The organism is Mesorhizobium sp. LNHC229A00 (genome assembly GCF_000502415.1).
GTDB lineage: Bacteria > Pseudomonadota > Alphaproteobacteria > Rhizobiales > Rhizobiaceae > Mesorhizobium.
In genome coordinates this window covers 112,818-225,694 of record NZ_AYWQ01000005.1, presented here as the reverse complement: position 1 = coordinate 225,694, position 112,877 = coordinate 112,818, and the positions used below count along the sequence as shown (strand labels likewise).

General features: G+C 63.9%; 103 protein-coding genes, 1 tRNA gene and 9 pseudogenes (2 of these 113 cut by a window edge). 61 read left to right on the top strand and 52 right to left on the bottom strand.

The features are described 5' to 3' along the window. Window positions 1-455: the 5' portion of a cyclic nucleotide-binding domain-containing protein gene (locus tag X742_RS157450; RefSeq protein WP_023771875.1), read on the bottom strand. The gene continues 1 nt to the left of window position 1, outside the view; the window shows 455 of its 456 coding nt (coding positions 1-455); the start codon lies at window positions 453-455; its stop codon straddles the left edge of the window (only 2 of its three bases are visible, at window positions 1-2). A gap of 123 nt (window positions 456-578) precedes the next feature. Continuing rightward, window positions 579-1,262: a response regulator transcription factor gene (locus tag X742_RS157455; RefSeq protein WP_015315056.1), complete on the bottom strand. Its 684-nt coding sequence runs from the start codon at window positions 1,260-1,262 to the stop codon at window positions 579-581. A 144-nt stretch (window positions 1,263-1,406) separates the two neighbouring features. Here X742_RS157455 and X742_RS157460 point away from each other — a divergent pair, with 144 nt between their 5' ends. Next, entirely contained in the window at window positions 1,407-1,943 is a 537-nt protein-coding gene (locus tag X742_RS157460; RefSeq protein ID WP_198019203.1) for a L,D-transpeptidase, read from the top strand. 66 nt (window positions 1,944-2,009) lie between these two features. Here X742_RS157460 and X742_RS157465 read toward each other — a convergent pair whose 3' ends face one another. Continuing rightward, window positions 2,010-2,270 (bottom strand): hypothetical protein, encoded by a 261-nt coding sequence (locus tag X742_RS157465; protein WP_023771873.1) that lies wholly within the window; start codon window positions 2,268-2,270, stop codon window positions 2,010-2,012. 166 nt (window positions 2,271-2,436) lie between these two features. Here X742_RS157465 and gcvA point away from each other — a divergent pair, with 166 nt between their 5' ends. After that, entirely contained in the window at window positions 2,437-3,369 is a 933-nt protein-coding gene (gene gcvA, locus X742_RS157470) for a transcriptional regulator GcvA (protein WP_023771872.1), read from the top strand. A 4-nt stretch (window positions 3,370-3,373) separates the two neighbouring features. On the opposite strand, the gene X742_RS157475 is transcribed toward gcvA, so the two are convergent. From X742_RS157475 to tsaD, 7 genes are read right to left on the bottom strand one after another with little or no spacing between them, the layout of a single operon-like run. Then, window positions 3,374-4,117, bottom strand: coding sequence for a glycosyltransferase family 25 protein (locus X742_RS157475; protein WP_023771871.1), 744 nt, complete (start codon window positions 4,115-4,117; stop codon window positions 3,374-3,376). Window positions 4,118-4,130: 13 nt separating this feature from the next. Further along, window positions 4,131-4,547: a DUF1761 domain-containing protein gene (locus X742_RS157480; protein ID WP_023771870.1), complete on the bottom strand. Its 417-nt coding sequence runs from the start codon at window positions 4,545-4,547 to the stop codon at window positions 4,131-4,133. Window positions 4,548-4,570: 23 nt separating this feature from the next. Then, a complete protein-coding gene (locus tag X742_RS157485; protein WP_023771869.1) occupies window positions 4,571-5,254 on the bottom strand; it encodes a methyltransferase in 684 nt (227 codons plus the stop codon). Continuing rightward, window positions 5,251-5,676, bottom strand: coding sequence for an EVE domain-containing protein (locus X742_RS157490; protein WP_023771868.1), 426 nt, complete (start codon window positions 5,674-5,676; stop codon window positions 5,251-5,253). The genes X742_RS157485 and X742_RS157490 overlap by 4 nt, the downstream gene beginning before the upstream one ends. A gap of 39 nt (window positions 5,677-5,715) precedes the next feature. Next, window positions 5,716-6,012, bottom strand: a complete 297-nt coding sequence (locus X742_RS157495; RefSeq protein ID WP_023771867.1) for a YciI-like protein — start codon at window positions 6,010-6,012, stop codon at window positions 5,716-5,718. A 37-nt stretch (window positions 6,013-6,049) separates the two neighbouring features. After that, complete coding sequence (locus tag X742_RS157500) at window positions 6,050-7,072, bottom strand: NAD(P)H-dependent glycerol-3-phosphate dehydrogenase (protein WP_023771866.1); 1,023 nt, start codon at window positions 7,070-7,072, stop codon at window positions 6,050-6,052. Beyond that, entirely contained in the window at window positions 7,069-8,154 is a 1,086-nt protein-coding gene (gene tsaD, locus X742_RS157505) for a tRNA (adenosine(37)-N6)-threonylcarbamoyltransferase complex transferase subunit TsaD (protein ID WP_198019202.1), read from the bottom strand. The genes X742_RS157500 and tsaD overlap by 4 nt, the downstream gene beginning before the upstream one ends. Before the next feature lie 101 nt (window positions 8,155-8,255). On the opposite strand from tsaD, the gene hemC reads away from it, so the two are divergent. From hemC to X742_RS157535, 6 genes are all read left to right on the top strand, one after another. Then, window positions 8,256-9,182 (top strand): hydroxymethylbilane synthase, encoded by a 927-nt coding sequence (hemC, locus tag X742_RS157510; RefSeq protein WP_023771864.1) that lies wholly within the window; start codon window positions 8,256-8,258, stop codon window positions 9,180-9,182. 2 nt (window positions 9,183-9,184) lie between these two features. Then, window positions 9,185-9,901 (top strand): uroporphyrinogen-III synthase, encoded by a 717-nt coding sequence (locus X742_RS157515; protein ID WP_023771863.1) that lies wholly within the window; start codon window positions 9,185-9,187, stop codon window positions 9,899-9,901. Between the two features lie 109 nt (window positions 9,902-10,010). After that, complete coding sequence (locus X742_RS157520) at window positions 10,011-11,489, top strand: mitofilin family membrane protein (RefSeq protein ID WP_023771862.1); 1,479 nt, start codon at window positions 10,011-10,013, stop codon at window positions 11,487-11,489. A gap of 10 nt (window positions 11,490-11,499) precedes the next feature. Next, window positions 11,500-13,092: a heme biosynthesis protein HemY gene (locus tag X742_RS157525; RefSeq protein ID WP_023771861.1), complete on the top strand. Its 1,593-nt coding sequence runs from the start codon at window positions 11,500-11,502 to the stop codon at window positions 13,090-13,092. Window positions 13,093-13,129: 37 nt separating this feature from the next. Continuing rightward, window positions 13,130-13,609: a TerB family tellurite resistance protein gene (locus X742_RS157530; RefSeq protein WP_015315071.1), complete on the top strand. Its 480-nt coding sequence runs from the start codon at window positions 13,130-13,132 to the stop codon at window positions 13,607-13,609. Window positions 13,610-13,624: 15 nt separating this feature from the next. Then, window positions 13,625-14,341 (top strand): glutamine amidotransferase, encoded by a 717-nt coding sequence (locus X742_RS157535; protein ID WP_023771860.1) that lies wholly within the window; start codon window positions 13,625-13,627, stop codon window positions 14,339-14,341. 57 nt (window positions 14,342-14,398) lie between these two features. On the opposite strand, the gene X742_RS157540 is transcribed toward X742_RS157535, so the two are convergent. The 8 genes and pseudogenes from X742_RS157540 to X742_RS0136700 form a co-directional block, all read right to left on the bottom strand. Continuing rightward, entirely contained in the window at window positions 14,399-14,668 is a 270-nt protein-coding gene (locus X742_RS157540; RefSeq protein ID WP_051407630.1) for a hypothetical protein, read from the bottom strand. A 15-nt stretch (window positions 14,669-14,683) separates the two neighbouring features. Then, window positions 14,684-15,871, bottom strand: a complete 1,188-nt coding sequence (locus tag X742_RS157545; RefSeq protein ID WP_023771858.1) for an MFS transporter — start codon at window positions 15,869-15,871, stop codon at window positions 14,684-14,686. Window positions 15,872-16,029: 158 nt separating this feature from the next. Then, window positions 16,030-17,130, bottom strand: a complete 1,101-nt coding sequence (locus tag X742_RS157550; RefSeq protein WP_023771857.1) for an aminotransferase class I/II-fold pyridoxal phosphate-dependent enzyme — start codon at window positions 17,128-17,130, stop codon at window positions 16,030-16,032. Window positions 17,131-17,253: 123 nt separating this feature from the next. Next, complete coding sequence (locus X742_RS157555) at window positions 17,254-17,718, bottom strand: MucR family transcriptional regulator (protein WP_023771856.1); 465 nt, start codon at window positions 17,716-17,718, stop codon at window positions 17,254-17,256. Between the two features lie 207 nt (window positions 17,719-17,925). After that, window positions 17,926-18,630, bottom strand: coding sequence for an ROK family protein (locus X742_RS157560; protein ID WP_023771855.1), 705 nt, complete (start codon window positions 18,628-18,630; stop codon window positions 17,926-17,928). Window positions 18,631-18,644: 14 nt separating this feature from the next. Next, window positions 18,645-20,021 (bottom strand): glucose-6-phosphate dehydrogenase, encoded by a 1,377-nt coding sequence (zwf, locus tag X742_RS157565; protein WP_015315078.1) that lies wholly within the window; start codon window positions 20,019-20,021, stop codon window positions 18,645-18,647. Window positions 20,022-20,043: 22 nt separating this feature from the next. Further along, complete coding sequence (gene gnd / locus X742_RS157570; RefSeq protein WP_023771854.1) at window positions 20,044-21,060, bottom strand: phosphogluconate dehydrogenase (NAD(+)-dependent, decarboxylating); 1,017 nt, start codon at window positions 21,058-21,060, stop codon at window positions 20,044-20,046. A 49-nt stretch (window positions 21,061-21,109) separates the two neighbouring features. Beyond that, window positions 21,110-23,601 (bottom strand): annotated as a pseudogene (locus X742_RS0136700) (glucan 1,4-alpha-glucosidase). Between the two features lie 210 nt (window positions 23,602-23,811). On the opposite strand from X742_RS0136700, the gene X742_RS157575 reads away from it, so the two are divergent. From X742_RS157575 to X742_RS157595, 5 genes are all read left to right on the top strand, one after another. Beyond that, window positions 23,812-24,825, top strand: a complete 1,014-nt coding sequence (locus X742_RS157575) for an ABC transporter substrate-binding protein (RefSeq protein WP_023771853.1) — start codon at window positions 23,812-23,814, stop codon at window positions 24,823-24,825. Window positions 24,826-24,874: 49 nt separating this feature from the next. After that, on the top strand, window positions 24,875-26,395 hold the full coding sequence (locus X742_RS157580) for a sugar ABC transporter ATP-binding protein (protein ID WP_023771852.1): 1,521 nt from the start codon (window positions 24,875-24,877) through the stop codon (window positions 26,393-26,395). A gap of 1 nt (window position 26,396) precedes the next feature. After that, on the top strand, window positions 26,397-27,377 hold the full coding sequence (locus X742_RS157585; RefSeq protein ID WP_023771851.1) for an ABC transporter permease: 981 nt from the start codon (window positions 26,397-26,399) through the stop codon (window positions 27,375-27,377). Window positions 27,378-27,380: 3 nt separating this feature from the next. Then, the gene (locus X742_RS157590; protein ID WP_023771850.1) at window positions 27,381-28,328 is read left to right on the top strand and encodes an ABC transporter permease; all 948 of its coding nucleotides are present in this window, start codon (window positions 27,381-27,383) and stop codon (window positions 28,326-28,328) included. 120 nt (window positions 28,329-28,448) lie between these two features. Then, the gene (locus X742_RS157595) at window positions 28,449-30,509 is read left to right on the top strand and encodes a 3-hydroxyacyl-CoA dehydrogenase NAD-binding domain-containing protein (protein WP_023771849.1); all 2,061 of its coding nucleotides are present in this window, start codon (window positions 28,449-28,451) and stop codon (window positions 30,507-30,509) included. Window positions 30,510-30,536: 27 nt separating this feature from the next. Here the strand turns inward: X742_RS157595 and X742_RS157600 are convergent, their stop codons facing one another. Continuing rightward, window positions 30,537-31,349, bottom strand: coding sequence for a LuxR C-terminal-related transcriptional regulator (locus X742_RS157600; RefSeq protein ID WP_023771848.1), 813 nt, complete (start codon window positions 31,347-31,349; stop codon window positions 30,537-30,539). Between the two features lie 114 nt (window positions 31,350-31,463). On the opposite strand from X742_RS157600, the gene X742_RS157605 reads away from it, so the two are divergent. The 6 genes from X742_RS157605 to X742_RS157630 all read left to right on the top strand — a co-directional run bounded on the left by X742_RS157605 (window position 31,464) and on the right by X742_RS157630 (window position 37,352). Then, a complete protein-coding gene (locus X742_RS157605; RefSeq protein ID WP_023771847.1) occupies window positions 31,464-32,600 on the top strand; it encodes an ABC transporter ATP-binding protein in 1,137 nt (378 codons plus the stop codon). Beyond that, a complete protein-coding gene (locus X742_RS157610; RefSeq protein WP_023771846.1) occupies window positions 32,581-33,744 on the top strand; it encodes a spermidine/putrescine ABC transporter substrate-binding protein in 1,164 nt (387 codons plus the stop codon). Before X742_RS157605 ends, X742_RS157610 begins: the two co-directional genes overlap by 20 nt. A gap of 36 nt (window positions 33,745-33,780) precedes the next feature. After that, entirely contained in the window at window positions 33,781-34,671 is an 891-nt protein-coding gene (locus tag X742_RS157615; RefSeq protein WP_198019198.1) for an ABC transporter permease, read from the top strand. Further along, window positions 34,671-35,483 (top strand): ABC transporter permease, encoded by an 813-nt coding sequence (locus X742_RS157620; protein WP_023771844.1) that lies wholly within the window; start codon window positions 34,671-34,673, stop codon window positions 35,481-35,483. Before X742_RS157615 ends, X742_RS157620 begins: the two co-directional genes overlap by 1 nt. A gap of 10 nt (window positions 35,484-35,493) precedes the next feature. Next, window positions 35,494-36,255: a glucose 1-dehydrogenase gene (locus X742_RS157625; protein ID WP_023771843.1), complete on the top strand. Its 762-nt coding sequence runs from the start codon at window positions 35,494-35,496 to the stop codon at window positions 36,253-36,255. A 281-nt stretch (window positions 36,256-36,536) separates the two neighbouring features. Continuing rightward, window positions 36,537-37,352, top strand: a complete 816-nt coding sequence (locus X742_RS157630) for a hypothetical protein (protein ID WP_023771842.1) — start codon at window positions 36,537-36,539, stop codon at window positions 37,350-37,352. Between the two features lie 337 nt (window positions 37,353-37,689). On the opposite strand, the gene X742_RS1000000173930 is transcribed toward X742_RS157630, so the two are convergent. Continuing rightward, window positions 37,690-38,013, bottom strand: coding sequence for a hypothetical protein (locus tag X742_RS1000000173930; protein WP_023771841.1), 324 nt, complete (start codon window positions 38,011-38,013; stop codon window positions 37,690-37,692). A 51-nt stretch (window positions 38,014-38,064) separates the two neighbouring features. On the opposite strand from X742_RS1000000173930, the gene X742_RS157640 reads away from it, so the two are divergent. The 10 genes from X742_RS157640 to X742_RS157685 all read left to right on the top strand — a co-directional run bounded on the left by X742_RS157640 (window position 38,065) and on the right by X742_RS157685 (window position 48,913). Continuing rightward, window positions 38,065-38,370 (top strand): nucleotide disphospho-sugar-binding domain-containing protein, encoded by a 306-nt coding sequence (locus X742_RS157640; protein WP_031247853.1) that lies wholly within the window; start codon window positions 38,065-38,067, stop codon window positions 38,368-38,370. Window positions 38,371-38,386: 16 nt separating this feature from the next. Beyond that, window positions 38,387-39,757, top strand: coding sequence for a glutamine synthetase family protein (locus X742_RS157645; protein WP_023771839.1), 1,371 nt, complete (start codon window positions 38,387-38,389; stop codon window positions 39,755-39,757). A 2-nt stretch (window positions 39,758-39,759) separates the two neighbouring features. Next, window positions 39,760-41,058, top strand: a complete 1,299-nt coding sequence (locus X742_RS157650) for an FAD-binding oxidoreductase (protein ID WP_031247852.1) — start codon at window positions 39,760-39,762, stop codon at window positions 41,056-41,058. Between the two features lie 65 nt (window positions 41,059-41,123). After that, the gene (locus X742_RS157655) at window positions 41,124-41,981 is read left to right on the top strand and encodes a CoA transferase subunit A (RefSeq protein ID WP_023771837.1); all 858 of its coding nucleotides are present in this window, start codon (window positions 41,124-41,126) and stop codon (window positions 41,979-41,981) included. Next, window positions 41,978-42,778, top strand: a complete 801-nt coding sequence (locus X742_RS157660; RefSeq protein WP_023771836.1) for a CoA-transferase subunit beta — start codon at window positions 41,978-41,980, stop codon at window positions 42,776-42,778. The genes X742_RS157655 and X742_RS157660 overlap by 4 nt, the downstream gene beginning before the upstream one ends. 1 nt (window position 42,779) lies before the next feature. Further along, window positions 42,780-43,985, top strand: coding sequence for a 3-oxoadipyl-CoA thiolase (gene pcaF, locus X742_RS157665; RefSeq protein WP_023771835.1), 1,206 nt, complete (start codon window positions 42,780-42,782; stop codon window positions 43,983-43,985). A 153-nt stretch (window positions 43,986-44,138) separates the two neighbouring features. Continuing rightward, window positions 44,139-45,170 carry a BMP family protein gene (locus tag X742_RS157670; RefSeq protein WP_023771834.1) on the top strand — a complete coding sequence of 344 codons (1,032 nt, stop codon included), beginning with the start codon at window positions 44,139-44,141 and terminating at the stop codon, window positions 45,168-45,170. A gap of 259 nt (window positions 45,171-45,429) precedes the next feature. Beyond that, a complete protein-coding gene (locus tag X742_RS157675; protein ID WP_031247851.1) occupies window positions 45,430-46,917 on the top strand; it encodes an ABC transporter ATP-binding protein in 1,488 nt (495 codons plus the stop codon). Beyond that, window positions 46,917-47,972, top strand: coding sequence for an ABC transporter permease (locus tag X742_RS157680; protein WP_023771832.1), 1,056 nt, complete (start codon window positions 46,917-46,919; stop codon window positions 47,970-47,972). Before X742_RS157675 ends, X742_RS157680 begins: the two co-directional genes overlap by 1 nt. Next, window positions 47,969-48,913: an ABC transporter permease gene (locus X742_RS157685; RefSeq protein WP_023771831.1), complete on the top strand. Its 945-nt coding sequence runs from the start codon at window positions 47,969-47,971 to the stop codon at window positions 48,911-48,913. The genes X742_RS157680 and X742_RS157685 overlap by 4 nt, the downstream gene beginning before the upstream one ends. A 90-nt stretch (window positions 48,914-49,003) precedes the next feature. Here X742_RS157685 and X742_RS157690 read toward each other — a convergent pair whose 3' ends face one another. Further along, window positions 49,004-49,771 (bottom strand): SDR family oxidoreductase, encoded by a 768-nt coding sequence (locus tag X742_RS157690; protein ID WP_023771830.1) that lies wholly within the window; start codon window positions 49,769-49,771, stop codon window positions 49,004-49,006. 289 nt (window positions 49,772-50,060) lie between these two features. Here X742_RS157690 and X742_RS1000000172295 point away from each other — a divergent pair, with 289 nt between their 5' ends. Together X742_RS1000000172295 and X742_RS157695 are read left to right on the top strand one after the other, a co-directional pair. Beyond that, entirely contained in the window at window positions 50,061-50,216 is a 156-nt protein-coding gene (locus tag X742_RS1000000172295; protein ID WP_023771829.1) for a hypothetical protein, read from the top strand. 154 nt (window positions 50,217-50,370) lie between these two features. After that, window positions 50,371-51,312: an LLM class flavin-dependent oxidoreductase gene (locus tag X742_RS157695; protein WP_023771828.1), complete on the top strand. Its 942-nt coding sequence runs from the start codon at window positions 50,371-50,373 to the stop codon at window positions 51,310-51,312. Window positions 51,313-51,318: 6 nt separating this feature from the next. Here the strand turns inward: X742_RS157695 and X742_RS157700 are convergent, their stop codons facing one another. Beyond that, window positions 51,319-52,005, bottom strand: a complete 687-nt coding sequence (locus X742_RS157700; protein WP_023771827.1) for an isochorismatase family cysteine hydrolase — start codon at window positions 52,003-52,005, stop codon at window positions 51,319-51,321. A gap of 305 nt (window positions 52,006-52,310) precedes the next feature. On the opposite strand from X742_RS157700, the pseudogene X742_RS01000000170010 reads away from it, so the two are divergent. From X742_RS01000000170010 to X742_RS157715, 4 genes and pseudogenes are all read left to right on the top strand, one after another. Further along, window positions 52,311-52,963, top strand: a pseudogene (locus X742_RS01000000170010) (ATP-binding cassette domain-containing protein). A gap of 66 nt (window positions 52,964-53,029) precedes the next feature. After that, window positions 53,030-53,956 carry a tonB-system energizer ExbB gene (exbB, locus tag X742_RS157705; RefSeq protein WP_023771826.1) on the top strand — a complete coding sequence of 309 codons (927 nt, stop codon included), beginning with the start codon at window positions 53,030-53,032 and terminating at the stop codon, window positions 53,954-53,956. Window positions 53,957-53,969: 13 nt separating this feature from the next. After that, window positions 53,970-54,437: a TonB system transport protein ExbD gene (gene exbD, locus X742_RS157710; protein ID WP_023771825.1), complete on the top strand. Its 468-nt coding sequence runs from the start codon at window positions 53,970-53,972 to the stop codon at window positions 54,435-54,437. Then, entirely contained in the window at window positions 54,434-55,378 is a 945-nt protein-coding gene (locus tag X742_RS157715) for an energy transducer TonB (RefSeq protein WP_023771824.1), read from the top strand. The genes exbD and X742_RS157715 overlap by 4 nt, the downstream gene beginning before the upstream one ends. A 119-nt stretch (window positions 55,379-55,497) precedes the next feature. Here X742_RS157715 and X742_RS157720 read toward each other — a convergent pair whose 3' ends face one another. The 3 genes and pseudogenes from X742_RS157720 to X742_RS01000000170005 all read right to left on the bottom strand — a co-directional run bounded on the left by X742_RS157720 (window position 55,498) and on the right by X742_RS01000000170005 (window position 57,012). After that, window positions 55,498-55,749 (bottom strand): hypothetical protein, encoded by a 252-nt coding sequence (locus X742_RS157720; RefSeq protein WP_023771823.1) that lies wholly within the window; start codon window positions 55,747-55,749, stop codon window positions 55,498-55,500. Between the two features lie 27 nt (window positions 55,750-55,776). Next, window positions 55,777-56,109, bottom strand: coding sequence for a nitroreductase family protein (locus X742_RS157725; protein WP_031247850.1), 333 nt, complete (start codon window positions 56,107-56,109; stop codon window positions 55,777-55,779). Between the two features lie 251 nt (window positions 56,110-56,360). Then, a pseudogene (locus X742_RS01000000170005) lies at window positions 56,361-57,012 on the bottom strand (XRE family transcriptional regulator). Between the two features lie 166 nt (window positions 57,013-57,178). Between X742_RS01000000170005 and X742_RS157730 the strand changes: the two are divergent. Then, on the top strand, window positions 57,179-57,685 hold the full coding sequence (locus tag X742_RS157730; protein ID WP_084569518.1) for a hypothetical protein: 507 nt from the start codon (window positions 57,179-57,181) through the stop codon (window positions 57,683-57,685). 41 nt (window positions 57,686-57,726) lie between these two features. Then, the gene (locus X742_RS157735) at window positions 57,727-58,146 is read left to right on the top strand and encodes a hypothetical protein (protein ID WP_023771819.1); all 420 of its coding nucleotides are present in this window, start codon (window positions 57,727-57,729) and stop codon (window positions 58,144-58,146) included. Between the two features lie 555 nt (window positions 58,147-58,701). Here the strand turns inward: X742_RS157735 and X742_RS157745 are convergent. Both X742_RS157745 and X742_RS157750 read right to left on the bottom strand, forming a co-directional pair. Next, window positions 58,702-59,001 (bottom strand): hypothetical protein, encoded by a 300-nt coding sequence (locus X742_RS157745; protein WP_156939373.1) that lies wholly within the window; start codon window positions 58,999-59,001, stop codon window positions 58,702-58,704. A 220-nt stretch (window positions 59,002-59,221) separates the two neighbouring features. Continuing rightward, window positions 59,222-59,297: transfer RNA gene (locus tag X742_RS157750), tRNA-Ala, on the bottom strand. A 148-nt stretch (window positions 59,298-59,445) separates the two neighbouring features. Between X742_RS157750 and X742_RS157755 the strand changes: the two genes are divergently transcribed. Together X742_RS157755 and X742_RS157760 are read left to right on the top strand one after the other, a co-directional pair. Further along, window positions 59,446-59,739, top strand: a complete 294-nt coding sequence (locus X742_RS157755; protein ID WP_023771816.1) for a YggT family protein — start codon at window positions 59,446-59,448, stop codon at window positions 59,737-59,739. Between the two features lie 7 nt (window positions 59,740-59,746). Continuing rightward, complete coding sequence (locus X742_RS157760) at window positions 59,747-60,061, top strand: DUF167 family protein (protein WP_023771815.1); 315 nt, start codon at window positions 59,747-59,749, stop codon at window positions 60,059-60,061. Window positions 60,062-60,225: 164 nt separating this feature from the next. Here X742_RS157760 and X742_RS157765 read toward each other — a convergent pair whose 3' ends face one another. The 3 genes from X742_RS157765 to X742_RS157775 are packed head-to-tail and all read right to left on the bottom strand — an operon-like array spanning window position 60,226 to window position 62,967. Then, window positions 60,226-61,107, bottom strand: coding sequence for a MurR/RpiR family transcriptional regulator (locus X742_RS157765; protein WP_023771814.1), 882 nt, complete (start codon window positions 61,105-61,107; stop codon window positions 60,226-60,228). Window positions 61,108-61,123: 16 nt separating this feature from the next. Continuing rightward, window positions 61,124-62,194, bottom strand: coding sequence for an ABC transporter ATP-binding protein (locus X742_RS157770; protein WP_023771813.1), 1,071 nt, complete (start codon window positions 62,192-62,194; stop codon window positions 61,124-61,126). A 2-nt stretch (window positions 62,195-62,196) separates the two neighbouring features. Continuing rightward, window positions 62,197-62,967: an SDR family oxidoreductase gene (locus X742_RS157775; RefSeq protein ID WP_023771812.1), complete on the bottom strand. Its 771-nt coding sequence runs from the start codon at window positions 62,965-62,967 to the stop codon at window positions 62,197-62,199. 178 nt (window positions 62,968-63,145) lie between these two features. Between X742_RS157775 and X742_RS157780 the strand changes: the two genes are divergently transcribed. The 4 genes from X742_RS157780 to X742_RS157795 all read left to right on the top strand — a co-directional run bounded on the left by X742_RS157780 (window position 63,146) and on the right by X742_RS157795 (window position 68,075). Further along, window positions 63,146-64,372 (top strand): sugar ABC transporter substrate-binding protein, encoded by a 1,227-nt coding sequence (locus X742_RS157780; RefSeq protein ID WP_023771811.1) that lies wholly within the window; start codon window positions 63,146-63,148, stop codon window positions 64,370-64,372. A 411-nt stretch (window positions 64,373-64,783) separates the two neighbouring features. Beyond that, window positions 64,784-65,653 (top strand): sugar ABC transporter permease, encoded by an 870-nt coding sequence (locus tag X742_RS157785; RefSeq protein ID WP_023771810.1) that lies wholly within the window; start codon window positions 64,784-64,786, stop codon window positions 65,651-65,653. Further along, window positions 65,650-66,474: a carbohydrate ABC transporter permease gene (locus X742_RS157790; protein WP_023771809.1), complete on the top strand. Its 825-nt coding sequence runs from the start codon at window positions 65,650-65,652 to the stop codon at window positions 66,472-66,474. The genes X742_RS157785 and X742_RS157790 overlap by 4 nt, the downstream gene beginning before the upstream one ends. An 80-nt stretch (window positions 66,475-66,554) precedes the next feature. Beyond that, window positions 66,555-68,075, top strand: a complete 1,521-nt coding sequence (locus X742_RS157795; RefSeq protein ID WP_023771808.1) for a M81 family metallopeptidase — start codon at window positions 66,555-66,557, stop codon at window positions 68,073-68,075. Here the strand turns inward: X742_RS157795 and X742_RS157800 are convergent, their stop codons facing one another. The 6 genes from X742_RS157800 to X742_RS157825 all read right to left on the bottom strand — a co-directional run bounded on the left by X742_RS157800 (window position 68,076) and on the right by X742_RS157825 (window position 73,380). Next, on the bottom strand, window positions 68,076-70,130 hold the full coding sequence (locus X742_RS157800) for a M3 family metallopeptidase (RefSeq protein WP_023771807.1): 2,055 nt from the start codon (window positions 70,128-70,130) through the stop codon (window positions 68,076-68,078). It lies immediately after the preceding gene. A gap of 89 nt (window positions 70,131-70,219) precedes the next feature. Continuing rightward, entirely contained in the window at window positions 70,220-70,654 is a 435-nt protein-coding gene (locus X742_RS157805) for a hypothetical protein (RefSeq protein ID WP_023771806.1), read from the bottom strand. Continuing rightward, on the bottom strand, window positions 70,651-71,295 hold the full coding sequence (locus X742_RS157810; RefSeq protein WP_023771805.1) for a carbonic anhydrase: 645 nt from the start codon (window positions 71,293-71,295) through the stop codon (window positions 70,651-70,653). Before X742_RS157810 ends, X742_RS157805 begins: the two co-directional genes overlap by 4 nt. A gap of 147 nt (window positions 71,296-71,442) precedes the next feature. Continuing rightward, complete coding sequence (locus tag X742_RS157815; protein WP_023771804.1) at window positions 71,443-72,234, bottom strand: DUF429 domain-containing protein; 792 nt, start codon at window positions 72,232-72,234, stop codon at window positions 71,443-71,445. Next, window positions 72,231-73,115, bottom strand: a complete 885-nt coding sequence (gene pdxY, locus X742_RS157820; protein WP_023771803.1) for a pyridoxal kinase PdxY — start codon at window positions 73,113-73,115, stop codon at window positions 72,231-72,233. The genes X742_RS157815 and pdxY overlap by 4 nt, the downstream gene beginning before the upstream one ends. A 13-nt stretch (window positions 73,116-73,128) precedes the next feature. Continuing rightward, window positions 73,129-73,380, bottom strand: a complete 252-nt coding sequence (locus X742_RS157825; RefSeq protein ID WP_023771802.1) for a hypothetical protein — start codon at window positions 73,378-73,380, stop codon at window positions 73,129-73,131. Window positions 73,381-73,544: 164 nt separating this feature from the next. Between X742_RS157825 and X742_RS157830 the strand changes: the two genes are divergently transcribed. From X742_RS157830 to ppa, 6 genes and pseudogenes are all read left to right on the top strand, one after another. Next, complete coding sequence (locus X742_RS157830) at window positions 73,545-74,183, top strand: LemA family protein (RefSeq protein ID WP_023771801.1); 639 nt, start codon at window positions 73,545-73,547, stop codon at window positions 74,181-74,183. Between the two features lie 72 nt (window positions 74,184-74,255). Next, the gene (locus tag X742_RS0136685) at window positions 74,256-75,239 is read left to right on the top strand and encodes a YgcG family protein (protein WP_245275532.1); all 984 of its coding nucleotides are present in this window, start codon (window positions 74,256-74,258) and stop codon (window positions 75,237-75,239) included. 4 nt (window positions 75,240-75,243) lie between these two features. Continuing rightward, window positions 75,244-76,007, top strand: a pseudogene (locus X742_RS01000000170000) (TPM domain-containing protein). A gap of 9 nt (window positions 76,008-76,016) precedes the next feature. After that, window positions 76,017-76,655 (top strand): TPM domain-containing protein, encoded by a 639-nt coding sequence (locus X742_RS157835; RefSeq protein WP_023771799.1) that lies wholly within the window; start codon window positions 76,017-76,019, stop codon window positions 76,653-76,655. 244 nt (window positions 76,656-76,899) lie between these two features. Further along, window positions 76,900-77,406, top strand: coding sequence for a GNAT family N-acetyltransferase (locus X742_RS157840; RefSeq protein ID WP_023771798.1), 507 nt, complete (start codon window positions 76,900-76,902; stop codon window positions 77,404-77,406). A gap of 191 nt (window positions 77,407-77,597) precedes the next feature. After that, window positions 77,598-78,131: an inorganic diphosphatase gene (ppa, locus tag X742_RS157845; protein ID WP_023771797.1), complete on the top strand. Its 534-nt coding sequence runs from the start codon at window positions 77,598-77,600 to the stop codon at window positions 78,129-78,131. Window positions 78,132-78,140: 9 nt separating this feature from the next. Here the strand turns inward: ppa and X742_RS157850 are convergent, their stop codons facing one another. Beyond that, window positions 78,141-78,734, bottom strand: a complete 594-nt coding sequence (locus X742_RS157850) for a hypothetical protein (protein WP_023771796.1) — start codon at window positions 78,732-78,734, stop codon at window positions 78,141-78,143. A 44-nt stretch (window positions 78,735-78,778) separates the two neighbouring features. Further along, the gene (locus tag X742_RS157855) at window positions 78,779-79,396 is read right to left on the bottom strand and encodes a TetR/AcrR family transcriptional regulator (RefSeq protein ID WP_023771795.1); all 618 of its coding nucleotides are present in this window, start codon (window positions 79,394-79,396) and stop codon (window positions 78,779-78,781) included. 74 nt (window positions 79,397-79,470) lie between these two features. Here X742_RS157855 and X742_RS157860 point away from each other — a divergent pair, with 74 nt between their 5' ends. Further along, window positions 79,471-80,754, top strand: coding sequence for an MFS transporter (locus X742_RS157860; protein ID WP_031247847.1), 1,284 nt, complete (start codon window positions 79,471-79,473; stop codon window positions 80,752-80,754). Window positions 80,755-80,944: 190 nt separating this feature from the next. Here the strand turns inward: X742_RS157860 and X742_RS0136675 are convergent, their stop codons facing one another. Continuing rightward, window positions 80,945-81,226: a hypothetical protein gene (locus tag X742_RS0136675; protein WP_031247846.1), complete on the bottom strand. Its 282-nt coding sequence runs from the start codon at window positions 81,224-81,226 to the stop codon at window positions 80,945-80,947. A gap of 197 nt (window positions 81,227-81,423) precedes the next feature. On the opposite strand from X742_RS0136675, the gene typA reads away from it, so the two are divergent. Then, a complete protein-coding gene (gene typA, locus X742_RS157865) occupies window positions 81,424-83,253 on the top strand; it encodes a translational GTPase TypA (protein WP_023771793.1) in 1,830 nt (609 codons plus the stop codon). A gap of 55 nt (window positions 83,254-83,308) precedes the next feature. Here typA and X742_RS01000000169995 read toward each other — a convergent pair. After that, window positions 83,309-83,934 (bottom strand): annotated as a pseudogene (locus X742_RS01000000169995) (DUF1062 domain-containing protein). A gap of 438 nt (window positions 83,935-84,372) precedes the next feature. Between X742_RS01000000169995 and X742_RS157870 the strand changes: the two are divergent. Next, the gene (locus X742_RS157870; protein WP_023771792.1) at window positions 84,373-84,984 is read left to right on the top strand and encodes a LysE family translocator; all 612 of its coding nucleotides are present in this window, start codon (window positions 84,373-84,375) and stop codon (window positions 84,982-84,984) included. A 2-nt stretch (window positions 84,985-84,986) separates the two neighbouring features. Here X742_RS157870 and X742_RS157875 read toward each other — a convergent pair whose 3' ends face one another. Both X742_RS157875 and X742_RS01000000169990 read right to left on the bottom strand, forming a co-directional pair. After that, window positions 84,987-86,807, bottom strand: coding sequence for an aromatic amino acid ammonia-lyase (locus X742_RS157875; RefSeq protein ID WP_023771791.1), 1,821 nt, complete (start codon window positions 86,805-86,807; stop codon window positions 84,987-84,989). 139 nt (window positions 86,808-86,946) lie between these two features. Then, a pseudogene (locus X742_RS01000000169990) lies at window positions 86,947-87,509 on the bottom strand (peroxidase-related enzyme). A gap of 138 nt (window positions 87,510-87,647) precedes the next feature. On the opposite strand from X742_RS01000000169990, the gene X742_RS157880 reads away from it, so the two are divergent. Next, window positions 87,648-92,435 (top strand): NAD-glutamate dehydrogenase, encoded by a 4,788-nt coding sequence (locus tag X742_RS157880; RefSeq protein ID WP_023771790.1) that lies wholly within the window; start codon window positions 87,648-87,650, stop codon window positions 92,433-92,435. Between the two features lie 85 nt (window positions 92,436-92,520). Then, window positions 92,521-94,071 (top strand): MFS transporter, encoded by a 1,551-nt coding sequence (locus X742_RS157885; RefSeq protein WP_023771789.1) that lies wholly within the window; start codon window positions 92,521-92,523, stop codon window positions 94,069-94,071. A gap of 146 nt (window positions 94,072-94,217) precedes the next feature. On the opposite strand, the gene purH is transcribed toward X742_RS157885, so the two are convergent. Both purH and X742_RS157895 read right to left on the bottom strand, forming a co-directional pair. Next, window positions 94,218-95,834 (bottom strand): bifunctional phosphoribosylaminoimidazolecarboxamide formyltransferase/IMP cyclohydrolase, encoded by a 1,617-nt coding sequence (purH, locus tag X742_RS157890; RefSeq protein WP_023771788.1) that lies wholly within the window; start codon window positions 95,832-95,834, stop codon window positions 94,218-94,220. A gap of 105 nt (window positions 95,835-95,939) precedes the next feature. After that, window positions 95,940-97,664, bottom strand: a complete 1,725-nt coding sequence (locus X742_RS157895) for a heparinase II/III family protein (protein ID WP_023771787.1) — start codon at window positions 97,662-97,664, stop codon at window positions 95,940-95,942. A gap of 423 nt (window positions 97,665-98,087) precedes the next feature. On the opposite strand from X742_RS157895, the gene X742_RS157905 reads away from it, so the two are divergent. Continuing rightward, window positions 98,088-99,020, top strand: coding sequence for a phytanoyl-CoA dioxygenase family protein (locus tag X742_RS157905; RefSeq protein ID WP_023771785.1), 933 nt, complete (start codon window positions 98,088-98,090; stop codon window positions 99,018-99,020). 101 nt (window positions 99,021-99,121) lie between these two features. Here X742_RS157905 and X742_RS157910 read toward each other — a convergent pair whose 3' ends face one another. Beyond that, the gene (locus X742_RS157910) at window positions 99,122-100,513 is read right to left on the bottom strand and encodes an RsmB/NOP family class I SAM-dependent RNA methyltransferase (RefSeq protein WP_023771784.1); all 1,392 of its coding nucleotides are present in this window, start codon (window positions 100,511-100,513) and stop codon (window positions 99,122-99,124) included. Next, window positions 100,510-101,532 (bottom strand): zinc metalloprotease HtpX, encoded by a 1,023-nt coding sequence (gene htpX, locus X742_RS157915; protein WP_023771783.1) that lies wholly within the window; start codon window positions 101,530-101,532, stop codon window positions 100,510-100,512. Before htpX ends, X742_RS157910 begins: the two co-directional genes overlap by 4 nt. Before the next feature lie 105 nt (window positions 101,533-101,637). On the opposite strand from htpX, the gene X742_RS157920 reads away from it, so the two are divergent. After that, the gene (locus tag X742_RS157920) at window positions 101,638-101,859 is read left to right on the top strand and encodes a DUF1674 domain-containing protein (protein WP_023771782.1); all 222 of its coding nucleotides are present in this window, start codon (window positions 101,638-101,640) and stop codon (window positions 101,857-101,859) included. 9 nt (window positions 101,860-101,868) lie between these two features. Here the strand turns inward: X742_RS157920 and X742_RS157925 are convergent, their stop codons facing one another. Beyond that, entirely contained in the window at window positions 101,869-102,534 is a 666-nt protein-coding gene (locus X742_RS157925) for an HAD-IA family hydrolase (protein ID WP_023771781.1), read from the bottom strand. A gap of 170 nt (window positions 102,535-102,704) precedes the next feature. Between X742_RS157925 and X742_RS157930 the strand changes: the two genes are divergently transcribed. The 3 genes and pseudogenes from X742_RS157930 (at window position 102,705) to X742_RS01000000169985 (ending at window position 107,113) form a co-directional block, all read left to right on the top strand. Continuing rightward, complete coding sequence (locus tag X742_RS157930) at window positions 102,705-103,574, top strand: transglutaminase family protein (RefSeq protein ID WP_023771780.1); 870 nt, start codon at window positions 102,705-102,707, stop codon at window positions 103,572-103,574. A gap of 383 nt (window positions 103,575-103,957) precedes the next feature. After that, the gene (locus X742_RS157935; protein ID WP_023771779.1) at window positions 103,958-105,436 is read left to right on the top strand and encodes a pilus assembly protein; all 1,479 of its coding nucleotides are present in this window, start codon (window positions 103,958-103,960) and stop codon (window positions 105,434-105,436) included. Between the two features lie 334 nt (window positions 105,437-105,770). Beyond that, window positions 105,771-107,113 (top strand): annotated as a pseudogene (locus X742_RS01000000169985) (cyclopropane-fatty-acyl-phospholipid synthase family protein). 15 nt (window positions 107,114-107,128) lie between these two features. Here the strand turns inward: X742_RS01000000169985 and X742_RS157940 are convergent. From X742_RS157940 to X742_RS1000000172285, 3 genes and pseudogenes are all read right to left on the bottom strand, one after another. Further along, window positions 107,129-107,875: an MOSC domain-containing protein gene (locus X742_RS157940; RefSeq protein ID WP_023771778.1), complete on the bottom strand. Its 747-nt coding sequence runs from the start codon at window positions 107,873-107,875 to the stop codon at window positions 107,129-107,131. Next, window positions 107,875-109,485: pseudogene (gene acs / locus X742_RS0136655) on the bottom strand (acetate--CoA ligase); the annotation flags it as partial. The pseudogene acs and the gene X742_RS157940, both read right to left, overlap by 1 nt. 4 nt (window positions 109,486-109,489) lie before the next feature. Further along, window positions 109,490-109,966: pseudogene (locus X742_RS1000000172285) on the bottom strand (acetyl-coenzyme A synthetase N-terminal domain-containing protein); the annotation flags it as partial. A 317-nt stretch (window positions 109,967-110,283) separates the two neighbouring features. Here X742_RS1000000172285 and X742_RS157945 point away from each other — a divergent pair. Beyond that, entirely contained in the window at window positions 110,284-110,556 is a 273-nt protein-coding gene (locus X742_RS157945; RefSeq protein ID WP_023771777.1) for an usg protein, read from the top strand. A 69-nt stretch (window positions 110,557-110,625) separates the two neighbouring features. Here X742_RS157945 and X742_RS157950 read toward each other — a convergent pair whose 3' ends face one another. After that, window positions 110,626-111,507 (bottom strand): aldo/keto reductase, encoded by an 882-nt coding sequence (locus X742_RS157950; RefSeq protein WP_023771776.1) that lies wholly within the window; start codon window positions 111,505-111,507, stop codon window positions 110,626-110,628. A gap of 55 nt (window positions 111,508-111,562) precedes the next feature. After that, the gene (locus tag X742_RS157955; protein ID WP_023771775.1) at window positions 111,563-112,744 is read right to left on the bottom strand and encodes an MFS transporter; all 1,182 of its coding nucleotides are present in this window, start codon (window positions 112,742-112,744) and stop codon (window positions 111,563-111,565) included. Between the two features lie 122 nt (window positions 112,745-112,866). Between X742_RS157955 and X742_RS157960 the strand changes: the two genes are divergently transcribed. Continuing rightward, window positions 112,867-112,877: the start of a LysR family transcriptional regulator gene (locus X742_RS157960; protein WP_023771774.1), read on the top strand. Its footprint extends 895 nt past the window's final position; only the first 11 of its 906 coding nucleotides appear in the window; it begins with the start codon at window positions 112,867-112,869; its stop codon lies off the right edge, out of view.

Genomic DNA, 112,877 nt, shown 5'->3' with positions numbered 1-112,877 from the left:
CAACCCGAAAAGCGTGGGGCCAATTCCTCGATGCGTCGGATCATGTCGTGAAATTCCTCGGAGATGCGCTGATGCAGTTTCACCGCTAATTCCGGATACTCCTCCAGGATGCGCCGGAACATCTTGCGGCTCAGCCTTATTACTTCCGAGTCGATTTCGGCCGAGGCGCTGGTCAGCCGGTTGGTATCGGCGATCAGCGCCAGCTCGCTGAGCATCGTGCCGGGGCCGACCTTGCCGATCGGGATGCGCTCGCCATCCTGCTCGCGATAGAGCACGATACGCCCGCTGACCACCACATAGGCCGAGTCGGCCACATCGTCCTCGCGATAAAGCTTGTGGCCGGCCTGCACCAAAGTGGCCTCGGCACCGAAGGCGAGCAGGCGCAACTGTTCCTGCGTGAAGCCCTCGAAAAGCCTCACGGCGGACAGGATGCGGATGTCGTCATCCAGCGCCATCTAGCTGTGTCCCCGAACGGTCAGTCCAATCCCTCCTCTGCGGTACGGTCCCAGAATCCCCCTTCGACAGGATCGTACCCGAAAGCGGCCCCGCCCGAACCGCTCATTTGAATGGTGAAATGTTTAAGGAACCAGCTTGTAGCCGCCGCTTTCTGTCACAAGAATTTCAGCATTGGAAGGATCGCGCTCGATCTTCTGGCGCAGACGGTAGACATGGGTTTCCAGCGTGTGCGTGGTGACGCCGGAATTGTATCCCCACACTTCCTCCAGCAGCACGTCGCGCGTCACCACCTTCTGGTCGGCGCGATAGAGATACTTGATGATCGAGGCCTCCTTTTCCGTCAGCCGCACCTTGCCGCCGCGCTGATCGATGAGCAGTTTCTGGCTGGGCTTGAAGGTGTAGGGGCCGACCGAGAAGGTCGCGTCCTCGCTCTGCTCATGCTGGCGCAGCTGTGCCCGGATGCGGGCAAGCAGCACCGCGAACCGGAACGGCTTGGTCACATAGTCGTTGGCGCCGGCCTCGAGACCCAAAATCGTGTCCGAATCGGTGTCGTGGCCGGTCAGCATGATAATGGGGGCCTTGTAGCCGCCCTTGCGCAGGATTTTCACCGCTTCTCTGCCGTCCATGTCGGGCAGGCCCACATCCATGATGAGCAGGTCGATGAGCCCGCCGCGCGCAGCGGTGACGCCTTTTGCCGCAGTCGCTTCCTGCAGCACATCGAATTCCTCGTAGAGGGACAGTTGCTCGACCAGCGTGCCGCGCAGGTCGTCATCGTCATCGACGATCAGGATGGTACGTGAGGTCATGGATCAATCCGTTGTTTTGAAAAGTGAATTCAGTTGACCGCTGCGTATTTATGCGGAAGCTGGCCGGCACAATAGCCGATCACAGTGATTTGTTCCGTGGCACGATCATACAAGAAAAAACGCGATCGCAATGCAGCCGGCGCAATTTTGGCAAAACGGCTGCGCGTGCTGACCGTGCGGGCTAGGCCCGGCCATCCAAGCCAAGGGCTGCTGCAGGCCGGCAAAACGGTGTTTGCGTGCGCGCTGGGGCGCGGCGGCATCTCGGCCGGCAAGCGCGAAGGCGACGGCGCCACGCCGCTCGCCTCGATGCGCATCCTAGCGGGCTATTTCCGGGAGGATCAGTTTGCCGCCGGCCGCAGAACGCGCCTGGCGATGGCGCCGATCGGGCCGCACCTCGGCTGGTGCGAAGTGCCGGACGACCGCAACTATAACAGGCCGGTCAAGATTCCCTACGGCGCCAGCCACGAACGCATGCGGCGCGACGACCGGCTCTATGACGCCTGCCTGGTGCTCGACTGGAACATCGCGCCGCGCCGGCGCGGGCGCGGCAGCGCCATCTTCTTCCACCTGGCGCGTCCCGGCTTCACGCCGACGGAAGGCTGCGTGGCGGTAACCGCGCGCACGATGGCGCGGCTCTTGCCGCTCCTGTCGGACCGGACAGTGGTAAGGGTGGTGAGATAGGGGGAATAGGGAAGTCTTGGCGGCAGCAGACACGCTAAAGTCGCATCATCCTACTCCCATGCTCGCTTATCCCTTCCTATTCCGCTGCCAGCCGATGTCGAGAAGGCCCAACCGGCCTGTCTCGCGGTCCATGGCCCGGGCGATGTCCCTGCGGGCGGCCCCGACATCGCGCAACTGGCGATCGGAGAGGTCCTCGACGTTCTGGTGGGGAAGGTTGATCTCGTAGGGAAGGTTGATCGCGACCCTGGCCTGCCGCAGCCAGGTACGGGCAGCCGACATCCAGTCTGGCCGGGCGATGTATGCAGGGCGAAGAGCGATGTGAGACATGAGGTGATCCGTATTCTCCGGACATCAAATCCGGTTTGATGGTGTCTTTGATGCCGCAATCATGCCGTATTGAAAAACAAACGGGAAACGAGTAGTTCTTTTCTCATCGTCAAGTTTTATTTGAGGATTGAGGCTCCATGAGCCGCTTCGATCAGGTCGCACGCTGATGGCAGCGCTCTTGCCGGGAACGCGGGCGCTCAGGACGCTGGAGGCGGCGGCCCGGCACCTCAACTTCACCCGTGCCGCCGACGAGCTCGGCCTGACGCCCGCCGCGGTCAGCCACCAGATCAAGGAAATCGAGGATCAGCTCGGCATCGTGCTGTTCACCCGCACCAGCCGCACCATCCGGCTGACGGAGGCGGGCACGGTGCTTTACGAGGCGGCGACCGACACGCTCGACCTGCTTGGCCGTGCCGTGATGCGGGCGCGCAAGATGGCGCGCGGCACCGAATTTCTGAAGGTGACGCTGGACGCGCAGTTCGCCGCGAAATGGCTGATGCGGCGCGTCGAGAATTTCCGCCAGCAGCGGCCGGGCATCGAACTCAGGTTCGACATCGCCTATGGCCTGCGCGATTTCGATCTCGACGACGTCGATGTCGGCATCCGCTTCGGCGCCGGCAAATATCCGGGGCTCAGCGCGCACCGCCTGTTCGACAACATCATTATTCCGGTGTGCAGTCCGGGCCTGCTGACGTCCGGGCCGCCCCTGCGCGAGCCGCGCGACCTGTTCAACCACACGCTTGCTCATATCGAATGGGCCCGCCAGGGCGTGACATGGCCGAACTGGCGCATGTGGATGGCGGCGGCCGGCATCAACGATTTCGACGACAGCCGCACAGTCGTTTTCGGCACATCGACGGATGCGGTCCAGGCAGCGCTCGACGGCAATGCCGTCGCGCTCGCCGATTTCGCCATGGTGGCCAACGACCTGTCCGAGGGCCGGCTGGTGCGGCCCTTCGAACTCAGCATCAGGGTTGCGCCGGAATACGCCTATTTCCTAGTTTATCCCCAAGCCATGGCCGACGATCCCCGCATTGTCGCCTTCCGCGAATGGATCCTAGAGGAAGTTTCCAGGACGCGAACGGCGGACAAACTTTAGATCGTCAGGACCGGGCGTTGTGGCCGAAGATCATGCGTCGGTACTTCTTCACGTTCCATTTCAGCTTCTTGTAGAGCAGCGGCTGCATCTTGCCGGCGACGGAAGTCTGGAAAGCGCCGTTTTCGCTGCCTTGCTCGACGATTGGCCGCTCGAACCACAGCATCTCCACCCCCAGTTTCTCGTCCATCTGCTCGATCTGGTGGTCGATCACGGTGTAGATCTTGTGTTGATCGATCCAGGCACAGCGGGCTTCGGCGACCGGACGGGTGATGAGATAGGAATCCGCGCACCTGGCATGCAGCGCCGGGTAGAGCCTCTGGCCCCTGCGCAATTTCCAACTCGGCGTGTAGTAGTTGCTGCCGTTGCCGAGATAGATGACGGCCTTGCGCATCGGGCTGCCGAGTTCGGCCAGCCCTTGCCGGAATTTGGCGACGAAGTCGCGCGCGAGGAAGACGTCATCCTCGAAGACCAGGCAATAGGGCAGGTCGGTTTCGAGGAAGTCGCGCCAGATGCCGACATGCTTCAGCGCCAGCGAGACCTGCGCCGGGTGGACAAAATCGGGAGCGACCAAGTCAGCACGAATCTCCGGGGTGATTTCCGCCCTGTCCCAGTCGGTGTAGAAGGTGACCGGCACGCCGCGCCGGTCGAACTCGCGCACGATGTGCCGGCGCCGGTCGTCGTAGCCCTGCTTGACGTGGCAGATCCTGGTGAACACCAGGTCGCGGGGAAATCCGGACTCGTCCGCCATCGTCAACGCACCGTCAGCTTGCTGCGGCGCCAAACCAGCCGATCACCGCGCCGATGATCAACAGCACGCCAAGCCAGTGACCGCCATCGATGAGGGTCAGGTCCCAGCCGAAATTCTCGTAGCGATGGTTGACCGACAGCGTCGTGGCGACGAAACCCAGCCAAAGCACGAAGCCGAAGATCAGCCCGGCCAGCCAGGTCGGCTCACCACCCGTCATCGCGCCGACGACCAGGGCCATGATGTAGGCCATCAGCAGTTCGGCGATGAAGGAGATGACGAAGGGCAGCGGCGATTTCTTCATCGTCGCCGGATCGAGCTTGGCGGCCTTCAGCCAGGGCTTGCTCAACGCCATGTACCAGGCGGCACCGAACAGCCAGGCCACGACGGCGGCGGCGATCACCGCCAGCCAATTCACTGCTGAAAAATCCATGAGTTCCCCCTCCTGTTTGGTTTTTATGGAAACGCCTGTTCGGCGATAGCGTCAAGCAGTCGCCATACCGTGGTGCGTTTGGCTTCGGCATCCTCGAGCGCCCTTGTCACCGGCACCTGATAGACGCCAAGCGGCTCCAGCCCCGATCGCGGCAGATAGGACCGGCCGGGATCGCCGACCAGAATGTCGGCGCCACGCCGTTTGAGCGTCGAAAACCACGGCATCAGCCGGTCGGCAAAGGGTTTGTCATAGAAGACGTCGCCTGCCAGGACCACGTCCCAGCCCGCGTCCGTGCCCACACAGTCCGTGCCGAGGAACCCGACGCCGACGCCGTTGGCCTCGCTGTTGAGGCGGATCGCGGTGGCGCAGAACGGGTCGATGTCGGCGGCGGTTACCTCGGCAGCGCCCGCCTTGGCGGCGGCGATGGCGACGAGGCCGGAGCCCGAAGCGAAGTCGAGCACGCGCTTGCCTCGCACCAAATCGGGATTGTCGAGGACATAGCGGGCGAGGCCCTGGCCGCCCGCCCAGGCAAACGCCCAGAAGGGCGGCGGCAGGCCGATCTCGACCAGTTCATCCTCTGTCCGCTGCCAGAGATCATGCGCTTCGTCGGCGAGGTGGAGACGAATCTCAGGCACATGCGGCGGCGCCATCAGCGCCGTGTTGTCGAGAACGAATTGCTTGGCGCTATCGGGTGAAAGTGCCGTCACGGCGCAGGCGTCAGGCCGCCCATACGGCAGACTTCCTTCCATTCGGCCGGGGTCACCGGCTGCACGGAAAGCCGTCCGAGCCGTACCAGCGCCATCTCGGCCAGTTTTGGATTGGCTTTGACTTCTTCCAGCGTCGGCGGGTTCGGCATGTCACTGACGGCGCGGATGTCGACACATTCCCAGCGCGGATCATCCGACGTGGTGTCGGGATGGGCCAGCGCGCAGACCTCGGCGATGCCGACCACGTTCAGCCCCTCGTTGGAATGGTAGAAGAAGCCGAGATCGCCGACCTGCATGGCCTTCATGTTGTTGCGGGCGGCGTAGTTGCGTACGCCGTCCCATTGCGTGCCGGCCTTGCCCTTGGCCTTCAACGCCTCGAAGGAGAAAACCGAGGGTTCGGATTTGAACAGCCAGTAGTTCATTTTCTCTCCTCCTTGCGGCTCGGTCGCGGGCGCCGCGAATTAACTAGCCGCCGGCTTGTTGAACGTCCAGTTCCACTGGCGGATTTCGATGCTTTCGAACAAGCCGGCCTTTGCGTAGGGGTCGGCGGCCGACAGAGCCCGCGCGCTGGCCAGATCGGGCGTCTCGACCACCACGAGGCTGCCATTGGGCTTGCCGTCGGCGTCGAGGAACGGACCGGCAAAGGCCAATTTCTTGTCGCCGTTCAGCCCTTCGAGAAAGGCGACATGCTCGGGCCGCGTGTCGAGGCGCACGTGCAGGCTTCCTGGCTTGTCCTTGCAAATCAGAGCAAACAGCATGGTCTTTCTCCTGGGTGATTGGATCAGAGTGTGGGCATCAATCGTTGGTTTCGGTCTTCAGCGGCCGGGTCATCAGCGCCGTCACGGCCTGCCCGATGGTGATGGTGCCGTCCAGTATGGCAGCGACCGCGGCTATGATCGGCGCATCGATTTCGCGCTCGGTGGCGATGCGGGCGGCGATCGCCGCGGTCGGCACCCCCTCGGCCAGCGGCAATCCGGAAAGAGCCTTGCCCTGTCCGAGCGCCAGCCCATAGGCGAAATTGCGCGACTGCGCCGACGAGCAGGTAAGCAGCAGGTCGCCAAGGCCGGAAAGCCCCATCAGGGTCTCGGGCCTGGCGCCGAAGGCGGCACCGATGCGGCGCAGTTCGACGAAGCCGCGCGTCACCATGGCCGCCTGTGCGCTGGCCCCGAGTCCGGCCCCGGTGACAGCGCCGGCGGCGATGGCGAAGACGTTCTTCAAAGCGCCGCCGATCTCGACGCCGATCAAGTCGTCGCTCGAATAGCAGCGCAGGTTTTCAGCCGAAAAACGGGCGGCAAGGTTTGCGGCAAGCGCCTCGTCGCCAGCGGCCACCACCACGGCCGTCGGCAGGCCGCGGGCGACATCGCTGGCAAAGCTCGGCCCCGACAGGGCGGCAACCGGGTTTGGCGGCACGATTTCCGCAGCGATTGCCGACAGCAAGGCGCCGGTGTCGCGCTCGATGCCCTTGGCGCAGAGCACGAGCGGAATGCCGGCCGGCATATGATCCCTCGCGGCGGCCAGCGTGGCCCGCAACGCCTGAGCCGGCGTCACCGTCAGCACGCAATCGGCCCCAGTGAGGGCTGCCTCCATGTCGCTCGTCGCCTCGATGCCGGGCGCGATGGCGATGCCCGGGAGATAGCGTGGGTTCTCGCCCCGCCCGATCGCGGCGACGGTTTCAGGATCACGCGCGAACAACCGCACCGTATGGCCGGCGCGCAGCATGGCCAGCGCCAGCGCCGTGCCCCAGGCGCCGCCGCCGAGCACGGCGACGTGCCAATCGCTTTTGCCCAGACCCCCGCTCTTCATGGCTCGATCGGTCATGCCTTGGCTCCGCGACGGCCGGAGCCGACCATTGGCGCCGAGACGGTGTCCAGGGGCCAGCGCGAGCGCGGCACGAAATCGAAGTCGTTCTCCTGCGCCACGCCTTCTCGCAGACGTTCGATACCGGCCCAGGCGATCATCGCCGCGTTGTCGGTGCAAAGCTTCAGTGGTGGCGCGACGAAGCTGAAACCGGCGTCAGTGCAAAGCCGCTCCAGCGTTGCCTTGACCGTGCGGTTGGCGGCGACGCCGCCGGCGACGACCAGCGCCGGATTTCCCCTGCCAGGGAATGTTTCGCGAAAGCGTTCCAGCGCGCGAGAAATACGGTCGGCGAGCGCATCGGCGACGGCCGCCTGGAACGAGGCGCAGATGTCGGCGACATCCTGGTCGCTCAAGGGCTCGATCGCTGTCGCCGCCTGGCGTACCGCCGTCTTCAGGCCGGAGAAGGAGAAATCGGGCTGTGCGGAGCCTTTCATCGGCCGTGGGAAGGCAAAGCGCGAGGCATTGCCCGACAGCGCTGCCTTCTCGACATTGGGACCGCCGGGATAGGGCAGGCCGAGCATCTTGGCGGTCTTATCGAAGGCTTCTCCGAGCGCGTCATCGATGGTGGTGGCCCAGCGCTGGTAGTCGCCAACGCCGCGCACGGCCAGAATCTGCGTATGGCCGCCGGAGACCAGCAGCAATAGATAGGGGAATTCGAGCCCGTCGGTCAGCCGCGCGGTCAAGGCGTGGCCTTCGAGGTGATTGACGGCGATGAGCGGCTTGCCGGCCGCCGCGGCGATCGCCTTGGCCGTCATCAGGCCGACGATCAGCCCGCCGACGAGGCCTGGCCCGGCGGTGGCGGCGATCGCATCGAGATCGGCCAGCGCCACGCCCGCATCGGCGAGTGCGGCCTCGACAATGCCGTCCAGCGCCTCGACGTGGGCGCGCGCGGCGATCTCCGGCACGACGCCGCCGAAGGCGGCATGTTCCTCGATCTGGGAGAGCACGATGTTGGACAGGATTTTCGGCGCGGCATCGCCCTCCAGCGCCACGACGCTGGCGGCGGTCTCATCGCAACTCGTCTCAATGCCTAGAACGCGGATCAATTCGTCGCTGTCTCCAGAGATTGTATGTCAGGGCGTTCCTCGTTAGGAGAGTGCCCGGAAACGCAAAGCCAGCCGGGGGTTATCACGGACCGCGCGCCATGCAAACAATCTTGAAAATCGGAACACGCGGCAGCCCGCTGGCATTGGCGCAGGCGCATGAAACACAGGCGCGTCTGATGGCCGCGCACGGCATGCCGGCGGAGGCGTTCGAGGTCGTCGTCATCTCGACCAGCGGCGACCGCATCCAGGATCGGCCGCTGTCGGAGGCTGGCGGCAAAGGCCTATTCACCAAGGAAATCGAGGAAGCCCTGCTCGCCGGTGCGATCGACATCGCCGTGCATTCGTCGAAGGATATGCCGACGCAATTGCCGCCCGGCCTGGAACTCTCCGCCTTCCTGCCGCGCGAGGATGCGCGCGATGCCTTTGTCGGCAAGGCGGCGAAGACGATCGCCGAACTGCCGCAAGGGGCGAAAGTCGGCTCCTCGTCGCTGCGGCGGCAGGCGTTGATCCGCCGCATGCGGCCGGATCTCGAGGTGGTGATGTTCCGCGGCAATGTGCAGACGCGGTTGCGCAAGCTGGACGAAGGGGTCGCGAGCGGCACCATCCTTGCCTATGCCGGCCTGAAGCGGCTGGGCCTGGAAGATGTTGCCACCGACTTGATGCCGCTAGACAGCTTCCCGCCGGCGCCAGGCCAGGGTGCGATCGGCATCGAGACCCGTATCGGCGACCGCGAGGTCGAGAAGATGCTGGTGGCGATCCACGATGTGGCGACCGGGCAGGCACTCGCCTGCGAGCGCGCCTTCCTGGCGGCGCTCGATGGCTCCTGCCGCACGCCTATCGCCGGCTACGCCGCGATCGAGGCCGGAAAGCTCTCTTTCGCCGGGCTGATCATATCGCCCGACGGTACGCAGTCGCACACGGTCGAGCTACAAGGGCCGGCACAGGACGCCGCCCGCATCGGTGATGAGGCGGCGCGGTCGGTGCGTGCCGGGGCCGGCGAAAAGTTTTTCGACGGCTGGCTCTGAAGATGCTCCGCGTCCTGGTCACCAGACCGGAGCCGGGTGCGTCTCGCACCGCGCGAAAGCTGGAGGAGACGGGTTTTGAACCTCTTCTCCTGCCCTTGACGGAGACGCGGGCGTTGCCGGTCGATGCCAAGGGGGTTCCGGACGACGTGGCCGCCGTCGCCATCACCAGCGCTAATGCGGTGCGCCATGCCCCCAGGGATATCATTGCGGTCCTGTCCAACCTGCCCTGTTATGCGGTCGGCAGGAGGAGCGCGGAGGCCGCGCGCAAAGCCGGCTTTCTCTCGGTCAATGAGGGGCCCGGCGATGCCGAGGCGCTGGCCGACGGCATGGCAATCGCGTTTTCCGGCAAAACGATCGTCTATCTCTGCGGGCGTGTGCGCTTTCATGCCTTCGAGCAGAGACTGAAAGCTGCTCATGTCCAGGTCCATGCCGTCGAGACTTATGGCACGCTTGCGGTAACCCATTCGGAGGAAGCGGTCCTTCAGCTGATATCCGGCCAATCCGTGGATGCGGTGCTTCTATATTCGGCCAAGGCGGCTGCCGAAATGCAGATCCTGGCCAGGCGACCGGCCCTGCATCAGACCTTTGAAAAGACGCACTTTTTCGCGCTTTCCGCGCGGATTGCCGTCGCTTTCGGCGACAGCACCGGCAAAGCAATGCACGTTGCCGCGCGGCCCGACGAGGAGGCGCTGCTGGCACTTTTGCGGGCACGGCCCTGACCCGCGTCATCACACCGCCCCTTTTCACCGCTTGGTGATGTGCTAGACCCTTTCTGAACCATCACGCGCCGCCAGGCGTTGAGACGAAGCGAATTTGCGGAGCCCCTGCATGGTCAAGACGCCGAAGATGCGACACTCGAAAGGCCGCCGCGAGCCGGTGACCATCGATCTCGATCCGGGCGCCGTCTCACGCATCGTCGACGAGGATGCCGCCAAGAATACCGCTCAGACCGACGAGGCGAAGGCCGAGGAGGCGGCGAACGCCTCGCGGCCAGAGCCCCCGGAAGAGCCGGTACATGACGACCAGACGGATCTCGAACCTTGGGAGCATGGCGATGCCGCCGCCGGGCAGCCTGGCACCGAAGTGCCACCGCAAGCCGAGGCCAAAGCCACTGAGCCGGAAATGCCTTATCCCGGTACGGATACATCCCCCAACCGCGCCAAGGCTTTCGACTACAATTTCGAGGATGCAAACGCCAAAACCGCAGAGACCAAGGCGGCTTTCGGTAAAACCGATTCAAGGAGCGAACCGATGGCCACGCAGCCGAAGCGGGGCGGCCTCAACGGCATCGCCGCCGGCATCATCGGTGGTGTCATCGCCCTGGTCGGGGCCGGTGGCCTGCAATTTGCCGGCGTGCTCGGTGCGCCGCGTGCCGCTCCCGGTGCCTCGCTAGACGGCGTCAATGGCGAGATCGCCTCGTTGAAGAGCGAAATCGCGGACATGAGGGAAGCCGGCGGCAGCGGCGGTGCATCGGCCAAGGTCGACGGCCTGTCGTCGGCGCTGGATCAGGTCAAGAGCGATGTCGCGGCGCTGAAATCAGCGGTCGAACAGGGTGGTGCGGGCGACAATGCCGGGCTTGCCGCGCTGGGCGACAAAGTCAAGCAGATCGAAACCACGGTGGCAGCCCTCGGCAAGGCCGGCAGCGCGGCGCCTGTCGATCTCGGCCCGCTCAACGAAAAGCTGGCGGGTCTCGATGCGCTGGTGAAGTCGACGGGCGAGTCGGCGAAGGCACAGGAAGGCCGTCTCTCCGCGCTGGAGCAGTCGGTGTCGCAGCTTTCCGGCAAGGTCGATGCGCAAGCGTCGCAGCCAAAGATCGCACTCGCCATCGCGGCCTCGGCGCTGAAGGCGGCGCTCGACCGCGGCGCGCCGTTTTCGGCCGAACTCGATACGCTGGCCGCGATTTCGCCTGATGCGCCCGAACTCGCGACCTTGCGGCCCTATGCCGAAAAGGGCGTGCCGACCCGTACCGAGATCGCCTCGAAGATGGATGCCGCCGCCAATGCCATGGTCGCCGCCGCCACGCCGGTCGATCAGAATGCCGGCGTCCTTCAGAACCTGATGTCGAGCGCTGAATCGCTGGTCAAGGTCCGGCCGATCGGTGCCGTCGAAGGCGCCGGCGCACCGGAAATCGTGGCGCGCATGGAGGTTGCGGTCACCCAGGGCGACTATGCCAAGGCACTCAGCGAATATGACACGCTGCCTGCAGCCGCGAAGGCCGCAGGCGCCGACTTTGCCGGCAAACTGAAGGCGCGCATCGAGGTCGAAACCCAGGTCGACGCGCTGATCTCCGGCGCGATGAAGGCATGAGGGCAACACGATGATCCGCCTGCTCGCCTTCCTCATCGTCGTCTTCGCGCTCGGGCTGGGCTTTGCCTGGCTGGCCGATCGGCCGGGCGACATGGTCGTCACCTTCAACGGCTATCAGTACCAGGTGAGCCTCATGGTGGCGGCGGTTGCCGTCGTCGCTGTCGTCGCCGCGGTGATGATTGTCTGGTGGCTCATCAAGTCGCTGTGGAACAGCCCCTACACCATCTCGCGTTATTTTCGCGTGCGCCGCCGCGACCGTGGCTATCAGGCGCTGTCGACCGGCATGATCGCCGCCGGCGCCGGCGACGGGGCGCTTGCCCGCAAGAAGACCAAGGAAGCAGCCAAGCTGATCCGCTCCGACCAGGAGCCGCTGATCCATCTGCTCGAAGCACAGGCATCGCTGCTCGAAGGCGACCATGAAGGCGCGCGCCAAAAATTCGAGAGCATGCTCGACGATCCCGAAATGCGGCTGCTCGGCCTGCGTGGGCTTTACCTGGAAGCCGAACGCCTGGGCGACCGCAACGCCGCCCGGCACTACGCCGGCCGTGCCGCCGCAGTGGCGCCGCAACTGGCCTGGGCGGCCGAATCGACGCTGGAGGAACTGACCGCGCGCGGCGACTGGGATGGTGCACTGAAACTGGTCGACGCGCAGAAGTCGACGCGGCAGATCGAGCGTGACGCCGCCAACCGCCGCCGCGCCGTGCTGTTGACCGCCAAGGCGCAGTCGCTCGCCGACAGCGATCCCGCGGCTGCCAGGACAGCGGCGATCGAAGCCAACAGATTGCAACCGGATTTCGCCCCCGCCGCCGTTGCCGCCGCCGCGGCGCTGTTCAAACAGAATGACGTGCGCAAGGGCTCGAAGATCCTCGAAGCGGCGTGGAAGGCCGACCCGCATCCCGAAATTGCCGAGCTCTACACCCATGCGAGGCCGGGTGACGCCGTGCTCGATCGGCTGAACCGGGCAAAGAAGCTGCAGGAAATGAAGAAGAACCACGCCGAATCGTCGATGACGGTGGCGCGTGCCGCGCTCGACGCGCAGGATTTTTCAACCGCCCGCCGTGAGGCAGAGGCCGCGATCCGGATGGACCGACGCGAGGGCGCCTATCTGCTGCTCGCCGACATCGAGGAGGCCGAGACCGGCGATCAGGGCAAGGTGCGGCAGCTGCTGTCCAAGGCGGTGCGAGCCCCGCGCGATCCCGCCTGGGTCGCCGACGGCGTTATCTCCGAGCGCTGGGCGCCGGTCTCGCCGGTCACCGGCCGGCTTGACGCGTTCGAATGGCGCGCGCCGATGGAGCGGCTTGGCCAGCTGATCGACAGCCGCGATGAGCCGGACGCCCCGGCAGTGGCCATCGAGGCGCCGGGCAGGCCGGAAAGGCCGGTCGAGGTGATCGATCACGCCGCACCGGGCGACGAGGCGACGGGCAAGGACGCCGAAAGCCGCGAGGATCATGTCACACCGGTCACGGCCGCCGCCTTTGCCGCGGTGCCCGCCGACGCCGAGGCCGTCGAGCCGGCGGAAGAACTGGCGCGGCTGCCGGACGATCCAGGCGTCGATCCGGACGACGAGGCGGAAAAGTCGCCCCGCCGGTTCCGGCTGTTTTGATTTTGGGCAGGCCGTTGGGCCGTTTGGGAATGAATTGATGTTCGAGCGCGTTCTGTCGTTTCTCAGGGATTTGCCGGCCGGCTCCGGCAGCCATGCCAGCACGGACGATCCGCGCGTCGCGGCCTCGGCGCTGCTCTACCATGTGATGAATGCCGACGGCGTGCGCCAGGATGTCGAATGGGAGCGGTTCAAGGCGGTGCTGGCGCAAAGCTATTCGATCAGCGGCGCCGAACTCGAAGCACTCGCCGCCGCCGGCGAGCGGGCTGACAACGAGGCGATCGACCTCTACGCCTTTACCAGCGTGCTCAAGCGCCACCTTGACGCGGAGGGGCGCAAGGCGTTCATCGGCCTGATGTGGGAGATCGTTTATGCCGATGGCGAACTGCATGAGCTGGAGGACAACACGGTGTGGCGTGTCGCCGAGTTGATCGGTGTCGAACGCCACGACCGCGTCGAGGCGCGGCGCAAGGCGGCGGCGCACGCGCCGGGCGCCACCGGAACATCCTCGGACGAATAGGATTTTCGCCGTCCCATGCCGCGCCAGACGAGGTCGAAACCAAAAATCCTGATCGTGCTGCATCAGGAGAATTCGAGCCCCGGACGCGTCGGCCACATGCTGCTCGAAGAGGGCTTCGATCTCGACATCCGCCGCCCGCCGCTCGGCGACGCCTTGCCGGGGACACTGGATGGCCACGCCGGCACGGTCGTCTTCGGCGGTCCGATGAGCGCCAATGACGAGGACGAGTTCGTCCGTCGCGAGACCAACTGGCTGCAGATTCCACTCAGGGAGAACCGGCCACTGCTCGGCATCTGTCTTGGGGCGCAGATGCTGGCCAATCATCTCGGCGGCAAGGTCGAGGGCCATGGCGAAGGGCTGGTCGAGATCGGCTGGTATCCGCTGAAAGCGACCGAGGCTGGCAAGAAACTGATGCACTGGCCGGAGATGGTCTACCAGTTCCATCGCGAAGGCTTTTCGCTGCCGTGCGACGCGACGCTGCTGGCCACGAACGAGACCTATCCCAATCAGGCCTTCCGCTATGGCGATAATGCCTGGGGCATCCAGTTCCACGGCGAACTGACCCGAGTGATGATGCAGCGCTGGGTAGTGCGCGGCGCCCATCGTTTCGAACTGCCGGGCGCTCAGCCCGGCCGCGACCACCTCGGCGGCCGGCTGATATGGGACATGCATTTGAAGCGCTGGCTCGACGAGTTTTTGCGCACGATTTTTGGCGAACCTGTGGCGCGGTAGTGCCTGGGCCGGCGCTTTGACCGCCGACTTATGACAGCGGGCCTTCGAGCCTAAAAACTAGTCCGAAAACGTTACGCTCACGCCGCGCTGCCGAAAATAAGCCTGCATCAACTTGCGGCCCGAGCGGTTGCTCTGCGCCAATTTGGCAGGATCGAACACCGCCTGTTTTATCCCTTCTCGCCCCAGCGCTGCCTTGAGCGTCGCGATATGGACATCGATGTCGGCATTGTCCGCCCGGAGCGACGCGTAGATATTTTCGGTCGCTTCGGCCACGGTCGGTTCGCTCACTTGTGTCGTCCTTTGGTTGGTTCGGCGGGGGCTTAGCATAGATTCGCTGCCCCGTCAGTTTCGTCCTTTGAGGTGCCTCACCTTGCGCAGCGCCGGGAACAGATAGGCCCACAGGCCGGCAACCGCGACGGCGCCGACGCCGCCGATCACAACCGCCGGAACCGTGCCGATCAGCGCCGCCATGGTGCCGGCGCGAAATTCGCCGACCTCGTTGGAGGCGCCGACGAAGACTTGGTTGACGGCGTTGACGCGGCCGCGCACCTCGTCGGGCGTCCACAGCTGGATCAGCGTTTCCCTGATATAGACGCTGAACATGTCGGTGGCGCCGAGCAGGGCAAGTGCCACAATCGAGAGCCAAGTGAGGGTCGACAGGCCGAACAGCACGGTGCAGGCGCCGAACGCCGCCACGAAGCTCAGCATGATCTTGCCGGCGCGGTCGCGGATAGGATGGCCCGCAAGCCAGACGGCGACGCAGATCGCGCCGATCCCCGGTGCCGAGCGCAGCAGGCCGAGGCCCCAGGGGCCAAGCTGCAGAANGAAGAGGTCGAGCGAGATGGCGCCGAGCACGATCTTCTCGCTCCAAATGTAGCGGAATCCGGCAAACAGCGTCTCCATTGTCGGCTTGTCGGTGGCGGTCTGTTGCGCGGGCTTGGGGATGGTGAAGATCAGCAACGCGGCGGCGAGCATCAGGACCGCGGCGGTCGCATAGGCCATTTCCGCCGACACGCCATAGAGCAAGCCGCCGGCGACCGGGCCGACAATCGTCGCGGTCTGCCAGGCGGAGGAGTTCCAGGCGATGGCATTGGCGAAATCGCGCTGCGGCACGAGATTGGCGAACAGGGAGGACGAAGCCGGCCCGTAGAAGGCGCGGGCAATGCCGAACATGACCAGCACGGCGAAGATCGGCAGCGGGGTCGTAAGGCCGCGCAGGGTCAGAAACAGCAGAGCCAGCGCGCAGGCGCCTTCGACCAAGGTCGCCAGCGTCATGATCAGCCGGCGGCCGAAACGGTCGGCGACGACACCTGTAACCAGCACCAGAAGCAGAGACGGCAGGAACTGGACGATGCCGACAATGCCGAGATCGAACGGGTCGCGCGTCAGATCATAGACCTGCCAGCCTACGGCCACTGAAACGATCATGGTCGCGAAAGTGGTGAGAAAGCGCGCCGTCCAGTAGCTGAGGAAGGCTCTGTGCCGGAAAGCCGCGTAACGCTGCTCGGGCAAGGTTTGTTCTGGTATCATGCAGTGAGGCCCCGTTGCTGTGGGCATCGGCGCGCGGGGCACTTCCCGAATGGGCGCTGTTCGACCAATGGAACTTGGTAAAGTTCGGGGCGGATATGCTTTAAAATCAAACCCGGATCAAGCGACTTTCGATCCGCACCACCGATAGCACGCGGAAGTTACTGCCGCAGCGCAGCTGAAATCGCTTCCAGCCCGCCTTTCAAGTCGGCCTCCGTCGGCCAGCCGAAGCCGACGCGGAAAAAGCGCTTTTCCATTTCGAACCAGTGGCCGGGCCCGACATAGGTGCGGTGATCTTCCAGCAGCCTGACATAGAAGCCGTCGAAGTCGAAGCCGGGTTCGACATTGAGGCGCGGGAAGCCGACGACACCGCCGTCGGGCCGCACCCAGTCGACCAGCGGCTCGCGGTCGATCCAGGCCTGGACGATGTCCCGGCGGCTGGCCATTTCGGGCAGCAGCTTCGCCAGGAAAGCGTCGCGGCCCTCCAGCACGCCGCGCGCGATGCCTTCGTCGACGACGCTGCCGCAGATGCCGATCTGCTCCTTGGCGGCCAGAAATGTCTCCTGAAGGGCCGCATCCCTTGTGATCAGCCAGCCGATGCGGATGCCGGGAATGCCGAAGGCTTTCGACAGCGACGAGACGCTGATGGCCTTTTTGCTCAGCGAGGCCGCCGAAGGCAGCCGCCTGCCATAGGAGAGATCGCGATAGGTTTCGTCGACCAGCAGATGGCAGCCGCTGGCCTCGGCGAGCGCGACCAGCGCGTCCAATTCGGTACGGCTCATCATGGTGCCGGTCGGATTGTGCGGGCAAGTAACGCTGATCAGCTTCGTGTTCGGCCGCATCGCGGCCTTGACGCGCTCGACGTCGATGGCGAAGCTTTCGTCGAAGGCGAGGTCGACAAAGCTGATGGCGCAGCCGATCGCCCGCGGCGTTTCGATGTTGGTGGCGTAGTTGGGCCGGATGACGACAAGGTGATCGCTGGCCGAGAGCAGCGAGGTGGCGATGATGAACAACGCGCCGGCCGCACCCGCCGTGACCAGCACATCGTCGGGCGCGATGCCAGCATCCTGCGCGGCGATCAGCGCGCGCAATTCCCTGTCGCCGCGATGCTCGCCATAGAAAAGGGTCAGATCAGGCAGCGAGAGGCCGATGTCGGAAAGTTTCTGATCGGCGATCGAACTTTCGGAGAGGTTGTAACGGATACGGTCGTAACCGTACTCCTCCGGCGCTTCTTTCTCGATCACCATTCTGGTGTAGTTCATGGCTCCCCCAGATCGTCTTGTCTCGGGTTATCCAAGCCACAAAAGCACGAAGCCTGCCAAGGCGAATTCGCCGGCAGGCTTCTGTTCCAGTCGTTCTAACGATTGGCTCAGCGTCAAATCGCCTCAGGCCAGGACTTTGGCCTTCCGGCCTTTGCCTTTGACGGGGGCGACCACGGCGGCCTTGCGGCCGAGGCCGATCGACTTCGCCAGTTCGGAGCGCGAAGCCGCGTAGTTGGGGGCAACCATCGGATAGTCCGAAGGCAGGCCCCATTTGGCGCGATAGGCGTCCGGCGTCAGGCCGAAATGCACACCGAGATGACGCTTCAGCGATTTGAATTTCTTGCCGTCCTCGAGGCAGATGATGAAATCCGGCGTCACCGACTTCTTCGGGTTGACGGCCGGGACCAGCGGTGCCGCCACGGGGGCGACCGGCTGGCCGAGCCCGCTGATCGAGGCGCTAACGCTGGCGATCAGCTCGGGAAGGCCGGACGCGGGCAGGCGATTCTTCTCTACATACGCGGATACGATATGGGCCGTCAGTTCGAGAAGGTCGAGGGTCTTGCTGGCGTGGCTGTTTTCGTCGGTCAATCTATTTCCTCCATCCATGGCGCATAACCTCGAAAATGGGGCCGTTTTCAAAAAGGATGATGCGCAAAATTAAAGTGAGTCGTCTTCGAGCGTCGCGCGCGACGCGATGTAGTCGGGCTGACTTCCTAGTCGGCAAATCTGCACAATGCAATCTATCGGCGCGACATCACACGGCATTTTGAACAACTATACTAAACTGTAATAATATCAGACGATCAGCGCCTTGTCGCGCCACAGACGAAATCCGCCTTCAAAGGCGCGTGTGTTGTCACCGCGCCTGGAGTCAGGGGGCAATTCGTCGAGCTTGTCGACATTGCCGCCGCCGATGACGACATAGTCTGGCTGCAGGGCGGCGCGTAGCCGGTTGACGACGTCGAAGACATGACCGCGCCACTTCTTCTTGCCGCGCTTTATGAGGCCGCGTTCACCGACATAGTCCTCGAAACTCTGGCCTTTTCTGTAGGGAAGGTGGGCGAGTTCCATCGGCTGGCCGACATTGTCGAGGACCATCGCCGCACCGAGGCCGGTTCCGAGGCCGAGGAACAGCATGCGCCCGCCCTCATAGCTGCCGAGGGCCTGCATCAGCGCGTCGTTGACCACCTTGACCGGCTTGCCGAACTCAGCGGTGAAATCGAAGCCAGCCCAGTCCTTGCCGAGATTCATGGGATCGAGCACCGGCTTGTTTTGACGCACGGGGCCCGGATAGCCCATCGAGATAACGTCGTAGGTCAGGCCGTCGGCGAGCTTCTTCACCTTGTCGATCATCTGCCTTGGCGTCAGGTCAGGCCCGGAATCCGTCCGGCGCTCGGTGCCACCGTCGCTGGTCAGGATCTTGACGTGCGACCCGCCAATGTCGATCGCCAGCACGACCTGCCCGGTGTCCGACGCAGCCTTCTTAACCACCTTGGCCATCTCGTCCCCTCCACTCATGCGACCGGGTCGATCCAGCCATTGGGCGGCCCGAAGCCGGCCATGGCGTCCGCTGGCCCCCACGTCCTCGGCTCGTAAAGATGCGGCGGCGTGGTGTCGCCGAGCACCGGACCGACGATGCGCCAGGCGAGTTCGGCGGCGTCCTGGCGGGTGAAGAGCTGGCCGTTGCCGTTCATGGCGTCGCCGATCAGCCGTTCATAAGGCGGCATGTCCCCCTTCGAATCGTCGAGCGCGGTGAGTTCCACCTGCTCGCCGATCATGTCGTCGCCGGGCGCCTTGCGCTGGGCGCCGATGGCGATCATCACCTGCGGGTCGATGCGGAAGCGGACGTAATTCTGGTCGGCGGGTTTGATCGGGTCGAAGACATCGAGCGGCGGCCGTTTCAGCCGCACCACCACCTCGGTGACATGCACCGGCATGTTCTTGCCGGCGCGGATGAAGAACGGCACGTCCTGCCAGCGCCAGGTGTCGACGAAAAAGCGTACCGCCGCGAAGGTCTCGACCGGCGAGTTCGGCGCCACGCCGGGCTCGGCGAGATAGCCGGTGAACTGGCCGCGCACGACATCGTCTTTCGTCAATGTCCGGATGGCGCGCAACACCTGCACCTTCTCGTCGATCAGGTCGTCGGCGGAGCGGCCGACCGGCGGCTCCATGGCCAGGAGCAGGAGGATGTTGAGCAGATGGTTCTCGATGACGTCGCGGATGGCGCCGACATCGTCATAGAACCGCCCGCGCCCCTCGACGCCGAAATCCTCTGCCATCGTGATCTGCACGCTCTCGACGTAATTGCGGTTCCAGATCGGCTCCAGCAGGGAGTTGGCGAAGCGGAAATAGAGCAGGTTCTGGATCGCCTCCTTGCCGAGATAGTGGTCGATGCGGAAGATCGACTGTTCGTCGAACACCAGGTGCAGCACCCGGTTCAGCCAGCGCGCCGACTGCAGATCGTGACCGAACGGCTTTTCGACCATCAGCCGCGCGCCATGCGCGGTGCCGGATTGCTCCAGCCCTTGCACGACGGTCTCGAACATGGACGGCGGCACCGCCATGTAATGCAGCGGCCGCTGGGCGCTGCCGAGTGCCGTCTTCAGCTTCTCGAAGGTTGTGGGATCGCGATAGTCGCCGCTGACATAGCGCAGCAGCGACGCGAACTTGGCGAAGACCGTCTCGTCGACGGCGCCGAGGGCATGGACGATGCCGTCGCGGGCGCGGTCCTGCAACTGCTTCAAGTCCCATGCATCGAAGGCGACGCCGATCACCGGTTCGGTGAGCGTGCCCTTGGCGACCATCTGGTAAAGCGCTGGAAATATCTTCTTGTGGGCGAGGTCGCCGGTCGCTCCGAAGAGCACCAGCGTATCGGACCGTTCCTGGCTCATGCGAGCGTCTCCCCTGTCGCCGTCACTTGCCGCCCTTCGGCTTTTCGATGTGCCCGCCAAAGGCATAGCGCATGGCGGACAACAGCTTGTCGGCGAATTCGGATTCGCCTTGCGAGGAGAAGCGGTCGAACAGGGCCGACGACAGCACCGGTGCCGGCACGCCGGTGTCAATCGCCGCCTTCAGCGTCCAGCGGCCCTCGCCGGAATCCGAGACCCGGCCGCCGAATTGCGCCAGACCCGGATCGCTCTTCAGCGCGCCGGCGGTGAGATCGAGCAGCCAGGAGCCGATGACGCTGCCATGCCGCCACACCTCGGCCACCTGCGGAAGGTCGATGTCGAACTGGTAGTATTGCGGGTTTTCCAGCGGGCTTGTCTCGGCGTCGGCCGTCCGCTGCCGTTTGCCGGCATTGGCCGACTTCAGGATGTTCATGCCTTCGGCATAGGCGGCCATGACGCCGTATTCGATGCCGTTGTGCACCATCTTGACGAAATGGCCGGCGCCGCTCGGTCCGCAATGCAGGTAGCCATAGGGCGCGGTGCCGGCGGTCTTGTCCGGGGTGGGCGCGCCGGCATCAGCGCCAGGCGCCAGTGTGGCAAAGACCGAATCGAGGTGCTGCACCGCCACGTCGGGACCGCCGATCATCAGGCAGTAGCCGCGCTCCAGCCCCCAAACACCGCCACTGGTGCCGACATCGACAAGATGCATGCCCTTGGTGGCCAGTTTCGCGGCCTGGTCGACGGCGTCGTGATAGTAGGAATTGCCGCCGTCGATGACGATGTCGCCGGGCTCAATCAGCGCCGCGACCTGATCGATGATCCTGCCGGTGATCGCCGCCGGCAGCATCAGCCAGACACAGCGCGGCTTGGCCAGCTTGCCGACGAATTCTTCCAGGGATGCCGCCCCCAAGGCGCCGTCGCTCACAAGCGCCGCGACGCTGGCCGGGTTGATGTCATAGACGACGCATTCGTGGCCGTCGCGCATCAGCCGCCGCACCATGTTGGCGCCCATCCGGCCCAGTCCCATCATTCCGATCTGCATGGTTTCGTCCCTGTTTCCTAGAGATTTTCTGGGGTTGTCGAGGAAGGATCTAGTGGCTGTCCTGCGCGCCTGACATGACGGAGAAGTCGACATTCTCCCAATCGCCGGTTCCGGGCCAGAAAAAAGTGAAGAGCAGTGTGCTTCCGTTGAGGAGGCTGGCCGTGGGTAGATCGACAAGGTGAAGGCCGAAAGCGTTTTCCGCTGTCCGGCTGTCGTGGGCGGTTGCCCAATTGTCCGTGCTCCAGTGGACGGTGGCCGCCGTCAGCAGCTCGACGCGCAATGTCTTGCCCTCGGGCAGTGCGCGAATCTTGTTGTTGAAGCGCCATGCCCTGAACGAGGATACGGTCTTGTCCTGGATGTAGCGCTTCACGCCTTGCGGCGGCATATCGAAGACGGCGCCATCGCGGAGCGAGCGCAGCAGCTTGATGTGTTCGGAATGCGCCCAGACCAGTGGCATGGCGCTGCCCGATGGCTTGCCATGCAGCAACTCGCGTTCGGGAATATCGGCGCCGTCCCACACCTGTTCGGGCAGCAGGCCGCCAGGCCCGGCCGACCGTTCCAGCGCATCGAGCAAGCTGGCCGCCTTGTCCTTGCTCCCGGCGGCCAGCTCGTAATGCGCCCTTTCGCCGGCCAGCAGGGGCCAGGGCCGGCCCTGGCCGGTGCCGTCGAAGGGCGCGCCATCCTCATGCTCGCCATAGCCGTCGCTGTTATAGCGGTACCAGAGCGGCCCTTGCGGCAGTTCGCAGCGCAGTTGCGCGTCGATGACCTTGACGGTGTCCACGATGCGCGGATCGTCGGCGGCTCTCAGGCCAAAGCGCACCAGCGCCAGCGCATCCGGGCTGACGATTTCCTCGGCCGGTCGGTCCGTTTCGCCGGGTGGGCGGTTCTTGATCGGCACATAGCCGTCCTTCGGCGAGCCGGCGTCGGGGTCGTCTGGCGGCGCAATGCGGACGTAATAGCCGCCGACGCCGACGGTCTTGCAGATGGCGGTGCCGCTGACATAAGTCCAGCGCTCGACCTGATCGTTCCAGCAGTCGGCGGTTTCGCGCAGGTAGGCCGCCTCCGCCGCTTTGCCGCAGCCGTCGAGCAGGTCGGCGCCGGCAAGCAGTGCCGCGATCTCGACGGCCAGCGTGAACGGGCTATAGCCGGCGTCTTCTTCCCAGCGGTCCTCGCCGGTGACCGGACCATTGCGCACGACATAGGAGGCGGCGCGCTCGATCATCGGCAGGAAGGCCTTCAGCCTGGCACGCGGCAAGTGGCCAGCGCGATGCAGGGCATCCGCCAGCAGCAAGGGAAAGGCGCATTCGTCCATCTGGATGCCAGGCCAATAAGCGGAGCCATCGAGCCAGGCGTTCTGCGGCCAATGGCCGTCCGGCTGCTGGATGAAGCGGAGATATTCCAGGATCCGCAGCGCCGAAGCGGCATCGCCGGCGGCGAGAAAGCCGCCCGCCGTTTCGACCAGGTCGCGTGGCCAGACAAGATGGTAGCCGCCGAGATCATCGTCGCCTTTGTTGAATCCCCATGGGATCGACAGGCTGGCCACCGCCGCCCCGGGCATTGCCGACGACCGGTGGGTTGCCAGCACCGCGGTGGAGACGCGGTAGCTGTTCACTCCGGGGACCGCGTGGCGGTCCAGTGGCAGCAGCCCCGCCTGCCATTTGCGCCATTGTTCGACGTACAATTTCGCCGCCGGTTCAAAACCCTGCTTCAGGCTGGCGAAGGCGTTTTCGGCGGCTTCGTCCGGTGTCGTCCCGAAACCCAGCGCCAGCACGGTTTTTGTGTTGGCGGCGGTGAAGCCGATCTCGCCGGTCAGCGCGACATTGCCGTCCTCGGCACGCCGGCAAGCCGTGTCGAGCTTGCCGGTATTGTTGAGTTGCTGCCAGCCGTCGGAGAAGCCGACATAGCCGGCCGAGCAATCCCGCCAAGGCAGGGACGAGACCAGCGCCAGGCAGGTGCCGCGCCCCGAGGCAAACAGGACAGGCTTTCCCTGGTACTCGCCGACCCAGGCGGTGTTGCCCATGCCGGCATTGACCAGATGCGGCGCCAGAAGCGCGTAGACGCGGTAGTCGGCCGCGGAGCCCTTGATCGGGCTGAAGGTGATTTCCTGCACCAAGGTCGGACGCGCCGGATCGGCCAGAATACGCTTCTCGATCCGGTAGGCGCCGTCATCGGCTGTATTGGCCAGCCTGTAGGCGGGCACGCCGTCCTCGAACGGCCCGATGCCGTGCGAGGCATCGCGCTTCTCCTCGGAGAAATAGCCATCCCTGCCGGTGACGATGAGGCCGAGGTCGCGCGTGCAGGCGCTGTCGACGCGCGGGTAATACACCTCGTTCAGGATCCCGTGGCTGATGGTGAACCAGACGCGGCTGGACGGCGAAAGCGCCGAGCCGACTCCGCTCTTGGCGCTTGAGGNCCGTGGCTGATGGTGAACCAGACGCGGCTGGACGGCGAAAGCGCCGAGCCGACTCCGCTCTTGGCGCTTGAGGTCCAGCGCGCGGGAATTCCCGGTGCGCCCGGCGGCACAGTCGGCGTCACTGCCATGCTTGTTCGCTCTCCTGGCCCGCATGCCTAGCCATCAAACGACGCCATTTCAATCAGCGCACCGCAAGTTGATCGCCGGCGCACATCGGATTGCAGTTGACAGCCCGCCGGCCTTCTGCACTTTTGTCTGACAATAGATAAAAAACAGGATCGCAATCGCGAAATTCGTCGACAATCAAACTGATCAGCAACTCTCGGGAGGAGTATCACATGAAGAAACTATTGGTTCTCAGCACGCTTGCAGCGGTGCTCGCGGCCGGTACGGCTTTTGCGGACACCAGCGGCAAGAAGATCGCGTTCTCCAACAATTATGCCGGCAATTCGTGGCGGCAGGCGATGCTCGACAGCTATGGCATCGTCACCAAGAAGGCCGTCGACGACAAGGTCGTCGGGGCGGCCGATGTCTTCACCACCGCCGACAAGGAAGTGCCGACCCAGGCCGCCCAGGTGCAGAACCTGATCCTGCAGGGCTATGACGCCATCGTCATCAACGCCGCCTCGCCGGATGCGCTCAACGGCGCCATCAAGCAGGCCTGCGATGCCGGCATCACCGTCGTCTCCTTCGACGGCACCGTCACCGAGCCTTGCGCCTATCGCGTCGTCGTCGACTTCAAGGACATGGGCAAGCAGGAAGTCGAGCACATGGCCAAGTTCCAGCCCAAGGGCGGCAATCTGCTTGAAATCCGGGGGCTTGCCGGCACCTCGATCGACGATGCCATCCATGCAGGCATCCTCGAAGGCGTGGCCGCGCATCCCGAATTCAAGATCGTCGGTTCTGTCACCGGCGACTGGGACCAGACCACGGCTCAGAAGGCGGTGGCGACCATCCTGCCGTCGCTGCCCGACGTCGTCGGCATCGTCGACCAGGGCGGTGACGGCTATGGCGCCGCGCAAGCCTTCGCCGCCGCCGGCAAGCCGCGCCCGACCATCATCATGGGCAACCGGCAGGACGAATTGAAGTGGTGGAAGGAGCAGAAGGACAAGGACGGCTATCAGACCTGGTCGGCTTCGATCGCGCCGGGCGTATCGACGCTCGCCTTCTGGGTGGCGCAGCAGGTGCTCGATGGCCGCAAGGACATTCCGCACGATCTGCTGGTGCCGTATCTGGCCTTCACCCAGGACGATTTCGAGGCGGCCTTGCCCAAGATCAAGGAGGGCGGTGTCGCCACCCACGAATACACGCAGGAAGATGCCATCGCGGCGATCAAAGCCAATATCAAGTGAAAGTCGCAGACGCGTTGCCGCGGGCATCATCGAGCGGATATCGTTGAGCATGGCTGCAGGCGACACGGACATCGTCAGACAGGGCGGCGCCGAAAACCAATTCGGCGCCGTCAGCGTTGACATCGTAAGACTTGACGGTGCCGAAAAGCATTTCGGCGCCGTCAGGGCGCTAGGCGGGGTGGATTTCCATGTCGGGCCCGGCGAGTGCGTCGGCCTCGTCGGCCATAATGGCGCCGGCAAGTCGACGCTGATGCACATGGTGGCCGGGACCTCGACGCCCGACGGCGGCACGATCACCGTGCATGGCGGCATCGAGGACAACTACTTGGTGTCGCGGGCGCAGCAGCTTGGCATACGCTGCGTGTTCCAGGAACTGTCGCTGTGCCCCAATCTCAGCGTCGCCGAAAACACGCGCATCAATCATGCTTCGCTCACCGGCTTCGGCTGGCGGCGCAAGGCGGCGGAGCTGATCGCCGCCAAGCTGGACGAAATCTTTCCGGACCATGGCATCTCGGCCTGGGACATTGTCAGCGATCTGTCGATCGGCCGGCGCCAGATGGTCGAGGTGGCGCGTGCCTTCACCGTGACTCAGGACCGGCTCGACCTGGTCATCCTCGACGAACCGACCTCGTCGCTCGACGCGCACACATCGGGCCAGTTGCTGGCCTTCGTGCGCCGCTTCGTCGCCGGCGGCAAAAGCTGCATCCTGATCTCGCACGTGCTGGGCGAGGTGCTGCGGAACGCCGACCGGATCGTGGTGATGCGTGACGGCAAGGTGGTGGCGTCGGACGCGGCTGGCGCCTTCGATCGCGACCGGCTGGTGACCGTGATGGGCGGAGCCGAGGCGCGCGCGAAGACCGCCGCGCAGGCCGCTGCCGCCAAGACAGGCGCCAATCCGCTTCGCGTCCGGGCGCGGCCCGCCGGACAGGCGGATGGCAAGGATCTCGTCGCGCGCGCGGGCGAGATCATCGGCCTTGCCGGGCTGGCCGGTCACGGACAGACCGACTTGCTGCTGCGTATCTTCGACGCCGCCGCACGCGCCAAGCCCGGCATCGAGGTGACGGCGCCGGTCGCGCTGGTGGCGGGCGACCGCCAGTCCGATGGCATTTTCCCGCAATGGTCGGTTGCCGAAAACATCGGCATCCGCTCGCTGGCGCGCTTGCGCAACGGGCTGTTGATTTCACCCCAGCGTGAGGCCGAATTGGCCGCGTTCTGGCAGAAGAAGATCGGCATCCGCACGCCTGACATGAACAACAACATCTTCTCGCTCTCGGGCGGCAACCAGCAGAAAGCGCTGTTCGCCAGGGCGCTCGGCTCCGATGCCCAGATCGTGCTGATGGACGACCCGATGCGCGGCGTCGACATCGGTACCAAGCTGGAGGTCTACGATCTCGTGCGCGAGGAGGCGGGCCGCGGACGCTCCTTCCTCTGGTACACGACCGAAACCGAAGAGCTCGACAATTGCGACCACATCTATGTCTTCAAGAACGGCCGCATCGTGGCCAATCTGACGCGCGACGAGCTGACCGAAGAGAAGATCATCCAGTCCTCCTTCGGCGATGCGGCCTGAGATGACGGCGACGCCAATCGACAATGGCTTCAAGGGATCGGCGGCACGCAATGCGGCGGCGCGGGCGCGGCTGTTGCGCGGCCTGCTGCCCGCGCTATCCCTAGCGCTGGTGTTGCTCGCGATCGCCTGGCTCAATCCGCGCGCCATCAGCTATTTCGGCTTCAGCCTGATGTTGAACCTGGCGATTCCGATCGCGCTGGCGACGATCGCGCAGATGTTCGTCATCGCCGGCAACGAGCTTGATCTCTCGATCGGCACCTTTGTCGGTTTTGTCGGTTGCGTCACCGCGACCTGGCTGAAGGATGCGCCACTCATTGGAGTCCTTATTCTCGCCGGATCGATCGGCATCTATGCGCTGCTCGGCGCGCTGATCCATCTGCGCAACCTGCCCTCCATCGTGGTGACGCTCGGCATGAGCTTCGTCTGGCAGGGCCTCGCCATTCTCGTCCTGCCAAAACCGGGCGGCAAGGCGCCGGACTGGCTTTTGGCGATCATGTCGTTCAAACCGCCTTTCATTCCGTTTCCGATCATCGCCGCGCTGCTGATCGCGGCCGTCGTGCATTTCGGCCTGATGCGTACCTCCTATGGGGTGATCCTGCGCGGCTCGGGCGGCAATCCGGCGGCGCTCAAGCGCGCCGGCTGGTCGCTGCTCAGGACCAAGATCGTGCTGTTTGCGCTGGCCGGCCTGTTCGGCGTTCTGTCGGGCATGGCGCTGATCGGCATCACCACCTCCGCCGATGCCAATATCGGCAATGGTTACACGCTGCTGGCCATCGCCGGGGTCATCCTCGGCGGCGGCGAGTTCGTCGGCGGCAGGGTCTCGCCAACCGGCGCCGTCATCGGCGCGCTGACGCTGGCGCTGGCCGCCTCGCCGCTGCTCACCTTCATGCACATTCCGCCCGACTGGCAGGTGGCCGCCAACGGCGCCATCCTGATCATCGTGCTTGCGGCGCGGGTGCTGATCAGCCGCAGGGAACGGTGAGCGATGGCTTCGCTGAAGACCCTGCTCACAAAACCCTGGATATGGTCGTTTGTCGGTGCGCTGCTGGTGTGGCTGGCGACGATCGCCTTCACAGGGGGCTATGGCGGCGGAGGCATGGTCACGGCGGCATTGTCGCTTGCCGTGTTCACCGTCATCGTCGGTGTCGGCCAGATGTTCGTCATCACGCTTGGACCCGGCAATGTCGACCTGTCGCTGCCGGCCAATATCGGCCTCGCCAGCGCGGTCGCCATGAAGGTGATGGGCGGCAGCGATGCCATGATCCTGGTCGGATTGCTGGCGGCGCTCGCCTGTGGCGCCGCGATCGGGGCCATCAACTATCTACTGATCTGGGCGCTGCGCATCCCGCCGATCATCGCCACGCTGTCGGCGAGCTTCATCATCCAGTCGGTCGACATCAGCTATGGGCGCGGACTGCAGATCAAGCCGCCGCCTGGCTTCGCCGATTTCACCAACTGGCAGGTGCTGGGCGTACCCGTGCTGGCGATCCTCACCGTGCTGTTCACCATCGCAGCGGCCATCGCCTTGCAGCGCATGATCTATGGCCGCTCGGTGCTGGCGATCGGCCAGAATATCCGCGCCGCCTGGCTCGCCGGTGTCAATGTCGGGCGCATCCGCTTCCTCACCTATACGCTGTCGGGCGCGCTCGGCGGCATCGACGGCGCGCTGCTCGCCGGTTATTTCCGCGGCGCCAACGTCGACATCGGCAACGAATACCTGCTCGCTTCGATCGCCGTGGTCGTCATCGGCGGCACGTCGGTGGCGGGCGGCAAGGCCAATGTGCCCGGCGTCTGGGGGGCGGCGCTGTTCCTGGTGCTGCTGCTCACCATGCTCAACACATTCGGCGTCAGCGCCGGGGTGCGGCTCTTGCTGACCGGGCTTATCATCGTAGGGGTGATCACGGCTGCGGGCGGCGAGAAGGCGGTGCGCTGACCGCAACGTCTCCGGCGCGACCGCAGCCTGTCTTGCCAACGATTGGACCAGCCGGTTCCCATTCGCGGCGTGGCCTTGTAAACCGGTCCCCGATCTCAGTCGGTCTTGGGAGGCCCCCACTTGTCCAGTTCTGTCAGCGTCGCGAACGAGGGTGGCGTCGCCATCGTCACCATCGACAATCCGCCGGTAAACGCGCTGAGTTTCCACGTCCGCGAACCGCTGATGCAGGCTCTGGCCGCTTTGCGCGATGACGCATCGGTCGCGGCAATCGTCATTGCTTGCGCCGGCCGGACCTTCGTTGCCGGTGCCGACATCACCGAATTCGGCAAGCCGATGCAGCACCCGGAATTGCGCGCCATCGTGGCGGTGCTGGAAGCCATTGCCAAGCCGACCGTCGCCGCCATCCAGGGTACCGCGCTCGGCGGCGGGCTGGAATTGGCGCTCGGCTGCCATTTCCGCGTTGCCGATCAAGGCGCAAGGCTCGGCCTGCCCGAGGTGAAGCTCGGCATCCTGCCCGGTGGCGGCGGCACGGTGCGGCTGCCGCGCCTGGTTGGCGCCGCCAAGGCATTGAAGATGATCGTTTCCGGTACACCGATCGGTGCCGATGAGGCATACGGCGCCGGCCTGCTGGATGCCGTTTTCGAAGGCGATCTGACCACCCACGTCGTCAATTTCGTCCGCGAGATGGCCCGCAAGGGTGGTCCGTTCACGCCGGTACGCGACCGCGACGACGTCCTCAAGGAAACCGACCTTGCCGCCTTCGATGCCGAGGTCGCGGATCTTGCCCGCAAAGCGCGTGGCCTCGAAGCGCCTGTTGCCTGTGCGCAGGCGGTGCGCAATGCCGTCACGCTGCCCTTCGACGAGGCGCTGGCGGAGGAGCGGGCGCTGTTCGTCAAGCTCGTCGCCAGCGACCAGTCGCGCGCCCAGCGGCATCTGTTTTTCGCCGAACGCGAGGCGGCCAAGCTTCCCGGCAAGGATGTCGTCAAGCGCAGGATCGCCCGCGTCGGTGTCATCGGCGCCGGCACAATGGGCGGCGGCATTGCCATGGCATTCGCCAATGGCGGCTTTCCCGTCACCTTGCTGGAAACCAGCCAGGAGGCGCTGCGGCGCGGGCTGGCGACGATCGAGAAGAATTACACCGTCTCGGTTGCACGCGGCTCCTTGAGCGAGGATGCCAAGCGGCAGCGGCTCGCCCAGTTCAAAGGCACGGTCGACCATGCCGATCTCGCCGATTGCGACCTGATCGTCGAGGCAGCGTTCGAGGACATGGCGGTCAAGAAAGAAATCTTCGGGAAGCTTGACGCGGTGGCGAGGCCGGGCGCCATCCTCGCCACCAACACCTCTTATCTCGACATCGACGAAATCGCCGCCTCGACCTCGCGGCCGCAGGATGTCCTCGGCCTGCATTTCTTCTCGCCGGCCAACGTCATGAAACTGCTGGAGATCGTACGCGCCGAAAAAACGGCACCCGATGCGCTGGCGACCGTGGTCGACCTTGCACGCCGGATCGGCAAGGTGGCTGTCGTCGTCGGCGTCTGCCACGGCTTCGTCGGCAACCGCATGCTGGCCGCGCGCGGCTCGGAACCCGAGGCGCTGCTGCTCGAAGGCGCTACCCCCAGCCAGATCGATAAGGCGTTCACCGATTTCGGCTGGCCAATGGGTCCGTTCCAGATGGGCGACCTTGCCGGTCTCGACATCGGCTGGCGCAACCGCAAGGCGCGGGGCCTGACGGCCGTCATCGCCGACACACTGTGCGAACAGGGGCGTTTCGGCCAGAAAACCGGCCGTGGCTTCTATCTCTACGAGAACGGTTCGCGAATGCCGGTGCCCGATCCCGAGGTCGAGGCGCTAATTCGCGGCAAGGCGGCGGAAAAGGGCATCGTGCCGCGCACGATAGGCGCCGACGAAATCATCGAGCGCACACTCTATCCCCTGATCAACGAGGGGGCGAAGATTCTGGAGGAGGGAATCGCTGCCCGTGCGTCCGACATCGATGTCGTCTGGGTCAATGGCTATGGCTTTCCCGTCGGCAAGGGCGGCCCGATGTTCTGGGCCGGCCTCGAAGGCGCGGACAGGATCGTCGGGCGACTCAGGTATTGGCATGAGCGGACAGGCAAGGATGTTTTCAAACCGGCTCCTTTGCTCGAGCGGATGGCCGAAACCGGCTCATGGCAAGTCTGATCCGAGGTAGTCAGCGGCCTGCGGGAATCACCGTATCCGCGCATCGATGATCTCGACAAAGCGGGCGAAAAGGCCGGCCTGCGACTTGATCTTGAGCTTGCGGTAGATGTTGCGGCGATGGACCTTCACGGTTCCCGGCACGATGCGCATGGCCCTGGCGATCGATTCTGTCGAATGGCCCTGCAGCACTAGGTCGACGACGTGTTTTTCGCGTGGCGTCAGCGACAGGCTTTTCCAGATATGGGCGCGGTCGAACTCGTTGACCTCGGTGATTTCCTGGTCCTGCTTCGTCTCGGCCGGTTCCTCGGTGGGAAGGGTTGGCCAGCGCAGCCTGGTGAAGCTGATCACCGCCGGCGCCATGTCGCGCAGCAGCCTGGCATCGGCGGTGCCGAACGGACCGGAAGCGCTTAGCCGCATCAGCGACAGCACCAGCGCGTCCTTGCCCGGCAGCGGCACGAAGAAGCCGACTTCCTCTGCCAGCCTGGTCTGGCTGTAATAGGAGCGAAAATATTCGCTGGCGTAGAAGCGGTCAGGAGCCAGTTCGCGCATGCGCCAGAAGCCTTCCTTGCGCTCGACCGCCGCGTGATGGAAGGGGTCGAGCAGGTAGGGGCCTTCCTGGTAGAGCGCGACGAAGACGTGGCTTTCGGTCGGCGTGAAGGTCTCGAACAGCAGTGGCGGGCGCGCCGCACCCCGATAGCCGAAGACCACGCAATGGTCGAAGCCGACATGCTGCCGCAGCCAATCGACCATCGCTTGACCGAAGAGATCCCCGCTCGTCTCCCGCGTCGCCGCGACAAGGGTGGCGAGCCGGCTGTATTCGTCGCTGCGGGAAACGCTCAATCCAATACCACCTTAAACGGGAAAATAGATCAGATATACCACCTACGAGGTATATACTAGATGCCATTGGCTCTGGTAGCGTCTTGAAATCGCATCGTCCTGGAGCCCGCAGCCTTGACCGCAGTGCCCGACATCGAATTTCGCGGCGTCGCCAAGCGCTATGGCGCGGTGACCGCGGTCAGCGGCATCGACCTTGCCGTGCCGCCCTCCGCCTTCGTTGCGCTGCTTGGACCGTCCGGCTGCGGCAAGACCACCTGCCTGCGCATGATCGGCGGGTTCGAACAGCCGAGCGAAGGCCAGGTGTTCATCCGTGGCCAGGACATGGCCGGCACGCCGCCCTACCGACGGCCGGTCAACATGGTGTTCCAGCAATACGCGCTGTTTCCGCATCTCGATGTCGAAGCCAACGTTTCCTATGGGCTGCGCCAGGCAAGGCCACGGCTGTCGTCGCGCGATATCGGCCGGCGGGCCGGCGAAGCGCTCGAAATGGTGCGGCTCGCCGGCTATGGCGGCCGCAAGATCCACGAACTGTCCGGCGGCCAGCAGCAGCGTGTCGCGCTGGCGCGCGCGCTGGTCAACAAGCCGGCGGTGCTGCTGCTCGACGAGCCGCTTGCGGCGCTCGACAAGAAGCTGCGCACCGACATGCAGATCGAGCTGCAGAACCTGCAGCGCGAGATCGGCATCACCTTCGTGCTGGTGACCCACGACCAGGAGGAAGCGCTGTCGATGAGCGATTTCGTCTGCGTCATGAATGGCGGGCGCATCGTCCAGCTCGGCCAGCCGAGCGAGATCTATGATGAGCCGGCCGACCTGTTCGTCGCCGATTTCGTCGGCAAGACCAATCTGTTGAGCGGCACCGTCGCCGGGCACACGGGCGACCTGGTGGACGTGGCGCTGGCGGACGGCACTGTGGTCGCGGCGCGCAAGCGAACCGCGCTTCTACAAGGCGAGACCGTCTCGGTCAGTCTGCGCCCTGAATCGCTCAGCCTTGGCGCTCCCGAAAGCGGTCCGCTCAAGGGCATCGTCCGCAACCGGATATTCCTCGGCTCGACCGCGGAATACGCGATCGAAGTGCAGGGCATCGGCACTTTGCTCGCCAAGGCTGATCACCTGATCGGCCAAGGCAATCTCTTCAAGCCGGGTGAACCCGTCGCCATCGGCTATGCCACGGGAACGCCGCTGGCGTTTCCGGAAACCAAGAACAACGGGACCAACCAGAGGGTAAACAAACATGTCGAAATCATATCGTGACGGACTGCCGATAAGCCCGGAGAATTTCGTCGACCAGCTGATGCGCCTGAAGCGCGGCTCGATCGGCCGCCGCGACTTCCTTGGCCTCACCGGCCTTGGCATCGCAACGGCGGTGATGGCGCGCGAGATCGGCATCATGCCGACGCCTGCCTTCGCCGCCGAAAGCCTTGGCGACCGCATGTCGATCGCCACCTGGCCGAACTACCATGACCCGCAGACCTTCGAGAACTTCAAGAAGGACACCGGCGTCGCCGTCGAGGTCAACGTGTTCGGCTCCAATGAGGAGATGCTGGCCAAGCTGCAGGCCGGCGCCTCGGGCTGGAGCCTGTTCGTGCCGACCAATTATACGATCTCGACCTACAAGAAGCTCGGCATCATCGAGCCGCTGGAGATGGCGAAGCTGCCGAATTTCGACGGCACCCAGGAAGATCCGCGCTTCACCTCCGAGGGCACGATCGACAAGGTGATCTACGCCGTGCCGAAGAACTGGGGCACCACAGGCTTTGCAGTGAACACCAAGAAGCTGACCAAGCCGATGACGAGCTGGAAGGAGTTCTGGGATACCGCCATGGCCGAGGGCGATGGCCGCACCATGGTGCACGACTACCAGCTCACCACCATCGGCAACGCGCTGAAATATTACGGCTATTCGTTCAATTCTCTGAAGCAGGACGAGCTCGCCAAGGCAGAGGAACTGCTGCTGAAGGTCAAGCCGCATCTGTTCGCCGTCTCGTCCGACTACCAGCCCGGTATGCGTGCGGGCGACGCGTGGATGACGATGTGCTGGACCAATGACGGCGCGCAGCTGCATCGCGACATTCCCGAGATCGCCTATGTGCTGGGCAAGGAGGGCGGCGAGATCTGGACCGATTTCTATGCGATCCCGAAGGACGCGCCCAACAAGCCCGCCGGTTATGCGCTGCTCAACTATCTGATGAACCCGCAGGTCGCGGTGAAGGAGCACCTCGCCAACGGCGCGCCTTCGACGGATGCGCGCGTCAACAAGCTGCTGCCCAAGGAAGTGCTCGACAATCCGATTCTCTATCCGGCGGTGGAGCTGTTGACGCCGCTCGAATTCGGCGCGGCGGCAACGCTGACCGACCCGGGCCGTGCCGAACTGATGGCGCGCTTCAAATCGGCTTGAGAGTGGCCTGGATAAAGACAATCGACCGGCGGGCCCATGCCCGCCGGCACCGGGGCGGTTTCGATGCACGGCAACAGATTTCGGCGTAATTTTCTGACCGCCTTGCTGCTCGCGCCGGCGACGGCATGGCTGGTGGTGTTCCTGGTGCTGCCATTCATCGCCATCGCCGTGTTCAGCGTCGGCGAGCGGGCGCCGGAGGGCGGCTACCAGGCAGCCTTCACGCTGGCGCAATATGCCAATCTCCCGGCACGGGCGACCGCGTTCTGGAACACGATGGTGCTGGCGCCAGTTGGCGCGCTCGCCTGCCTGCTTGTCGCCTATCCGGTCGCCTATTACCTCGCCTTGCAGGCGCCGCAGCGCTGGCGGCTGATCCTGCTCGCGCTGGTCGTCATTCCGTTCTGGACCAGCCTTTTGATGCGGACATATGCGTGGATGTACATTCTGGGTGGACGCGGCATCCCGGCGCTGCTCGCCTTTGCCGGCATCGAGGATGTCAGGTTGATCAACACGCCGGGCGCAGTCCTGCTCGGCATCGTCTACGGCTATCTGCCGCTGATGATCCTGCCGATCTATGTCAGCCTCGAACGGCTCGACCGAAGGCTGCTGGAGGCCTCCGCCGATCTCGGCGCGACGCCGTTGTCGACCTTTGTCGGCGTGACCCTGAAGCTGTCGCTGCCGGGCGTGATGACCGGCTTCTCGCTGGTCATGATCCTGCTGCTCGGCGAATACCTGATCCCGACGCTGCTCGGCGGCGGCAAGGTGTTCTTCATCGGCAACGCGCTGGTCGACCTCTTCCTGCAGTCGCGCAACTGGCCGTTCGGGTCGGCCATCGCGATCACGCTGGTGCTGGTCTCGGTGGTGGTGCTGATTGTCGCCAACCGCATTTCGAACCGCGTTGCGGGCGCTCGCCGGGTGGACCTCATCTGATGCGCGCCTTCGTCATTGCCGTCTTTGCGTTCCTCTACCTGCCGATCGTGCTGGTCGTGCTGTTTTCCTTCAACGCCGGCCACCATGCCAGCGAGTTCACCGGTTTCTCGGTGCAGTGGTACGGCAAGGCCCTGTCCAACCCGTTCCTGGTCGAGGCGCTGAAGAACAGCCTGTTCATCGCCACCACCAGCGCCCTGCTGGCGGCGGTGTTCGGCACCGCGGCGGCGCTTGGCCTGGCGCGTGTCGGCGCCAGAACCCGCGCGGTCTTCGACGGGCTGCTTGGCGCGGCGATCGTCGTTCCGGGCGTCGTCATCGGGATCTCGACGCTGGTTGCACTCGTTCAGCTGTTCGCGGTCGTCAATCCGTTCCTCGCCTCGGTCTGGCCGGGCGACCAGCCGCCGCGCCTGTCGCTCGGCTACGGCTCGATCATCGCCGCGCATGGCCTGTTCTCGATGGCGCTGGTGACGATGATCGTCGGCACGCGGCTCGGCAGCCTCGATCGCAATCTGGTCGAGGCCTCCAGCGATCTATACGCCACGCCGTTGACGACCTTCCGCTCGATCGTCCTGCCGCAGATCATGCCGGCGGTGGTCGCCGGTTTCCTGCTCGCCTTCACCTTCTCCTTCGACGACTTCATCGTCGCCTTCTTCGTCGCCGGCGCGCAGACGACGCTGCCGATATATGTCTTTGCCTCTATCCGGCGCGGCGTAACGCCGGAGATCAACGCCATCGCGACGATCGTGCTCGTCGCCTCCGTCCTGCTCGTGGTGCTTGCCCAATGGCAGCTGCGCCAGCGCAAGCCGTCAAACTGAAAGCCGCTCCATGATCCTCAAAGACCGCATCGCCGTGGTGACAGGCGCCGGCTCCGGCATCGGACGTGCCGGCGCCATGATCATGGGCAGGGAAGGCGCGGTGGTCATTATCGCCGACAGGGATGAGGCCGCCGGCGAGGCAACGGCCGCGGATATCCGGGCGGCAGGCGGCCGGGCCGAGGCGATCGCGACCGACGTCTCGAACGACAATGCGGTCGACCAGCTCATCGTCGGTACGCTCGACAGATATCAACGCATCGACATCCTGCACAATCATGCCGGCATCCAGGTCGGCGGCACGCTGACCGAGGTCGAGACCGCCGGCATGGACGCCTCCTGGCGGGTCAATGTGCGGGCGCAATTCCTCGCGGCGAGGATCGTCATGCCGTCGATGATCGCGCAAGGCGGCGGCGTCATCCTCAACACGGCTTCGAATTCGGGTGTGTTCTACGACCGCGAGATGATCGCCTACGCGACGTCGAAGCACGCGGTGGTGGCGATGACCAGGCAGATGTCGCTCGACTATGCCCGGCACAATGTGCGCGTCAACGCGCTCTGCCCGGGCTGGGTCGACACCCCATTCAACGAGCCGTTCATCGCCCAGATGGGCGGACGCGAGGCGATCGAAACCTATGTCCGCACCAAGATCCCGATGGGGCGCTGGGCGGTGGCCGAAGAGATCGCCGAGGCGATCCTGTTCCTCGTCTCGGACCGTTCATCCTTCATGACCGGGCAGGCGCTGGTGATAGATGGCGGCGAGAGCATCGGCTGACGCTGCTTTCATCGATCGACCTTTCCATTTAAGCCGCTTTTTCTGTCGTTTCGCTGGATGCCGGACGGCACAAGACCAAGGTCTAGCGGGCATGGGACTTCAGTGCCATGCTAGGTCACAGGGTGTTTTTCTGTTTCTTTTCAACTTGTTATGCGTACGGCACAGCGCGCGCTCTCGGATTGAGACCGCATTTGTCTAAAGTTTACCGGGTATCATTAGCGATTTCTCATACGCAGGTGGTTCAGCGGTGGGCGAGTGCGGCGATTCCCGAGGAGATTACCATGACAAACCGGAAAACACTGTTCGCGGCCGTTGCCGCATTGGCGCTTCTGGCGTCTCCGGCGCTCGCCGGCAATGGGCATGGCAATGGCGGCGGCAATGCTGGAGGCAATGGCGGCGGCAATGGCAATGGCAATGGCGGCACCCATGGGAATGGCAACGGCAACAGCGGTGCTTCGCACGGCAAGTCGTCGTCGGCACCGGGCCGGGCAGGCAAGACGGAAACGGACACAACGGCCGACACCACGGTTGACACGGACACAAAGGTCTCATCCGTACCCAAGGACAAGAACATCCACGCCAAGCTCGGCCGGCTGAACTCGCTGCAGCGCAACGTCAACGCCTATACGCACTCCAAGAGCAAGAAGTTCGCCGCCATTCAGGCATTCGTGACGCAGTCCGCGAAAGCCAAGAATGCGCAGGCCGCGGCTGCGGCGGCCGCTGCTACGGCTGCCGCGGCCCAGGCTCAACTGGATACGCTGAATTCGCAGTTGAGCGCACTGACGTCGCTGTCTCAGGCCGAAATCGACGCCATGACACCTGAACAGCAGGCGGCCCTGCCCGGCCAGATATCGGCGCTGCAGGCTGACATCACCGCCCAGCAGGCGGTGGTCGACGCCGACAATACGGCGGCCGATGAGGCCGTGGCCGCGGCTGCCGCTGCAGCGGTAGGCACCGATGATGCATCGCTCGACGCGGCGCTGACGGACATGGCCAACAAACCGGTCGACGCCGGGGTCACGGCCTGGGCCCAAGGTGTTCTTGCCGGCAAGATCGACCAGACGGCGGCCAAGCTTCAGGCGGGAACGACGCCGTAGCGGTTCGTCGCTGAAAAGGCAGTAGTCACCAAAGGAGATGCCGCTGGGCTTGGCCCGGCGGCATTGTTGTCCTCCTGGAGCCGCTGCCGTTCAACGACAACGCAGAACCGCTCCTCGCTTCGGCCCGATTGCCGGCGAAAATCGCTAGACATTTTTCCTGGAATTGCATGGCGCGGCCAATCTGCTGCTGGCGTCCTTGGCGCACTGCCGCGACTGACGACCTATCTGCGTTCGATCGGCGATACGGCGACGAGACTCGACCGGATCGAGCCGGAGCGACGTCGAACGGCGCGGCTCTGCCGCGCCGCCGGTTTTACACACACCCAGCCGCTCCGACTCATGCATCAACGTCTTCCGGCTGAAGCAATCGTTGCGCGAGCACCTCAATACACTCGACCATCTCGACAACCGGCGATATGAACTGGGTGCCGATCTGTTTCGCATCCACCTGCGCCTCTCCCGCAGCCGGCGACCGCAGGCGGCCAGGCACGGAGCCGCACTGTTCGGCGTGATCAGCCGGCCGGATTGAAGAGGATGAATTGACGCGTAAAGCCAGCCCGACCGTCGCGCTGTTTTCCAAGGCGGGCCCTGGCGCCGCGCTGAACTGCATTGGCATCGCACAGGCCTTGCGCGCCCGGGGCGTCCAGCCTTCATCCACCATTGCGCGGTGCCCGATAACGTCTACGTCGACGCTTGGGTTCCGCAGCCCTCGGTGGCGCCGAAGTCTGACCTGTTCATCCACGTCGGCAATAACAGCTTTTGCGAGGCGCTGCGCTTCGGCGTGCCGTCGCTGATCATGCCCTATTGCTGGGACGGGCACGACAATGCGCCACGCGCCGGAGAAACCGGCGTCGGCGATCATATCGGCCGCGATGGCTGGACCGAAGGGGGATTGAAGAGAGCCATTCTCGGCCTGCTGGCCGATGACGCCATGCGCGCCCGCCTCAGGGACAATGCAGCCCGGATGGCGCTGCAACCCGGAACGGAAATGGCCGCGCAAGCCATACTCTCTCTCTGATACGGACTTGAACGAAATGCCCGACAAAAACACTAACACCGCGACCAACGACCCCAAGGCCTGGCTCACGCAGCACGGCATCACCGAGGTCGAATGCCTGGTGCCCGACATGAACGGCGTGTTGCGCGGCAAGGCGCTGCCGACCGCCAAACTCCTCAAGGCGCTGGAAGACCGCGCGCTCTATCTGCCGAGCAGCGCCTTCCTGGTCAGCATCGACGGTCGCTATTCCGGCTCTATCGACGAGGGTTTTGCTTATTCGGACCCCGACATGCGCATGGTGCCTGATGTCTCGACGCTGTGCCTGGCGCCGGGTGCGGGGGCGGGCAAGGCCTATGTCTTCGCCGACGCGTTCCACATGGACGGCAGGCCATGGATGGCCTCGCCACGCCACGTGCTGCGCGCCGTGCTCGATCTCTATCGCCAGCGCGGCTGGCGCGCGGTGGTGGCGCCGGAACTCGAATTCTATCTGATCGCGCCGAACCCCGATCCGGACAAACCGCTGACCGCCCCGGTCGGCGCCAATGGTCGCGCCGAGGGTGTGCAGCATCCCTATGACATGGCAGCGCTGGAAGAATTCGAGCCGGTGATCCGGCGCATCTACGACTATTCAGCGGCGGCCGGTCTGCCGCTGGATACGCTGATCCATGAATCGGGCACGGCGCAGCTGGAAATCAACCTGCTGCATGGCGACGCCCTGCCGCTGGCCGACCAGGTGCTTTTGTTCAAGCGGTTTACGCGGCAGGCCGCGCAGCAATGCGGCATGCATGCGACTTTCATGGCCAAGCCGATCACGGCGCAAGCCGGCAGCTCGATGCATCTGCACATGTCGGTCGTCGACGAGGCCGGCAACCCGCTTTTCGCCAGCGGCGACGATGCCGATACCGGGATGTTTGGACACTTCATCGGCGGCTTGCAGAAATATGTTCCGGAAATCATGCCGCTGTTCGCGCCAAACGTGAACTCTTTCCGCCGCATAAGGCCCAACCACAGCGCACCCGCCAATATCGAGTGGTCGCACGACAACCGCTCCTGCGGCCTGCGCGTGCCGGCGGGAGGACGCGCCGCGCGGCGGGTGGAGAACCGGCTGCCTGGGGCGGATTGCAATCCCTATCTGGCGATCGCCGGGTCTCTGCTTGCCGGCTATCTGGGCGTCGAGCAGAAACTGCCGCGCTCGGCCGAGGCGTCGGGCAACGCCTACAAGATCAGGAGCACGCTGCCGAAGACCATGGAGGAGGCACTCGACCGCTTCGCCGCCTGCGGCCCGGTACGCGAATTGCTCGGCGAGGACTTCTTCCAGACCTATCTGCGCGTCAAGAGCGTCGAACTCGACCTATTCCAAAGCGTGGTGACGAGCTGGGAACGCGATCACCTCTTGCTGAAGGTGTGATGATGGAATCTTTAACGGGGTTCAATTCCGGTCTCGATATCGGCAAATCCTACTACGTCGCCACCGCCAATCCGGCGCCGGACCATCCGGCGCTCGTCGGCGATGTCGAAACCGATCTGGTCGTCGTCGGCGGCGGCTGCACCGGGCTGTCGGCCGCCCTTCACGCCGCAGAACGCGGGCTGAAGGTGGTGCTGCTCGAAGGCGGCAAGGTCGGCTGGGGCGCATCGGGCCGAAATGGCGGCCAGATGATCCCCGGTCTGCGCAAAGGCGCCAAGGGTCTGGTCAAGATCTACGGAGCCGAGCGGGCCAAGATGCTGTTCGATCTCGCTTTCGAAGCGCGCCGCCTGGTGCTCGAGCTCATCGAGCGCAATGCCATCGAGTGCGATCTAAGGCTGACCGGCCATCTGGTCGGCGCGGTCAACGGATCCGATCTCAGGGATCTGGAAGAAGAGGCCAAGTGCCTCGAGAGCGCGATGAAATTCCGCGAGGTCGAGATACTCTCGGCGGCGGCGGCTCGGGCCAAGGTCGACACGCCTTATCATGGCGCCATGTATGAGCCGCTCGGCGGCCACATGCACCCGCTCAACTACACGCTTGGGCTTGCCCGCGCGGCTGTGGCGGCCGGCGTGTTCATCCACGAAAATTCGGTGGCCGTGAAGCTGGAGCGCGAACCCTCGATCCGGGTCTCGACGGCAAAGGGATCGGTGCGGGCCCGACATGTCGTGCTGGCGGGCGACGCGCTGCTCAACGGGCTGGAGCCGCGCGTCAACAGCCGCATCATGCCGGTCGGTAACTACATTGTCGCTACCGAGCCGCTGGAGGGCGCGCGAAACGTCATCCCGGCCAATGTCGCGGTGTCCGATACACGCTTCGTCGTCAACTATTACCGGATGTCCGCGGATGGACGCCTGCTGTTCGGCGGCGGCGAGCGCTACACGCCGTCACCGCCGGCCGACATTGCCGGTTTCGTGCGGCCGCACATGGAGAGCACCTTTCCGCAACTCAAGGGCTGCCGCATCGATCATGCCTGGGGCGGGCTGGTGTCGGTAACGACCTCGCGGCTGCCGCATGTCGGGCATTATGGCGAAGTCTATTTCGCGCACGGCTATTCCGGCAAGGGCGTCATCCTGTCGACGCTCTCGGGCAAGCTTTTGGCCGAGGCGATCACCGGCGACGCCTCACGGCTCGACCTGTTCTCGACGTTGACACCAATGCCGTACCCGGGAGGCACGGCGCTGCGCGGGCCGCTCTATGTGCTGGGCATGCTTTGGTACGCGATGCGGGATAGGATCAAGCATTGAGGGGTGTGTAGTTTCGCCACTTTCAGACCCTGGCGGGACGGCCTTTTTGAATCGGAGCCCGATCAATGGTCAAATTCCTGCCGCTCAAGCAGGCCGTTGCGGAGAACCTCAACGATGGCGACGTGGTCGCCTTCGAAGGCTTCACCCATCTGATCCCGACAGCCGCAGCGCATGAGGCGATCCGCCAGGGGTTTCGCGACCTAACCCTGATCCGCATGACGCCGGACCTGATCTACGACCAGATGATCGGCATGGGCATGGCCAAGAAGATCGTCTTCTCTTATCTCGGCAATCCCGGTGTCGGCCTGCTGCGGCGCGCCCGCGATGCGATCGAGAACGGGTTTCCCCGGTCGATCGAGGTCGAGGAACACAGCCATGCCGGCATGGCCAATGCCTATGAGGCGGGCGCGGCCGGCCTGCCCTGCGCGGTGTTCCGCGGCTACTGCGGCACCGGGCTGACTGATGTCAATCCGAACATCAAATCGGTGACTTGTCCGTTCAGCGGCGAGGTGCTGGCGGCCGTGCCTTCCATCCGGCCCGATACCACTTTCATCCATGCGCAGAAAGCCGACCGGAAAGGCAATGTGCTGGTAGAGGGCATCATCGGCATCCAGAAGGAAGCGGTCCTGGCGGCCAAACGCGCCGTGGTGACGGTCGAGGAGGTGGTCGACAATTTTGACGATCTCCATCCCAATCTGACCGTGCTGCCGCGTTGGGCGATCGCGGCGATCTCGGTCGTGCCGGGCGGTTCGCACCCCTCCTATGCCCATGGCTATTACGCGCGCGACAACGCGGCCTATCTCGAATGGGACGAGATTGCCGCCGACCGCGAAAAATTCCGGGCCTGGATGCAGGCCAACGTGATCGAGAAGAGCGCCGACGATTTCGCGGCCCGGGTCGATCATTTGAGGAAAGCGGCATGAGCGACAATCATCTCGGCTTCACCCCCAATGAGATGATGACCATCGCCGCAAGCCGGGCGCTGAGGAATGACGACGTCTGCTTCGTCGGCATCGGCGCGCCGTCCGCGGCCTGCAACGTCGCGCGGCTGACGCATGCGCCCGACATCACCTTGATCTATGAGAGCGGCACGATCGGGACGGCGCCCGACGTGCTGCCGCTGTCGATCGGCGATGGCGAATTGTGCGAAACCGCCGTCACCACCGTAGCCGTGCCGGAGATGTTCCGCTACTGGCTGCAGGGCGGCCGCATTTCGATCGGCTTTTTGGGCGCGGCGCAACTCGACAAGTTCGGCAACATCAACACCACGGTCATCGGCGACTATTTCCATCCCAAGACCCGACTGCCCGGCGGCGGTGGCGCACCGGAGATCGCGACGTCGTCGAAAGAGATCTACATCACCATGGCGCAAACCAAGCGCGGCATGGTCGAGAAGATCGATTTTTTTACCTCCTTCGGCCATGGCGAGGGCGGCGACCACCGACAGCGGTTGGGCATCCATACATCCGGCCCGACATTGCTGATTACCGATCTCGCCATGTGGAAGCCGGATCCGGTGACCAAGGAATTCACCGTTGTCTCTCTTCATCCCGGGGTCACCCGTCAGCAGGTGCAGGAGAGCTGTGGCTGGGTCGTTAAGTTCGCCGAGGCGCTTGACGAAACACCGGCGCCAAGCGAACTCGAACTCGCGACATTGCGCGACCTGCAGGCCCGCACCAAGGCGGCGCATGAGGGAACCGGAAAAACAAAGGCTGCATAAAATGGCCGAGGCCTATATCTGCGACTACATCCGCACGCCGATCGGTCGCTTCGGCGGTTCGCTGTCTTCGGTTCGTGCCGACGACCTTGCTGCCATCCCCTTGAAGGCGCTGGCCGAACGCAATCCCGGCATCGACTGGCAGCGGATCGACGACGTTGTCTATGGTTGCGCCAACCAGGCCGGCGAGGACAACCGCAACGTGGCACGCATGGCCTTGCTGCTGGCTGGACTGCCGAAGGAGATACCGGGCTCGACGGTCAATCGCCTGTGCGGCTCGGGCATGGATGCGCTGACCATCGCGGCGCGTGCCATCAAGGCCGGCGAGGCGGAACTGATGATCGCGGGTGGTGTCGAATCGATGAGCCGCGCGCCTTTCGTCATGCCCAAGGCCGACACCGCCTTCTCGCGCAATGCCGAGATTTACGACACCACCATTGGCTGGCGCTTCGTCAACCAGCTGATGAAGAGGCAATACGGCGTCGATTCCATGCCGGAGACCGGCGAGAATGTGGCGGGAGACTTCGCGGTTTCCCGCTCGGACCAGGATGCCTTTGCCGTGCGCAGCCAGGACAAGGCTGTCGCCGCACAAGCCAATGGCCGGCTGGCGAAGGAGATCACCCCGGTGACCATCCCGCAGCGCAAGGGCGATGCGGTCATCGTGTCAAAGGATGAACATCCTCGCGCCGGCACAACCGTCGAGGCGCTGGCCAAATTGCCGACGCCGTTCCGGCAAGGTGGCACGGTGACGGCCGGCAATGCGTCGGGCGTCAATGACGGCGCGGCGGCACTGATCGTTGCCTCGGAAGCGGCGGTGAAGACATACGGGCTGACGCCGATCGCCCGTATTCTTGGCGGGGTCGCCGCCGGGGTCGCGCCGCGCATCATGGGCATCGGTCCGGCGCCAGCGACGCAGAAGCTCTGCGCGCGGCTTGGCCTGACGCCGCAACAATTCGATGTCATCGAACTCAACGAAGCCTTTGCCTCGCAAGGCATCGCCGTGCTGCGCCAGCTCGGTATTGCCGAGGATGCGCCGCATGTGAACCCGAATGGCGGCGCCATCGCACTTGGCCATCCCCTGGGCATGTCGGGCGCGCGCATATCCGGCACGGCGGCGCTGGAGCTGCGTGAGCGCGGCGGCCGCTACGCGCTGGCCACCATGTGCATCGGCGTCGGCCAGGGCATTGCCATCGCCCTCGAACGGGCCTGAGCAATCGCCCTTCCTGGCTGGGCCAGGAGAGTGGATATGCTCGAGCCTGCCAAATTTGACCATGTGGACAAAAGTCCGGACCCGTTCCATAGTTCCCTGTCTGATTTCAGGAACGGCCGGCTCGACAAGGCTGTCAAACAGAGGGGCACTTCAATGGAAGACCGGAAGAACAGATCTCATTCGATGCGCGAAGGGCTGTCGCGGCGCAACGTGCTGGAGCTCGGCGCGCTTGGCCTGGCCGCGACGATGCTGCCGGGTGCGGCCCACGCGGCGGGCAAAAAACTGAAGGTGGCGGCGATCTTCGCCACGCCGATCGAGGAACCCTGGGACAACCAGATCCACGTCGCCTTGCAGAAGGCCGAGAAGGAATTGGGCATCGAATACAAATGGTCGGAAAAGGTCCAGACCGCCGACTTCAGCCGCGTCATGCGCGAATATGCGCAGGGCGGGTACCAGCTGGTGCTGGGCGATGCCTTCGCCGCCGAGCGTGAATCGCGCCGCACGGCAAAGCAGTTTCCCAAGACAGCCTGGCTGTTCGGCTCTGGCGCCGGGCCGGCCGAGCCGAATTTCGGCGTGTTCGACAACTGGATCCACGAGCCCGCCTATCTCTCCGGCATGATCGCCGGCAAGATGTCGAAGTCAGGCACGGTCGGCGCGGTGGCGGCGATGGGCATTCCGGAAGTGAACCGGCTGGTCAACGCCTTCTTCGCCGGCGCCAAGGAGGTCAACCCGAACGTCAAGAAGAAGGTCGCCTTCATCGGCTCCTTCTTCGATCCGCCCAAGGCCAAGGAAGCCGCGGTGGCGCAGATCGATGCCGGGGTCGATGTCATCTATGCCGAGCGCTTCGGCGTCATCGAGGCGGCGGTGGAAAAGAAGATCTTCGCCATCTCCAACATGTCCGACCAGTCGAGTCTCGGCCCCGACACCGTCATCACCGGTCCGGTCTGGGACATGTACCCGACGGTCGAGCAGGCGATCAAGCTGGTCAAGGCCGGTGTCTACACGGCGCAGGATTATGGCGATTTCTCGCGCATGGCCAAGGGCGGTTCGTATCTGGCGCCCTTCCACAAGTTCGACAAGACCTTGCCCGCCGAGGTCAAGGATCTGGTCGAGAAGAAGAAGGCCGAGATCCTGGAAGGCAATTTCCGCGTCGACGTCGACGAGAACACGCCGGTTTCGGATTGACGCTAATGGTTGAGGGGCTGGCGCGTGGCGCCACCCTCTGTCCTGCCGGCCATCTCCCCCTCAAGGGGTGAGATTGCAGCTCGCCGGCAGTGCTTGTCTCTCCAAACGCTGGAGGTGCCGAGAGCCGAAGTGACATCTGATCTCCCCGCTTGAGGGGGAGATGGCCGGCAGGCCAGAGGGGGTGCAGCGCCGCTCTCCGGGGCTAAGCTGGATCGCAAAGTCAGGAGACCCCTTGCCGACGTCCGCCCTACTCATCGAAATGCGCGGCATCACCAAGACCTTCGGCGCCGTCAAGGCGAACGAGGCTGTGGATCTCAGCGTGGCGCCGGGCGAAATCCTCGGGCTGCTCGGCGAGAACGGCGCCGGCAAGACGACATTGATGAACGTGCTGTTCGGTGCCTACGCGGCGGATGCCGGTGAGATCCTGATCCAGGGCCAGCCAGTCAGGATCACCAGCTCGGCCGATGCGCTGGCCGCGGGCATCGGCATGGTGCATCAGCATTTTCATCTGGCGCCACGGCTCACCGTGCTGGAAAATCTGCTCATCGGTATTCCCGGCAAATCGGGACGGATCGACCGCAGCGCCGGGCTGGCGCGGCTTGCTGAAATCAGCAGCCAGCACGGGCTGACTCTCGATCCCAATCAGCCGGTCTCGGCGTTGTCGGTCGGCGAGCAACAGCGGCTCGAAATAGTCAAGGCGCTGTTTCGCGGCGCCAAGCTCTTGATCCTTGACGAACCGACGGCGGTGCTGGCGCCGAGCGAGGTCGACGGGCTGTTTTCGGCCCTACGCTCGATGGCGGCGCAAGGCCTGGGCATCATCTTCATCTCGCACAAGCTCAACGAGGTGCGGGCGCTGACCCATCGCTGCACCGTGCTGCGGCATGGCCGCGTCGCGGGCCGTGTCGACGACCCAGCCAACACGACGTCGGCTGCAATGGCTGAACTGATGTGCGGCCATGAGATCGTGCCGCCGGCAAGGGGATCGTCGATGCCCGGCGCCGATGTGCTGACGCTCGAAGGCATTTCAACCTCGAAGCATTCCGGCACGGCGTTGCGCGATGTCTCACTCGCGGTTCGTGCCGGCGAAATCCTCGGCATCGCCGGCGTCTCCGGCAACGGTCAGCGGGCGGTCGCGGAGATTATCTCGGGCACGCGTGCGCCCGACAGCGGTCTAATGACAATAGCGGGCAAACAGGTCGTGCGCTTCTCGCCGCGCGAAGTGCAGGCACTCGGCCTTGGCCGCATCCCGGAAGATCGCATGACGACGGGGCTGGTCACCAATTTGCCGCTCGCCGATTCGATGGTGCTGCCGCGCATCGGTACTTCAGCCTTCTCCGCCAAGGGCCTGCTCAAGCCGGATGCGATCCGCGCTTTCGCCGAAGAACAGATCAAGGCCTATGACATCAGATGTCCCGGGCCGATGACGCGCGCCGGCGCGCTGTCCGGTGGCAATCTGCAGAAGGCGCTTCTGGCGCGCGAGCTTGCTTTCGATCCGAAGGTGCTGATCGTCTCACAACCGACACGTGGCCTCGACATCGGTGCGGCGCGCTTCATCCATGAAAAATTCCTCGACATGCGCGCCAAGGGCTGCGGCATCATCGTCATCGGCGAGGATCTGGAGGAACTGCTGGTGCTGTGCGACCGCATCGCGGTGATGTATGAGGGCCGCATCGTCGGCACGCTGGACAGTGCCGACGCGACCGTCGCCCGGCTCGGCCTGCTGATGACGGGCGCGGAGGGCCACTGATGTTCCGCCTCGAAGTCCGCACGTCCACGCCCGCCTGGTTCAACCTCGCGCTGCCGCTGCTGGCGATTGTCGCTACGCTCATCCTGTGCAGCGGCCTGATCGCGCTGGCCGGGGCGGGGGTGTTCGAGTCCTACGGCGTGATGTTCACGGCCTCGCTTGGCGACAGCTACGCCATCACCGAAACGCTGGTCCGTGCCGCCCCGATGATCTTTACCGGGCTGGCGGTGGCGGTCGCCTTCCGCGCAAAGTTCTGGAACATCGGCGCGGAAGGGCAATTGCTGGCCGGCGCGGTGGCGAGCTGTTTCGTCGGTGCGATCCCGATGCCAGGACCGCTTGCCATGCTTTTCATGGCTCTGGCGGGGGCGGCCGCGGGCGCGGCGGTCGCGCTGGTGCCTGCGACGCTGCGCGTAAAGTTCAAGGTCGACGATGTCGTGAGCTCCTTGCTGCTCAATTCGGTCATCTATTATGCCCTGATGGCGCTGATCGAGGGACCGTGGAAGGACAGCTTCAGCGGCTATCCGATCTCGCCGCCGATCGAGGATTCGGCGAACTTTCCGGTGCTGGTCGAAGGCACGCGGCTGCATCTCGGTGTCGTCGCGGCGCTTATCGCGGCCCCGTTGGTCTGGTTCCTGATCGTGCGCACGACGCTGGGCTTCCGGATCAGGGTCACCGGCGAAAACCCGGAAGCGGCACGCTATGGCGGCATCCATGTCGAGCGCGTGCTGCTGTCGACGGCGCTGCTGTCGGGCGCGTTGGCGGGGCTGGCCGGCGTCGGCGAGGTCGGCGGCGTGCATTTCCAGGTGATGAGCGATATCTCGCCGGGCTACGGCTATTCCGGCATTGTCGTCGCCATGCTGGCGCGGCTCAACCCGCTCGGCGTCGTGCCGGCGGCGATCTTCCTCGCAGCCGTGATGACCGGCGCCGAGGCTATGTCGCGCGCGACCGGCGTGCCGGCATTCCTCAGCGACGTCATCCAGGGCACGGCGCTGCTCGCCATGCTGGTGGCGCTGCTGTTCACGGCCTATCGTATCCGCCGCGTCGGAGCCATTGGATGAGCGCGGTGTTCGAACAGATTTTTCAGGTCGGCTTTCTCGCCGCCATCATCCGCATCGCCACGCCGCTAGCCTTTGCGACGCTCGGCGAAATGTTCTCCGAACGGGCCGGCGTGCTCAATCTCGGCATCGAAGGCATCATGCTGCTCTGCGCCATGACCGGCTTCACCGCCACCAGCCTCAGTGGAAGCCTGTGGCTCGGTGTGCTGGTGGCGGTGCTGACCGGCATGCTGATGGGCGCGCTGCATGCGCTGTTCACGGTAGTGCTCGGCCTCAGCCAGCATGTCTGCGGCATCGGCGTCACGCTGTTCTCGTCGGGGCTGGCCTATTTCCTCTACCGGCTGATCTTCGGCCAGCAATCGGTGCCGCCGAGCATCAAGGGATTTCAGACGCTGCCGATCCCGGTTTTCTCGGACATTCCCGTGCTGGGACCCGCGGTGTTCAACCAGTTCGCGCTGGTCTACATGGCCATCCTGGCCATTCCTCTGGCGGCCTTCATCCTTTACCGCACCCCCTGGGGGCTGTCGGTGCGCATGGTCGGCGAGAACCCGCGCGCGGCCGACTCTGCCGGCGTCAGCGTGATTGCCACGCGCTTCCAGGCCGTCATTCTCGGCGGCGCCCTGATGGGGCTCGCTGGTGCTTTCCTTTCGATGGCGCAGTTCAACGCCTTCACCTTCGGCGTCGTTTCCGGGCGCGGCTGGGTGGCGATCGCGCTGGTCGTCTTCGGCCGTTGGGATCCCTGGCGCTCGGCAGGGGCCGCGCTGCTGTTCGCCTTCGTCGATGCCTTGCAATTGCGCATGCAGGCGAGCGGCCTCGGCCACATCCCTTACGAGGCGTTCCTGATGCTGCCGTTCATCTTCACCATCGTCGCCATGGCCGTCATGTCGCGCAACGCGATGGCGCCGTCAGCGCTGCTCAAGCCGTTTCGAAGGGAAGAGCGATAGACTCAGGATTGGGTGTCCTTCCTATCCCTCCGGAGGGGGAGAGGAAGGGCGTCAAGCTGTCCCGGGATGAAGACTGGACCTTGGGACGCCTCACATCGCTGTAAACCCATTATCGACAAACAGATGCGTGCCGTTGACGAAACTGGACTCGTCGCTGGCCAGGTAAAGCGCTGCCTTCGCCACCTCTTCAGGCTCGCCGATGCGGCCCTGCTGCGCCGCAAGTGCGGCATCGGATACATCGACGCCGAGCTTACCGAGATCGGCAACTTCCCGCAGACCGTGCGGCGTGCGGATGAAACCGGGGCAAACCGCGTTGCAACGGATGTTGCGGTCGCGGAATTCCACCGCGATGGCGCGGGCGAACATGTGGCAGGCGCCCTTGGTGGTGTCGTAGAGCACTTCGTTCGGCGTTGCCGCCACCGCCGAGATCGACGAGGTGCAGACGATCGAGCCCCCGGCCGCCGCGATCATCCCGGGCAGCACGGCACGCGTCATGAGGAACATCGAGCGCACATTGACGGCGTGCAGCCAGTCCCATTCCTGAACCGTCGTCTCCAGGAACGGCTTAATCACGATGGTGCCGGCATGGTTGAACAGCACGGTGACAGGTCCGAGCTTTTCGGTCGCCCCTGTAACCGCAGCCGCGACCTGGGCCTCATCAGACACGTCGGCCACCCAGTGTTCGGCTACGTGTCCCCGCGCGCGTATCGCGGCCGCGGTTGCCGCGGCGGCCGCACCGTTGCGGTCGATGATCGCCACCTTGGCGCCTTCGGCGGCGAACAGTTCCGAGGCCGCGCCCCCCATTCCCGTCGCGCCGCCCGAAATGATGGCGACCTTGCCGGCCAGTCTTGTGCCCATTTTTCTGCTCCCGTTTGGATAATCAGGTTGACTGACAGCGATGCTATCCCCTCCTGAACCGACTGGCCAATGCACGAAATAGGCGCAGCAATGACAAGCACCTAGGTCCCTCGCATGCGCATGGAGCGATGCCGCCGCGCTCTTCCGATCTGTTGCCGGGACCCATGCCAACAGCAACTTCACACCAATTTTCGGCTCTCTATGAGAAAATAATTCTGCCAGTTGCACGAAAATAGCAATCGACAAAGTCTACAAATTTTATAGATTAAGCGGCAAGACGGAGGTCGACATGTCCTATTTGCAGAACGCCCAGACCGACAGCAACGGCCAGCGAGTGGCCAATGCCCAGGGCTTTCGCCCGGCCTATGCCGGCGCTTTCGCCTATCTCGTCTTTGCCCTTGCGTTCGTGTTCACCGGGGCAGTCGTGCTGGGCCTTATTCCCTAAGGCGCGGGATCGACAGGGGCTGCTGCCCCACAGCTTTCAGGCAATCGGAGTTGCAGGCAATCGGAGTTGAATGAGCCGGATCCCGGAGCGTTTTCGCGCGCCTGAGGATTTGCATTTCACAGCATCAGTGATTCCAGTGATGGAGGAGATGACAATGCCGATCGAATTCACGCATATACCCGGCAAGACCGCCGACGCGGCGGTTCCCTTTTTCTATGACTTCGCCGAGACCTCGACCAAGCTCGGGCTGATCGAGGACGGCGGTTTCCAGAAGATCGTCGTCGACGATTCGGCCGGGCTGCTGACCAACATGGATCTTGCGTCGCAGGTGCTCAACCGCACCGGTTCGCTGGAAGTGGTGCTCACCCACTGGGCCGGCGTGATCGAACCGACGGTGGCTGCCCGCCAGCTGGCCTCCATCGACAGGCAGAGCGGCGGACGGCTGGCGCTCAGGATGATCAGCGAGCCCTTGAACGACGACGATGCCGAGACGCGGCCGGTCGGACATGGCGTCGTCTGGCAGCGCATCGACGAATATCTGGTGCTGTTGAAGCGGCTGTGGTCGAACGACCGGCCCTTCGATCACGAAGGCGCGTTCTACAGCATCAAAAACGGTTATGTGCCGCGCAAGGGCCCACATGGCGCCGACCTCTTGGTGCGCATGGGCGGGCAATCCGGAACGGCGCTGAAGGTGGCCGGCCGGCATGCCGATGTCTTCGAACTGGCGCCGGGGCCGATCGACGATATCAGGCAATTAATGGAGCGGGCACGTGGCGCCGCGGCCGAACATGGCCGTGCCGGCAAACTGCGCTTCGCGCTTCCGGTCAGGATCCACCAGGGTGTTTCCGCCGCCGGCCACAAGGCCGTGGACCTATCCGGCCCGCCGGCCCAGGTCGCGCTGTCGCTGCTCGCCTATGCCGGGCTCGGAATCGATGAGTTCATGATCGTCGGCGTCGACACGCCGCGCGAGATCGCGACAGCCGGCCGGGAAACATTGGCGCTGCTGCGCAACTCGCTGGCGCGCCGGGAGGCCAGCGAGTTCCAGCCTGGAGCTTATGCCCCTCGCCCAGGATTGGAGACGCGAGCAGCGGGGTGAAGCCCATCAATCGTCTGTTGCTTCAGGCCTGTCGCCAAGCCGCGACAGGCCCTTAATGACAGCGTCCGAATCGGCCAGCACGCCGAAGACGCCGTCCTCGACCGTCACCATGTGCAACGCCGCTTCATGCGCTTGTCTGTCGCCGCTGGCGCAGGCGTCCGAAATCGTCAGGCACTGGAAATTGCGGTCACAGGCCTCGCGCAGCGTGGTGTGGACGCAGACATCCGTCGTGCATCCGGAAAACATCAGATGCGTGATGCCTTGCGCACGCAGCACAAGCTCGAAATCCGTATAGGTGAAGGCGCTGTTGCAGGTCTTGTCGACGATGATGTCGTGCGGCGCGACGTCGATCTCCGGAACGATCTGGAACCCAGCGCCTGAGCGCAGCAGGACGTCGGTGCCGTCGAGGCCGGAACGCTTGCGGCGCCATTTCTCGTAGGGCATCATGTCGGCCATGTCGGCGCGGTAACCCTGTCTGGTGTGGATGACCCTGACGCCGGCTTTGCGCGCGGCGGCGATCAGGCGGTTCACGACGGGCAGGATCGCCCGCAGCGGCGATGGGTCATACCCCTTCCTGGCGAAATAGCCCGATGTCGACAGGAAATCCTGTTGCAGGTCGATGACGACCAGCGCGGTGTTTTCGGTAACCAGCCGGCCGTCATAAGGGTAGTCGAAGGGTGTCGCGTTGATCATCCGGAGCTCCTTGCCGCCGGCTCACCCTAGCGTGTCCGCATCGATGCGGCGACACCTGGTGCCGACATGCGGTCCGGGCCGGAGATCGCCGGCGCGGATCGGCCGGCTGCGCGAACGACGGCCCGTACGCGGCAACAATGACGCCCGCCCTGGAGCGTTTCAGTTTTGCGGCGCATTCCCAAATTGCCGAGTGTTGCGGTCACCTTAAATCTTGACTATTAAGTTCATGTTTCATAGTCAACCGGGCACCTGCCTCCGCAGCCAGGATCGGAATGCGGTGGCCGGGCTGGAGAAATGCCGTGACCATGGGCGAAGCCGATAGCCAGACAGCATTCGATATCGATGCAGTGTGTTTCGCCGTCAACGGGCGGACGCTGCTCGGTCCGGTCTCGCTCGAATTGCGGCGCACGCGCGTCTACGGGCTGATCGGCCATAATGGTTCGGGCAAATCGACGCTGATCAAGCTTTTGGCGCGCCAGCAGCCGGCAAGCTCCGGCGCCATCACTTTCGCCGCGCGGCCGCTATCCCAATGGGGCGCGCGCGAGCTGGCGCGGGCTCTTGCCTATCTGCCGCGGACGACGCCGGCGGCGACGGGCTTGACCGTGCGCGAGCTGGCAACGCTTGGACGCTATCCATGGCACGGCGCGCTTGGGCGTTTCGGCGTCATGCTGCTCGACGAGCCGATCTCGGCGCTCGACCTCGCACATCAGGTCGCGGTGCTGGGCCTGGTCAGGGAGCTCAGCCGCAAGCGCGACTGTGCGTCGTCGTGGTGCTGCACGACCCCAACATGGCGGCGCGCTACCGCGATGAGCTGATCGCGCTGAAGGACGGCAAGCTGCTGACGCGCGGCACACCGGACGAAATCATGCGGAGCGATGTGCTCAAGGACATTTTCTGCGTCGAGATAGGTGTGTTCGCGCATCCCGTCACCGGCCAACCCGTCGGTCATGTGCGGTGAAGTCGTCGCCAGCGATTGCAGGAACCAAGCAAGCGGCTGGCCGCCGTGAGAACAAGGAAGAAGCTCATGTCGAGACATGGTTTGTTGGCGGCGGTGGTCGCATCGCTTATCCTGGGGACAACCGGGGCGATGGCCCAGGAGCAACCGGCCGGCTCTTCTCCAGCGGTTGAGGCCCCTGCCGCGCCGGTACAAGCAGCACCAGCTGCCATGGCGCCCGCGCAGCCAGCCGGCCAGCCGAGCGCGACAGCGCCGGCCGAGGCCGCGCCTGCCGGAGCGATGGACCTGAACCTGCCGCATGACCTGTCGCCATGGGGCATGTTCAAGGCGGCCGACATCATCGTGAAGGCGGTGATGACTGGACTGGCCTTCGCGTCGCTCGTCACCTGGACGACATGGCTGGCCAAATCGCTGGAGATTTTCGACGGCAAGCTGCGCCTCCGCCGTGCCGTCCTGGCGATCGGCGATGCCGCGACGCTGAAGCAGGCGAGCCGCGCGCTCGACCGCGGTGGCGGCCCCGGCGCGCTCCTGGTGCGGGCAGCGGAAGAAGAGGCCGCGCTTTCGGCCGATGCGCTCGACCATGTCGGCGGTGACGGACTGAAGGAACGGGTCAGCTCGCGCCTGTCGCGCATCGAGGCGGCTGCGTCGCGGCGCATGTCGCGCGGCACTGGCCTTCTGGCGACGATTGGTTCCACCGCGCCTTTCGTCGGCCTGTTCGGCACCGTCTGGGGCATCATGAACGCCTTCATCAGCATCTCGCGGGCCCAGACCACCAATCTCGCCGTGGTCGCGCCGGGCATCGCCGAAGCGCTGCTGGCCACCGCGATGGGTCTCGTCGCGGCCATCCCAGCTGTGGTGATCTACAACGTCTTCGCCCGCTCGATAGCCGGCTACCGGCAGATCCTCGCCGACGCCTCGGCCGGCGTCGAACGGCTGGTCAGCCGCGACCTCGATTTCCGCGCGATAGCGCCGGCGACAGCCTTGGCGGCGGAGTAGCGGGAGCGACGCCATGAGGAGCAGAATTCGACAGACGCTGGACGACGACCTCGAGGAAAGCCACGAGATCAACGTCACGCCCTTCATCGATGTCATCCTTGTGCTCCTGATCATCTTCATGGTCGCCGCACCGCTGGCGACGGTGGATGTCAATGTCGACCTGCCCGGCTCGACCGCGACGCCGGCGCCGCGACCGGAGACGCCGCTGTTCCTGACGCTGAAGGACGATCTCAGCCTAACGATCGGCAACGACACGGTGCCGCGCCCGGCTTTTGCCGCCACGCTCGGCAGCCGTACCAAGGGCGACAAGCGGACGCGGATATTCCTGCGCGCCGACAAGGCGGTCGCCTATGGCGACCTGATGGAGGCGATGAACCTGCTGCGGGCAGCCGGCTATCTGAAGATCGCGCTGGTCGGTCTGGAGGCCGCGCCGACCGGTGATATCGCCGCGCCGGCGCCAGGCAAAACGGCCGCTCCATGACGCAATCGGCCGCCTCGCCCACGGTGGTGCTGTCGCGCTTCGACTGGCGCGACCTTGGCCTATGGGCATCCGCGGCGGTGCTTGTGCTTGGGGCTCATGTCGCGGTCGCTTATGGCGTGCGGAATTTCAGTCCAGTCGACCTGTCGGATGGCGGAGCGCCACCGGCCCTGGTGATCGAAATGGCGCCGATGATGGTGACGCCGGCGGTGCCCGAACAGGCCGCGATCCCCGACGCGGCCATTCCCGACCGGACCGAGCCGGTCGAAGAGACCGAGAAGGCAGCCGAGGCCGAGCCTGACAAGGTGGCCGAGCAAGCGGAGCCTGTTGCCGAGGCCGAGATGGTCCCGCCCAATGAGCCCACGGAGATGACGAAGGCCGAACCGGTCGAACAGCCGCCGCTGGAAGAGGTCGTCCCCAATATTGTCGAGACCGTCGCGCCGGAGGCTGTCGTTCCGCTGCCGGGGGCAAAGCCCATGGAGCGGCGCAAGGAAAAGAGACCGGCCGAAGCCAAGGTCAAAAAGCCGGTCGACAAGCCAAGGCCAAGGCCGAAGAAGAAAAAGGCCGAGCCACCGAAGACGGCAAGTGCCGCGAGCGCCGAGGCCGGGGCTGCGGCCAAGGCGGCGGCGCCGAGATCGGCGGCCGGGCTCTCGGGTGTCAGCCCGGCCAAATGGGAATCGCGGCTGACGGCGTGGATCAATCGCCACAAGCGCTACCCAAGCGCCGCGAAATCCCGGCGCGCGCAGGGTAATGTGAACGTGACTTTCACAATGGACCCATCCGGCCGGGTCCTGTCGGCCCGGGTCGCCCGTTCGTCCGGCGATGCCGAGCTCGACCGAGCCGCGTTGGCGGTGCTGCAGGGCGCGACCGTGCCGGCGCCGCCGGCGGAACTCGGCCCGCGCGTCAGGCGTACAGCGCCATTCGTGTTCAGTTTGCGGGACTAATGCATGTGGGTCGGCGGCCGCGTTTCTCAGCAGCGGCAGCAAGCTTTGCAGCGTATCGAGCGTCTCCCAACGGCTCGGCCGCGAGCCAGCCGTGCCGCAAGGCCGACAATTGCGTCTCGCTACGCTGTTCTTGGCTGAGCGTGGTTGTCTTTCGCGTGTGCCTTGGGGTGCATCGGGTTGCCGCTGAGTTGCGCATGTCGTGCTGGCCGTGCGCCGCGCAAGACGTCGAAGGCCTCGGCATAGGCCATGCCGAGCAGATAGGAGATCATGGGGAAGCGGCTTGCTTCGGCCATCTGCACCAGCTCATTGGTCATCGTCGCGATATATTGAAGACTATCGAGCTCTGACTGACGTAAGGCCTGATTTGACATGTTCTGCTCCTGTCATCGGATGGAACTCTAGGAATGCGTACTGGCTGAACTGGACATATTAGGTCGGCTAGTCGACCGGCCGAATGCGGTGTCAAGTTCCGGGGTTGAGAGGGTCAACGGATAGATGGGCGGGTCGGTGAGGCGGTCGAGGCTCAGAAGGCGCTTGACCGCCGAATGGCTCAGCGCCGCCGTCGGACAGGCCGACAAGCCGTGCCTGGTCGCCGCCAGCATCATGTTCTGGCCAATATGGCCCGCCTCGATCAGCACGACGCGGTAGGCGTTGGCGTGACCATGTTTCCACATCGTGCGGTCGAGCCTGGCATAAAGCAGGATCAGGCACGGGCATGGCGCGTTGTTCACTTCTTGGTCATTTTCCCACATTTCCCGACCCCAAGGGATTTGTCGAAAGACCCCGGAAAGGGATCCGCGAGAAGAAAGGTAAGGTCGGGAGAGTTAATGGTCTGTTAAAATTGTAGTAAATCCAATATCAGCTAAAATATCTTTCTTGTGGGAAAGTCTAAAAAAATCGATTTTACTGAGACATGGAGCAGGCAATCGCTAGCTTACGCTTTTTCGGGATATTCTTGTTCTTATCCAGCGTAAGCAAGCGGCTAGGCCAGCCCGTCCCGAGCGAGGCCGACGACGAGTTGGTCGAGGCTGGGATCGTCGAGCCTGACGGCATGCGCCATGCGGATCGCATGCCTGGGCCTGATATTGGACCTATCCTGCCGCATGATGACGGACACGAATGCCGGCGCGGCTTCGGTCAGAAGCATGGCCTTGCCCGTCAGCACCGGTTCGGCGATAGGCGCCCATTGCACCGAGATCAGCGACGGCTCGCCTGTCTGGCGGCGGTTGACGCCGCTGAAATAGATCCAGTTAAGGCGCGAGATCGCCACCCCACAATGATTGCCGCGTCCCCGCGCCCATGCCGAGCCACGATGCTCCGACCATCCGGTGACCCTGCGGAACGTGACCAGCTCGGCCTCACGCCGCACGAAGGTCACCGACCGCATCAGCAGATCGGAGCGGGTCGGAATTGAAAAATAGGTGAAATAGATGCCGCCGGCGATCGACGGGGCGGGTGGGGCGGATCATCTGGGTGACAGGCTTTCGAAAATCGGCGGCAGGCCGAGAGCCGCCGGCTCGGGGATGCCGGGGTCCCGGTACAGTTCGGCTTCTTCGACGTGCAGGTAGTCGCAGATCAGCTTGGCCCTTGCAGAGCCGCCTGAGATTTGCAGCGAGGTTCTCGCGAATGGACACTTTTTGCTTCCCCCAGCGCCTCCAGAGGCCGATCACACTCCAGCACCACCCGCTCATGGCTATGGTCTCCAGCCTCGCCGCTGACGGCTCCAACACCACCACCATGACTTACCAGAACCTCGCAACAATCATGTCGCGGGGACCACCAACTTTGAAGGAACAACCTATGTCCAGATACAGCGAAGAACAGATGAGCGGCAGCGCACGCCACACCTACAGCGAACCGACCGAGCAGGAACGAGCCTTGATGGCGATGTCCACGACCCAGCGAGAGGAGCTTATTGACCGGATGCGCTATGACGCGGCCCGAGCGACCCACCTAGAGAAAGAGGCCCGCATGAAGGCCCAGATTGCAGCAGCGACCGAGGTCTCTTTAGCCGGCAACCATTGGTATCAGGCACAGCAGCGGGGCCAACTCAGCCAGCGCGTCTCCGTCACCAACGGCCAGACCACTGTGGAGCAGCTTAATGCCAAGGCTCCTCCCTCCAATAGCAGCGCCTTTGCCGTCCCGCCGCGCGCCCTTGTCGACAGCCTTCGGGTGACCATCGGCGGCATTCAGCTTGGACCCAAGCAGGCCCGGCAGATGGCTGAAGATGGCGAGATCAGCATGGAGGACTACGGCGAGGCGGTCGCGCGGGCCGTTGCGCCTTATGGCTATGGGTCTTTCCGATAAGCTCGACCGTCCAAGAACAGCCTCGGGGTGACAATCCCGAGGTGGCGGTTGAGCATGATGCTGATGACGACGCGGGCGACGACCTGACGCCAGAGCAGAAGGCGGAGAAGACCCATCAAGAGCTTTCTGATGGCGCTGACAGGGCCTTGAACCGATGGGCGGAAGCGCAGCCGGTTGAAGTTCAACAGGCCGTGGTCGACACCTTCGCGGAAACAGGGGTCATCGACTTTGAAGCGGCAGGCGTGGACCAGCTTGAGGCCCAGGTGGTCGAGGCTGCGTTCACCCAGCGGCTCGTTAGGAGAGTCCTTGCGCCACTCGGGCTGACCCTCGAAAGCTGGTCTGAGCACATCGACGAGGCCGAGTTGCCAGAGTTCAGGCGGGCCGTTGTGCGTGGGGACTGGGCGTTGCTCACCCGACATGCTCAGGCTGCTGCGAAGATGCGTCTCGACCTCGGCATATAGCAGCACCACCATCCCGAAGGGGGGTTAGGTCGCCATCTCCGGTGAACCATTTGCCCCAAGCTCACAGCCCCCTTCGGGCTCTCCCCTAACAGGCAAGTACCCTGCGCGCAGCGGCGCTTTGGTCTGGAGGCACATCGTGCGCCCAGATTGCTTCACCGCGTTCAGCGCAGCCTCGGTGGGCCGGGAAACATCAATTCAACAGGAAGGTAATTCAGACAGTGAGCAGAAGCAGAACCCCGCGCGCTCTTAACCCGACTTGCGAGGAAGCAGACAACTATTCCCGCGTGGTCCTGAGATGGGACTTCAGCGAGGCCAAGGCGACCCGGATCATCGAGTGTCGCAACCAAATCCAATGGATCATTCAGTACAAGTCAGGAACGCGCGGCGGTCACCCCTCATGGCGACCTCAGTCCTACTGTCGGACCCGTCAGGGCCTTGAACGGCATTTGCCGGGGATGGCTGAGGAGATCGCCGCAGGGTTGCCGGTCAGGTTCGTTGAGGTGGGAGAGGCTTAGCGAGTTGAGATAATCGTCTCCTGCCCGTAGAGGTCGCGCTTTAGCCGGTTACCACGGGTAGTACGATGTAGTTGCCGTAGAGGGACACAATTAGAAGGAATGAGGCCATGATCACGCCTCCATAGGCAGCGCTGGTCTTGCCTTCAAGTTGTTGCTCTCTGCTGGGCCAACTACGGTAGACAAGGCAGATCGAGAAAAGGGTCATGGCGAACGAGAACCCGAACATGACAAGCTCGAAGGTGTGAAAACTGTAGTGTCGAATAAGAGTGCCGCCAACGACGAGAGGCACACCGATCAGCAGCCACATCCTGACCTGACGCCGCAAATCCCAATTTGCCATGACTTGCCTCGCGATTGATCCAAATATGCCGGTGATCATAGACAGAGAAATTGTTGAATGCCTGAAGGATTTCGGAGTGGTTGGAACAAAGGCGAAGGGCACACACCGGCGACGATGGAGCCGGGATGGCCTGAAACGTGGCCAAACGCGTGGGCCAAACGAAAGAGGTCCTTTCGGCTATCTCACTGATTCACTGTGAGATATGCCTTCTAAATTCCGCTGGTGGAGCTGAGGAGGATCGAACTCCTGACCTCGTCATTGCGAACGACGCGCTCTCCCAGCTGAGCTACAGCCCCGTCCAGCGGATGGCGCATTTATCGGGCGCCGCGGTTTCCTGTCAAGGCGGCGCTTCACTGAAAAACCGGCTGCCGGTCGCGTGGCGGAACCCTGCCCTTGCCGGTTTGGCGCGTAATGGCTACATGTCGGCAACAATTGGAGTCCGGCATGCTCGCCCTCATTCAAACCATCGTCATGGCGCTCGACCTCTATTGGTGGGTCATCATCGCCTCGGCGATCTTTTCCTGGCTCTATGCCTTCAACGTCGTCAACTCGCGCAACCAGTTCGTCGGCAGCATCGGGAACATGCTCTACCGCCTGACCGAGCCGGCGCTGCGGCCGATCCGCCGCTTCATGCCCGACCTTGGCGGTATCGACATCTCACCGATCATCTTGTTGCTGATCCTGTTCTTCCTCAGGCAGTTCATTCTCACCACGATCGCGCCGCTGCTGCTGGCCTGACGATCGCATGAGCGCGCCGTTCCGCATGCGCGAGAACGGCGTCGATCTGTTCGTGCGGCTGACGCCTAAGTCTTCCATGGACCGGCTCGACCTCGTCGAAACATTGGCGGACGGACGCAGTCACGTGAAGGCGCGGGTCCGCGCCGTGCCGGAAAATGGCGCCGCCAATCAAGCGCTGGAGAAGCTGGTCGCCAGGGCGCTGGGTGTTCCGGCATCGGCCGTTTCGGTCGTTGCCGGCGGTACGGCCCGCCTCAAGACGTTGCGGATATTGGGCGATCCGGAGGCGCTGGTGACAGCTGTCGGAGCGCTTTTCCAAAATTGAGATGCAGGCGGGACAGCGCCCCCTCCGTCCTGCCGGACGCGGTCCTGCGCTGTCGCTCCGGGCGTTCGTCGTTCGGAAAGCAAGCCAATTGGCTTTCCGTCCACTGCGCGGACCAGTCCTCACCCGCTTGGGGCGAATTGGCAGATTTTTTCGGCGCCGGCTCGTCAGTCGCCCAGCGGCAAACGCGGGTCGTCGACCTTCAGCGTGTTCACGCTCTGCTTGATGCGGCGCAGTTTCTCCAGCACCTTCGGGCCGCGTGTCTCGGCGACCGAGGTCACGATCATGTCGACGATCGCCAGCAACGCGTAACGTGACGATGTCGGCTTGTAGATGTTGCCGTCCTCGAACGGCTGTAGCTGGATGACAGTGTCGGCGACCTTGGCCAGTGCGGAGTCGGGCGCGGTGACCGCCACCGTGGCGGCCCCATATTGTTGCGCGACCTGCACCGCCTCAATGACCGAGCGCGCATAGCCGGAGACCGAGAAGGCGACCACGGTGGTGTCTGGCGTGGCAACGGCGGCATACATGCGCTGCAGCTGTCCGTCGATCTGTGCCAGAACCGACAGGCCGAGCCTGAACAGCCGGTTCTGCATTTCGGTCGCCATCATCGAGGAAATGCCACCCGAACCTATGCACAGCACATTGCCTGATGCCGCAAGGCGCGCGGCGACGTCGACCAGCGTCGTCATGTCGAGGTTCTCGCTGGCGCGCTGGATGGCTGAAACAGCCGCTTCGGTGATGGCCGACGCAATGCGCTGTTCGCGGGCGTCGCGGCTCAATGGCTCCGGCGACAGATACTGGCCGCCGATGGCGATGGCTTGGGCCAGATAGAACTTGAAGTCGCGCAACCCCTCGCAGCCGAGATTGCGGCAGAAGCGGGTGACCGTCGGTTCGCTGACGCTGACCCGCGCGGCGATGTCGGAGATCGCGGCCTTGGAGGCGAAGTCGAGGTCGGACAGGACGAGGTTTGCCAGGCGGCGATCCGACTTGGTGCCGTCCTGCGACATCAGCTGCAGCCGCGTGATGATGTCGGCCGGCGTCTTCATGTCCGAGTTTCCGTCGTCATCTCAGCGGCAGGCCCGTCGCCGTGTCGAACAGATGGATGTTGCCTGGGTCGACCGAGACCGGCAGCAGGTCGCCCGGCCGCACCGGCACCCGGTCGCGGAACACGGCGCGCACCGCATCAGTGCCAATGGCGCCGTAGACATGGGTTTCGGAACCGGTCGGCTCGACCACGTCAACCTTGAGCGTCATGGTATCAGTGGCTTCACCGACGATGAAATGCTCCGGCCGGATGCCCGCCTCAACGGCACTGCCTGCCGGCACCGGGTCCCCGGCAAGCGCAAGCCGGCCGCCGCCGACCGACTCGAACCAGGTCGTCCCGGGCGTCGTCTTCAGTGCCCCGGACACAAAACTCATCGACGGCGAGCCGAGGAAGCCGGCGACGAACTTGTTGGCCGGCCTGTCATAGAGCTCCAGCGGCGGCCCGACCTGCTGGATCCTGCCGCGGTCCATCACGACGATGCGATCGGCCATGGTCATGGCCTCGATCTGGTCGTGGGTGACGTAGACTATGGTGGATTTCAGCCGCTGGTGCAGCGCCTTGATCTCGGTGCGCATCTGCACGCGCAACTGCGCGTCCAGATTGCTGAGCGGCTCGTCGAACAGGAACACCGAGGGTTCGCGCACGATGGCGCGGCCCATGGCGACACGCTGGCGCTGGCCGCCCGAGAGCTGGCGGGGATACCGGTCGAGATAGGAGAACAGGTTGAGGACGCCGGACGCCTTCTTGACCTTCTGGTCGATGGCGGTGCGGCTCTCGCCCCGGATTTTCGGACCGAAGCCGATATTGTCGGAAGCCTTCAGATGCGGGAACAGCGCGTAGGACTGGAACACCATGGCGATGTTGCGCTGCTGCGGCGGCAGGTCGTTGGCGCGCGTGCCGCCGATCAGGAGGTCACCGGAACTGATGGTCTCCAGGCCCGCCAGCATGCGCAGCAAGGTCGACTTGCCGCAGCCGGACGGGCCGACGAGCACGACGAACTCGCCGCTCTTGATGTCGAGGCTGATCTCCTCGAGGATCTTGTGCTGGCCGAAGGATTTCGAGAGGTTGCGAAACAGGACGTCGGTCATGGTCACGCTCCCAATATGTCGTCGATGAACGGCAGGCAGCCGGCGGTCAATCCCGCATCGACGGGCATCACCACGCCTGTTACGCCCGAGGCGCGGTCCGAGGCAAGGAAAGCCACCGCTTCGGCGACTTCCGAGGCGTTGACGATGCGGCCGAGCGGATAGAGCCGCTGCAGCTTGCCGATTATGTCAGGGTTCTTGGCCAGGCGATGGTCCCAGGCGGCGGTGCGGATCGATCCGGGGCAGACGACATTGGCGCGCACGCCGCTACGGCCGAGTTCGACGGCGATCGACTTGGCATAGGCGTTGATGCCGGCCTTGGCGGCGGCGTAGGCCGGATTGCCGAAATGCGCGATGGCGTTGACGGAAGAAATGAAGACGACGCTGCCCGAACCGCGTGCAGCCATCGCCTTAACCAGCGGGTCGGCGAAAGTCATCACACCGGTCAGGTTGAGGTCGAGCTCATGTTCGATCGTGTCCGCCGTCAGCGCATCGAGCGTTTCGGCGCGCGTCCAGCCGGCATTGTTGATCAGGATATCGGGCACGCCGTCCCGGTCGAGAACAGCGGCGATCCCCGCCTCGATGGAAGCCCGGTCGAGAAGGTCGAAGACATGCCGCGAGGCAAGGTGCGGGCTCGCCAGCGCCTCCCCGGATTGGTCGCAGCCGACCACCCGCGCGCCCCTGCCGGCCAGCAGTGCGACAATCGCCGAGCCAAGGCCGCCACCGGCGCCGGTGACGACGGCGGTCCTGCCTTCGAATTCGGCTCTCGAAACCACGGCGCTTGCTCCTCCCTCAAGTCACGCAGATGCCGGAGAGGCTAAAGACCAGGATGTAATTTAGCAACATATTAATCCGCTTGCGCGCGGCGAATTCATCGATAATGTAGGAAAGTCACATAAACCTTGTGCCGGCGGCACAAGGAGCGCGAATGCGCGAAACAATGGGAGAGATCGGATGAACCTTGCGAAATGGACTGCCGGCCTGATGGCCGGAATGGGCATTCTGGCCTTCGCGGCGCAGGCAGAGGCCGGCGAAGTGCGGGTCACCGTCGCCGAATACAGTGCCAAGACCGGTCCGTATTTCGAGCAGGTCAAGAAGGAGTTCGAGGCGAAGAACCCTGGCATCACGGTCAAGTTCGAGGTGGTGCCATGGGATGTGCTCTTGCAGAAGCTAACCACCGACATCACCGCCGGCACCAACGCCGATCTGTCCATCATCGGCACGCGCTGGCTGATCGACTTCGTCCAGCAGGACGTCGCCGAGCCGCTCGACAGCTACATCACGCCTGACTTCAAGGGTCGCTTCATCGACACCTTCCTGTCGCCCTCGATCATGGGCGGCAAGACCTACGGCCTGCCGATCGCCGCCTCGGCGCGCGCCATGTATTACAACAAGGAGTTGTTCGAGAAGGCCGGCATAGCCAAGCCACCGGCAACCTGGACCGAATTGCAGGAGGATGCTCGCAAGATCAAGGCGCAGGGTGCTTTCGGTTTCGGCCTTCAGGGCAAGGAGATCGAGACCGACGTTTATTACTACTACGCGATGTGGTCGCAGGGCACCGAGATCCTCAACAAGGACGGCACGTCGGGCCTGAGCACGCCGGGCGCGCTCGAAGCAGCGAAGCTCTACAAGTCGATGATCGACGAGGGGCTGACGGAGCCCGGCGTCACCTCCAACAATCGCGAGGACGTGCAGAACCTGTTCAAGCAGGGCAAGGTCGGCATGATGATCACGGCGCCCTTCCTGTCCAACCAGATCAAGGACGAGGCGCCGAGCCTCAAATATGGCGTTGCCGCCATCCCGGCCGGTCCTACCGGTGCGCGCGGCACCTACGGCGTCACCGACTCCATGATCATGTTCAAGAACTCCAAGAACAAGGATGAGGCCTGGAAGCTGATGGACTTCCTGTTCACCACGGAACAGCGCGCCAAGTTCACGCAGGGCGAAGGATTCCTGCCGGTGAACAAGGAAGAGGCCAAGATGGACTATTACATCAACAACGCGGATCTGGCCGCCTTCACCGCGCTCTTGCCTGATGCCCGCTTCGCGCCGGTCATCCCAGGCTGGGAAGAAGTTGCCCAGATCACGTCGGATGCCATGCAGAAGATCTATCTTGGCGGCGATCCCGAGGCAGGCTTGAAGGAAGCGGCGGCCAAGGCCAACGCAGTGCTGAAGAAGTAGGGCGTATCTCCCTGCGTCCGTGGCGCGCGCCAAATTCAGGCGGGGCGCGCCACTCTTCTAACATGCAACGGCTCGCCGCGTGCAAGCGAGGAAGGTCGATAGGGCAATCCCTCAGGCAAAGGACAAAATCGGCGATGTCGGCGCCGCCCCTCATTGCACTGCCGGGCATTTCTCCGCGTATAGTGACTGGGAGAAAGGCCTGGCGGCAGCCTCGGCGCCATTCCTGCGAGGCCGGAGATTGGCGAAAGCGGTAGCGACGGCGCCCCTCTCCCCGTCACTATACGGGGAGAGGATGCCGGCGGGCAGGTGAGGGGCGGCACTGACGTCGGAAAGAGTTCGAAACCGAGCGCCTAGGGCCAACTGGGCGAGCCAGCGCCACCAATACCTCGCAACATGGTCCCAAATCAGCCGATGCAAAATCGCCTCCTGCCCTATCTCCTGACCTTGCCCAGTCTGTTCCTGGCGGCGGTGGTCATCTTCTGGCCGGTCTGGGACCTGATCCAGATCGCCACGCATGACGTCAATCGCTTTGGTCAGCTGCGCGAGTTCAGCGGTCTTGCCAATTTCGCCGCGCTGACAGCCGATCCCGACTTCGTCGCCGCCCTCTGGCGCACAGGGCTATGGACGGTGCTGGTGGTCTGCGGCGCGTTGCTGCTCTCGGTCCCGGTGGCGATGATCCTCAATACCGATTTCTATGGCCGTGGCCTTGCCCGCGTCATCATCATGCTGCCATGGGCAGTGTCGCTGACCATGACGGCCGTGGTCTGGCGCTGGGCGCTGAGCGGTGAAAGCGGCATGCTGAATTCGGCGCTGATCGGACTTGGCCTGATCGACCACAACATCCAGTGGCTTGCGAGCGCCGAGACGGCGTTTCCAATGCAGGTGCTGATCGGCATATTGGTGACGGTGCCGTTCACCACGACGATCTTTCTCGGCGGCCTGTCCTCGATCCCGGACGATCTCTATGAGGCGGCGGCGCTCGAAGGGGCAACGCCGCTCCAGCAGTTCCGCGAGATCACCTTTCCGCTTCTGAAACCCTTCATCAACATCGCCATCGTGCTCAACACCATCTACGTCTTCAACTCGTTTCCGATCATCTGGGTGATGACGCAGGGCGGGCCGGCCAACTCGACCGACATCCTGGTCACCCACCTCTACAAGCTGGCATTCCGTATCGGCAAGCTCGGCGAGGCTTCGGCGGTCTCGCTGGTGATGTTCGCCATATTGCTGATCTTCACCATGATCTATGTGCGCCTTGCCATGCGGGAGCAACGCGCATGAAGGCCAAGCTGAAGCGCACCGTCATCGCCTGGCTGCTGCTGGCTCCCTTGATCGTGGTGACGATCTTTCCCTTCGCGGTGATGTTCCTGACAGCGGTCAAGCCGCGTACCGAAGTGCTGACGCCGACCTGGTGGCCGAGCGAGTTCCGGTGGTCGAATTTTGCCGACATGTGGGTGGCGACCGGCTTCGGCCGGGCGCTGGCCAATTCGCTCTATGTGTCTGTCATCGCCACCGTCGGCGCCATCCTCATATCCGTCCCGGCGGCCTATGCAATGTCGCGCTTCCGCTTTGCCGGCTATGGAGCGTTCCGCCAGTTCCTGCTGATCTCGCAGATGATCTCGCCGATCGTGCTGGTGCTCGGCCTGTTCCGGCTGATGGCTGCCTGGGGACTGGTCGAATCGACCACCGCGCTCGGCTTCATCTACATGGCCTTCAACGTCGCCTTCACCGTTTGGATGCTGCAGAGCTATTTCGACACCATTCCGCGCGACCTTGAGGAGGCGGCCTGGATGGAAGGCGCCGGCCGCTGGCTGACGCTACGAAAAGTGTTTCTACCGCTCTGCCTGCCGGCGATCGCGGTGACGGCGATCTTCACCTTCATCAATGCCTGGAACGAATTCGTCGTGGCGCTCACCATGCTGCGTAGCCAGGAGAGCTATACGCTGCCGATCCAGGTGTTCTCGCTGGTTGCCGGGCGCTACACGATCGAATGGCACCACGTCATGGCGGCGACGCTGCTGGCGACGCTGCCGGTGGCGATCCTGTTCATCTGGCTGCAGCGCTATCTCGTCCGGGGGCTGGCGCTCGGGGCTGTCAAATAGCAATCCCAGCACCTCTAGGAAAAGTGCCCAGCGGTTTTCCGTCCGGAATTGCGAAACAACAAGAAGTCCACGGAGTTTTCATGCGTATTTTCACCGCCTCGCTGGCGACGGAAACCAACACCTTCTCGCCGGTGCCAACCGACCGGGCCTCTTTCGAGATGGCGTTCTATGCCGGGCCGGGCAAGCATCCGGAAACGCCGACCCTGTGCTCCTCGCCGATCGTGGCGCTGCGCCTCCGCGCGGCCGCCGAAGGCCTGACCGTGATCGAGGGCACCGCCACCTGGGCCGAGCCTGGCGGCCTCGTGCAGCGGCAGACCTATGAGGCGCTGCGCGATGAGATCCTCGATCAACTGAAGGCTGCATTGCCGGTCGATGCCGTTATTCTGGGCCTGCACGGGGCCATGGTGGCGCAAGGCTATGACGACTGCGAGGGCGACCTGCTGGAGCGCGTGCGGGGCATTGTCGGGCCTGAGGTGGTGATTGCCTGCGAGTTCGATCCGCACAGCCATCTGACGCCGAAGCGCGTGGCGGCGTCAGACATCATGGCCTATTTCCTCGAATTCCCGCACACTGATTTCTACGAGCGCGGCGAGCATGTCGTCGAGCTTGGCCTGGCTGCGGCGCGCGGCGAAATCAAGCCGGTCATCTCAACTTTCGACTGCCGCATGATCCAGGTGCTGCCGACCAGCCGCGAACCGATGCGCTCCTTCGTCGACCGCATCAAGGCGCTGCACGGCAAGGACGGCGTGCTGTCGGTCTCGGTCATCCACGGCTTCATGGCCGCCGACGTGCCCGAAATGGGCACGCGCCTCCTTGTCGTCACCGACAATGACAAGGCCAAGGGCGATGCGCTGGCGGAGCGGCTCGGACGCGAGCTCTATGCCATGCGCGAAACGACCGCGATGACGATGCTGAGTACGGCCGACGGCATCGATCGGGCTCTGGCCGTGCGCAAGGAAAAGCCGGGCAAGCCGGTGGTCATTGCCGATATCTGGGACAATCCCGGCGGCGGCGTTCCCGGCGACGGCACCGTCGTGCTGCGCCAGATGCTGGCGCGGGGCCTGGACAAGTTCGGCGTGGCGACGATCTGGGATCCGATCGCGGTGACTTTCTGCCAGGCTGCCGGCGAGGGCGCGGTCATCGACCTGCGCTTCGGCGGCAAAGCTGGCGCCCAGGCGGGCGAACCGATCGACGCACGCGTCAAGGTGCTGAAAGCGGTTGCCGAGGGTTGGCAGAGTTTTGGCCCGAGCCGGGTGACATTGGGGCCATCAGCGGTGGTGCGCATCGAGGGCACCGAAGTCGATGTGATCCTGAATACCAATCGCACCCAGACCTTCGAGCCGGATGTCTTCTCCAACATCGGCATCGATCCGCTGTCGAAAGACATTTTGCTGATCAAGTCGACAAACCATTTCTACGCCGGCTTCGAGCCGATCGCCGCCGAGATCATCTATGTCGCGGCGCCGAGTTCCTATCCCAGCAATCCGGCGGCGACGAATTACACGAAGCTGGCGCGGCTAGTGTGGCCAAGGGTGGCCGATCCCTGGAAGGGTGCCGCGGGCGACGCTGCCAATCTCCCCCACGAACGGCATGATTGCTAGTCACACCAATCCGCGCTTGACCATCATCGCTGCCGGCGACGGCATTTTGCCGCGAAACGCGGTGTAGAGCTCTTCCGGATCCTTCGAGCCGCCGGCGGCGTAGATGTTCTTCCTCAGCCGCTCGGCCAGCGCCGGGTTGAAGGGGTCTCCGGTTTCCTCGAAGGCGGCGAAAGCATCGGCGTCCAGCACCTCCGACCACATGTAGGAATAGTAGCCGGCCGAATAGCCCTCGCCGGCGAAGACATGGCCAAAATGCGGGGTGCGATGGCGCATGGCGATGGTATCCGGCATATGCAGGGTCGCAAGCGTTTCGGCCTCGAAACGAAGCGGCTCTTCCGGCGCGTCGGGCCGTGCATGGTAGGCCATGTCCATCAAGGCAGAGGCGGTGAACTCGACGGTGGCGAAGCCGGCGCCGAAGGTGCGCGTGGCCAGCATCTTGTCGAGCAGCGCTTTCGGCATCGGCTTGCCGGTCTTGACATGCAGCGCGTGCTTTTCCAGAACCGCCGGCACCGTCAGCCAGTGCTCGTAGAGCTGCGAGGGCAGTTCGACGAAGTCGCGGCTGACCGAGGTGCCCGACACCGATGGCCAGGTGACGTCGGTCAGCATGCCATGCAGCGCATGGCCGAATTCGTGGAACAAGGTCTTCGCCTCGTCGACGGACAGCAGGGCCGGTTCGCCCGCTGGCGGCTTGGCGAAGTTCATGATGTTGTAGATCACCGGCTTCGAGCCATGGCCAAGCTTATAACCGGACTTCAGCGCGCTCATCCAGGCGCCGGAGCGTTTTGACGGCCGCGCGAAATAGTCGGCGAGGAACAGGCCGCGCTCACTGCCGTCGGCATTTTTGACCACGAAGACGCGCGCGTCCGGATGCCAGGCGGCGATGCCCTTCTTCTCCTCGAACGTGATGCCGAACAACCGTGTCGCGACGTCGAAGCAGGCGTCGATGACGCGGTCGAGCTGCAGATAGGGTTTCAGCTCCGCCTCATCGAAAGCGAACTTCTCGGCGCGCAGCTTCTCCTGGTAGAAGCGCCAGTCCCAGGCGGCGAATTTTTCGTTGCTGCCGGCCTCGGCGGCCAGACGCTCCAGCTCTTTCTGGTCGGCGGCGGCCTTTTCCAGTGCCCTTTCCCAGACCGGGTCGAGCAGCGCATGCACCGCCTTCGGTGTCTTGGCCATGGTGTCGTCGAGCTTGAGCGCGGCGAAGGAGGCGTAGCCGAGCAGCTTCGCCTTTTCGGCGCGCAGCTTCAGCATGTCGCGCACCACGGATGTGTTGTCTGACGCACCGCCGTTCTGGCCGCGCATGGTGAAGGCACGATAGGCGATCTCGCGCAGGTCGCGGCGGTCGGAGAAGGTCGTGAACGGCTCATAGATCGAGCGCGACAGGGTTACGGCGTAGCGGCCCTTCCGGCCGCGCATCTCGGCGGCCTCGGCCATCGAGCTTTTCACGAAATCCGGCAGGCCGGCGAGATCGGCCTCGTCGAGGAACAGCGCCCAGTCGCGCTCATCGGCCAGCACGTTCTGACCGAAAGTCGTGCCGAGCGACGACAGCTCCTCGTTGATTTTGGCCAGCCGCGTCTTGCCGTCGGCGTCGAGCTTGGCGCCGGAACGGACGAAGCCTTTCCAGGTCTTCTCCAGGACGCGCAGCGTCTCGGGATCGAGGTTTAGGCTCTCGCGGCGCCGGTAGAGATCGTCGATGCGGGCAAACAGCTTCTCGTTCATCGAGATGGCCGAGAAGTGCCGCGACATCTTCGGCGAAATGTCACGCTCCAGCGCCTGGATGGTCTCGTTGGTGTAGGCGCCGGCGCGGCACCAGAAGATCGACGAGACATGATCCAGCGCCTCGCCCCCGAGCTCAAGCGCGGCAAGCGTGTTCTCGATGCTCGGCGTAGCCTTGTTGCTTGATATCGCGTCGATCTCGGCCTCATGCGCCTTCAGCGCGGCGTCGAAGACGGCGGAGAAATCACCGTCGCCAATATGGGCAAAATCGGGCAGGCCGAGCGGCCCTCGCCACGCGGTCAGCGGATGAGCGGCGAGATCGACGGCATTCGTAGAGGGCATGGAGGGTCTTTCGCTGGCGTCAGGAAGGAGGGTGTCACCGATGTAGGGCGCGCTTCGCGAGCCCGCAATATGCCAGTGGCCGCTGCGCCTCAGTAGCCCTCGCAGTTTTCAGCGATTGCCGCCTGAGAATTGGCGGTGATTCGGTTGTCGCTCACCGCGAAGGTTTCCTGCACCAGCATGTCGTTGTTGGGGAAGTCGTAGCAGGCGATCACGGTGGTGACCCCGCTTTCGGTCCTCTCGATGCGATGGCGGATCGCGGCTCCCGCAACCGCACCTTTCCATTCGTCGAGCGAGGCTATGAATTCCAGCTTGCTCTGGACAACGCCGAGGTCGTCAAGTTTGATGCGGACGTCGTCGGCGAGCAGGTCCGCCAGCTCGGTGCGATCGGCGACCATCAGCGCCGAATACCAGCGGCTTATAATGGCGCGGTCATCGGCGCGAGCAGCAACGATCGCTATCATTAGCGCGGCCGCCGTGAAAACGACCGGCCGAACGCTCATCGCCCGGCGCGCCGTACCGTTCATTCCAGCACCGGCCGCTCGAAATCGCCGGTCTCCTTGTTCATCACCCAGAGCTCGCCGGTCGAAATATCGAACCAGGCTCCGTGCAGCGACAGCCGCCCCTTGCCCTCGAGGATCGAGACGCAGGGAAAGGTCCTGAGATTGGCGAGGGAGTAGCGGATCGAAATGCGCTCCAGGGCCGTCTGGCGTTCCGTCGCCGTCATGAAGGTGCTGGCCGACACCGTCTCGGCGGCCGGCGCGATCAGACTCATCCATTTACCGATGAAGTCGCCGGGAGACAGCGGCGCGGAGTTGGGGTCGAGCGCGGCCCGGATGCCGCCGCAGCGGCCGTGGCCCATGACCACGATATTCTTGACCTTGAGGCTCTGCACGGCGAATTCGAGCGCGGCCGAGGTCGAATGGAACTCGCCGTCCGGCTCGTAAGGCGGCACCAGATTGCCGACATTGCGCAAGACGAAGAGTTCGCCGGGGCCGGCGTCGAAGATCGCCTCGGGCGCTGATCGCGAGTCGCAACAGGCGACGATCATGGTCTCGGGCGCCTGGCCTTCGCGGGCGAGCTCGCGATAGCGGCCGCTCTCGGTGAGGTAGCGGCCGTTCATGAAATTGCGGTAGCCGGCGAGGAGGTGTTCGGGAAGATGAGGCATGGGCGGCTAAGGCCTTTCCGGGTTGGAGGCGGCAGCTCGTTGCGGTCGAGGAAAGCCTCTAACGGCAAAAGCCCGCTACGAGCAATGCGGAATTGTAGGAGCTAGCCATAAATGCCATGCGCCAAAGCGGGACGCGCGCTGACATTGTCACGCCCAGATAGCGACCGGTATGCCAAAACCGTCAGCGCTAGGCGGGTCGGGAAACGGCTTCGCGTCGCCGCTGGCGATGCGGCCGGCAATCAGCATCATGCCGGCCGCATCGAGGAAATCGTCAGCGGCCGCACCACGTGGCGGCGGCCGGTCGAGGAAATCCATGTCATAGCCATGCCGGCAAAGCAGCGCCTTCCGCTCCGCCATGCCGGCCGGATTGACGCTGCCCTTGATCTTCTTCGGCAACAGCATGGCCTGATCGTCGTTCAGGCGGCAGAAGGCGACTTCCGGATGCGATTCGAAGATGCGACCGCGCAGTTCGGGCCGCACGATCAGCAATGTGTCGATCTCGCGGATTTTCGAAAAGATGCCGAAGGCCTGGATGGAAACGCCGCGTGGCGGGTTGGATGTGGCCTTGGCCACTTCGCTTGCCCTGATATGCGCCGCGTACCAGGCTTCGATCGTGGTGAAGCCGCTGGTGTCGGCATAGAGCGCGGCCCGGGACGGGATCGAAAAGACGCTGGACTGGCGAGCCCCAAGCAGCGGCCGCACCAGCGCTTCCGGCCCGCGTCCGCCCTTTTGCGAAAATTCCGGTAGACCGATCGGCATGTCGACGGCGACGATCGCGTCATCGGGGATCGCCGCCAGCAGGGCGGCGAACGAAGGGAAGACATCGACCGAAGGCGCGGCGTCCGGGTTACGAAGTGTCGGCCCGGGTTCGCTCCGCACGGCGATCCAGCCGGCCTTGCAGCCATCGGCGCCGACGAGCACGACCTTGGCCGGGGTCACGCCCGGCGGTCCCGCCCCGGATGCGTGAGGTGGCGAAGCTGGACCATGGCCATCGGGTGCGACAGACTCTGCGCGTCGGTTTCGAGCTGCAACTCGTCGCCGCCGCGTTTTGCCGTGCGCGCCAGGATCTCGTAGACCGCCGCCGTCGTGGACTGCAGGGCCTTGATCGCCGGCTGGCCGGACAGGATGCGCGCCAGGTAGACCGCCGCGGTCAGGTCGCCAAGGCCGTTCGGCGGCTTGTCGATCAGGCGATGTTCGGCCAGCAGCGCCTGGGTGCCGTCGAGCAGCAGATTGCCGGTGCCGCCTGACATCATCGACGGTGCCGAGGTGACCAGCATGGTCGATGGTCCGGCATGGAGTGCGGCCGAGATCACCGATTTCAGATCGGGCAGTGGCGCGCCGGCCATCCATTCCAGCTCATAGCGGTTGGGGGTAGCGATGTCGGCGATCGGCATCAGCCAGTCGCGCATGGCGGCGGCGGTGGGCTCGGGCACGTAGAGGCCGCCGGAATCACCCATCACCGGATCGCAGATATAAACGGCATCGGGCGTCCTCGCCTTGACCGCGGCCACCAGCGAGGCGACCGCCTCGGCCTGGCCGGCCTCGCCGAGATAGCCCGACAGCACGGCCCCGACCTCGCCCAGCCACGGCGCGCGCTCCAGATCGGCCATCAACGCCTTGAACTGGTCGAGCGGCGGCACAATGCGGGTCGCGCGGCCATGGCCGGGGTGCCAAGGCAGGGTGACCGTAGGTACGGCCCAGACCGGAAAGCCCAGTGTCTCCAGCGCGAAGACGGCCGCGCGATTGCCGACGGAGCCGCGGGCGACATGGCTGGATATGACGATGACCGCGCGCGGCGCGTCGGTTTTTTCGGCGCTCATTGTTTCTTGATTCCTAGCTGCCCCGGGTGAGGAAAAGCACGAGCCAGACCATCAGGCCCAGCGCCAGAAGCAGGCCGAGTATCCTGCCAACGCGCGTGCCCCAGACTTCAATCGGATCCGTGCGGTCGGCATCGGCCGCCGAGACGTGGTCGCGCACGCCTTTCGTCGTCCGTGCCACGAAAGAATTGCCGGCCGGATCGGTCTCCTGCGCGACGCGCTGGAGGATACGGCGCGATTCACTGTCGCTGTCCTGGCGTTTCGCCATGGTGATATCCCGTTCTGATCGAACCTTATCGTGTTCACCGGGCCAATCACAGGGCCTTGGGGCGGGCACAATTCATGCCGAGTCTGCTTCAGAGACCGAGGCCGTTTTCTTGCGCGCCGATTGTGGTAATGCTTCGGATGCAACTTCTATCGAGGGATCCCTTCATGCTTGTCCAGCGCCTTGCTCGACCATCGACATTTCGCACGCTGCCCGCCTTCCTGATGATGGCAATCGTGCTGCCGCTGCTTGCCGGCTGCGGCTACAACACGATCCCGACGGCGGAAGAAAACGCCAGGGCGGCATGGAGCGAGGTGTTGAACCAGTATCAGCGACGCGCCGACCTCATTCCCAATCTGGTCGAGACGGTCAAGGGCTATGCCTCGCATGAAAAGGACACGCTCGACGCCGTTGTCCAAGCGCGCGCCAAGGCAACGCAGATCACGGTGACGCCGGAAACGCTGAAGGACCCGGAAGCCCTCAAAAAGTTTCAGGATGCCCAGGCCGGGCTGACTAGCGCGCTGTCGCGGCTGATCGCAGTGTCGGAAGCCTATCCCGACCTTAAGGCCAACCAGAATTTCCTGGCGCTGCAGGCGCAGCTCGAAGGGACGGAGAACCGCATCGCCGTTGCCCGCCGCGACTACATCCAGGCCGTCAGGGACTACAATTTGACACTGAAGACCTTCCCGTCGGTGCTGTGGGCGACATTCTGGTTCCGCGGCAACGAGCCCTTCGCCAACTTCACTGTCGACGAGGACAAGATGCAGCCGCCGAAGGTCGATTTCGGCACGAAGCAGGGCGGGTGAACGGCGACCGTCACCGGAACAAATTCCGCTAGAAGACGGACCGCCGGCGTGCAAACAACCCCCTCTGTCCTGCTGCACATCTCCCCCTCAAGGGGGGCGCTGCGGAACGCCTACCTTTCCTTTCTTGGCCTTCTTGCCGGCATCCTCTTCCTCCCGTTCGCCGCCGTGGCCGCCGATCTTCCGGCTCTGACAGGTCGCGTCGTCGACAATGCCGGCATCATCGATGCCGGCACACGTGCCGCGCTCACCCAAAAACTCGCCGAGCTCGAAACCAAGGGCTCGGACCAGATCGTCGTCGCCACCATCCCCAGCCTCGGCGGCGAGGAGATCGAGCCCTACGCCAACCGGCTNAATGCCGGCATCATCGATGCCGGCACACGTGCCGCGCTGACCCAAAAACTCGCCGAGCTCGAAACCAAGGGCTCGGACCAGATCGTCGTCGCCACCATCCCCAGCCTCGGCGGCGAGGAGATCGAGCCCTACGCCAACCGGCTGTTCCGCTTCTGGAAGCTCGGCCAGGCCAAGGAGAATAACGGTGTCCTGCTCCTGGTTGCGCCAAACGACCGCAAGATGCGCATCGAGGTCGGGTACGGGCTGGAAGGCACGCTGACCGACCTGCACACCAAGCTGATCGTCGAAAACGACATGGTGCCGGCTTTCCGCGCCGGCGATTTCCCGGGCGGCATCTCCAAGGCCGTCGACGACATGATCATGGTGCTGAACGGCAATCCGGAAGAACTGGAAGCGCGCGGCAAACGGAACGAGCAAGCACCGTTCAATTCCGACGACCTGTTCTTCGCCATTTTCATCGGCATCTGGGCGATCATTTTCTTCGGCAGCATCGCGGCCTCGGTGCTGCCGCCGATCTTCGGCCAGAAACTAGGGCCCGGGCGCTATCGCTGGCTTGGCATGACCTTCGAGCCGCACCGGCGATCATCGTCCGGCGGCTGGTCGTCCGGCGGAGGCGGTTGGTCCTCCGGCGGAGGGTCCTCCGGTGGCGGTTTTTCCGGTGGCGGTGGCTCGTCCGGCGGCGGCGGCTCCTCGGGAAGCTGGTAACGCCATGGTCAGAGCTGCCGTCCCTTCAATGTGCCAATGCGCTTCGCGGCTGCGCCTGGCCTTAATCATCCTGGCGTCTGTGCTGCTTGCCTCGATCGCCGCCGTGGCCGCCGATCTTCCGGCTCTGACCGGCCGTGTCGTCGACAATGCCGGCATCATCGATGCCGGCACACGTGCCACGCTGACCCAAAAACTCGCCGACCTCGAAACCAAGGGCTCGGACCAGATCGTCGTCGCCACCATCCCCAGCCTCGGCGGCGAGGAGATCGAGCCCTACGCCAACCGGCTNTGCACACCAAGCTGATCATCGAAAACGACATGGTGCCGGCTTTCCGCGCCGGCGATTTCCCGGGCGGCATCTCCAAGGCAGTCGACGACATGATCATGGTGCTGAACGGCAATCCGGAGGAGTTGGAGGCGCGCGGCCAGCGCAATCCCTCCGGCAGCAGCACTCCCATGGATCCGGTCGTCGCGGTGTTCCTGATCCTGTGGGCGACGATGTTCTTGGGTGGCCTGGCAATGGCCTTCCTGCCGCCGATGTTCGGCACAAAGCTGTCGCCAGGCGTGTATCGATGGCTGGGCATGACGTTTCGTTATGGCCAGGGTGCGAGTGGATCATCCGGAACCAGCGGTTGGACGAGGTCGTCGGGCGGCGGCTGGTCCTCGGGCGGTTCCGGCAGTGGCTGGTCGTCGGGGTCAAGCAGTGGCGGCGGGTTTTCCGGTGGCGGTGGCTCGTCCGGCGGTGGCGGTTCTTCAGGAAGCTGGTGAGACAAGATCATGGCAACACGACCGATCAGCCCGCAGGATCATGAGCGCATCGCCGCTGCGATCCGCGCCGCCGAAGCGCAAACCGACGGCGAGATCTACTGCGTCGTGGCGCATGCCAGCGAGGGCTACTTAGCTCCCGCGGCCTTGATGGCGACACTCGGCATGCTGGCCGTCAGCCTGGCGGTCGCCTATGGGCTGGAGGCCTGGTGGCTCACCATCCGCCTGCCGCATTTCGTCATCGCTGAGTTGCTGGCCTTGGCCTGCGTGCTGGCCCTGTTGTGGGCGCTCCCCGGCCTGCGCATCCATATGGTGCCGCGTCGGCTGCGCTATCAGGCTGCGCACGCCAATGCGGTCAAGCAGTTCCTCGCCCGCAACGTCCATCGCACCACGGCGCGCACCGGCGTCCTGATCTTCGTATCGATCGCCGAGCGCTACGCCGAAGTGGTCGCCGATTCGGGCATCGACGCCAAGGTCGGCCAGCATGTCTGGGACGGCGTGGTGCGCGATCTGACCGCGCATGCCGGCGACGATCGGCTTGCCGACGGTTTCGTCAAGGCGATCGAGCGGGTCGGGGCAGTGCTGGCCGAGCACTTTCCGGTTACTTCGGGCGATACCAACGAGCTCGACGACCATCTGGTCGAAATCTGAAAGCCTACCTAGCAAATGCTACTCAGCCGAACGCCCGACGCGGCTTTCTGGGCTTCCGATGCCACAAACCCTAAAAGTCCGCTGCGCTCCGGGTACTCGAAAGCCACGCCATCCGCCTCGGCTGAGCGCGTTTTCAGGCAGGCTTTGGCCAATGTCGGCAGTGTCATGATCGTCTGTGCGAAAGCGGACCATGGGCCGCCCGGACTCTTGCAATCGGGCGATGCGGGTTTATGGTTAACTAATCATGAATACGCTGACGATCGACATTCGGAAGGCAGACCCGCGCGATGCCGGCGCCATCGCCGAAGTGCACCTCGAGGCTTGGCGCGGCGCGTATAGCGGAATCATTCCGCACCGCACGCTGACATCGATGATCAACCGTCGCGGAAGCGACTGGTGGGCCAACGCCATCCGCCGCGCCGCCACCGTCCTCGTCGTCGAGATCGGCGGCACGATCGCCGGCTATGCGACGATCGGCAAGAACCGCGCCAAGGAGCTCAAGCAGCAGGGCGAGATCTACGAATTGTACCTTCGCCCTGAATATCAGGGCATAGGGCTCGGCAGGCGGCTGTTTTCGGCGGCCAGGGCTCGTCTCGCCGACCATGGACTGAAAGGCATGGTGGTGTGGGCGCTGGAAGACAACCAGAACGCACTTGCCTTCTATGCCGGGGCCGGCGGCCGCGACATCGCCGAAGGGGTCGAGATTTTCGAGCAGAAGGCGCTGAAGAAGGTCGCCTTCGTCTGGGACTGACCGCCTGGGGGATGATCGCGGAAGGCGTGGTCGCGGGCTCACGCACATCACGACGCTGAAACATCTTGTGCCGATGATTGAACGCGTCGAACGCCATCGCGTCTCGCCGGACGCATGTAAGCACCATTCGCCGCATTGCACCATTTTGCGCCGCCCGCTATCTCCTGCCAATCGAGAGAGGGACAAAAGACATGCGCATCGAAGCCATAGCCACCGGAAAGAATCCGCCTGAGGACGTTAATGTCATCATCGAAGTGCCGATCGGCGGCGAGCCGATCAAGTACGAGATGGACAAGGAGGCCGGCACGCTGTTCGTCGACCGCTTCCTGCACACCTCGATGCGCTATCCCGGCAATTACGGTTTCGTGCCGCACACGCTGTCGGGCGACGGCGACCCGATCGACGTGCTGGTCTGCAACACACGCGCCCTTGTGCCGGGCTGCGTGATCAACGTGCGGCCGATCGGTGTGCTGATCATGGAAGACAATGCCGGCCAGGATGAAAAAATCATCGCGGTGCCGTCGCCGAAGCTGACACTGCGCTACGAGAACGTCACCGAATACACGCAACTGCCCGACATCACGCGCCAGCAGGTGCAGCACTTCTTCGAGCACTACAAGGATCTGGAACCTGGCAAATGGGTCAAGATCGAAGGCTGGCATGATTCCAAATACGCCAAGAAGATGATCATGGACGCGATCGACCGGGCGAAGACGAGCAAGTAGCTCGAGCGGTCAGTTATCGACCCGGCCGAAAGCCGGCACGTCGCCAATAACCACGCGTTTGTCCTTGCCGCAGGCGAAGCCTTTTGCCTTCTCGTCGGCGATCTTGCGCGCTTGGTCATTGGCGGCGGGGTTACCGGTGGCCAGCACCAGGCCGACGGTGCAGCCTTCGCGGGCGTCCATCTGGGCGACCTTGGCGACGAGCAGCACCTCGGTCTTCTTGGTCTCGTCCTCGCCATTGCTGATCGAGCGACGGTGGATGGCCGCGAACGGCACGGCTTTGTCGCCATTGGTTTCGACGCGCCACTCGACCTTGGCTCCGGACGAATTGAAGGCGGAAAAACTTTCCCAGGCGGACGTCATGTCGCCGCCGGGCGGAAAACCATAGAACAGCGATTCGCGGGCGTCGTCATATCCGACCAGTACGGGATAGCCTCGATAGCCGGAGCAGGCGAGGTCGGCCCAGTCGCCGTCGCCCTGCTCGGCCCGCGCATAGGTCACGCAGTCCTTCTTCCAGTCGAGGTCGGTGTAGGTGCTGGATATGTCGCCGGCCTGTGCCGCCTGGCAAAGGCCGGCGAAGGTGAGCGGGATCAACAGGCTGCGCATGGCGGAGATCTCTCTTGGAGGTCGCCCCAGCGTATCGCCAATCGCTATTTCTTCAAGCTGGCTTCGATCAGCAAGTCGGCGTTGCGGGCAACCGACTGCGCGGGTCCGCCGAGGCCGAACAGCTGGCCGCTGATATAGGCGCCTTCGATAAGCAGCAGCAACCCGTCGCCCAGCGTGTCAGGGTCTTGCGCGCCCATCGCAGCCGCCATGGCGCGCAGGCGGCGGCGCAATTCCTGCTTGTTGGCCTCGCTGACGACGCGAGCCGGATGACTGTGGTCGGGATATTCGACCGCCGCATTGGTCATTCCGCAGCCGCGATAGTCCGCCACTTGCGTTCGCTTGCCGATGCGGGTCAGAAAAGCCTTGATCTGAGCGCGCGGGTCACCGGGATTGGCGGCGACGGCCTCGTCGAAACGCTCCCAATATTCAAGATCGTATTGCCTGAGGTAGGAGGCAGCCAGCTCGTCCTTGGAGGGAAAGCTGCGATAGAGGCTGGGCTTGGTGACGCCGGCACGTTTGACGATTTCGTCGACGCCGATCGCCCGGATACCGCGCCGGTAGAACAGGTCATAGGCCACGTCGAGGATCTTCTTAGCGGCCTTGGGTGGCGCCGACGCATGACCGTCGCTGATGGTCGGTTCAATATTTTTGTCGCTTGGCATGATGGGACCCGATTGACAATGTTACCGGTCGGTACGTATACATGCTCCCACCTTGCAACGTACCGGTCAGTAACATGATAGCTCAATCCCGTCCCTTTGGCCAGCGCTACGCCTTCGTCGTGGTGGGCGTCATCTTCCTCTGCTTGCTGATCGCGGCCGGCCTGCGCTCGGCGCCTTCGGTCATGATGCTGCCGCTCGAAAACAGTTTCGGCTGGCGGCGCGACGTCATTTCGCTCGCCGCGGGCGTCGGCATCCTGCTCTATGGGCTGACCGGTCCGTTCGCCGCGGCGCTCATGGAACGCATTGGCCTGCGCCGCACGCTGCTGGCGTCACTGGTGGTGATGTCGGCCTCGACCACGCTCAGCCTGCTGATGACCAAGCCATGGCATCTGTTCATCACTTGGGGCGTTTTTTCCGGCATCGGATCCGGCGCTGTCGCCAGCGTCCTTGGTGCCACCATCGTCAACCGCTGGTTCAAGACCAATCGCGGTCTTGTCATGGGGTTGATGTCGGCCTCCAGCGCCACCGGCATGCTGATTTTCCTGCCGCTGATCGCCTCGCTTGCCCAGACAGGCGGCTGGCGGCCTGTCGTCATCGCTGTCGCGATCGCCACCGCGGCATTGATCCCTCTGGTCTGGTTGCTGGTGCCAGAGCGCCCGTCCTCGATCGGCATGGTGCGTTATGGCGCCGAGGCGGATGATGTGCCGCCGACTTCGCCCGCGTCACAGGGCAATTTCTTGGCGCATACGCTCAACACGCTGCGCCGCGCCGCCGGGACGCGGGTTTTCTGGTACCTGTTCGCCACCTTCTTCGTCTGCGGCTTCACCACCAACGGGCTGGTCGGCACGCATCTGATCGCCTTCTGCGGCGACATGGGCATCGGCGAGGTGCAGGCGGCCGGCCTGTTGTCGATGATGGGTATTTTCGACCTGATCGGCACGACGCTGTCCGGCTGGCTCACCGATCGTTACGATCCGCGCAAACTGCTCGGCGTCTACTATGCCATCCGTGGCCTGTCGCTGATCTATTTGCCCTATTCCGGCTTCTCGGCAACCAGCCTGATCATCTTCGCCGTGCTCTATGGTCTCGACTGGATCGCCACCGTGCCGCCGACTTTAAGGCTCGCCAACGAAGCCTTCGGCGACCGCAGCGGGCCGATCGTGTTCGGCTGGATCGTGGCAGGCCATCAGGTGGGTGCCGCCACCGCCGCCGCCTTCGGCGGCACGATGCGTGAACTGCAAGGCAATTACGAACTGGCGTTCCTGATCGCCGGCATGACGGCGATCGCGGCGGCCTGTATTTCGCTCCTGATCAACACCAGCCGGCCGGCCTTCGATCCGGAACCGCAGCCGGCTTGAGGCGCGTCCATGTTCAGGTAAGGCCGGCCTGCAAACGGCGGCTTCCTGCGCTTCCAGTTCTACTGCGTTGCAGTAGAACTGTGCTCACGTACAAAATGTACGCTCCGCTCCGGTTCTCTAATCCACCATTTTCGGCTCGGCCTGACCTGAACCTCAACACATCTCAGCGTGTAAGGACAGGCGCGAACGATCAATCGGGGTAGCAGACCATTGGAATGTTGGGCCAAACCGCGCTATCGCAGTTTGCGCTGGCCTGTCTCTGCTTGAAGGCGGCACTGACCGGGCCGGTCACCACCGGGTCGACGCCGTCAGGCGCGTCGGCAAAGGCCTGCTGCGCGGAAGGCGAGTTATCCGGCAAGACGTGCCGCGTTTCCTTCAGCGTCGCGGCCGACTGCGCGGCGTTGGCCGCCAGCAGCATCGCAAAGGCGGCGGAAGCGATAAGCGGCCAAAATCGGTTGAGTCTATCGGTCATGACGTTCGAACTGTCCGGGCCCTGAAAAGGTTCCCGCCTTGGTTAACAAAATCATTTCACACGCAGATGCTTAAGATTTGATGAGTATTTGGTGTCGCGCGTCCCCTTTCGCAACTGCGAAAAACCCTGTATGAGCCGCGCAACCGAAAGAGGCAGCGCCTTTGGCCTGCTGCCTGCAACGCTTCCGAGACCAGATCATGAACCTCCGTAATATCGCGATCATCGCGCACGTCGACCATGGAAAGACCACCCTGGTCGACCAGCTTTTGAGACAGTCCGGCTCCTTCCGCGACAACCAGCGCGTCGCCGAGCGTGCCATGGATTCCAACGATCTCGAAAAGGAGCGCGGCATCACCATCCTGGCCAAGGCGACCTCGGTCGACTGGAAGGACACGCGCATCAATATCGTCGACACGCCCGGTCACGCCGATTTCGGCGGTGAGGTCGAGCGCATCCTGTCGATGGTGGATTCGGCAATCGTGCTGGTCGATGCCGCCGAAGGCCCGATGCCGCAGACCAAGTTCGTCGTCGGCAAGGCGCTGAAGGTGGGCTTGAGGCCGATCGTCGTCATCAACAAGATCGACCGGCCGGACGCGCGCCATGTCGAGGTGGTCAACGAGGTGTTCGACCTGTTCGCCGCGCTCGACGCCACCGACGAGCAGCTCGACTTCCCGATCCTCTATGGTTCGGGCCGCGATGGCTGGGTGTCGGAAAATCCGGAAGGCCCGAAGGACCAGCAGCTTGCGCCGCTGTTCGACCTCGTCATCAAGCATGTGCCGGCGCCGACCGTTCATCCCGGCCCGTTCCGCATGATCGGCACCATCCTGGAAGCAAACCCGTTCCTCGGCCGCATCATCACCGGCCGCATCGAGAGCGGCACGCTGAAGTCCAACCAGGCGGTCAAGGTGCTGCACAATGACGGCACCCAGATCGAGACAGGCCGCATCTCCAAGATACTTGCCTTCCGTGGCCTCGAGCGCCAGCCGATCGAAGAAGCGCAGGCGGGTGACATCGTCGCCATTGCCGGCCTGTCGAAAGGAACCGTCGCCGACACGTTCTGCGACCTGGCGGTGACCGAGGCGCTGCATGCACAGCCGATCGATCCGCCGACCGTGACCATGTCCTTCCTCGTCAACGACAGCCCGTTGGCCGGCACCGAAGGCGACAAGGTCACCAGCCGCGTCATCCGTGACCGTCTGCTGCGCGAGGCCGAAGGCAATGTCGCGCTGAAAATCGAAGAATCGCCCGACAAGGATTCGTTCTTCGTTTCCGGCCGCGGCGAATTGCAGCTCGCCGTCCTGATCGAGACCATGCGCCGCGAAGGTTTCGAGATCGCCGTCTCGCGTCCGCGCGTCGTCATGCAGAAGGGCGAGAACGGCGAATTGCTGGAGCCGGTCGAGGAAGTCGTCATCGACGTCGACGAGGAGCATGCCGGCGTCGTCGTGCAGAAGATGTCGGAGCGCAAGGCCGAAATGGTCGAGTTGCGTCCCTCGGGCGGCAATCGCCAGCGCATCGTGTTCCACGCGCCGACGCGCGGCCTGATCGGCTACCAGTCGGAACTGTTGACCGATACGCGCGGCACCGCCGTGATGAACCGGCTGTTCCATGCCTACGAGCCCTATAAGGGCGAGTTGCCTGGTCGCACGAACGGCGTGCTGATCTCCAACGAACAGGGCGAGTCGGTGGCTTACGCCATGTGGAACCTCGAAGACCGCGGCCCGATGGTCATCGATCCCGGCGTCAAGGTCTATCAGGGCATGATCATCGGCATCCACAGCCGGGACAACGATCTCGAAGTGAACGTGCTGAAGGGCAAGAAGCTGACCAACATCCGCGCCGCCGGCAAGGACGAGGCGGTCAAGCTCACCCCGCCGATCCGCATGACGCTGGAGCGCGCGCTGGCCTGGATTCAGGACGACGAACTGGTCGAAGTGACGCCGAAGACCATTCGCCTGCGCAAACTCTATCTCGACCCGAACGAGCGCAAGCGTTTCGAGAAGTCGTCGAAGGCGGTCGGCGCGGCGTAAGGTTTGCTTTTCCGAGTTTGAGAGGGTGGAGCACTTGTGCTCCGCCTTCTTTCGTTCATCCACCAGCGGCCGAGATGATGGTCCGCCGGTCGGGCTCGCTGGCGAGATCGATGCGGATTGTCACTCCCTCTCGGACCGGTTTGCGCAGGGCCTTTGCTCCATCCGGCTCGATGGTCAGCAGCCTCCGCTCGTCCAACGCCTGAAGCCGCGACCGCGAGATGCCGAGTTCGTTGGCAAGCAGCCGGTCGAGCCTCAACGATACCGGTACTTCCAGACCGAGCCGAAGTTCCAGCGCCATCGCGCCTCGCTTAATCCCGCCGATCACCCGCTTGCGCACGACGGCGTCAGGAAACTCTTCGACGCGTCCCACCTGGTTGCGCAGGGCGACGATGTCGAAGGCATGGCTCCGGACCAGTGAGGGATCATTGCTTTCGAGCGCCGCCAGCAGTGCCGGCGCGATATCGCGCCGGTTGCAGCGCTCGAGAATGCCGAAATTCCAGGAATTGTCGCAGTCGACGCAGCGGTAGATCAGCCACACGTCGATGCGCTTGCCGTTGGCGTTGACGCGGAATTTCTCGCTGCAGCGTAGGCTTTCACGAAGCCGCAGCGATTGCAGTTGATCAGGGGGCGTGGTGCGATTTCAGGCGCGATCGTCCAGTGGATGCGCAGGGCCGAAGACATGCCGGTAAGTCCTTCCCGTTGGGAAGTTCATCCGGTCGGCGCTATCGAGATGCCCATGTGGGCGCGGCGTGGCGGGTGGCTGCGGAGATTGTGATGTCAGGTGTCGCTAGCGGAAAGCCGAGCGACAGCGGTTCAGCAATGCCAAACCGGTCTCGAACCGCCGCCCAGAGGAACACATGAAAATTGCAAACGGGCACCGCTGATCCGGCGCCATGCAGGTGTGTCGGGGGAGTTGACGAGACCGGTGGTTACTGGGGCAAAGTGAAGCTCGAAATTGTTTCGCGGCGGCCCTTCTAGCGGCGTGACGCTGGGGCTGCAAGGGGCTCCCCAAGCCACGCTGTAGAGACAGCGGCCATGGTCCATATTGTCTTGCCTTTGCCAGAGACCCAGCTGTCGGGTTATTGTGATTGATGGAGCCCTGACGCAGAGACCCTCGCCATGCACCTCGCCTCGCTGCTGATCTTCGCCGCCGCCTTGTTCGTGGCCGCCGGTTCGCCTGGCCCATCGATCGCGGCGCTTGTCGCGCGCGTTATCTCGAAGGGGTTTCGCGATGTGTTTCCGTTCCTGCTTGCCATGTGGATCGGCGAAGGCATCTGGCTGTCGCTGGCGGTGTTTGGGCTGGCCGTGGTGGCACAGACCTTCCATCTCGCTTTCGTCGTCGTAAAATGGGTCGGCGTTCTCTACCTGGCCTATCTTGCCTGGAAGATGTGGACGGCGCCGGTCGACGCCAAGGACGGCGAGATGCCGCGTGAGGATTCGGCCGGCAAGCTTTTCTTCGCCGGCATGGCCGTCACGCTCGGCAATCCCAAGATCATGATGTTTTACCTGGCGCTGTTGCCGACCATCATCGACCTCGCTTCGGTTAGTCTCGTCGGCTGGGTCGAACTGACGGTGACCATGGCGGTGGTGCTGATCGCCATCGATCTCGCCTGGGTGCTCGCCGCCTCGCAGGCGCGCAAGCTCCTCAGGAGCAAGCGCGCCATGAAGATCGCCAACCGCGTCAGCGCCACGACGATGGCCGGTGCGGCGGCGGCCATCGCGGCGCGGTAAGGCTATCTGGGCAAGACGCCGGCCGCGGGCATGGCGGCGGCCGTCGGTGCCGGCGGTCCGCCGGAATAGAATTTCGAGGCCGGGTTCTCCTGCATGAAATCGTAGGCGACCATGCCGAGCGGCCGCTTTTGCCGTTCCGATGCCTCCTGATGCCAGGGGATCACCTGGCGCAGCGCCTCGAGCGCCGCGGTTGGCGCCTCACCGAATTTCCGCTGCGGATTCTGCGCTTTGCGGATTTCCATCCAATAGCTCGCCGTCAACAGGTCCTGCGCCAAGAGATGGAAGGATATGTCGACCGCCTCGCGGGCGCGTTGCGTCTTGATGCGGGTCTGCCCTTCCAGGTCCTCGACGGTGGCGACGATCGCCTGGCCATTCGGCGTCACCGGCGTGCCCAGGTCGGCCAGTTCCTGCCAGAGATCGGTCGGCAGATAGCCATCGAAGGTCGGGATGTCCTTGCGCTCGTCGGGCTTCAGCACATCGGCCGGCTTGACCACGGTGAAGAAGGGGTTGCGGAAGCGCTCGATGCGCTGCGCCACCGCGACACCGAGATTGGTGAGCGAGATGGTGAAAGCCTCGACCTGATTGGCCATGGGATAAGGATCCCAGTTGGCGTTGGAGAAGATATAGCCGGACTTGCCGCCACTCAGCGGCCCGCCCTTGATATAATATTTCATGAATTGCGGCGTGCTCAGCTCAGGCGAGCTCTGCGGCGTCAGGCCCGGCAGCACGGCCGGATTGTGATCCGACGAATTGATGGAGAGCAGCACGGATTGACGCAGATCCGCCCAGGCCTGCCAGGCGGAGCCCTGGCGCTGACTGGAGGCACGCATGCTTTCCGGATCCTGGATGATGCGGGTCTGGTCCTCATCGAAGAGATAGCTGCCCTTGATCATGTCCATGACCCGCGCGGCATCCCATGTCAGCCATGGGTAAGGCCGCATGGATTGCACGGGTGCGGAAATCGGCGTCACGCTGGAATTCATGCCGTTCAGCCCCATGGCGTAGCTGAGGTCGGTCCACTCCAGCAGTTTTCGCGCGTCCTCCAGCAAAAGCACCGCCTGTGCCTGTGCGTAGGCATTGGTGCTGATCAGCGCGGCCTGGTCGGCGGCGAAAGGTTCGAGAGGCTTCAGACCGGCCTGGGAAAGGGCCTGTGTGGCCGGCATGCGGACGCCATCGAGATAGGCTTCGCCTTCGCCGACCATGGTCGCACCGATATTGCCGAGCGTCGCGAGGTCGCCTTCGCCTAACGTGCCGCGCGATTGCACGACCGGCGTCACCCGCTTGTTCAGCATGTCGACCAGCAGGTGCGTCAGCTGCGGGCTGGCAGCCTCGTAGGACATGGTGTTGGCGCGGATCGCCATGATGGCGCGCACCAGCGCTTCTTCCTGCAGCTCCGGCCCGTAGCCTCTGTTGACGCCACCCTTGAAGCGGGCGAGCTGCTGATCCTTGAGCAGTTTGCTGTTTTCGGGCGTCGTCGGATCGCCCGAGAAGATCACCGTCTCGCGCTGGTCGCCGGCGCCACGGTTGAACCAGTAGATGGTGATACCCTCGGCGGCACCTTCGAGCAGCAGGCCATAAGCGTCCGTCGAACGTTGCAGCGCCTCGGGGCTGAGCTCGACCTTGGCGCCATTGCGGGCGATGTCGATGACCTGTTCGACGGTCAGGTCGTGGCCGGTCAAGGTTACTGTCTTGGCCGCCGCTGTCTCGAAAATGGGCTGGTAGACAGATGACGCCTCGAAGGCGTGAGCGGGTGGAGCGGCGAGCGCCAGCGTCATGCTCAGGGCGCGGAGAAAAATCCCGGGTTTGGCAATTGCATCAAGCATAGGGGATCCCATTCACGAAGCGTTGGCCTCGGGCATCAAGTTTCACCCCTTGGAAATTTTGTTTCCGGAAAACTAGCTGGCGGCATTCGCCTGTCAACGCTTGATGCGAAGTAGGACCGATGGTGGAACGCGCGTGGCCCTATCGCGCCATGGCGTGGTATTCGTCGTTCGGCCGCATATCGATCGCGGACGCGACACGGTTCGACATGTTGAAGAAGGCCGCGGTCGAGGCGATATCCCAGATGTCGCGATCGCTGAAGCCGGCTTGGCGCAGGGCAGCGCGGTCGGCCTCGACGATCCTGGCCGGCTCCTCGGTAAGCTTGACGGCGAATTCGAGCATGCCGTTTGCTTCGGCGAAAGATCGGCGGCGCGGAAATTCATCACCATCATCTCACCAAGCAGGGGATCGCCCGAGAGCTGGCGCACCGCCGCGCCATGCGCGGTGAGGCAATAGTAGCAATGGTTGACCGAGGAGACGGCGACCGCGATCATCTCGCGTTCCAGTTTCGACAGGCCGGACTCGCCCAGCATCAAGTCATTGTACATGTCGGTGAAGGCCCGCAGCTTCTTGTCGTCGAAGGCATAGGCCTTGAGCACGTTGGGGACGAGGCCGAGCTTTTCCTCGCATTTGGCGAAATAGGCTTTTGTCGGCTCGCTCAGCTCTCCGGCGGCCAGGTCTAGCGCGGTGATTTTGCCGGTCATCGTGTCATTTCTCCTCGTCATGCGAAGCCTTGCCGCCGAATTCCGAGAATTCTTGGCAAGCCGTCAAACCTTTGTCGCCAAACAGCGGTCATCTGCTACCATAGTCGCAAAAGCATGCGACGGGAGGGAAGAAGCGTCATGGCCAGCGTGAAGTCCGCAGCTAAGTCGAAGAAGAAGGCACCTGCGGCTAAGGCCGACGACAGGCCGGCCAGGCTCGCCGATTACCTGCTCGCCCGCGCGCCGGCGGAGGATATCGCCGCCTATGACGTGGCCGACCTCGAGCGTGCCGCCGATCTGGCCGGTCAGGCGGTCGCCGCCCACAATAAGGGTGAGTGCGTCGTCGCCGTCGAAGCCGATTCGGGCGTGGTTCGCGAAGGCCGCCCGGTGACCGTCATCACGGTCGTCAACGACAACATGCCCTTCCTGTTCGATTCCATTCTCGGCGAGGTTACAGAAACCGCCGGTGAACCGACCTTGGTCACCCATCCGGTGGTCACGGTTCGCCACGGCAAGACGGGCGTCGACGAAATCCTCGGGGATGGCAATTTCGCCAGGGATGACGGCAGCCACGACCGGCTGAGCGTGATCCATGTGCATATTCCCCGGCTGACGCCCGAACAAGCAAATGGCTTGACCGAGCGGCTGCGCAAGATGCTCGGCCAGGTGCATGCCGCCGTCAACGACTGGCGACCGATGCTGGCCCGCCTCGATCAGGCCATCTCCGAATTCCGCTATTCGGCGGTGCCGCTCGACAAGAAGAGCGTCGCCGAGGCTATCGCCTTCCTGGAGTGGCTGCGCGACGATAATTTCACCTTCCTCGGCATGCGTGAATTCAAGTACACCGGCGGCGAGGAAAGCGGCAATCTGGAGCGCGCCGAAAAACCGGGCCTCGGCATTCTGACCGACCCGGACGTGCTGGTGCTGAGGCGCGGCACCGAGGCCGTGACGACGACGCCTGAAATCCGCGCCTTCCTGCACGGACCGGAGCCGCTGATCGTCACCAAGGCCAATGCCAAGTCGCTGGTGCACCGGCGCATCTATCTCGATTACATCGGCGTCAAGACCTACAGCGCCAAGGGTGCGTTGGCGGGCGAACTGCGCATCGTCGGACTGTTCACCTCGACCGCATACACACGCTCGGTGATGAAGATCCCGTATCTCAGGTCCAAGGCCGAAACCATCATCGCCAAGTCGGGGTTCGACCGCCACGACCACTCCGGCAAGGCGCTGATCAACGTGCTGGAAAGCTATCCGCGCGACGAGCTGTTCCAGGTGCCGGTGCCGATCCTGCGCAAGCATGCCGCTGCCATTCTCGGCCTGGTCGAGCGGCCGCGCGTGCGGGCGCTGGTGCGCGCCGACCAGTTCGACCGCTTCGTCTCGATCCTGGTCTTCGTGCCTCGCGACCGCTACGACAGCGTCGTGCGCGAGAAGATCGGCGCCTATCTGAAAACCGCGTTCGAGGGCCGGCTGTCGGCCTATTACCCGGCTTTCCCGGAAGGCGGGCTGGCGCGCGTGCACTTCATCATCGGCCGCTCCGGCGGCAAGACGCCGAAGGTCGAGCAGGCGACAATAGAGGCGGCGATCCGCGACATCGTGCGCACCTGGGAAGATGCGCTTGCAGATGCGGCCGAAGCCAGCGGCAGCGACCCGGCGTTGAAAGCCATCGCCGCGCGGCTGCCAGAGAGCTACCGGGATACGTTCAGCGCTGGCGTTGCGCTGGCCGATGCCGGACGCATCGCCAAGATCAGCGCCGGCAATCCGATCGCCATCGATTACTACCGGCATGCCGAGCAGAAGCCCCACCAGGCGGCGCTGAAGATCTATCACCATGGCAGCCCCGTGGCACTGTCGCGGCGCGTTCCTGTGCTGGAGAACATAGGCTTCCGCGTCATCAGCGAGCGGACTTTCGAAGTCGGCGACGACCAGTCGGGCCTGGTCTTCATCCACGACATGGAACTGGAGAACAGCTACGGCAAGCCGATCGACCTCGCCGACGGCGGCGCGCTGTTCGAGGACGCTTTCCTGTCGGTGTGGCGCGGCGACGTCGACAATGACGGCTATAACGGCCTTGCCCAGACCGCCGGCCTGTGGTCGGGCGAGATCACCATCCTGCGTGCCTATGGCCGTTACCTGCAGCAGGTCGGGATCCCGCAGAGCCAGGATTTCATCGCCGCGGCACTCAACCGCTATCCCGAGATCGCGCGCGGCCTGCACGCGCTGTTCATCGCCCGGCTCGGTCCCACGGCCGAAACCGAAGGCGTGGTGGCGGCAAAGCACCTCAAGGCAAAGATCAGGGATGCGCTGGAGGATGTGCCCAACATTGACGACGACACCATCATCCGCCGCTACCTCAACTTGATCGAAGCCTCGCTGCGCACCAATCATTTCGTTGCCGATACGAAAGAAAAAGGCCAATCGCTGGCGATCAAGCTCGAGTCGCAGGCGGTCGAGGGATTGCCAGCGCCGCGGCCATGGCGGGAAATTTTCGTCTACGGCTCGGAGGTCGAAGGCCTGCACCTGCGCTTCGGCCCGGTGGCGCGTGGCGGCTTGCGCTGGTCCGACCGCGCCCAGGACTATCGCACCGAGGTGCTCGGCCTGGTCAAGGCACAACAGGTCAAGAACGCCGTCATCGTACCGGTCGGCGCCAAGGGCGGCTTCTATCCCAAGAAACTGCCGATGAGCGCCGGACGTGACGCGATCTTCGAGGCCGGCACATCGGCTTACAAGAACTTCGTTTCCAGCCTGCTGTCGATCACGGACAATATCGGCCTCGACGGCGTCATTCCGCCGGCGGGTGTCGTGCGCCGCGACCAGGACGATCCTTATTTCGTCGTCGCCGCCGACAAGGGCACGGCAACCTTCTCCGACACCGCCAACGCCATCTCCGAAAAGCACGGCTTCTGGCTCGACGACGCCTTCGCAAGCGGCGGTTCGGCCGGCTACGACCATAAGAAGATGGGGATCACCGCCAAGGGAGCCTGGGAAGCGGTCAAGCGGCATTTCCGCGAGATCAACCGCGACATCCAGACCTCGCCCTTCTCTGTCGTGGGCGTCGGCGACATGTCGGGTGACGTGTTCGGCAACGGCATGCTGTTGTCGCCGAAAACGCGGCTGATCGCCGCTTTCGACCATCGCGACATCTTCATCGATCCCGATCCCGATATGGCGGCCTCGATGGCAGAGCGCGAGCGCATGTTCGCGTTGCCGCGTTCGAGCTGGCAGGACTATGACAAGACCAAGCTGTCGGACGGCGGCGTGATCGTTTCGCGTAGCCAGAAATCGATCACCTTGCCGGCTGCCGCGGCGGCGGCGATAGGACTCGCCAAGACGACCGCTACACCCGTCGAGATCATGACCGCCATCCTCAAGGCGCCGGTCGACCTCTTGTGGTTCGGCGGCATCGGCACGTATCTCAGGGCATCGACCGAGACCAATGCCGAGGTCGGCGACCGCGCCAACGATGCCATCCGCATCACGGCGCTGGATGTGCGCGCCAAGGTGATCGGCGAGGGCGCCAATCTGGGCGTGACGCAGCGGGCGCGCATCGAGTTCGGCATGAATGGCGGCCGCTGCAATTCCGACGCGATCGACAATTCGGGCGGCGTCAACTGCTCCGACGTCGAGGTCAACATCAAGATCGCGCTGGCGTCGGCGATGCGCAAGGGATCGCTGACGCGGCCGGCGCGCAACAAGCTGCTAGCCGAGATGACCGAAGAGGTCGGCGGGCTGGTGCTGTCCAACAACTACCAGCAGACGCTGGCGCTTTCGATCGCCCGCAAACGCGGCCTCGCCGACATCGCGCATCAGAGCCGCTTCATGACGGCGCTGGAGGCGCGCGGCCTTCTCGATCGTGTCGTGGAAACACTGCCGTCGCCGGCAGCCCTTGCCGAGCGCGAGGCGCGCGGTGAGCCGTTGACCCGGGCCGAGCTCGGCGTGCTGCTCGCCTATGCCAAGATCGTGCTGTTTTCCGACATCGTCGCCAGCGACGTCCCTGACGATGCGCATTTCGACCGCGACCTGATGGGTTATTTCCCTGACCGGATGGCGAAGAAATACGCTTTCGAGATCCACGGCCATCGGCTGCGCCGCGAGATCATCGCCCGCGTCGTCGCCAACGACCTGGTCAATCGCGGCGGGCCGTCCTTCGTCAACCGGCTGCAGGAAGCGACGGGGCGCACCGCAGCCGATGTGGTGCGCACCTTCGCCGTGGTGCGCGATGGCTTTGCGCTGCCCGCGCTCTATCGCGAGATCGACGCGCTCGACAACCAAGTCGACGGCCAGGTGCAACTCGATCTCTATCAGATGGTGAGCCGGCTTATCTATATGAGCAGCGGCTGGTATCTGAAGAACGATGCCGGGACGGCACCGCTCGGCCAGCGCATCGCCGAACTGCAGGATGCGCGCAAGGCGCTGGAGCCCAAGCTTGTTTCGCTGCTGCCGGCTTTTTCGCGCGAGCGGATCGAGGAGAAGCGGCACGGGCTGTTCAAGGCGGGCGCCCCGGAAAAGCTGGCCGAGCAGTTGGCGATGAGCGAGGCGGCGGAGCTCATCCCCGACGTCGCGCTGACGGCCCGCACCGCCGGTGCCGATATTGTCGCGGCGGCCAAGGCGTTCTTCGCCGTCAGCGATGCCTTCCGCATCCCGCGCGTCGAGGATGCGGCGCGCTCGATCACGCCATCGGACTATTATGACCAGCTCGCTCTGTCCCGCGCCACCGACACGATCGGCGCGGCGCGGCGCGGCATCGCTATCGCCGCGCTTACCGGCCATAGTAAGGCGGCCGATCCGGTGGCGGCCTGGCTGGAAGCGGGTGGCGAGCGGGTGGCGCGCATCCGCGAACGGCTGCAGGCGTTGACGGAGGGCGGCGACATCACCGTGTCGCGACTGTCGGTTGCGTCGGGGCTGATGAGCGATCTGACGGGGATGTGAGCCAGCGGTTGTCCGTTTGCATGATCATTCGAAACATGCAGACATGGCGCCCGAAATGGGCGGAGCGGACGCCGAGGGAATCACTATGGCGGTAGAGACAGTGCAGCGGGCATCCGGGCGCGGCATCTGGGGGTGGATGTTCTTCGACTGGGCGGCGCAGCCGTTCTTCACGGTCGTCACCACCTTCATCTTCGGCCCCTATTTCGTTTCGCGCATGGCGGACGATCCGACCACGGGCCAAGCCGTCTGGGGTTATGGCATCGCCGCGGCTGGGCTGGTCATCGCGGTGCTGTCGCCGATCCTCGGTTCGATCGCCGACCAGACAGGGCCGCGCAAGCCATGGATCGCGTTTTTCGCGGCGATCAAGGTCACCAGTCTTAGCTTGCTCTGGTTCGCCGCGCCGGGTTCCAACCTGTTCCTGATCGTGGCGCTGTTCTCGCTTGCGTCGGTGGCAGCGGAGTTCTCCACAGTCTTCAACGATTCCATGATGCCGCGGCTAGTGCCGAAGAGCGAGATAGGCCGCGTCTCCAACGTGGCCTGGGGCCTCGGTTATCTCGGCGGCATGATCGCACTGATCTTCGTCGTCACGTGCCTGGCCGGCTCGCCGGAGACCGGCAAGACGATCATCGGCATCACCCCGCTGTTCGGGCTTGATCCGCAGCTGGGCGAGGATGCTCGCGCCACAGGGCCGCTGTCCGCCGGCTGGTATTTCCTGTTCATCCTGCCGATGTTTTTTTTTACGCCCGACGCCATCAAGGGCATCCCGATCGGGCCGGCGGTGCGCGAAGGGCTGTCGGAACTGAAGTCGACGCTGGCCGAGGTGCGCAAGCGTGGCGGCATCTTCCGCTTTCTCGTCGCCCGCATGATNCTGTCCGCCGGCTGGTATTTCCTGTTCATCCTGCCGATGTTTTTTTTTACGCCCGACGCCATTAAGGGCATCCCGATCGGGCCGGCGGTGCGCGAAGGCCTGTCGGAACTGAAGTCGACGCTGGCCGAGGTGCGCAAGCGTGGCGGCATCTTCCGCTTTCTCGTCGCCCGCATGATCTACCAGGATGGCGTCAATGCCTTGCTGGCGCTGGGCGGCACCTTCGCGGCGGGCATGTTCCACTGGTCGATCACCGAGATCGGGATGTTCGGCATCATACTAAATGTCGTCGCCATCTTCGGCTGCTGGGTCGCCGCCCGTCTGGACACCGCGCTGGGCTCCAAGGCGGTGGTGATGATTTCGCTGGTCATGCTGTCCATCGCCACCATCGGCGTGGTCTCGACCGGGCCTGGATTCACGCTGCTCGGCCTGATCCAGCTTTCGACCGCCGACTCAGGCGGCCTGTTCGGTACGGCGGCCGAAAAGGCCTATATCATGTACGGCCTGCTGATTGGCCTGGCCTTCGGGCCGGTGCAGGCCTCGTCGCGCTCCTACATGGCGCGCAGCGTGACCGCAGCCGAATCCGGCCGCTATTTCGGCATCTACGCGCTGGCCGGTCGGGCAACCAGTTTCCTGGCTCCGTTCATGGTGGCGACGATTACCGCAACCAGCGGCTCGGCCCGGCTTGGCATGGCGGCGATTATTTTGTTCCTGGCCATCGGCATGGCGATCCTGGTTCGCACACCGTATCCGGCGGATCGGCCGGAGTAGACCCTTCGATAATTCACCATACTGGCCGCCCTGCCGCGATTTTCCGCGCTCACGGATACCAATGTCCGCTCCGCTCGGTTCTCGAAAACCGCACCAGTCGACTCAGCGGAGCGAATTCGTGAAGCATCTCAACGCCGAGCGGCAGGTTAGTGCCGGAAATGCCGCACGCCTGTGAACACCATGGCGATGCCGTGTTCGTCGGCGGCGGCGATGACGTCGTCGTCGCGCATCGAACCGCCCGGCTGGATCACGGCGGTGGCACCGGCTTCGATGGCCGACAGCAGGCCATCGGCGAAGGGGAAGAAGGCGTCCGAAGCGACCACCGAGCCCTTGGTCAACGGCTCCGCCATGCCTGCGGTCTCCGCCGCGTCGATCGCCTTGCGCGCGGCGATGCGCGAGGAATCGACCCGACTCATCTGGCCGGCGCCGATGCCGACCGTGGCGCCGTCCTTGGCGTAGACGATGGCGTTCGACTTGACGTGCTTGGCGACGCGGAAGGCGAATTTGAGATCGGCCATTTCAGCCGGCGTCGGCGCGCGCTTCGTCACCACTTTCAGGTTGAGGTCGTCGACCACGGCATTGTCGCGGCCCTGGACGAGCAGGCCGCCCGAAACCGACTTGACCGTCGTGCCGGCCGTTCGCGGGTCCGGCAGGCCGCCGGTGACGAGCAGGCGCAAATTCTTCTTGGCAGCTATGATTGCCGCAGCCTCGTCGGTGGCGTCGGGCGCGATGATCACCTCGGTGAAGGTTTTCACGATTTCCTCGGCTGCCTCGGCGTCAAGGGTGCGGTTCAAGGCGACGATGCCGCCGAACGCCGAGACCGGATCGCAGGCGACCGCCTTGGCGTAGGCCGCTTTCAGCGATGTGCCTTCGGCCACGCCGCACGGGTTGGCGTGCTTGATGATGGCGACGGCGGCCGAGCGGTTCGGATCGAATTCGCCGGCCAGTTCGAAGGCGGCGTCGGTGTCGTTGATGTTGTTGTAGGATAGCTGCTTGCCCTGCAGCTGCCGCGCCGTGGCGACGCCTGGCCGTTTGTCGCCATTGACGTAGAAGCCGGCGCCCTGGTGCGGGTTCTCGCCGTAGCGCATCACCTCGGCCAGCCTGCCGCCGAAAGCGCGCCAGGTTGGATGCTCGATCTCCAGCGCCTCGGCGAACCAGCCCGAGATCGCCGCATCGTAGGTGGCGGTGCGGGCGAAGGCCTTGGCCGCCAGCTTCTTGCGGAAATCCAGCGACAGAGAGCCAATGTTCATCTCCAGCGCGTTGAGCACCGCGGCGTAGTCGCCGGGATCGGTGACGATGGCGACATAGGCGTGGTTCTTGGCCGAGGCGCGGATCATCGCCGGGCCGCCAATGTCGATGTTCTCGACGATCGACGCGTAGTCGGCGCCGGAGCGGCGGACTTCCTCGAACGGGTAAAGATTGGAGACGACGAGATCGATCGGCTCGATGCCGTATTTGCGCATCGCCAATGCGTGCTCGGGGTCGTCTCGCACGCCAAGCAGCGCGCCATGCACGGACGGGTGCAGCGTCTTGACGCGGCCATCCATGATCTCGGGGAAGCCGGTGAGCTCGGAGACGTCGCGCACCGCCATGCCGGCCTCGGCGATCGCTTTTGCCGTGCCACCGGTGGAGACCAGCTCGACGCCGGCCGCGGCCAGTGCCCTGGCAAAGTCGATCAAGCCCGTCTTGTCAAAGACGGAGAGCAGCGCACGGCGGACCGGAACGAGGTCGGGGGCGGGAATGTTCTTGGCAGGAACGGCCATGGCTGGCGGCCTTTCATGTCTGGAGGAGCGTGCCCGCGCCGTAGCACATGAGGCTCGGAAATCAAGCGTTGGCTTATTTTGCGGCGTGCCATTGCCGCCGCAAGCTCAATTGTTCTCGGGATAACCGGCGAACTTTGTCCGGGTCAGCTGCCAGTGGACTTCGGCAACTTCCGACGCCTTGAAGGCGAGCACGATCTGGCGGCTGCGGCGCGGACCGCCAAGACCGGCGAAATAGATCGATTCCTCAACTTCGGGCGCCACTTCGCTAGAGGTGAACACCCACGTATCGGCCTGATCGCCGGTCAGGACCAGCCGCTCCTGCTCGTCCTGCAGCAGATTGATGTCGGGGTGGACGTGGAAGCGCACGGTGATGAAATCGCGGCCATTGTTGCGGATCGCAGTGCTGCCGGGCCGCTGGAACCGGTCCCGGCCCGCCAGCACATTGCCGTCCGAGGAGAGTTTCAGCTCGCGCTCATGCAGGAAGCCGAAACGCTGGAGATAGCCGTCATGACGGGCGATGAAGCCGTGGACGCCCTTCTGGTCGATGCGCTTGCACTGCACTTGCTGCGGGCCGCCGATCAACGGTGAACCCAACTGGTCGTTTACCCGCAGCGCGTGGGTGAAACGCGCCGAAGACGTGTCGTTGATGGTAGCTGTCGAATGCGCGGCGGTGGCGCGGGCCAGCGGCCGGAACTCGGCGGCGCCGTAGGTGTCGATGCCGGCATTGACGATGTAGTGCTGGCGGCCCGACGACAGTTCGAAGGCGAGGCAGCCGGCATGCGCTGCATTGGACACGTCGACCGGTGGCGGCAGGCCGGTATCGGCGATGACGGTGGTGCCGCCCATCGCCAGCCGCTCATAGCCCGAATGCGGCGCATGCAGCAGCGGCGCGCCGGCGGTGTCGTCATGGCGCAGGATGGTGGCGATGCGGTCATGGATTGTGGCGCCCATGCCATTGAAGCGGGCGAGGCTGCCGTCCTGGTGGCGGAAGAAGCGCAGTGCCGGCAGCATGCGGTCGATGGCGCCGATCAGCGCCTGCGGCGGCGCTTCGGCCTGGTTGGCATAGGTCTGGCGCAGCGGCAGGAGGTCGGCGAGGATTTCCAGCACCGCCATCGGGTTGCGCGAGATGTGGCCGCCGTCGGCAAGGATCTGGCGATTGAGTTCCCCGGCGAGGGTGCGGGTGGCGCCGCGCAGCGCCGAGGCCGGCGCCGGCAGGGACAGCGCCGCGAAGGCCAGCGCGATGCGGGCGCGCAGCCGGTCCTTGCCGTCGGGCATTTCGCGCGCCATCGACCTGAGATAGCGGATCTGCATGGCCAGCGATTTCAGGAAAGCGCGGTAGAAGGGGAACTCGGCACCCTGCAGCACGATGGAGGAGTGCTGCAGCCAGGCAATGATGCGTTTGGCCGTCGTGCCTGGCTCCCAGGCAACGCCCGAAATATGATTGCCATGCATGGCGATCCAGTCCGAAACCAGGGCACGGGCATTGGCGGCGGCAAGCTCGGTTCCGGCGGCGCGCATATGGCGCAACCAGCGGAAGCCATGCAGCGTTTTTTGCCAACCGTGGTTGGGGACATTGATCTGGAAAGGGGACTTGCCGCCGGTCTCGACCAGGTGGCCGGACAGAGGATAACGGCCGTAGTAGATCTCGAGCGCGATCTGCGGATCGGCGAGGCGCAGGTCCGGCGGTGCGATCAGGACACGTTCGGGCGTGCGGCCCGAATAGCGCCAGCGATAGACCGGCCCGGCGCGCAGGCGCCGGCGCGTCTTGCGCCAGAACTCCTTCGCGACCAGCGTCCACAGACGCGTCGTGTTGCCGGCAGCAAGTGCCAAAACCCCTCCTGGTCGTCCTCTATCCCAAGCACAAGCTTATATGATTCAAGAACTTATGCGAAGGCGGATTTCGCCTCGGTAAGGCGCCTAACGGGGCCGCGGCCGGGTCGCCCCTAAAAAAGTCACGTCTTTTCCGGGCCATACAGCCGGTTGCCCTGCAACTTATGTCTTCTTGGCGAGGCGGCCAAACGCGCTGGGCCAGCCGTTTTCGCGCTCCCGAAAGAGCCGCGGGACGCGGAAGGCATCGCCGATCCCGACCCTCGTCGCAACCGTTTCGATCGAATCGATACCGCCAGCAATTGCCCGGCGAACAGGATGCAGGGCTGAAAGGCGTGAGCAAATAGAGGTCGGTTTCCTATCCATGGGAGCGGTCCGAATGATAAGGTATTCTCCGGCCAAGGTCGAAACGATCCAGGTGATGAGATGTCGGTATCAACGGATGAGCAGGCATTTCCGGACATCCCGCCGGTTGCCCTCACAGCCGACGGCAAGCGGCTGTCGACAATGCCGAACAGGCTCGGATACCTTTCCGCGACCGACCCGTCCGTCGGCATTGAAGCCATCCGGCATCTTTATACGACCCAAGGCTATGTGTGGCTGAAGGGCCTTTTGCCCCGCAGGGAAGTGATTGATTTTCGTGGCTGGGTGCTTTCCCATCTTGCCGAGAGCGGACTTTTGGAACCCGGTACGGATCCCTCGCTGGGCATCGCTTCGGGTCGTGCCGTCGACCGTCAGCTCGCCGAGCGCCGGCTGATGTCGGTGGTTCGGTCAACCGGTTATGAGGGCTTTTGCGCGCAGCCGCGCCTAGCGCGATTGATGGACGCTTTCGTGGGCGGCCTATCCTATCTGCACAAACGCAAGATCATGCGCTTCACCTTGCCCGGAACGGCCATAGCGACGCCCGCGCATTACGATCTCGTCTATCTGCGCGGAGGCACCAACCGGGTGGTCACGACCTGGATACCGATCGGCGACACGACCGTCGACATGGGCGGTCTGGTCTACCTGGAGGGATCACATGCCGTCGGCGCCGCCCTGGAGAGACAGTTCAACAAGGACAATTCCGCTCTCGGTTCGCAGGAGCGCATCAGTGCCTACAATCGCAACATGAGTGAGGGCGGCTGGGTGTCGAAGGACCTGCCCGATATGGCGGAGCGGTTCGACACGCGCTGGCTGATGGCGGATTTCGAAGCGGGCGACATCGTCCTTCACTCGCCCTACATGATCCATGCCTCCACGACCAACCAAAGCCTCGATGGGCTGATCCGGCTGTCGACGGATATCCGCTACCAGAATGTGGACGACGAAATCGATGCCCGCTGGGGCAATCATTGGAGCCTTGATGACATGCTTTAGTCTAGAGCGTTCAGCGTTCGATGGGATCACCGCCTGCTCTAACTCTTTGTTATCGCACAATTCCGGACGGAAAACCGTCACACACTTTTCGTGGGATTGCTTTAGCCGACGCGTCGCATGCGGGCTGCGTAGAAGCCGTCGAGGCCGGAAATCGCGGGTGCGCCCAGCACCATGTCGGCGGGCGTGGTGCGCAGCGCTCCATCAGATGTGAGGAACTGGTCGAGACAGGCAAATTCACCCGGCCGGATCGGATCGGTGGTCACCCCCGGATTGTCGACCAGGAAGGCGCGGCAGAGTTCCTCGCCTTCCCGCGGATCGAGCGAACAATTGGAAAAGACGATCCGGCCGCCGGGCCTGACCAGCATAACGGCGCGGGCTAGCAGCCTGCGTTGCAGGTCGGCGAGTTTTTCGACGTCCGCCGCCGTCTTGGTCCACGGCACGTCGGGATGTCGCCGCACGGTGCCGGTCGAGGAACATGGCGCGTCGAGAAGCACGCCGTCGAACAACTCCGCCGGCTCGTATTTGAGCAGGTCGGCCTGGACGATTTCGGCGGAGAGGCCGAGGCGCGCAAGGTTCCGCGTCAACCGCGCCAGCCGGTTCTTCGAAGTGTCGAGGGCGGTGACCTTGGCACCGGCGAGAATGAGCTGCGCGGTCTTGCCACCGGGCGCGGCGCAGAGATCGGCGACGCGCAATCCGCTGACATCGCCGAACAGTCTTGCCGGCAAGCTGGCCGCCGCGTCCTGGACCCACCATGCACCCTCCGCGAAGCCCGGCAATTCGGTGACGGCGCCGGCAAGCTTCTCCACCCGAACCGTGCCCGTCGGCAGGACAATGCCGCCAAGCTTTTCGGCCCAGAGTTCGGGATCGGCCTTGACCGAGAAATCAACTGGCGCCTCGTGGCGGTGGGCAGCCAGGATCTGCCGGGCCTTCTCGGCGCCGTAGGCGGCCTTCAACCGGTCGGAAAACCATTTCGGCGCTTCGTCGGCGGCGGCAAGCGCGGCCGGAAGCTCGGATTCCTTGGCCCGCGCGAGCGTGCGCAGCACACCGTTGACCAGGCCGGAAAAGCGCTGCGTACGCGGATCGGACTTGGCGTGCGTCACCGCGAGGTCGACGGCCGCGCTGTCGGGAATATCGAGGAACAGGATCTGCGCCGCCGCTACATGCAGAATATGCGACAAGGCGGTCGCGTTGGGCGGCAGCGGCTTTTCCAGGCGCCGCGCCAGGAGCCCGGCTATGGTCATGCGGTAGCGCAGCGCGGTGACCAGTATGGCGCGTACCAGGCCACGGTCGCGCAGGTCGAGCGCCATATATTGCGGATGGCCGTTCTCGTGATCGGTCAGACCGTCGAGCGGCGTGCGAACGTCGATGACGGCGGCCAGCATCCGTGCCGCCGCCTTGCGCGCGGCGAGGCCGGCAACGAATTCGCCGCCGGCATTGTGATCCTGATCGCCTGAAACCGTGCGTCGAGGTGCCGCCCTGCCCGCGACGCTCACGACCACCGGCCCTTGGGCCCGGTCGGATTGCGACCCCACGGATTGGATTTTGGGCTGGCCGGCTCGGTCGCCGGTTCTGGCGCGGTTGGCTTGCCCCACGGTCCGGTCATCTCCGGCTCGTCAGCCTGCGTTGACATCGACGCCTGGCGCTGCGTGGCTCGGGGAGCGCCTTCGCCCATCCGCTGTGCCATCGCCTGCAGCGCGGCGATACGATTGTCGGTGCTCGGATGGGTGGAGAACAGACTGTCCATGCGCTCGCCATGCAGGGGGTTGATGATGAAGAGGTGCGCCATAGCCGGATTGCGCTCGGCATCGGGATTGGGAATGCGTTCGGCCCCGCGGGCGATCTTGTCAAGCGCGGAGGCCAGCCACAGCGGGTGTCCACAGATTTCGGCGCCGCGCCGGTCGGCCTCGTACTCGCGAGTACGGCTGACCGCCATCTGCACGATCATGGCGGCGAAGGGCGCCACGATCATCGCCGCCAGCACGCCGACAAAGCCGAACGGATTGTTGTTTTCGCGGCTGCCGCCGAGGAAAAAGGCGAAATTGCCGAGCATCGAGATGGCGCCGGCAAAGGTGGCGACGATGGTCATGGTCAGCGTGTCGCGGTGCTCGACGTGGGCAAGCTCATGCGCCATCACGGCGGAGACCTCCTCATGGGTCAGTCGCTGCAGCAGGCCGGTGGAGGCGGCGACCGCCGCGTTCCGCGGATTGCGGCCGGTGGCAAAGGCATTCGGTTGCGCATTGTCGATCAGATAGGTTCTGGGCATCGGCAAGCCGGCCTGCTTGGCCAACGCCTGGACGATGGCGTAATATTCCGGCGCATTGTTCTCGTCGACCTCGACGGCGTGGTTCATCGACAGCACCATCTTGTCGGCATTCCAGTAGCTGAACAAATTGGTGCCGGCAGCGACCAGCAAGGCGATCATCATGCCGCCCGAACCGCCGATCAAAAAGCCGACGCCCATGAACAGCGCCGTCATTGCGGCGAGAAGCATGGCGGTGCGAATGGTGTTCATCGTCTGCTCCTGTCCGGATGGTGGTGAAAAAGGGTCGATCCTCGCGAGGTCATCGCTATATGATGGGAAACGCCCGTTCCCGTTTCAATCCACTGGAAATATCGCATGAACGACGAAACCAGTAAAACACCGCCCGGCACGGATGATGGCACGCCGCCACAGGAGCTGACGCCCGCCGCCCGCCGCGCGCTGCAGGAAGCCGAAGCAAGGCGGCATGACTACCGCCGCAAGGAAGCAGCACTTCCGCGGGAGATCGGCGGCCGTGGCGGCAAGGAGCCCGGCCGCTATGGTGACTGGGAGGTCAAAGGCCTGGCCAGTGATTTCTAGCGACTGATCTCAAGCTGCGTTGCGCTGCTGCTCGAGCGCAACGCAGCCTCGCTCGTCGACGGTGATGCCGATTGCGTCATAACCTGACATCGCGGCATGCTGTGTTGCCAGGGGATGCTGGTGCGTGGCGTTGATCACCATGACCGAAGCACCCGCCGCCTCCGCCGCCGCGATGCCGGCCGGGGCATCCTCGAACACCAGGCAGTCGCGCGCGTCGAAGCCAAGCCGTCTTGCGCCGAGCTGGAAGCAATCGGGCGCCGGCTTGCCGCGGGAAACGTCCTCCGCCGCGACGAGGACCGCGGGGACAGGAATGCCGGCGACCTTCATGCGGGCAAGCGCCAGGGAGCGTGGCGCCGAGGTTACGATTGCCCAGCGCTCCGGCGGCAGCGAATTGAGGAATGCCACGGCGCCGGCGATCTGGACAATACCCTCGAGATCGTCGGCCTCGGCCTTCAGCAGCAGATCCGCTTCGTGTCTGGGGTCGACGCCCGGAAGCGCCAGGGCGGTGATTGTCTCGATCGCCCGTACGCCGTGGATCGTCGGCAGGAAGGCCGCAACGTCGAGGCCGTGACGCCGCGCCCAATCGCCCCAGACCCGCTCAGCCGAGGCGATGGAATTGATGAGCGTGCCGTCCATATCGAAGAGGAAGGCGGCGAATTTTCTGCCAGCAAACATGATTTTCCTTGAAGTGCGGGGGAGGGGTCGAGGGAGGACGCAACCGTAGCGCCAAGCCGCCGACATGAAAAGGCGCGTGAGCGCATTTCGGGCGCGATGCAGGGAACCACCGTCACCTTGCAACGTTTCAAACGTACAATTCCCACCACGCGAACCAAGGGACGATACCCATGCTGATACGCCTCGGCTATGAGATTGCCATTGAATGCGCCGAGGCCACTCCGGTCATTTCGCTGCTCGAAATTCACAAGGACAGGCAGGCCGACATCAAGCGGCAGACGCGTGTCCTGACCTCGCCTTCGGTGCCGACCAGGCTCTATCACGATCTGCACGGCAATGCCTGCCGCCGCTTTACGGCGCCGGCCGGCGGCTTTCGCATCCTTTATGACGCCGTCGTGGAGGACAGCGGTGAGACGGATGAGGTCAATACGCTGGCCCGGGAAATGCCGGTCGCCGAGCTGCCCGACGAGGTGCTTTTCTACCTCCTGGGCAGCCGCTATTGCGAGACAGACCATCTGAGCAACCTCGCCTGGCAGCTTTTCGGCCATCTTCCTTCCGGCTGGGCGCGGGTGCAGGCGATCGTCGACTATGTCCATAACCGCCTGTCCTTCGGCTACGGCTATGCGCGTTCGACCCGCACCGCCGCGCAGGCGCACGAGGAACGTGTCGGGGTATGCCGCGACTTTGCCCATCTGGCGATCACGCTCTGCCGCTGCATGAACATTCCGGCGCGCTACGTGAACGGCTATCTCGGCGATATCGGCGTGCCGGCGGATCCCGCACCGATGGATTTCTCGGCCTGGATGGAGGCCTTCCTCGACGGCAAGTGGTATACGTTCGACCCGCGCCACAACCGGCCAAGGACCGGTCGCGTCGTCATTGCGCGCGGCCGCGACGCCACCGACGTTCCCTTGCTGCACAGTTTCGGCCCGCACCGACTCAGCTTGTTCAAGGTATGGACCTACGAACAGGAAGGCAGGCTGTCCAATCCACCCTATCACGGCATTGACAGGACGGTCAGCGCGCGGATGCTGGCCTAGCTACGTTGATATCCAGGGGAGGCCGGCCTGGCAAATGGCTGGCCTGACCTGGATCTCAACACACGTGTCCGAGTTTGTGCCCCGGCGTGCTTCGCAATCCTGGGACAGTTGGCCCGCTTCGGGACAAAGATGCTGTGCCGCAACAAGACATCGCCGACACCGGACCAGCACATCGATCTGGGCATGGTAAGCGTCCGGTAAAGGTGCGCGGTAATATTCGCTGACGTTTACCAGCCGTTCACCTTCTTACCCCGTGAAAATCCAATAAAAACAATGTTCTGCTGGTTAATTCCCGATCGCGGATCGGGTCGCCTCTCGTTCCGGCTGGAATCCTGCATTGCCCCCGATGCGGCGACGAGGCCGAGGCAAGTGGAGGCTGTTGGATGCGGAATTACGGGGGTCTTGTTCACGCGGTCGGCGGCTTCGCCGGAGACCGCAGTGGAAATTTCGCGGTTCTGTTCGGCTTTGCTGCCTCGGTCTTGGCGCTGGCCGCGGGCTTCTCGGTCAATATCACGCAGCTCTACAACGCCAGATCGAGCCTGCAGGGCGTCATCGACGCGGCGGTGACATCGACGGCACGTGACCTGACCACCGGCGCCATCAACGAGGCCGACGCAACCAAATCCGTGCAGGCCTTTCTCGACGCCAACGGCGCGGCGGGCATTCTGCACGCTGGCCAGATCGTGCTCGACAGGCTGATCGTCGACAGGACCGCCAACACGGTCCAGGCCGATGCCCATGTCGATGTCGGCCTCTACTTCCCGTTGTTCAGCACCGGTGACATGCAGCGCGTCGGCGCTTCCACCACAGCGCTCTATTCCGACAAGCAGATAGAGGTGGCCATGATGCTCGACATAACGGGATCGATGGCCAAGCGGGGCAACGTCAATAAGATCGGCGACCTGAAAGTCGCTGCGACGAATGCCGTCAAGACGATGCTCGAGAACCAAGACCCGAAGAACCCCCGCGTCCGGGTCGCGATTGTGCCCTATGCATCTGGCGTGAACGCCGGAAAACTGGCCGAAAACGTCTATGCCGAGAAGCAAGGGAGTTCTGAACTGCCACCCGTCGCCGGCAGTTCGCTTCTTGTTGCCAAGACGGGCAAAAATCTGCTGCCGTCCTTCAGCGACTACATCTCCATTGTTGGGGCGGCCATGCCACACCCGGACAACTGCGCTACAGAGCGCAAAAGCAAGAACGGCGATGCCGACTTGAGCGCGGATGGTCCAGACACGGTTCGCACAGACAGGAACGGTAAGAAATATTATGCCCTGGTAAATCGGGATGATCATCTCAGCGACGAGGGAATGAACAAATGTCCTGACGCGCAAGTGATCCCGCTGACAGCGGATTCGGAGGCATTGCTTGATTCGATCGACGACTTCCAGGCCGATGGTTATACGGCTGGCGCGATCGCCATTCAGTGGACCTATTACATGCTGTCGCCGCAATGGCGCGCTGCGATCAAGAATGCCGGTCTCGGCAACGGCGCTTCGAACGCCGATGCGAAGAAGGTCGCCAAGGTTGCGATCCTGATGACCGACGGCCAGTTCAATACCGCCTTCGCGGGTGTTGCTGGGAGATACAACAGCCAAGGCAACCTTGCGCGCGGCAATGCTGAAACGCTGTGCGGCAACATGAAAAATGACGGCATCGAGATTTTCACCATCGGCTTCGACCTGAACGATAAGGATATGTCGGCAACCGAGAGGGACCAGGCAAAGGCGGTGCTGAAGGATTGTTCTTCGAAAGACGCCTCCGCCGCCGAGAGGCATTATTTCGAGGTGTCCACCGGTCTGGAATTGGATGATGCCTTTCAGGAAATCATCCGCAACACCGAAAAGGTCGTACTGACCCAATAATCCGTGAAAAGGAAAAGGCCGCCGCTTCTTTCGAAGCCGGCGACCTTCCGTGTTTCCGTCCATGGCGCGGCTCAATGGTGGTGACGCTTAGGTCACCGACCGCGCATCTCGCGCCTTAACGGGAAGACTGCTTCCCGAAAGTGCAATCCGCTGAGCCCACGTTCTGGAAAACGAAATCACTCGACATCGGATCACCTCCTTTCGATTTGTTGAACACACACTCATGATGGGGTGCGTTGCAGCAAATGACAAGATGCCGGATGGAAAAAGCGTGACGTGCTTGCGATCCGCGGCCCAAAAGGACAACATCGCGTCATCGACCGTGGGGAAAGGCATGGATGCCACCGAAAGAGCTGCGCGCATCGTTCGAACGGTAGTCGAGGCGGTCAAGCCCGGCTTCGCGGTCAGGCTGTGGACCGGTGAGCGGATCGGCCCCGCCACCGGCCCCGTGCTGATCATCAACGACCATGACATTGTCTGGCAGATCGTTCGCCGACCGTCCCTGTCGACCCTTATCGAAATGTGGATATCCAAGGCAGTCGACATCGAGGACGGATCGCTGTTCGATTTCTATGCCCTGCCTTCGACGGGCAAGCTGCGATCGAAGCTGAAGGCGTTGCCCAAACGGGCGCTTCTGCGTGACTTGCCGGCGGTGCTGTTTTCGAGAAAGCAGATGGCGTCGCGGGTTGATCTCGCCGGTCGCAACCCGTTCGTCAGCGGCTCCAGCAAGGAGGCGATCCAGCATCACTATGATATCTCGAATGCCTTCTACGGGCTCTTTCTCGACGAGCGCATGGTCTATAGCTGCGGGTATTTCCAGGATTTCGCAAACAGCATCGACGAGGCGCAGGTCGACAAGCTCGACCATATCTGCCGCAAGCTTCGGCTGAAACCCGGTGAAAGATTGCTCGACATCGGCTGCGGCTGGGGCGCGATGCTGATCCACGCCGCGAAAAACCATGGTGTCGTCGGACACGGCGTCTCGCTGTCGCAAGCCCAGACCTCACTCGCCCGCGAGCGCATTCGCGCCGAGGGTCTGGAGGACAAGATAACCATCGAGATAAAGTCCTACGCGGAACTCACCGGCACCTTCGACAAGATATCGTCCATCGGCATGTTCGAGCATCTGGGCCTGGCAAACCATGACACTTATTTCTCCGCCGTCCACCGGCTGCTGAAACCGGNGGCATGTTCGAGCATCTGGGCCTGGCAAACCATGACACTTATTTCTCCGCCGTCCACCGGCTGCTGAAACCGGGCGGCATCTATCTGCATCACGCCATCACAAGGCGCAGCAAGGGCGACATCAAGAAAACCCTGCGCAAGGGGCCTGAATACAAGGCGCTGATCAAATACATCTTCCCGGGCGGCGAACTCGACACGATCGGCATGACATTGGGCAATCTCGAAGCACACGGTTTCCTCGTCTACGATGTCGAGAATTTGCGCGAGCACTATGCCCGCACCTGCAGGCTGTGGGCCGAGCGTCTGCAGGCGCGGTTCGACGAGGCGATCGCCGAGGTCGGCGAAGCCAAGGCGCGGCTGTGGCTGCTTTACCTGAGCGGCTGCTCCATCACCTTTGAACGCGCCTCGGCGCAGATATTCCAGACTGTCGCCACCAAACGCGCGCGAGGCCCGAGCGGCCTGCCACCGACGCGGGCGGATCTTTATCGATAGGCTTGGGCCGGAAGGTCAGACGAACCGCATCGGCGCGCCGATCCCGACCCGGCCGGGCCGGTCGACTGTGCAGTAGACGCCGAGATTGTGGGCGTTGTGGCGGACCAGATTACGCAGGATGCCCGGATCATCGTCGAAACCATCCTGGGCGATGATGGTGAAGCCGCAGCGGCGGCACGGCTCGGAGATGGTCAGGACGAGATCGCCGATGGCGAGCTTCTTGCCGATCCATTCGGTTTCGGGAAACGAGCCGTCGACCGAGGCCATGTCGACGACGATGTTGGGACGGAAACGGCGCGGATCGGCGGCCCCCTCCGGATGGAGCGCCTTCAGCCGAGCCAGCGAGGCCGTGGTCAGGAGATGGATCGGCGCCTTGCGGTAGCGCTCCGCGGTCAGCGGCCCGGCGTAGCCGGCCGCGCTCTCCCCGTGGAACGGTCGGATCGAGGCGCCGAAGCCGAGATAGGCCGACACGGCGCGGTCGCATTCGGCGCCGGGTGCGGCAAGCCAGTCGCCATCGGGAACGGCTATTTCCAGTTCGCTGTCGCGGCCCAGCCGGGTGCGGATGCGAGGCACCTTGTGCCACTTGGCGTCACGATCGGGCCGGGCGATCTCATTGTCCGAGACATCGACGAGACCGAACAGGCGGTCGCCCTCGATGCCAACCGGTCCAACCAGGATGGTGTCCCGGCGCTCGCCGGCGAGCGAACTTGCCGGATAGCGCCACAACTGGGTGACGGTGCCCAATGCCGCGTCTTCCCGCATCAGCCCCTCTTGTTCTGCCTGTTGGCAACGAGGTCGTCGACCACGGCCGGATCGGCAAGCGTCGAGGTGTCGCCGAGCGCGGAAAAATCATCCTCGGCGATCTTGCGCAGGATGCGGCGCATGATCTTGCCCGAACGCGTCTTGGGCAGGCCGGGCGCGAACTGGATCTTGTCAGGCGTGGCGATGGCGCCGATCTCCTTGCGGACATGGGCGACAAGCTCCTTGCGCAGATCTTCGCTCGGCTGCTCGCCGGCCATCAGGGTGACGTAGCAATAGATGCCTTGACCCTTGATATCATGGGGATAGCCGACGACGGCGGCTTCGGAAACCTTGTCATGGCTGACCAGGGCCGATTCGACCTCGGCCGTGCCCATGCGGTGGCCGGAGACGTTGATGACGTCATCGACGCGGCCGGTGATCCAGTAATAGCCATCGGCGTCGCGGCGGCAGCCGTCCCCGGTGAAGTATTTTCCTTTGTAAGCGGAGAAATAGGTCTGCACGAAACGGTCGTGGTCGCCATAGACGGTGCGCATCTGGCCGGGCCAGGAATCGGTGATGCAGAGGTTGCCGTCAGCCGCACCTTCCACCACCTTGCCCTCGCTATCGACCAACTGCGGCTTGATGCCGAAGAAGGGCCGTGTCGCCGAGCCTGCCTTGAGGTCGGTGGCGCCCGGCAGCGGCGTGATCAGGATGCCGCCGGTCTCGGTCTGCCACCACGTATCGACAATCGGGACCCTGCCGTCGCCGACGACGTTGAAATACCACTCCCAGGCTTCCGGGTTGATCGGCTCGCCGACCGAGCCCAGCACGCGCAGCGACTTGCGAGAGGTCTTCTTCACATGCGCGTCGCCGGCACCCATTAGCGCGCGCAGCGCCGTGGGCGCGGTGTAGAAGATGTTGACCTTGTGCTTGTCGATGACTTCCCAGAAGCGCGACTGAGAGGGGTAGTTCGGCACACCTTCGAACATCAGCGTGGTGGCGCCGTTGGCGAGCGGCCCGTAGACGATGTAGCTGTGGCCGGTCACCCAGCCGACATCGGCGGTGCACCAATAGACGTCGCCGTCATGATAGTCGAAGACATATTGGTGCGTCATGGAGACATAGACGAGGTAGCCGGCGGTGGTATGCAGCACGCCTTTCGGCTTGCCGGTCGAGCCCGACGTGTAGAGGATGAAGAGCGGATCCTCCGCCTTCATCTTCTCCGGCTTGCAATCAGACTTAACCGTCGCGACTTCGTCGTGATACCAGACATCGCGTCCCGGCGCCCAGCCGATCTTGCCGCCGGTGCGGCGCACGACCACGACGGTCTTGACCTTGACATGGTGCTTGGCGGCGATGTCGATCGCCTTGTCGGTGTTTTCCTTGAGCGGGATGGGCTTGCCGCCGCGCAGGCCCTCATCGGCGGTGATGACGAAGGTCGATTCGCAATCGACGATGCGGCCGGCCAAGGCATCCGGTGAAAAGCCGCCGAAGACGACCGAATGGATAGCGCCGATACGCGTGCAGGCCAGCATCGCATAAGCCGCTTCCGGGATCATCGGCATGTAGATGGTGACGCGGTCGCCCTTCCTGACGCCGTGCTTCTTCATCACATTGGCGAGCCGGCAGACGTNCCGAATGGATAGCGCCGATACGCGTGCAGGCCAGCATCGCATAAGCCGCTTCCGGGATCATCGGCATGTAGATGGTGACGCGGTCGCCTTTCTTGACGCCGTGCTTCTTCATCACATTGGCGAGCCGGCAGACGTGCCCGTAGAGTTCGGTGTAGGTGATTTTCTTGTCGTCGTAGGGGTTGTCGCCTTCCCAGATGATGGCGGTCTGGTCGCCGCGCTTCTTCAGGTGGCGGTCGATGCAATTGTACGAGACATTGGTCTGGCCATCCTCGAACCACTTGATCGAGACCTTGCCGTCGAAGGAGGTGTTCTTGACCTTGGAGAAAGGCTTGAACCAGTCGATGCGCTTGCCGTGCTTGCTCCAGAACTTGTCCGGGTTCTTCATGCTGTCGGCATACCATTTGAGGTAGGTGTCATTGTCGATCAGGGCGTTCTTCTTCCACGCCGGCTGGACGCGATGGACATGAACCTCGGACATTCTTGGCTTTCCTCCCGAACCAGTCCGCCGGCTTGAAACGCCTGCGGGATCGCAGCTACGCAGCCGCGAATTCGGCGGCATTATTACCAGTTCCGTCGCGACGGCAACATTAGACGTTGGATTCGCGCGGCGGGATGCCGCAGGGGCGCTTTTCGAAACTGTCAGCACTCGACGATGTTCGCTGCTAACCGCATGTTTTCGCGGGTAAAGTTCCCTTTGAGATCAAGAAAAATCAATAGACAGTTAAGTAACGGCGCGCACAATTGGCAGCTGGGAGGAAAGGAGAATCAACCAGGGGACCGCCCAAGGGGACCATAATGCGCGACCATCTTGAAATGGACCTGATCCTCAAAGGCTACGGCCTGACCACGGCCAAGATTCTTTATCATTTTCCCGACCACCCGCATCTCCTGCAGAGCTTCGTCTGGCAGGACTACGACATCGCTCCGAAGTTTCCGGTGTTGATCCGGTTCATCGAATTCTGGAAAGCCAAACTCGACGGGCCACTGCATTCGGTGGTCTACACGCACCAGAAGCTGATCGCGCCGAATGAATGGCGCAAGGTGGATGGCGAGTTCGTGCTGCATTGAGATGGCAAGACGGCGATGGCTGTTTAGGCAGGCGCCGTCCAGCGACTTAGCCTGTTAGCGGCCGCATCATCAAACCGCCGGCGGGTTCAGCCGGGCGAAGCCTTCCTGACGTCGATAGGGGAAGTACGGATAGGGCGCGGTGACTTCGCTTGCCTCATCGAGTTTCTTCACCTGCTCCGGCGTCAGCGTCCAGCCGACGGCGCCGAGGTTCTGGCGCAGTTGCTCCTCGTTGCGAGCGCCGATGATGACGGAGGAAACGGTCGGGCGCCGCAGCAGCCAGTTGATGGCGATCTGCGGAACCGTCTTGCCGGTTTCCTGCGCCACCGCGTCGAGCTCATCCATGACCCGATAGAGATGCTCGTCCCCGACCGGCGGCCCGAAATCAGCCGTCTCATGCAACCTGCTCTTTTCCGGCAGAGGCTGGCCACGGCGGATCTTGCCGGTCAGGCGGCCCCAGCCAAGCGGGCTCCACACCAGCGCGCCGACGCCCTGGTCGAGGCCGAGCGGCATCAGCTCCCATTCGTAGTCGCGGCCGAGCAGCGAATAGTAGACCTGATGCGCGGCATAGCGCGGATAGCCGTGCTTCTCCGCCAGGCCGAGCGACTTCATCACTTGCCAGCCGGAGAAGTTGGAGGCGCCGACGTAGCGCAGCTTGCCGGAGCGAACGAGGTCATCCAGCGTCGACAGCACCTCCTCGATCGGCGTGCCGGCATCGAAGGCGTGCAGTTGCAGCAGGTCGATATAGTCGGTNGAGGCGCCGTTCGAATAGACGTCGGCGGTGTCGAACAGGTTGACGCCGGCCTCGAGACAGATGTCGATCAGCCGCCGCGCTTCCTGCGCGTCGCTGCTGCCCCAGGCGCCGAACAGCGGGCCGGAGCCACCGAAGGTGCCCGCGCCGAATGAAAGCACCGGGACTTTCAGGCCCGATGCGCCGAGACGTCGATAGTCCATTTTCTTGCTCCTGGTGGTTTGTGAAGAGGTCGGACGATACGGATGTCGGCTGGCGTCACGACCGGACGGAGACAGGCGCACCTGATGTGGTGCCACCATCAAGGCGCAGCGCCAGTCCGGCCACGGCGAGTGCCGCGAGCGGCAACAGGGCGGCGACCCAGGTGAGCGAACCCAATCCAAGGCCATGGGCGATGACCGCGCCGCCAAGCCAGGCGCCGGCCGCATTGCCGAGATTGAAGGCGGCGATGTTGAACGATGAGGCCAGACTCTGGCCGGCGCCTTGCGACTTTTCCAGCACCCACATCTGCAGCGGCGCCACTGTGGCGAAGGCGGCGGCACCGAGCAGACCGACATAGATCACGGCCATGACCTGGCTGTGGATGGCGAAGCTCATCGTGGCAAGCACCAGCGCCAGCACCACGAGGCTGCCGAGCACCGCCGGCACCAGCCAGCGATCGGCGACCTTGCCGCCGGCGAGATTGCCGGCGATGAGGCCGCCGCCAAAGACGAGCAGGATCGGCGATACGGCGGCTTCGCTGAAGCCACTGATCTCGGTGAGCAACGGGGCGATATAGGTGAAGACGGCAAACACGCCGGCATAGCCGAGCACCGTGGTGGCGAGGCCGAGCAGGACGGGCGTGCGGCGAAGCACGGCGAGATCGGTGCGCAGATCGCTCTTCTCCGGCGCTGCCTGGCCGCGCGGCACCAGGGCCAGGATGACGGCGAAGGCCGCGAGGCCGACGGCGGTCACCGCCCGGAAGGTGGCACGCCAGCCAAAGGCCTGGCCGAGCCAGGTGCCAAAGGGCACGCCCAAGATGTTGGCTATGGTCAGGCCGGTGAACATCAGCGCGATCGCCGAAGCCTTCCTGTTGGGCGCGACCAGACCAGTGGCGACGACCGAGCCGACGCCGAAGAAGGTGCCATGGGCGAAGGCGGTGATGATGCGGGCACCCATCAGTGTCCAGTAGTCGGGCGCCAGCGCACAGGCGAGGTTGCCAATCGTGAAGATCGCCATCAGCGCAAGCAGCACGGTTTTGCGCGGCCAGTTGCCTGTGGCGATGGTCAACAAGGGGGCACCGATGACGACACCGAGCGCATAAGCCGAGATCAATTGGCCGGCGGCGGAGATCGACACGCCGAGGTCTTTGCTGACATCGATGAGCAGGCCCATGATGACGAATTCGGTAACACCGATGCCAAAAGCACCGGCGGCGAGGGCATAAAGAGCAAGAGGCATGGCGATGGTCCCATGTGTCGGCAAAGGAACGCTCAGTCCGCGCCCTGGCCCGGAAGATCGTGATCCGCCATGTTGTGAACCAGACTTGCCCAAGGCATACTTCTTGTGAAATAGATTCACAGATGGCCAGGCC

What these genes read in the sequence shown, in the direction of transcription:
- X742_RS157955 (WP_023771775.1), bottom strand. Translation starts at nt 112,744, where the DNA reads ATGCCTCTTGCTCTTTATGCCCTCGCCGCCGGTGCTTTTGGCATCGGT.
- X742_RS157630 (WP_023771842.1), top strand. Translation starts at nt 36,537, where the DNA reads ATGACAAACCGGAAAACACTGTTCGCGGCCGTTGCCGCATTGGCGCTT.
- zwf (WP_015315078.1), bottom strand. Translation starts at nt 20,021, where the DNA reads ATGAGCCAGGAACGGTCCGATACGCTGGTGCTCTTCGGAGCGACCGGC.
- exbD (WP_023771825.1), top strand. Translation starts at nt 53,970, where the DNA reads ATGAGGAGCAGAATTCGACAGACGCTGGACGACGACCTCGAGGAAAGC.
- X742_RS157690 (WP_023771830.1), bottom strand. Translation starts at nt 49,771, where the DNA reads ATGGGCACAAGACTGGCCGGCAAGGTCGCCATCATTTCGGGCGGCGCG.
- X742_RS157560 (WP_023771855.1), bottom strand. Translation starts at nt 18,630, where the DNA reads ATGGCCAAGGTGGTTAAGAAGGCTGCGTCGGACACCGGGCAGGTCGTG.
- X742_RS157800 (WP_023771807.1), bottom strand. Translation starts at nt 70,130, where the DNA reads ATGCCCTCTACGAATGCCGTCGATCTCGCCGCTCATCCGCTGACCGCG.
- X742_RS157810 (WP_023771805.1), bottom strand. Translation starts at nt 71,295, where the DNA reads ATGCCTCATCTTCCCGAACACCTCCTCGCCGGCTACCGCAATTTCATG.
- X742_RS157685 (WP_023771831.1), top strand. Translation starts at nt 47,969, where the DNA reads ATGAGCGCGGTGTTCGAACAGATTTTTCAGGTCGGCTTTCTCGCCGCC.
- X742_RS157935 (WP_023771779.1), top strand. Translation starts at nt 103,958, where the DNA reads ATGCGGAATTACGGGGGTCTTGTTCACGCGGTCGGCGGCTTCGCCGGA.
- typA (WP_023771793.1), top strand. Translation starts at nt 81,424, where the DNA reads ATGAACCTCCGTAATATCGCGATCATCGCGCACGTCGACCATGGAAAG.
- X742_RS157515 (WP_023771863.1), top strand. Translation starts at nt 9,185, where the DNA reads ATGCTCCGCGTCCTGGTCACCAGACCGGAGCCGGGTGCGTCTCGCACC.
- pdxY (WP_023771803.1), bottom strand. Translation starts at nt 73,115, where the DNA reads ATGAGCGCCGAAAAAACCGACGCGCCGCGCGCGGTCATCGTCATATCC.
- X742_RS157480 (WP_023771870.1), bottom strand. Translation starts at nt 4,547, where the DNA reads ATGGATTTTTCAGCAGTGAATTGGCTGGCGGTGATCGCCGCCGCCGTC.
- X742_RS157585 (WP_023771851.1), top strand. Translation starts at nt 26,397, where the DNA reads ATGACGGCGACGCCAATCGACAATGGCTTCAAGGGATCGGCGGCACGC.
- X742_RS157930 (WP_023771780.1), top strand. Translation starts at nt 102,705, where the DNA reads ATGCTGATACGCCTCGGCTATGAGATTGCCATTGAATGCGCCGAGGCC.
- X742_RS157755 (WP_023771816.1), top strand. Translation starts at nt 59,446, where the DNA reads ATGCTCGCCCTCATTCAAACCATCGTCATGGCGCTCGACCTCTATTGG.
- X742_RS1000000173930 (WP_023771841.1), bottom strand. Translation starts at nt 38,013, where the DNA reads ATGGTGGATGAAGGCTGGACGCCCCGGGCGCGCAAGGCCTGTGCGATG.
- X742_RS157490 (WP_023771868.1), bottom strand. Translation starts at nt 5,676, where the DNA reads ATGAACTACTGGCTGTTCAAATCCGAACCCTCGGTTTTCTCCTTCGAG.
- X742_RS157860 (WP_031247847.1), top strand. Translation starts at nt 79,471, where the DNA reads ATGATAGCTCAATCCCGTCCCTTTGGCCAGCGCTACGCCTTCGTCGTG.
- X742_RS0136675 (WP_031247846.1), bottom strand. Translation starts at nt 81,226, where the DNA reads ATGACCGATAGACTCAACCGATTTTGGCCGCTTATCGCTTCCGCCGCC.
- X742_RS157465 (WP_023771873.1), bottom strand. Translation starts at nt 2,270, where the DNA reads ATGTCTCACATCGCTCTTCGCCCTGCATACATCGCCCGGCCAGACTGG.
- X742_RS157745 (WP_156939373.1), bottom strand. Translation starts at nt 59,001, where the DNA reads ATGGCAAATTGGGATTTGCGGCGTCAGGTCAGGATGTGGCTGCTGATC.
- X742_RS157720 (WP_023771823.1), bottom strand. Translation starts at nt 55,749, where the DNA reads ATGTCAAATCAGGCCTTACGTCAGTCAGAGCTCGATAGTCTTCAATAT.
- X742_RS157660 (WP_023771836.1), top strand. Translation starts at nt 41,978, where the DNA reads ATGAGCGACAATCATCTCGGCTTCACCCCCAATGAGATGATGACCATC.
- X742_RS157500 (WP_023771866.1), bottom strand. Translation starts at nt 7,072, where the DNA reads ATGACCGATCGAGCCATGAAGAGCGGGGGTCTGGGCAAAAGCGATTGG.
- X742_RS157790 (WP_023771809.1), top strand. Translation starts at nt 65,650, where the DNA reads ATGAAGGCCAAGCTGAAGCGCACCGTCATCGCCTGGCTGCTGCTGGCT.
- X742_RS157715 (WP_023771824.1), top strand. Translation starts at nt 54,434, where the DNA reads ATGACGCAATCGGCCGCCTCGCCCACGGTGGTGCTGTCGCGCTTCGAC.
- X742_RS157655 (WP_023771837.1), top strand. Translation starts at nt 41,124, where the DNA reads ATGGTCAAATTCCTGCCGCTCAAGCAGGCCGTTGCGGAGAACCTCAAC.
- X742_RS157795 (WP_023771808.1), top strand. Translation starts at nt 66,555, where the DNA reads ATGCGTATTTTCACCGCCTCGCTGGCGACGGAAACCAACACCTTCTCG.
- X742_RS157835 (WP_023771799.1), top strand. Translation starts at nt 76,017, where the DNA reads ATGGCAACACGACCGATCAGCCCGCAGGATCATGAGCGCATCGCCGCT.
- X742_RS157550 (WP_023771857.1), bottom strand. Translation starts at nt 17,130, where the DNA reads ATGAACTACACCAGAATGGTGATCGAGAAAGAAGCGCCGGAGGAGTAC.
- X742_RS157540 (WP_051407630.1), bottom strand. Translation starts at nt 14,668, where the DNA reads ATGCTAAGCCCCCGCCGAACCAACCAAAGGACGACACAAGTGAGCGAA.
- htpX (WP_023771783.1), bottom strand. Translation starts at nt 101,532, where the DNA reads ATGAACACCATTCGCACCGCCATGCTTCTCGCCGCAATGACGGCGCTG.
- X742_RS157675 (WP_031247851.1), top strand. Translation starts at nt 45,430, where the DNA reads ATGCGCGGCATCACCAAGACCTTCGGCGCCGTCAAGGCGAACGAGGCT.
- X742_RS157535 (WP_023771860.1), top strand. Translation starts at nt 13,625, where the DNA reads ATGCCGCGCCAGACGAGGTCGAAACCAAAAATCCTGATCGTGCTGCAT.
- X742_RS157840 (WP_023771798.1), top strand. Translation starts at nt 76,900, where the DNA reads ATGAATACGCTGACGATCGACATTCGGAAGGCAGACCCGCGCGATGCC.
- X742_RS157770 (WP_023771813.1), bottom strand. Translation starts at nt 62,194, where the DNA reads ATGACCGACGTCCTGTTTCGCAACCTCTCGAAATCCTTCGGCCAGCAC.
- X742_RS157650 (WP_031247852.1), top strand. Translation starts at nt 39,760, where the DNA reads ATGGAATCTTTAACGGGGTTCAATTCCGGTCTCGATATCGGCAAATCC.
- X742_RS157625 (WP_023771843.1), top strand. Translation starts at nt 35,494, where the DNA reads ATGATCCTCAAAGACCGCATCGCCGTGGTGACAGGCGCCGGCTCCGGC.
- X742_RS157590 (WP_023771850.1), top strand. Translation starts at nt 27,381, where the DNA reads ATGGCTTCGCTGAAGACCCTGCTCACAAAACCCTGGATATGGTCGTTT.
- gcvA (WP_023771872.1), top strand. Translation starts at nt 2,437, where the DNA reads ATGGCAGCGCTCTTGCCGGGAACGCGGGCGCTCAGGACGCTGGAGGCG.
- X742_RS157475 (WP_023771871.1), bottom strand. Translation starts at nt 4,117, where the DNA reads ATGGCGGACGAGTCCGGATTTCCCCGCGACCTGGTGTTCACCAGGATC.
- X742_RS157875 (WP_023771791.1), bottom strand. Translation starts at nt 86,807, where the DNA reads ATGCTTGATGCAATTGCCAAACCCGGGATTTTTCTCCGCGCCCTGAGC.
- X742_RS157730 (WP_084569518.1), top strand. Translation starts at nt 57,179, where the DNA reads ATGTCCAGATACAGCGAAGAACAGATGAGCGGCAGCGCACGCCACACC.
- purH (WP_023771788.1), bottom strand. Translation starts at nt 95,834, where the DNA reads ATGGCCGTTCCTGCCAAGAACATTCCCGCCCCCGACCTCGTTCCGGTC.
- X742_RS1000000172295 (WP_023771829.1), top strand. Translation starts at nt 50,061, where the DNA reads ATGTCCTATTTGCAGAACGCCCAGACCGACAGCAACGGCCAGCGAGTG.
- X742_RS157855 (WP_023771795.1), bottom strand. Translation starts at nt 79,396, where the DNA reads ATGCCAAGCGACAAAAATATTGAACCGACCATCAGCGACGGTCATGCG.
- X742_RS157780 (WP_023771811.1), top strand. Translation starts at nt 63,146, where the DNA reads ATGAACCTTGCGAAATGGACTGCCGGCCTGATGGCCGGAATGGGCATT.
- X742_RS157805 (WP_023771806.1), bottom strand. Translation starts at nt 70,654, where the DNA reads ATGAACGGTACGGCGCGCCGGGCGATGAGCGTTCGGCCGGTCGTTTTC.
- X742_RS157495 (WP_023771867.1), bottom strand. Translation starts at nt 6,012, where the DNA reads ATGCTGTTTGCTCTGATTTGCAAGGACAAGCCAGGAAGCCTGCACGTG.
- X742_RS157920 (WP_023771782.1), top strand. Translation starts at nt 101,638, where the DNA reads ATGAACGACGAAACCAGTAAAACACCGCCCGGCACGGATGATGGCACG.
- X742_RS157870 (WP_023771792.1), top strand. Translation starts at nt 84,373, where the DNA reads ATGCACCTCGCCTCGCTGCTGATCTTCGCCGCCGCCTTGTTCGTGGCC.
- X742_RS157695 (WP_023771828.1), top strand. Translation starts at nt 50,371, where the DNA reads ATGCCGATCGAATTCACGCATATACCCGGCAAGACCGCCGACGCGGCG.
- X742_RS157925 (WP_023771781.1), bottom strand. Translation starts at nt 102,534, where the DNA reads ATGTTTGCTGGCAGAAAATTCGCCGCCTTCCTCTTCGATATGGACGGC.
- hemC (WP_023771864.1), top strand. Translation starts at nt 8,256, where the DNA reads ATGCAAACAATCTTGAAAATCGGAACACGCGGCAGCCCGCTGGCATTG.
- pcaF (WP_023771835.1), top strand. Translation starts at nt 42,780, where the DNA reads ATGGCCGAGGCCTATATCTGCGACTACATCCGCACGCCGATCGGTCGC.
- X742_RS157615 (WP_198019198.1), top strand. Translation starts at nt 33,781, where the DNA reads ATGCCCGCCGGCACCGGGGCGGTTTCGATGCACGGCAACAGATTTCGG.
- gnd (WP_023771854.1), bottom strand. Translation starts at nt 21,060, where the DNA reads ATGCAGATCGGAATGATGGGACTGGGCCGGATGGGCGCCAACATGGTG.
- X742_RS157760 (WP_023771815.1), top strand. Translation starts at nt 59,747, where the DNA reads ATGAGCGCGCCGTTCCGCATGCGCGAGAACGGCGTCGATCTGTTCGTG.
- X742_RS157575 (WP_023771853.1), top strand. Translation starts at nt 23,812, where the DNA reads ATGAAGAAACTATTGGTTCTCAGCACGCTTGCAGCGGTGCTCGCGGCC.
- X742_RS157525 (WP_023771861.1), top strand. Translation starts at nt 11,500, where the DNA reads ATGATCCGCCTGCTCGCCTTCCTCATCGTCGTCTTCGCGCTCGGGCTG.
- X742_RS157880 (WP_023771790.1), top strand. Translation starts at nt 87,648, where the DNA reads ATGGCCAGCGTGAAGTCCGCAGCTAAGTCGAAGAAGAAGGCACCTGCG.
- X742_RS157825 (WP_023771802.1), bottom strand. Translation starts at nt 73,380, where the DNA reads ATGGCGAAACGCCAGGACAGCGACAGTGAATCGCGCCGTATCCTCCAG.
- X742_RS157700 (WP_023771827.1), bottom strand. Translation starts at nt 52,005, where the DNA reads ATGATCAACGCGACACCCTTCGACTACCCTTATGACGGCCGGCTGGTT.
- X742_RS157850 (WP_023771796.1), bottom strand. Translation starts at nt 78,734, where the DNA reads ATGCGCAGCCTGTTGATCCCGCTCACCTTCGCCGGCCTTTGCCAGGCG.
- X742_RS157645 (WP_023771839.1), top strand. Translation starts at nt 38,387, where the DNA reads ATGCCCGACAAAAACACTAACACCGCGACCAACGACCCCAAGGCCTGG.
- X742_RS157680 (WP_023771832.1), top strand. Translation starts at nt 46,917, where the DNA reads ATGTTCCGCCTCGAAGTCCGCACGTCCACGCCCGCCTGGTTCAACCTC.
- X742_RS157765 (WP_023771814.1), bottom strand. Translation starts at nt 61,107, where the DNA reads ATGAAGACGCCGGCCGACATCATCACGCGGCTGCAGCTGATGTCGCAG.
- X742_RS157905 (WP_023771785.1), top strand. Translation starts at nt 98,088, where the DNA reads ATGTCGGTATCAACGGATGAGCAGGCATTTCCGGACATCCCGCCGGTT.
- X742_RS157530 (WP_015315071.1), top strand. Translation starts at nt 13,130, where the DNA reads ATGTTCGAGCGCGTTCTGTCGTTTCTCAGGGATTTGCCGGCCGGCTCC.
- X742_RS157580 (WP_023771852.1), top strand. Translation starts at nt 24,875, where the DNA reads ATGGCTGCAGGCGACACGGACATCGTCAGACAGGGCGGCGCCGAAAAC.
- X742_RS157620 (WP_023771844.1), top strand. Translation starts at nt 34,671, where the DNA reads ATGCGCGCCTTCGTCATTGCCGTCTTTGCGTTCCTCTACCTGCCGATC.
- exbB (WP_023771826.1), top strand. Translation starts at nt 53,030, where the DNA reads ATGTCGAGACATGGTTTGTTGGCGGCGGTGGTCGCATCGCTTATCCTG.
- X742_RS157785 (WP_023771810.1), top strand. Translation starts at nt 64,784, where the DNA reads ATGCAAAATCGCCTCCTGCCCTATCTCCTGACCTTGCCCAGTCTGTTC.
- X742_RS157610 (WP_023771846.1), top strand. Translation starts at nt 32,581, where the DNA reads ATGTCGAAATCATATCGTGACGGACTGCCGATAAGCCCGGAGAATTTC.
- X742_RS157830 (WP_023771801.1), top strand. Translation starts at nt 73,545, where the DNA reads ATGCTTGTCCAGCGCCTTGCTCGACCATCGACATTTCGCACGCTGCCC.
- ppa (WP_023771797.1), top strand. Translation starts at nt 77,598, where the DNA reads ATGCGCATCGAAGCCATAGCCACCGGAAAGAATCCGCCTGAGGACGTT.
- X742_RS157945 (WP_023771777.1), top strand. Translation starts at nt 110,284, where the DNA reads ATGCGCGACCATCTTGAAATGGACCTGATCCTCAAAGGCTACGGCCTG.
- X742_RS157455 (WP_015315056.1), bottom strand. Translation starts at nt 1,262, where the DNA reads ATGACCTCACGTACCATCCTGATCGTCGATGACGATGACGACCTGCGC.
- X742_RS157940 (WP_023771778.1), bottom strand. Translation starts at nt 107,875, where the DNA reads ATGCGGGAAGACGCGGCATTGGGCACCGTCACCCAGTTGTGGCGCTAT.
- X742_RS157670 (WP_023771834.1), top strand. Translation starts at nt 44,139, where the DNA reads ATGGAAGACCGGAAGAACAGATCTCATTCGATGCGCGAAGGGCTGTCG.
- X742_RS157520 (WP_023771862.1), top strand. Translation starts at nt 10,011, where the DNA reads ATGGTCAAGACGCCGAAGATGCGACACTCGAAAGGCCGCCGCGAGCCG.